General features: G+C 45.6%; 64 protein-coding genes, 7 pseudogenes and 1 riboswitch. Of the genes and pseudogenes, 60 read left to right on the forward strand and 11 right to left on the reverse strand.

What is annotated here, in order from left to right; genetic code table 11:
- From FHS16_RS28850 to FHS16_RS28945, 22 genes and pseudogenes are all read left to right on the forward strand, one after another.
- The coding region (locus FHS16_RS28850; RefSeq protein ID WP_183570785.1) for a carbohydrate ABC transporter permease at positions 1-429 on the forward strand (429 nt) is incomplete at its 5' end.
- Positions 430-505: 76 nt separating this feature from the next.
- Positions 506-2,206 (forward strand): type 2 periplasmic-binding domain-containing protein, encoded by a 1,701-nt coding sequence (locus tag FHS16_RS28855; RefSeq protein WP_183570787.1) that lies wholly within the window; start codon positions 506-508, stop codon positions 2,204-2,206.
- 332 nt (positions 2,207-2,538) lie between these two features.
- Positions 2,539-4,320, forward strand: coding sequence for a sensor histidine kinase (locus FHS16_RS28860; RefSeq protein ID WP_183570789.1), 1,782 nt, complete (start codon positions 2,539-2,541; stop codon positions 4,318-4,320).
- The gene (locus FHS16_RS28865) at positions 4,304-5,926 is read left to right on the forward strand and encodes a response regulator (protein WP_183570791.1); all 1,623 of its coding nucleotides are present in this window, start codon (positions 4,304-4,306) and stop codon (positions 5,924-5,926) included. The genes FHS16_RS28860 and FHS16_RS28865 overlap by 17 nt, the downstream gene beginning before the upstream one ends.
- Positions 5,927-6,071: 145 nt before the next feature.
- The gene (locus FHS16_RS28870) at positions 6,072-7,757 is read left to right on the forward strand and encodes a type 2 periplasmic-binding domain-containing protein (protein WP_183570793.1); all 1,686 of its coding nucleotides are present in this window, start codon (positions 6,072-6,074) and stop codon (positions 7,755-7,757) included.
- A gap of 83 nt (positions 7,758-7,840) precedes the next feature.
- A complete protein-coding gene (locus tag FHS16_RS28875; protein WP_376769716.1) occupies positions 7,841-8,758 on the forward strand; it encodes an ABC transporter permease in 918 nt (305 codons plus the stop codon).
- A gap of 27 nt (positions 8,759-8,785) precedes the next feature.
- Complete coding sequence (locus FHS16_RS28880) at positions 8,786-9,670, forward strand: carbohydrate ABC transporter permease (protein WP_183570795.1); 885 nt, start codon at positions 8,786-8,788, stop codon at positions 9,668-9,670.
- Positions 9,671-9,678: 8 nt separating this feature from the next.
- Positions 9,679-12,801: a glycosyl hydrolase gene (locus tag FHS16_RS28885; RefSeq protein WP_183570797.1), complete on the forward strand. Its 3,123-nt coding sequence runs from the start codon at positions 9,679-9,681 to the stop codon at positions 12,799-12,801.
- A gap of 5 nt (positions 12,802-12,806) precedes the next feature.
- Positions 12,807-15,446, forward strand: a complete 2,640-nt coding sequence (locus FHS16_RS28890) for a family 78 glycoside hydrolase catalytic domain (RefSeq protein WP_312891118.1) — start codon at positions 12,807-12,809, stop codon at positions 15,444-15,446.
- 1 nt (position 15,447) lies between these two features.
- On the forward strand, positions 15,448-15,576 hold the full coding sequence (locus FHS16_RS32340) for a hypothetical protein (protein ID WP_281379227.1): 129 nt from the start codon (positions 15,448-15,450) through the stop codon (positions 15,574-15,576).
- An 8-nt stretch (positions 15,577-15,584) separates the two neighbouring features.
- Positions 15,585-16,004, forward strand: coding sequence for a discoidin domain-containing protein (locus tag FHS16_RS32780; RefSeq protein WP_376769717.1), 420 nt, complete (start codon positions 15,585-15,587; stop codon positions 16,002-16,004).
- 411 nt (positions 16,005-16,415) lie between these two features.
- Entirely contained in the window at positions 16,416-25,295 is an 8,880-nt protein-coding gene (locus FHS16_RS28900) for an Ig-like domain-containing protein (RefSeq protein ID WP_183570801.1), read from the forward strand.
- 51 nt (positions 25,296-25,346) lie between these two features.
- Positions 25,347-25,433: riboswitch (cyclic di-GMP riboswitch) on the forward strand.
- Between the two features lie 680 nt (positions 25,434-26,113).
- Entirely contained in the window at positions 26,114-28,171 is a 2,058-nt protein-coding gene (locus FHS16_RS28905) for a glycosyl hydrolase 115 family protein (RefSeq protein ID WP_183570802.1), read from the forward strand.
- 118 nt (positions 28,172-28,289) lie between these two features.
- Positions 28,290-28,463, forward strand: a pseudogene (locus FHS16_RS32785) (RNA polymerase subunit sigma-70); the annotation flags it as partial.
- Positions 28,464-28,659: 196 nt separating this feature from the next.
- Positions 28,660-28,839 carry a hypothetical protein gene (locus FHS16_RS28910; RefSeq protein WP_183570804.1) on the forward strand — a complete coding sequence of 60 codons (180 nt, stop codon included), beginning with the start codon at positions 28,660-28,662 and terminating at the stop codon, positions 28,837-28,839.
- Positions 28,788-29,440: pseudogene (locus FHS16_RS28915) on the forward strand (beta-galactosidase). The gene FHS16_RS28910 and the pseudogene FHS16_RS28915 overlap by 52 nt, the downstream one beginning before the upstream one ends.
- A 229-nt stretch (positions 29,441-29,669) precedes the next feature.
- Positions 29,670-31,706 carry a glycosyl hydrolase gene (locus tag FHS16_RS28920; protein ID WP_183570808.1) on the forward strand — a complete coding sequence of 679 codons (2,037 nt, stop codon included), beginning with the start codon at positions 29,670-29,672 and terminating at the stop codon, positions 31,704-31,706.
- A 212-nt stretch (positions 31,707-31,918) separates the two neighbouring features.
- The gene (locus FHS16_RS28925) at positions 31,919-32,404 is read left to right on the forward strand and encodes a hypothetical protein (protein ID WP_183570810.1); all 486 of its coding nucleotides are present in this window, start codon (positions 31,919-31,921) and stop codon (positions 32,402-32,404) included.
- A gap of 163 nt (positions 32,405-32,567) precedes the next feature.
- The gene (locus tag FHS16_RS28930; protein ID WP_183570812.1) at positions 32,568-33,329 is read left to right on the forward strand and encodes a hydroxypyruvate isomerase family protein; all 762 of its coding nucleotides are present in this window, start codon (positions 32,568-32,570) and stop codon (positions 33,327-33,329) included.
- Between the two features lie 1,026 nt (positions 33,330-34,355).
- Positions 34,356-37,505, forward strand: a complete 3,150-nt coding sequence (locus FHS16_RS28935; protein ID WP_183570814.1) for a glycoside hydrolase family 32 protein — start codon at positions 34,356-34,358, stop codon at positions 37,503-37,505.
- A gap of 38 nt (positions 37,506-37,543) precedes the next feature.
- Positions 37,544-37,900 (forward strand): Ig-like domain-containing protein, encoded by a 357-nt coding sequence (locus tag FHS16_RS28940; protein WP_183570816.1) that lies wholly within the window; start codon positions 37,544-37,546, stop codon positions 37,898-37,900.
- Positions 37,901-38,120: 220 nt separating this feature from the next.
- Positions 38,121-38,423, forward strand: a complete 303-nt coding sequence (locus FHS16_RS28945; protein ID WP_183570817.1) for a type II toxin-antitoxin system HicB family antitoxin — start codon at positions 38,121-38,123, stop codon at positions 38,421-38,423.
- A 342-nt stretch (positions 38,424-38,765) separates the two neighbouring features.
- On the opposite strand, the pseudogene FHS16_RS28950 reads toward FHS16_RS28945, so the two are convergent.
- Both FHS16_RS28950 and FHS16_RS28955 read right to left on the reverse strand, forming a co-directional pair.
- Positions 38,766-40,117, reverse strand: a pseudogene (locus FHS16_RS28950) (IS1182 family transposase).
- Positions 40,118-40,562: 445 nt separating this feature from the next.
- Positions 40,563-41,873 carry an amidohydrolase family protein gene (locus FHS16_RS28955; protein WP_183570818.1) on the reverse strand — a complete coding sequence of 437 codons (1,311 nt, stop codon included), beginning with the start codon at positions 41,871-41,873 and terminating at the stop codon, positions 40,563-40,565.
- 155 nt (positions 41,874-42,028) lie between these two features.
- Here FHS16_RS28955 and FHS16_RS28960 point away from each other — a divergent pair, with 155 nt between their 5' ends.
- Positions 42,029-42,457 (forward strand): MarR family winged helix-turn-helix transcriptional regulator, encoded by a 429-nt coding sequence (locus FHS16_RS28960; protein WP_183570819.1) that lies wholly within the window; start codon positions 42,029-42,031, stop codon positions 42,455-42,457.
- A gap of 215 nt (positions 42,458-42,672) precedes the next feature.
- Here the strand turns inward: FHS16_RS28960 and FHS16_RS28965 are convergent, their stop codons facing one another.
- Together FHS16_RS28965 and FHS16_RS28970 are read right to left on the reverse strand one after the other, a co-directional pair.
- Positions 42,673-42,873 carry a hypothetical protein gene (locus FHS16_RS28965; RefSeq protein ID WP_183570895.1) on the reverse strand — a complete coding sequence of 67 codons (201 nt, stop codon included), beginning with the start codon at positions 42,871-42,873 and terminating at the stop codon, positions 42,673-42,675.
- Positions 42,874-43,311: 438 nt separating this feature from the next.
- Positions 43,312-44,331 (reverse strand): alpha/beta fold hydrolase, encoded by a 1,020-nt coding sequence (locus FHS16_RS28970; protein ID WP_183570820.1) that lies wholly within the window; start codon positions 44,329-44,331, stop codon positions 43,312-43,314.
- A gap of 143 nt (positions 44,332-44,474) precedes the next feature.
- On the opposite strand from FHS16_RS28970, the gene FHS16_RS28975 reads away from it, so the two are divergent.
- Positions 44,475-45,410, forward strand: a complete 936-nt coding sequence (locus FHS16_RS28975) for a LysR family transcriptional regulator (protein WP_246432022.1) — start codon at positions 44,475-44,477, stop codon at positions 45,408-45,410.
- Between the two features lie 395 nt (positions 45,411-45,805).
- Here FHS16_RS28975 and FHS16_RS28980 read toward each other — a convergent pair.
- Positions 45,806-47,012 (reverse strand): annotated as a pseudogene (locus FHS16_RS28980) (IS110 family RNA-guided transposase).
- Positions 47,013-47,680: 668 nt separating this feature from the next.
- Between FHS16_RS28980 and FHS16_RS28985 the strand changes: the two are divergent.
- From FHS16_RS28985 to FHS16_RS29040, 12 genes and pseudogenes are all read left to right on the forward strand, one after another.
- Positions 47,681-48,424, forward strand: a complete 744-nt coding sequence (locus tag FHS16_RS28985; protein WP_183570821.1) for a hypothetical protein — start codon at positions 47,681-47,683, stop codon at positions 48,422-48,424.
- 53 nt (positions 48,425-48,477) lie between these two features.
- Positions 48,478-49,173, forward strand: a complete 696-nt coding sequence (locus FHS16_RS28990) for a collagen-like protein (protein ID WP_183570822.1) — start codon at positions 48,478-48,480, stop codon at positions 49,171-49,173.
- 593 nt (positions 49,174-49,766) lie between these two features.
- Positions 49,767-49,859: pseudogene (locus tag FHS16_RS32345) on the forward strand (hypothetical protein); the annotation flags it as partial.
- Positions 49,860-49,910: 51 nt separating this feature from the next.
- Positions 49,911-50,179 (forward strand): annotated as a pseudogene (locus tag FHS16_RS32100) (IS3 family transposase); the annotation flags it as partial.
- Positions 50,180-50,530: 351 nt separating this feature from the next.
- Entirely contained in the window at positions 50,531-51,448 is a 918-nt protein-coding gene (locus FHS16_RS29005) for an ABC transporter permease (RefSeq protein ID WP_183570824.1), read from the forward strand.
- A gap of 23 nt (positions 51,449-51,471) precedes the next feature.
- Positions 51,472-52,365, forward strand: coding sequence for a carbohydrate ABC transporter permease (locus FHS16_RS29010; RefSeq protein ID WP_183570825.1), 894 nt, complete (start codon positions 51,472-51,474; stop codon positions 52,363-52,365).
- 56 nt (positions 52,366-52,421) lie between these two features.
- Positions 52,422-54,026: an ABC transporter substrate-binding protein gene (locus FHS16_RS29015; protein ID WP_183570826.1), complete on the forward strand. Its 1,605-nt coding sequence runs from the start codon at positions 52,422-52,424 to the stop codon at positions 54,024-54,026.
- Positions 54,027-54,044: 18 nt separating this feature from the next.
- Positions 54,045-55,034, forward strand: coding sequence for an S-layer homology domain-containing protein (locus FHS16_RS29020; protein WP_246432023.1), 990 nt, complete (start codon positions 54,045-54,047; stop codon positions 55,032-55,034).
- 459 nt (positions 55,035-55,493) lie between these two features.
- On the forward strand, positions 55,494-56,606 hold the full coding sequence (menC, locus tag FHS16_RS29025) for an o-succinylbenzoate synthase (RefSeq protein WP_183570827.1): 1,113 nt from the start codon (positions 55,494-55,496) through the stop codon (positions 56,604-56,606).
- Positions 56,607-56,631: 25 nt separating this feature from the next.
- Positions 56,632-57,585: a carbon-nitrogen hydrolase family protein gene (locus FHS16_RS29030; RefSeq protein WP_183570828.1), complete on the forward strand. Its 954-nt coding sequence runs from the start codon at positions 56,632-56,634 to the stop codon at positions 57,583-57,585.
- Between the two features lie 21 nt (positions 57,586-57,606).
- Positions 57,607-58,440 (forward strand): GNAT family N-acetyltransferase, encoded by an 834-nt coding sequence (locus FHS16_RS29035; RefSeq protein WP_183570830.1) that lies wholly within the window; start codon positions 57,607-57,609, stop codon positions 58,438-58,440.
- A 444-nt stretch (positions 58,441-58,884) separates the two neighbouring features.
- On the forward strand, positions 58,885-59,610 hold the full coding sequence (locus FHS16_RS29040; protein WP_246432025.1) for a M20/M25/M40 family metallo-hydrolase: 726 nt from the start codon (positions 58,885-58,887) through the stop codon (positions 59,608-59,610).
- A gap of 45 nt (positions 59,611-59,655) precedes the next feature.
- On the opposite strand, the gene FHS16_RS29045 is transcribed toward FHS16_RS29040, so the two are convergent.
- Positions 59,656-61,449: a cache domain-containing sensor histidine kinase gene (locus FHS16_RS29045; RefSeq protein WP_183570832.1), complete on the reverse strand. Its 1,794-nt coding sequence runs from the start codon at positions 61,447-61,449 to the stop codon at positions 59,656-59,658.
- A complete protein-coding gene (locus tag FHS16_RS29050) occupies positions 61,442-62,995 on the reverse strand; it encodes a response regulator (RefSeq protein ID WP_183570834.1) in 1,554 nt (517 codons plus the stop codon). The genes FHS16_RS29045 and FHS16_RS29050 overlap by 8 nt, the downstream gene beginning before the upstream one ends.
- A gap of 226 nt (positions 62,996-63,221) precedes the next feature.
- Here FHS16_RS29050 and FHS16_RS29055 point away from each other — a divergent pair, with 226 nt between their 5' ends.
- Both FHS16_RS29055 and FHS16_RS29060 read left to right on the forward strand, forming a co-directional pair.
- Complete coding sequence (locus tag FHS16_RS29055; protein WP_183570836.1) at positions 63,222-63,650, forward strand: SRPBCC family protein; 429 nt, start codon at positions 63,222-63,224, stop codon at positions 63,648-63,650.
- Positions 63,651-63,909: 259 nt separating this feature from the next.
- Complete coding sequence (locus FHS16_RS29060; RefSeq protein WP_183570838.1) at positions 63,910-64,239, forward strand: hypothetical protein; 330 nt, start codon at positions 63,910-63,912, stop codon at positions 64,237-64,239.
- A 341-nt stretch (positions 64,240-64,580) separates the two neighbouring features.
- On the opposite strand, the gene FHS16_RS29065 is transcribed toward FHS16_RS29060, so the two are convergent.
- Positions 64,581-65,159 carry a TetR/AcrR family transcriptional regulator gene (locus FHS16_RS29065; RefSeq protein WP_183570840.1) on the reverse strand — a complete coding sequence of 193 codons (579 nt, stop codon included), beginning with the start codon at positions 65,157-65,159 and terminating at the stop codon, positions 64,581-64,583.
- A 300-nt stretch (positions 65,160-65,459) separates the two neighbouring features.
- On the opposite strand from FHS16_RS29065, the gene FHS16_RS29070 reads away from it, so the two are divergent.
- The 4 genes from FHS16_RS29070 (at position 65,460) to FHS16_RS29085 (ending at position 68,181) form a co-directional block, all read left to right on the forward strand.
- Positions 65,460-65,945, forward strand: coding sequence for a quercetin 2,3-dioxygenase (locus FHS16_RS29070; protein WP_183570842.1), 486 nt, complete (start codon positions 65,460-65,462; stop codon positions 65,943-65,945).
- Positions 65,946-65,949: 4 nt separating this feature from the next.
- Positions 65,950-66,822, forward strand: a complete 873-nt coding sequence (locus FHS16_RS29075; protein WP_183570844.1) for an alpha/beta fold hydrolase — start codon at positions 65,950-65,952, stop codon at positions 66,820-66,822.
- A gap of 33 nt (positions 66,823-66,855) precedes the next feature.
- Entirely contained in the window at positions 66,856-67,089 is a 234-nt protein-coding gene (locus tag FHS16_RS29080) for a hypothetical protein (protein WP_183570846.1), read from the forward strand.
- A gap of 207 nt (positions 67,090-67,296) precedes the next feature.
- Positions 67,297-68,181 (forward strand): alpha/beta fold hydrolase, encoded by an 885-nt coding sequence (locus FHS16_RS29085; RefSeq protein ID WP_183570848.1) that lies wholly within the window; start codon positions 67,297-67,299, stop codon positions 68,179-68,181.
- A gap of 128 nt (positions 68,182-68,309) precedes the next feature.
- On the opposite strand, the gene FHS16_RS29090 is transcribed toward FHS16_RS29085, so the two are convergent.
- Positions 68,310-69,197 (reverse strand): LysR family transcriptional regulator, encoded by an 888-nt coding sequence (locus tag FHS16_RS29090; protein ID WP_183570850.1) that lies wholly within the window; start codon positions 69,195-69,197, stop codon positions 68,310-68,312.
- A gap of 211 nt (positions 69,198-69,408) precedes the next feature.
- Here FHS16_RS29090 and FHS16_RS29095 point away from each other — a divergent pair, with 211 nt between their 5' ends.
- From FHS16_RS29095 to FHS16_RS29135, 9 genes are all read left to right on the forward strand, one after another.
- Entirely contained in the window at positions 69,409-70,200 is a 792-nt protein-coding gene (locus tag FHS16_RS29095; RefSeq protein WP_183570852.1) for an SDR family oxidoreductase, read from the forward strand.
- A 31-nt stretch (positions 70,201-70,231) separates the two neighbouring features.
- Complete coding sequence (locus tag FHS16_RS29100; RefSeq protein ID WP_183570854.1) at positions 70,232-70,573, forward strand: nuclear transport factor 2 family protein; 342 nt, start codon at positions 70,232-70,234, stop codon at positions 70,571-70,573.
- A 282-nt stretch (positions 70,574-70,855) separates the two neighbouring features.
- Positions 70,856-72,220: an adenosylmethionine--8-amino-7-oxononanoate transaminase gene (bioA, locus tag FHS16_RS29105; RefSeq protein ID WP_183570856.1), complete on the forward strand. Its 1,365-nt coding sequence runs from the start codon at positions 70,856-70,858 to the stop codon at positions 72,218-72,220.
- Positions 72,221-72,225: 5 nt separating this feature from the next.
- A complete protein-coding gene (gene bioD, locus FHS16_RS29110; RefSeq protein ID WP_221226504.1) occupies positions 72,226-72,981 on the forward strand; it encodes a dethiobiotin synthase in 756 nt (251 codons plus the stop codon).
- The gene (bioB, locus tag FHS16_RS29115) at positions 72,978-73,976 is read left to right on the forward strand and encodes a biotin synthase BioB (RefSeq protein WP_183570858.1); all 999 of its coding nucleotides are present in this window, start codon (positions 72,978-72,980) and stop codon (positions 73,974-73,976) included. The genes bioD and bioB overlap by 4 nt, the downstream gene beginning before the upstream one ends.
- Before the next feature lie 13 nt (positions 73,977-73,989).
- The gene (gene bioF / locus FHS16_RS29120; protein ID WP_183570860.1) at positions 73,990-75,168 is read left to right on the forward strand and encodes an 8-amino-7-oxononanoate synthase; all 1,179 of its coding nucleotides are present in this window, start codon (positions 73,990-73,992) and stop codon (positions 75,166-75,168) included.
- Complete coding sequence (locus FHS16_RS29125; RefSeq protein ID WP_183570862.1) at positions 75,165-75,932, forward strand: alpha/beta fold hydrolase; 768 nt, start codon at positions 75,165-75,167, stop codon at positions 75,930-75,932. The genes bioF and FHS16_RS29125 overlap by 4 nt, the downstream gene beginning before the upstream one ends.
- Entirely contained in the window at positions 75,922-76,788 is an 867-nt protein-coding gene (bioC, locus tag FHS16_RS29130) for a malonyl-ACP O-methyltransferase BioC (RefSeq protein ID WP_183570864.1), read from the forward strand. The genes FHS16_RS29125 and bioC overlap by 11 nt, the downstream gene beginning before the upstream one ends.
- A gap of 774 nt (positions 76,789-77,562) precedes the next feature.
- On the forward strand, positions 77,563-79,374 hold the full coding sequence (locus tag FHS16_RS29135; RefSeq protein ID WP_183570866.1) for a discoidin domain-containing protein: 1,812 nt from the start codon (positions 77,563-77,565) through the stop codon (positions 79,372-79,374).
- 67 nt (positions 79,375-79,441) lie between these two features.
- Here FHS16_RS29135 and FHS16_RS29140 read toward each other — a convergent pair.
- A pseudogene (locus FHS16_RS29140) lies at positions 79,442-79,528 on the reverse strand (IS3 family transposase); the annotation flags it as partial.
- A gap of 159 nt (positions 79,529-79,687) precedes the next feature.
- On the opposite strand from FHS16_RS29140, the gene FHS16_RS29145 reads away from it, so the two are divergent.
- From FHS16_RS29145 to FHS16_RS29180, 8 genes are all read left to right on the forward strand, one after another.
- The gene (locus FHS16_RS29145) at positions 79,688-80,368 is read left to right on the forward strand and encodes a response regulator transcription factor (protein ID WP_183570893.1); all 681 of its coding nucleotides are present in this window, start codon (positions 79,688-79,690) and stop codon (positions 80,366-80,368) included.
- On the forward strand, positions 80,365-81,369 hold the full coding sequence (locus tag FHS16_RS29150; protein WP_183570868.1) for a sensor histidine kinase: 1,005 nt from the start codon (positions 80,365-80,367) through the stop codon (positions 81,367-81,369). The genes FHS16_RS29145 and FHS16_RS29150 overlap by 4 nt, the downstream gene beginning before the upstream one ends.
- A 165-nt stretch (positions 81,370-81,534) precedes the next feature.
- The gene (locus FHS16_RS29155; RefSeq protein WP_183570870.1) at positions 81,535-81,969 is read left to right on the forward strand and encodes a hypothetical protein; all 435 of its coding nucleotides are present in this window, start codon (positions 81,535-81,537) and stop codon (positions 81,967-81,969) included.
- Between the two features lie 21 nt (positions 81,970-81,990).
- Positions 81,991-82,758, forward strand: coding sequence for an ABC transporter ATP-binding protein (locus FHS16_RS29160; RefSeq protein WP_183570872.1), 768 nt, complete (start codon positions 81,991-81,993; stop codon positions 82,756-82,758).
- Positions 82,748-84,745, forward strand: coding sequence for an FtsX-like permease family protein (locus tag FHS16_RS29165; protein WP_183570873.1), 1,998 nt, complete (start codon positions 82,748-82,750; stop codon positions 84,743-84,745). The genes FHS16_RS29160 and FHS16_RS29165 overlap by 11 nt, the downstream gene beginning before the upstream one ends.
- A gap of 106 nt (positions 84,746-84,851) precedes the next feature.
- A complete protein-coding gene (locus FHS16_RS29170; RefSeq protein ID WP_183570875.1) occupies positions 84,852-86,180 on the forward strand; it encodes a spore germination protein in 1,329 nt (442 codons plus the stop codon).
- On the forward strand, positions 86,180-87,262 hold the full coding sequence (locus FHS16_RS29175; RefSeq protein ID WP_183570877.1) for a GerAB/ArcD/ProY family transporter: 1,083 nt from the start codon (positions 86,180-86,182) through the stop codon (positions 87,260-87,262). Before FHS16_RS29170 ends, FHS16_RS29175 begins: the two co-directional genes overlap by 1 nt.
- Positions 87,259-88,365 carry a Ger(x)C family spore germination protein gene (locus FHS16_RS29180; protein WP_183570879.1) on the forward strand — a complete coding sequence of 369 codons (1,107 nt, stop codon included), beginning with the start codon at positions 87,259-87,261 and terminating at the stop codon, positions 88,363-88,365. The genes FHS16_RS29175 and FHS16_RS29180 overlap by 4 nt, the downstream gene beginning before the upstream one ends.
- Before the next feature lie 170 nt (positions 88,366-88,535).
- On the opposite strand, the gene FHS16_RS29185 is transcribed toward FHS16_RS29180, so the two are convergent.
- On the reverse strand, positions 88,536-89,081 hold the full coding sequence (locus FHS16_RS29185) for a TetR/AcrR family transcriptional regulator (protein WP_183570881.1): 546 nt from the start codon (positions 89,079-89,081) through the stop codon (positions 88,536-88,538).
- A 339-nt stretch (positions 89,082-89,420) separates the two neighbouring features.
- Here FHS16_RS29185 and FHS16_RS29190 point away from each other — a divergent pair, with 339 nt between their 5' ends.
- A complete protein-coding gene (locus tag FHS16_RS29190) occupies positions 89,421-90,272 on the forward strand; it encodes an NAD-dependent epimerase/dehydratase family protein (protein WP_183570883.1) in 852 nt (283 codons plus the stop codon).
- The last annotated feature ends 225 nt before the right edge of the window (positions 90,273-90,497 follow it).

Raw genomic sequence — 90,497 nt, forward strand, 5'->3', positions numbered from 1 at the left:
CTGAAGTTCATTCAGGGCATTCCGGAGGCGCTTGTCGAGTCGGCGGAGCTGGACGGTGCAGGACCTTTCCGCGTATTGCTCCAAATCATCGTTCCACTGTCGAAGCCGATGCTTGCGGCAATCGGATTGTTCACCGCAGTCGGCCATTGGAATGATTGGTTCGCCGGAGCTTTCTATGTCACCAAACAGGATCTCATTCCGGTACAAACGTTTCTGCAGCAGTTATTGTCGGCACAGGATATGTCAGCCATCCTGGGCTCGAACTCGAATCAGGAAGCACTAGCCAGAGGGTCGCAAATGCAGAACGTGACGCTCATGTCGGTCAAAATGGCAACCGTCATGGTAAGCGCGATTCCGATTCTATGTGTGTATCCGTTCCTTCAGAAGTATTTCGTGAAGGGCGTATTGATCGGCTCCGTCAAAGGTTAAGAGCCGCTGTTACTTGAGGGTATTGGGCTTCATCACATACCATTATTTAGTCAAGCGAAAAGGGGAGAAAAGAAGCATGCAGAGCAAATGGGTAAAGAAGACCGGTTTAATGGCTATGTCGGCGGTCGTATTGCTTTCTGTGGTCGCAGGATGTTCAGGTTCCAACGCATCCAAAAATGATCCGAAAAGCACGAATGCGGCACATGGCGGTACGGAAACGACAAAAGGTTCACAGAAATTCAATCTATGGTTAGGCTGGTCGGCAACGGTTAATAATGATAGCCTTGTCCAAAAGAATTGGAAAGAAGCAGAGCCGGGCATTGAGGTTGTGCTTGAAGCTACGCAAGGTGACGCCGTTACGGCACTTAACTTGAAGCTGAATACGGGCGGCTTCGAAGATGCAGCGGTGTTCAACCGCAGTGAAATCGTGAAAGCAGCAATGATTCGCTCCAATAAAATTATGTCAGTCGAGCCATATTTCGATATGCCTGATCAATATCCCAACCTTGCAGCGATTCCTAAGGAATACTTGGATCAAATGAAGGATGCGGATGGGCATATTTGGTCCATTCCAACCTGGTTCGATCAAAATCCAGATAATCCATGGCCGGGCTGGGCATCGCAAACATGGCTTGTCCGTACGGACGTGCTTGAGAAAGCGGGAATGACCACAGCGGATTTGGCTACGATTGAAGGCGTTGAAGCGTACTTGAAAAAAGCCGCTGAGCAAAAAGACGCATCGGGCAAGCCGCTAATTCCACTTAGCTTCTTAATGGATCCTAACGATACGGCAACTTGGAATGATGAAAACGCTGTTTTAAGTACGTTTGGCGTAACGACGGGAGGCGGCATTATCCCGGCAGAGAAGAAGGGTGACGACCTTGTCCTCTTGTATGACGACCCACAGTATAAAGTGGCTTATCAATGGATGAATAAAATGTATCGTTCCAATCTGGTGGACCCAGAGGTCGTAACCGATAAAAAGGAACGCTACAAAGAGAAAAACAAAGCAGGACGCGTAGCCATGAACGTAGGCTCCTTCTTTAATGTGGATAATTCGATCTGGGAGACGCTGGACGGCCCGACTGAGCCAGGCTGGTTCTATCAAGTCGTTCCATTCCCTAAGGTAGAGGGCGTCGAGAAGCTTGGCGCGAACACGGTCATCAATCCGTATCCAGGATATGACGTCTACATTAGCAAAGATTCCAAAAATGTAGAGGCGGTTTTGAAGTTTCTTGATTACTCGCTTAAGCCTGGAGCGGAACAGCAGCAAGTCATTAACGAAGGCCCGGAAGGAAAGTACTGGGGTTGGATCGATCAGCCGCTAGGACGATGGAATTATATTGATGCAGAATATGATAAAGCGCGTAATTCTGGCGAGCCTGCACAGAAAGCGAAAGTAACGCCAGAGCTGTATATGATTTCTTCCTACAATAACGACTGGTATCCGTGGTGGAATTACGGCACAGGCGATAAAGTCGGAAACGAGAAAACGTCGGAATTCACGGCAGCGGTAGGACAGATGGGCGCCGTGCGCAGCACGCAAACCTATGACTTGGTTAAAGCGAAGACAGGCGGTCTGCTGGAGAAATACTTGCCTGAGCTCGAAAACATTCGCAAAGAGTATAGAGCGAAATTCATTATGTCCAAAAGCGACGAGCAGTTCGAAGCAACCTGGTTGGCTTTCCGCGATGCCCTTGAGAAACGTGGGCACTGGACTGAAGTGAAGCAAGAATGGCAGGAGCAATATGAAGTTTTGTTGAAAGAGCAAGGATAGCTATAAACGATGAGGGAGCAACCCTTGTAGTAGTGAACTGCACTTCGTCAAGCAGACAGAACAATAAATAAAAATCAATTAAGCGGCCTTAGTTCTGTATTCCATCGGACTAAAGGCCGTTTAGGTATGGTTGTGGCAGACATAAAAAATGAGGGATTTCAAACAGCCTGACTACTGAGTTCTCTCAGTAGTTTTTTTGCGCGAATCTTTAATAGTAAGGGGCTAGACGGATATCGGAAATGTGAAAGTGAAGTCGGAATTGTCTCATTGTTACACATATTAAGTGATGGGTATAATGAAATATTACATTGTAAGTTGGAAAGGAGACTGAGATGAAGCTTTCACGAAAAGTTTGGCAATCTTCGGTTTACAAGCGGCTAATCATTGCCTTTATTATTGCAACGATACCCATATATATCCTTGCCGGCATCTTATACAGCTGGGCATCAAATCTACTTCGCCAGGATATTATGGACTCAGCTGAAACTCAGTCCGAGAATTATTTAAGGGAGCTAAATGATACGATTAGCCGTTTTAACTCGCTTCAGTACGATATGCTCAATGATAACTATCTGAATAAGTTAGTTAATACATACGACATTCTTGAGCCATATCGTCGAATAGAACTTATTCACTTCTTGCGGTCCAAGCTTGTCTCCATGCGTAATAGCAGTGAATTAATCGTTGACACTCGTCTGTACCTTCCTGGAATTAAAGTGGAAATTTCGGCGGTCGATGGGTATGGGTATTTGAAAGATGAGGACGTACCAGTTGCGAAGCTTCATGATCCTTATAATGTTATCAGTTATAATAATAAACTGCTCATCGTGGCCTATCCATTGGAAAGCGAGTTTGACACCATCCCAAACATAATAATTGAAATGGAATTGCGTCCGAGCGAGATTCAGCGTGGTTTTCAAGCGGCGTTAAAAAAGGACTATTCAGGAGCACTGATTTTGGGATTGGGTACGAATGCTGAAAATATGTACATAATCAATGATGAGAAGTTGGAAGAGCCGATTAGGAAACATTACGGACGATCGTTGCCATCTAAACAAGCGACAGTTAGACAGCCTCCCGCCAAACTTGATCAAACCTATATTTTCACACATTCGAGTCTTATGGATAGCAGCTTATACGTAGACCATTACTTATATAAACCAACTATGTTTAAAACGATTTCGGAGTATTACAAATGGTTCTGGTTGTTTTTCTGCATGACCATCCTGATGGTCGCCTTATATCTGTATTATATCAACAAAATTATTAATAAACCTATGGTCAAGCTTGTAAGAGCATTTAAACGAATCGAGGAAGGCAATTTAGAGCTGAATATCCGGCATGATAAAGAAGACGAATTCGGCTATATATATGAACGTTTCAATGAGATGCTGATTAATTTGAAAATTTCGATAGATGAAGTTTACAACCAGCGAATTCATTTGCAGAATGCAGAGCTAAAACAATTACAGTCGCAGATCAATCCACATTTTCTTTATAATTGCCTATTCAGCATCATTCGTCTCATTAAGATGGAAAAAGATGATGAAGCCGTGAACTTTACCAATCAGTTGGCTAAATATTTTCAGTTCATTACTCGTAATTCGAGAGATACGGTACCGCTCGAAAATGAAGTCGCTCATGCACGTAACTACGTCATGCTTCAGTTAGCAAGATTCTCAGACCGTGTTTCCGTTGAATTTGAAGAATTACCGGCAAGTCTTAAGCCATATTCAGTGCCTCGACTAATTATTCAGCCATTAGTGGAGAATGCATTTGTTCATGGATTAGAGAATGTTCTGGAAGGCGGCATTCTCAGAGTGACGTTTGTGGATGTACCGGAACATGAAAGGTTAGTCATTGTCGTCGAAGATAACGGGGAGAATAGCGAAGAAGGATTAGAAAGGCTTTCTGCTCTAGTAATGGACGAGCAGAATAAACAGATTACGCAAGAAATTACAGGTATTCTGAATGTCCACAAAAGGCTCCGTTACAAATATGGCCCGGAGAGTGGGATAAAGGTTGGCAGAAGCGCACTAGGCGGCGTCAAAATAGAGTTAATCATAAATCCGAAAGCGGTGACTGCGGATGTATCGAATGCTAATCGTGGATGATGAGAAGTTGATTCTGGACGGCTTGTATGAATTATTTTTGGAGATGGAAGGACACAGACTTGAGCTATATAAGGCTTCGACTGCATTGGAAGCCTTAAAAACCATGTCCGAAAAACGTTTCGACATCCTGTTGACTGATATTAAAATGCCTAAGATGTCAGGGTTAGAGCTCGGTGATCGGGTTAAGCAAAGTTGGCCGGAGTGCAAATTAATATTTTTAACCGGCTTTGATGAATTTAATTACATCCACCATGCAATTAAGCAAGGTGCGGAAAACTATGTCTTGAAATCCGAGGGTGACGAGGCGATCCTTGAGGTCGTTCGCAAATCGATAGCCTTGCTTGACGAACAACAGAAGATGGGAATGCTAATTAAGCAAGCACGCGAAATACAAAGGGAACAAGTCGCACACCATCGAGCCATTTATCTATCTGACTTGTTGGATGGCATGTTGTCGCAGTCAGAATTTAATCAGCTAACGCTGGAAGGGCTAGGTATTAGACTCTCTATGGATAGCCCAATTGCTATGGCAATAGCCAGGATGGATTTAGCCAGCTCGAAGATGCGTCTTCCAGAAAAGGATCTCCTATTCACGGCACTGCATTCCGTTAATGTTCGTTTATTATCGCCTTATCTAAAGTTTACGGATGTTAGCTACAGTCGGGAGTATTACGTTATATTCATTCAAGATCGCGATAACTCATTTCAGACGCTAGAGGGGCTAATGACTTTCTTGCACGGCTCAATAGAAACGATTCAACAGACAGTGGAAAAATCCACAGGATATACGTTCTCGTTCGCTCTTACCGAAAAAGCAATCGAATGGAATGATGTGGCCAAACAGTTTATCGTGCTTAAGGCCTTTTTGTCACGCTATTTTGATGCCAAACAAATTATTGTAACGGATAAGAACGTGCAGTCGAAAGTGAAGCAATACGAAGACGATGTGCGTGGTTTCATAGAAGTATTCCATAAACGTGCAAATGCGCTAGATACTTATATTGAATCAGGACGCAAAGATGAGGTTCAGATGATTCTCACTGAACTTGCCTCATTTACAGAATGGGAAGCCATTGATGAGATGAGGTACCTGGAGTTGTATTATTCGGTAGCGCTTCGGATGTTATCATCAGCAAACAAAATAGGTTTAGACCGTGATTCTACGGCTGCTCCGCATCTTATCAAGCTTTTACAGCCTTCTTCATTTCATTCTCGCAAGGAAGGGCTTGATTTGCTTCAACATATCGTTAATTTATTTCATCATTATCACGCAGAACAGTCCTCGAAGATGCGGGTGGATGTATTAGGTACAATCATTCAATATATCGTTGACCATTTAGATGGGGACCTTTCGGTAACAAAACTTGCTGAACAAGTTTATTTGAATCCAGATTATCTATCAAGAATGTTCAAACAATCGAAAGGCCTAACAATAACCGAATACATCGCGGCGTTGAAGGTTCAAAAAGCTAAGGAAATGCTTTCCGATCCGCGTATGCTAGTTCAAGACATTGCTAAGACGCTAGGATTTACATCGGCGGGTTATTTTAGCCGTTTTTTTAAGAAGGAAACGGGACAAACCCCACAAGAGTTTCGAACAACCTAAACCTTGAGTTGGAATTGCATATTCACGACGACCATGCATGGAAGTCGGAATAATACAAGGATAATCGGAAATTTGAAATCGTTTTCCGTTGCGCAGAAAAGTATGATTATCTTGTAAGCAATCAGGACTGAATGGGGGAGCAAGCATGAACTACAGAAAACAGAAAGTGTTTACAATGGTATCCGCAGTTACGCTGAGTATCGCTCTACTGGCGGGATGCAGCACGAACAATGCAAACCAGACAACAAATAATGGGGGCAATAATAGCGTCAGTACGGAGACGAATACTCCTATTGATCCTATGGCTAAGTTTGATCCGCCCATCGAATTAACCGTTGGGGTGGCGATCGGGGATGCAATGGCTGACGATTTTACAGAAGAAAAATGGGAAAATAGCGTATGGATTAAAGCCTATCGGGATGAACTGGGCATTATAATCAAGCCTCTTTGGTACACGAAGGGTACTGACGCAGGTAAACAAAAAATGAGCGTTGCCATTGCGTCTGGTGATATTCCTGATCTTATCGGCGTTAGTACGGAACAACTTGCTACATTGTCCAGAACGAATCTGTATACCGATTTATCAGAAGTGTATGAAAACTACGCGACATCATTAACAAAGGGAATTATTACGGAGGAAGGCAATTCGGCCCTGGAGTCCGCTACCTTCGGAGGAAAGCTCATTGCGATTCCGGGAACGAATTCGGCAATCGACGGCGCCTCCTTCCTATGGGCTAGGCAAGACTGGCTGGATAAGCTTGGACTTCCAGCTCCAAAAACGACAGATGAACTTTATACTGCTATCAAAGCAGTTGTAGAACAGGATCCTGACGGCAATGGAAAAGACGATACCGTTGGTCTGATGCTGAACAAAGATTTTTTATCGCCGGGCTTGGCAGAAGCAATTGGTTTATTCAATGCATTTGATGCATATCCGAAAACTTGGGTCCGCGGAGAAGATGGCAAGCTTGTTTACGGCAGTGCATTACCTGAGGTGAAAGACGCTCTATCCTATCTAAATAAACTTTATACAGAAGGGTTAATCGAGAAAGATTTTGCAGCTAAGGATTCAAATAAAGCAGCCGAGTTGGCTGCTGCAGGACGAGTTGGTTTCAATATCGGCGCAATGTGGAACGGGATGTTTCCGCTTCAGCAAACAAAGGATAACTTCCCGGATTCCAATTGGTTGGCAAATCCGATTGTTTCCAAAGACGATCAGCCAGCCAATCCTCAAATCAAGCTGAATGTGGAGAACTACTATGTGATGCGCAGCGGTTACGAGCACCCAGAAGCCATTATGAAGCTGATTAATTTCTGGACAGAGCTGAATTACGGGGATACGCCGCAAGAAGAGTATGACAAATTTCTAGGTCCTGCTCCGGCTCCAGGACATCACTGGACGGTGGCGAAAGCATGGAAAGCGCAAAAAAATCTCCAAGCGCATCTTAAGCTTAAAGAAGCGTTCAAAGCAGGAGATACTTCCAAGCTTAATGCAGAGGAAAAGGGATATTATGACAATATTCAAAAATATAAAGACGGAGACAACGCCAATGCCCAATTCGAGAAGGTATTCGGCGAAACCGGTTCTTTCAAATCCATGAATGAGTATGTAACCAACAATTTATTCAAAATGGACGAGTTCTATGGGGCTTCGACTGACGTCATGAAAAATCGTCTCAAAACGATTGAACAAGCGGTTATAGAGTATTACACAAAAGTGATTATGGGATCGGATTCGGTTAATAACTTTGAGAAATTCGTTAGCCAATTGAACCAGTTGGGTCTTGAAGAGGTAACGAAGGAAGTTAATGACTGGGATGCAGCGAAGTAATTGAAGTATCGATAAGTAACAGTGGAGGAGGAGGACCTCGGTCATTCCTCCTTCTTCTATATAAACATAGGGATGGAGTGTGCATGTCGATGGAGTTGAAAGGAACCCACAAACGTCGGTTGTCTACAGGCGCTTATCATTTGATGCTGCTGCCGGCGGTCATCTTGGTTCTCATATATAGCTACGGTCCGATCGTTGGCATCGTAATCTCTTTTCAGGATTTTATCCCATCTAATGGCTGGTTTGGGTCGGAGTGGATTGGCCTTGATAATTTCAAATATGTATTTGGAATGCCCAATACGATGCAGGTTATAGGGAACACTTTATTAATCTCTTTTTTGAAAATGATAGTGGGTATCGTATTTCCGCTTGGCTTGGCGATTCTACTAAATGAAGTCAAAAATGTGCTATTCAAGCGTACCGTTCAAACCGTCGTTTATATGCCTTACTTTCTTTCATGGATTATCTTATCCGGTATTCTGATTGATATTTTGTCACCATCAGGAGGCATCGTAAACAATTTTCTTGCGTTTCTGGGAATTGAACCGATTTATTTTCTTGGCGAGGGCCCATGGTTTCGTTTTATATTAGTGGCTTCACACATTTGGAAAGAACTTGGCTTTGATACGATCGTGTATTTGGCTGCCATTCTAAGCATCGATAAATCGTTGTACGAAGCGGCCTCATTAGACGGTGCGGGTCATATGAAACAAATGTGGCATATTACGTTGCCCGGCATGAGACCGATTATCGTGTTGCTGAGCGTGTTGAGTCTTGGAAATATTTTGAATGCGGGATTTGATCAGGTATTCAATTTATATAGTCCTCAAGTCTATTCTAGTGCTGATATTCTGGACACTTACGTTTACCGGATTGGAATGGAACAGATGCAGTATGGCGTAGCAACGGCTGTTGGACTTTTCAAGTCGTTTGTATCTTTTGTCTTTATCTGCACCTCCTACCTGCTAGCCTACAGGCTCGCGAATTATCGGATTTTTTAATCATTGTCACATAAGGAGGTATTCAGAATGATTGAAAGACGTACGTTTTCTCGTAAATTGTTTATATACGCCAACTATATTTTCCTTGCCCTATTTTCATTAACCTGTTTGTTTCCCATTGCTCATATGGCCGCGATGTCGCTCAGCAGCAATGCCGCTGTAACCGCTGGTTGGGTTACGGTGTGGCCGATCGGATTTAACCTGGATTCTTACAAGTACATTTTCAGCAACAATGTATTCATGAACACGGTAGGCGTATCGTTTCAAAGGCTTTTTCTCGGCGTTTCAATAAGCTTGACACTTACGGTTCTAGCTGCTTACCCGCTTTCCAAATCCCAATTGAAGTTCAGATCAAGAACGGCATACTCGTGGTTTTTTGTTGTGACGATGATCTTTAACGGCGGCTTAATACCGACCTTTATGGTGGTCAAAGAAACGGGGCTTATGGACTCCATTTGGGCGCTTGTCCTACCCTCGGCGGTTAATGTATTCAATGTTGTACTGATGCTGAATTTCTTTCGTACACAGCCGCATGAGCTTGATGAATCGGCGCAGATGGACGGAGCCGGAGCTTGGAGAACGTTATGGAGTATTTATTTACCAATCTCTATGCCGTCATTGGCGACTATAGCTTTGTTTACAATCATCTTTCATTGGAATTCTTGGTTTGACGGCATGATATATATGAACTCGCCTAGCAATTATCCTCTACAAACCTATTTGCGAACCGTTATTGTTTCTAGAGATTTAACCAATATGAACGCAAACGATTTATCGCTTATCGCCAATATTTCGAATCGAACCGTCATGGCTGCTCAGCTGTTTGTCTCCATGCTGCCTGTATTGTGTATCTATCCATTTCTGCAAAAGTATTTTGTTAAAGGAATCGTACTAGGAAGCGTGAAAGGGTGAGGTGTCTAATGAATCGAGAGAAATTAAAGCAATCTTTTGAGCAGCCTGGAAATCAATATAGAGGAGTTCCTTTCTGGGCTTGGAATGATGAGTTAAAGCAAGAGGAATTGAATCGTCAGATTGATGGTTTCAAAGAACAAGGCATGGGCGGATTTATGATGCACGTGCGCGAAGGTTTAGAGACCCCTTACATGAGCGAACTATTTATGGACCGAATCAAGGATAGTGTCGCCAAAGCAAAGGAGTCGGAAATGACAGCCTGGTTATATGATGAGGACCGATATTCCTCCGGCATGGCCGGAGGAATGGTTGCGAAATTAGGCGGGGATGCGGTTCGCGCAAAGGCGCTGACTCTGACGATAAGCCGAAATTTTGACCATGAAGATCAATCGATCCTAGCTGCTTACCGTGCCAACATCAATGGAGATGATCTCACTCATTTTAGTCGAGTAACCGTTAAACAAGTCAGGGAAGAACTTACGCAAAGCAATGAAGTGTATCTCTTATTCCGTGTAAGGATTGCTAAAAAAAATGATTGGACACACGGTGACAGCTATACGGATCTCATGAATCCGGAAACGGTTAGATTATTTATCGAAACGAATTATGAACCATATAGAAAAGCAGTAGGAGAAGAATTTGGAAAAACAATTCCAGGGATATTTACGGATGAACCTACGGTTAAAGGTTTTTCCGAGCGTTTGGAAGAACCTGATCTAACTTGGATTGCATGGAGTGATGTATTAGCCGAGGAGTTCGAAAGGAGAAGAGGTTATTCGATATGGGAGCTCCTCCCGTTCCTGTTTTTCCGGGGAGCGGCTTCTTCGCAGATTCGTTACGATTATTGGCTAACCGTTACAGAAACATTTAGCGAGTCGTTTACTAAACAAATTGGGGATTGGTGCAGGGAGCACGGTCTTCAATTTACCGGACATTTTCATTCTGAAGGGAGTATCGTCGGTCAGGCATTGCACAGCGGATCGGTTATGTCCCATTATCGGTATCTAGATATACCCGGGATCGATACTTTATGCGAAAAAACGGACGAGCATCTGACTCTGAAGCAAGTATCTAGCGTTGCGAACCAGCTGGGCAAGAAGCAGGTCATTACCGAAACCTATGGCGTAACCGGCTGGGACTTAACTTTCGAGAACCGCAGGTGGATAGGAGATTGGCAATTTGCCTTAGGTATTAATTTGTTGACGCACCATTTATCTTGGTACTCGCTCAGAGGCTGTCGTAAACGCGATTATCCCCCTTCTTTTAACTATCACACGAATTGGTGGAATCATAATAAAAGCATGGAAGATTATTACGCCAGACTTAGCGCCGTACTGAGTGAAGGGAAGCTAACTCGAAACGTACTTGTTATTCATCCAGCTACATCTGTATGGTCAAGGTTAGGGCAAAGCGTGAATGCGGCATCGTGGAAAAATAGTGCTGGAAATGAATCTATACTTGCCGAATATGATCGTTCGTTTAATGCATTCGTAAACCGTTTGGTCGAATTGCACATTGATTTCGATTTAGGCGATGAGCTAATCATGAAGGACTTCGCCGCGGCTGTGAGAGGAGCTATGCATGTCGGTGAGGCGCAATATCATTTAGTTGTGTTGCCGTCTCTTCACAATCTCATGTCTTCCACACTTGAATTGCTGCTTGCCTATATGAGCAGCGGAGGGAAGGTTGTTTCGTTCGGGGAAATCCCTTATTTACTAGATGGAACAACATTCAATTGTCATCGGCTGGACGCGTTTTTGAATCATAAAAATCTTATTCGTTTGCAGAATGCAGGTGAACTTGAGTCGTATGTGATGAAAACGGTGTCCCGAGGAGTTGCCATTACGGATATGTCGGGCAACGAATCCGAACACTTCCTGCACATGCATCGGCAAGTCAATGATGGATCGGTCGTTTTTATTGTGAATAATGACCGTCATCATACTCATCAAGTAGAAATTCGAATCTCGGGCGGACAACGCTTGGAAGAATGGGATGCTTGGACGGGAAAGGTTACTAGACGGTTCACTGATTCAGAAGGCGATTCGGTCATATTCCGCGAGACATTTGGCCCTGCCCAGTCCAGGTTATACGTCTTGACGAGCGACTCCTTCGTTCAGACCAATAATGAAACAGATGCGGTCGATGGTCTTGCTGAGAAATCAACCACGGGTGATCAATTCGTTGCGGAGCTCGCACCTGTCGCATTCCAACGATCCGCACCTAACGCCTTTATTCTGGATCAATGTCAATTCCGTATGGACGACGGAGAGTGGTCGGAGGCGATGGAGGTATGGAGAGCTCAGCGCATCATCCGTGAACGCCTCGGCATGCGTCAAGTCTTCCATAATGGCAATCTGCAAAGGTATATGTGGATTCATGAGGAGCATCCTTCCGATCAATCGGCGGTTGAACTCCGGTTTACTTTCGTGGTAACGGACATCCCTGCGACAGATATCTTCTTGGTTTTCGAAGATGCAGATCGTTTCGTGTTCGAACTAAACGGCAGGCGCATACAAGCATCGCCAGAAGGCTACTACATGGATATTTGCATGAAAAAGATTAAATTATTGGATTTGCGAGAAGGCATTAATACTCTTGATGTTCAAATTGCTTATTGCCATGATATGGAGCTCGAAAATGGTTATATCATCGGCGATTTCGCGGTGGATCACAATCGTAGAATCACTCGCGAGCCTAGCATGCTGTCGTACGGCGACTGGCGCGAGCAAGGATATCCTTATTATTGCGGCAGTATGAACTATTGTTTTGAAATCGATAACGATGCTGTAATTGGAAATGGATACAAGCTGGAGCTCGGCAAGTATGAAGCTGTTCTGCTCGACGTGAAGGTGAACGGAGAAGCGTGCAAGACGATTCCTTGGAGATGCGAATCATCGGTGGATTTGGATCATTGCTTGAAGGATAGAAAATTGAGTCAAATTGTTATCGAAGTTATTGGAAGTCCTCGGAATTTGTTTGGTCCGCTTCACGATCTGGATGACGCTCCAAATTGGATGGATTGGTGGTCCTTCCATCCCAACGAAGATGGGTATACGCCCGAATACAAGGGAGTTCCCTACGGACTAATTGAACCGATAAAGCTTATTAAAAAGGTGGAGAAGCGTTGAAACCGGTGCGATTAAGGATCAATAATTATTACTCCCCCTTTGGTATAGATACAGGTGTTCCTTTATTCGGATGGCAACTGGATAGCGAGGAGCGGGATCAATGCCAATCCCATTACCGAATCATCTTCGCTGAACGGGAAGTATCTCTCGAACGTTGCGAAGATTTACTTTGGGACAGCGGGAAAGTGTATTCTTCCGAGCAATTCGGCATCGGCTACCAAGGGCAGCCTTTGAAAAGTGTAACGACTTATTATTGGAGCGTCGCCGTCTGGAATCAGCACGGAGAGATGAGCTGGAGCGATCCGATATCCTTGTTTACGGGGTATTTATATGAGGAAGCTTGGAAGGCAAAATGGGTTGGAGATGGAGGGGCCAAGCCCTTCTATGCCCGCATGAGATTTGCGGCCAAAGGAAAGGTTAAGCGTGCTTATGCGCTTGTGTCGGGCCTTGGTCATTTTAAACTCTATATGAACGGCGAGAAAGTCGGACCGGGCGAGATGGATCCGGGCTGGACGAACTATAATAAATCCGTACAATACGTATGTTTTGATGTAACGAACCATATACGTGATGGCAACAATGTAATCGGTTTATCGGTTGGCAACGGCTTTTATTTGGGGGATGCCGGAGACCGGCATTTCTATACCCTCGATAAAGGTTATGAGTCTTATGGTTCCGAGTTGCTTGCAATAGGCGAATGGCATATCGAATATGAGGACGGTTCCATGCAACATGTACGAACGGAATGCGAGAATTGGAGAGTTAGAGAAAGCGCGACTACACTCGCTAATGTTTATGGTTCCGAGAACTTCGACGCAAGGCTTTATCCAGCAGGATGGTATGATCTTTCCTATGACGATTCATCGTGGGAAATTCCCAAGATACTCACGCCACCTAAAGGAAAGCTAGTAAGTCAAAACCAGCCCCCGATTACAGTGAAGACCACCTACGATACGATCAAGATTGAGGAGCCAAAGGATCAAGTTTATGTTTTTGATCTAGGTCAAAATATGTCGGGCATGTTCGAGATTTATGTCAGCGGTCCTGCGGGGAGCAAGGTCACAATCAAGCCTGGTGAGCTTCGGAATGAAGACGCTACAGTAGCTACACCGTGGGATATTGTCACATATTCGGAATATACGCTTGCCGGAAGCGGAGAAGTGGAAGTATGGAAACCCGACTTCTCTTGTTATGGCGCGAGATGGGTGCAAATCGAGGGATGTACGCGTGATGAGTCGAACACATCCAAACCATTCATTCATGATGTGAAAGGGCATTTTGTGACGTCGGCTTCAATGGATGCGGGGCATTTCGAAACCGATGATCCTCGTATTAACAAGCTGGCTCAGATTATTATTAAGGCGATCGAGAGCAATCTGCAAAGCGTGCATTCGGATTGTCCTACTATCGAGAAACTGGGCTGGATTGAAACGGCAAGTCTGATGGGGCCTTCCATTATGTTTGTCAAAGATGTTGAAGCCCTGTGGCTAAAAATAACACGAGACATGATCGAAGCTCAGACGGAAGAGGGCTTAATTCCCGATATTGCGCCGGAATACTCCAAATTTAGTGAAGGATTTCGTGATTCTATCGCATGGGGAAGCGCTATTATTCTCGTACCCGAATTATTGTTGAAATGGTATGGCAATCGAACGGCAATGGTAGAAGCGTATCCTGCCATGAAGGCATACATGCGTTATCTGAAGAGCAAAGAAGTAGAAGGCGGACTCATTAACCACGGGCTTGGCGATTGGGGAATCATGCCTCAAAGCGGCGGGGATTATATCGAAAACGTCGAGACGGCGTTTTATTATGAGTGCTACAAACGATTGTCGCATTTTGCGACTATGCTCGGTCTGGATCACGATGCCGCGCATTATGCGTCAGAAGCGGAACGGGTAAAAGTGGTGTATAACGCCAAGCTATTGCGCTGGATACCGGATGAAGGCCGTTATGCTTACTGCAGACGGAATGGAGAGTTTGATCCGCTCAACCAAGTGATTCAGGCAATCCCGTTATCTTTTGAACTGGTGGACGAAAACTATCGTTCTGATGTAGAAGCGTCGCTGCTGAATGCCGCAGCAGGGAGGCAATTTAAATCGGGAGAGATCGGACTTCGTTATTTATTCCATGCTCTCGCAGGTATGAAACGCAATGATATCATCTTCGATATGATGATGCAGCCTGAGCATCCAAGTTATATCCGCTTCGTGGAGAAAGGCGAGACGGCCTTGCCGGAGTTTTGGACGGACAATGCAAGATCCCGTAATCATGATATGATGGGCCATATCTTGGAATGGTTATATAGAGAGCTTCTAGGCATTTCTTCAATTGCAGATGCTTACAAAGAAATAAACATTTCTCCTCTATATCTGGATTCCGTCCAAGATATCAAAGGCAGTTATCAATCAGCAAGAGGGCTGATTGACGTTCATTTCTCTTACGACGAAGCTGGATCCAGACTCAGCGTAAGCATCCCTCCAAATACAACGGCACTAGTCAAGATTCCGCTCCTCTCATCTGGTAATGATCTATATGAGAACGGGCAGAAAGTCGATTACAAGCAGGTAAGCGAGCAAGGAAAGCATTATGCCGTAACGTCTATCCATTCGGGGGCGTATAAGTTCCATACAGGAGATCTGTAAGGTGGTGAATCAGTTGCATTGGAAGAAAAAAATGTATAATGCAGCGATTGAAATAGCCAATGGCTTCTCAAGCGATGACAAAATACTCGGAGTGTCCATTGGAGGACGTATAAACAGAGGAGAGACCTGAAACAGTTCATCCAGTACCGCACGCGCGGTTGGTCCAGTAGTCTAGGCGTAACATCGAATCATACGGAATCCGTCACGATCGATTTGGGGTCAGCCAATATTGTTAGTAAAGTCGATCTGTATCCTCGAAACGATAGCGGACAATGGGGGAGCTTTTTCCCAATAAACTTTACAATCCAAGTATCTACAAGCGGCACAACCTGGTCAACGGTTGCAACCCAGACCAATTACCCAAAACCAACTTCTGGTGGAGTCCAAAGCTTTAACATATCCCCGGTAAACGCGCGTTATGTAAAAGTAGAGGGGACAAATCTTAGACTCGAAACCGGAACGGAATATATGATGCAATTTGCCGAATTGGAAATCTACAAACTAACAAAGGCGATTATTCCTTCTGGGATAATCGCTTTTGTTCGAATTGAAGACTAAAGCGACAAGCCTTGGAGAAAAAGCCGTTGTTTATGTTGGTGAAGTCATTGGGTAGCAACTCTTTGGTAAACGAAGCTTTTGCCTGGTTTTCCGGGTATTACTGACATTGCTTTTGGTCAGTTTTCATCGGAAATGACCAGACGGTACGAATCGTAATAACAGAACGGAAAAGTGAAAGAAATGTCGACATTTTGAAATTGTAAGCGCATTCTTAAAAGCGTTATCCTTAATAAGTACAAACAACAAACTTAGAGGGGGAGTGACGGTTGTTGAGTAGAGAGATTAGACGATTGGGAACAGGGAATCACTGCAAACACAATCGAAAACGAATCAACTCGCACGAAATATTCCGCAAAGAAGTTACGATCAGAATTGAGTTAATTTTAATTAGATGATAGGAGGAGGAAAAAAGTGAATTCTAAAAGATTATCAAAAAAACTAGTCTTGCGTTTTCTCGCATTTGTCCTGGCATTGTTGAGTATCTTTTACCAAATGCCATTGATCCCCGCGCAGGCGGCATCACAATCCGGATCTCCCATGGAAATGAATGGCGGTACAAACCTTGATTTCTCCAGTCTTGCCGGATGGACCACAACCGGTAATGTGACTCATTTGGCCAGCGGTGGTCAAGGAGGAAGCGGGGCCGCTTCCTTAGCCGCGGATTCATCCATTTCGCAAACTATCAAAGGCATACCTCAAGGCTCGTATACCGTTTCTATATGGGCCAAAGGCACGGGGAGTACCAACGGCAACGCCGCTACAAGGATGGTAGTCAGCAATACCGGCGGACCTGAAACCGTATCGAAGATATCAAGTTATACAAACAGCAACACATTTACTGATATAGGACTAAGGACTGTTCTCGTTTATAATGGCCAAATGACCATAACGGTTTCCACCCCGTCAGGCCATACTCTAGTTGTGGATAAAATTGAAATTACCCTTGATTCAAATGATGAGAATACGATTCAAAACTGGGATTTTGAGAGTAGCTTATCGGACTGGACTACAAGCGGTGATGTGTCAGTATCCAATGATGCGGACGCAGGAGCAGGTGCTGTAAAGCTCGGTACAGGAGCTGAAATCAGCCAGACAGTCGAAGTACAACCCAACAGCAGTTACATATTAACCATGAGAGCAAAGGTCGATGTGGCCGACGCATTCAGGCAGGATCTGGTTAAAGTTCATTTGGGTGAAGGTCTTAATGTAGTGAGACTTGTCACAGGAAATCGCGTTAATCTGGGTGTGAAAAATGGCGTCACGGTTCTTAGACAAGCCCCTTCCTCAACAGAAGGCTATTCCCTGATTTCCGTTTCTTTCAAAACAGGTCCGAACGATACCCGTGTGACGATTTACGCTAACACGATATACGATCAGGCGTATAAAGATTCCGTCACGCTGTATACAACCGACACGCATGAATCTGGTGGTTTTTTAGCTGACGATTGGACTGGCAACGGGGCGAACAATTCGCACGTGGACAACTTTAACCTTTTCCGTGTCAACAGCCATTATATCAGGGGCGCAGAAGCATCGTTTTTGCCTTTAATTGAGGATAATAATGGAAAATACTTCGCTAACGGTGTTCAGCAGGATATGCTCCGCATTATGTCGAATCACGGGGTAAACTCTATTGCCAATATGGTATTTGTAGAAGCCGGAGCTCTCGTGTATGAGGAATCGGGCGGCAAATATGTGCAGAGATGGGTTGGCTCGAATGACGAAGAGGGCAATCCGTATCCGTTAACAATGGTACCCGGTGCCTTTGACAAGATAAGAACGGCTAACATTGGCGAGCGCGCCACGGCACTCGGTATGAGTTTTATGCCCGGCCTCCATTACAACGATACCTGGATGTCCCAGGCGCAGGCGAATACTCCTGTTTCATGGATTGAAACCAGCTATGATGGCGTCATGACGACGGCTCCTCTTGAATTGCTGAAATCGGCAGTTTACAATTACGTCTACGACTTCATGAAGGAATTAAAGGACAGGAATGTCGATGTGATCGGCGTCAAACACGGAAACGAGCAGAACAGCGGCATACTCCGGCCTATAGGCAGTGGCGCCAGTTCCAATGGACATGTACAACTTGTAAACGCCTCCATTGAAGCGGCGCAGGCGGCATATCCAGGCTTGCCGGCATCTGTCCACTCAAACAATGGATATGGTGTAAGCAACTACACTTCTTGGTTCACAAGTATAATTAACAATGGTGTGAATGTAACAGCGCAAGCGGGTACTTCATATGGCGGTCACCCCACAAGTGACACGATGTCGATCAACCGAGCCATGAACGGCAACAACACTTTACGATACAATGACCAAATCGTCGCCGAGACCGCTCACGCATTTACAAGCTATGCGCTAAACGGCAGCGCTTCCACTATGGGGATTACCAATCATTACGACAGAAACTCCCCGAACGGTCATAACGGGCAATACAACTGGCTTTTAGATTTTATACAGAGCGCATCGGATGTTCCTAATCCCTATGGGCAGATGCGTGGGTTCTATTGCTGGCCGGCAGAGTGGATTCCCACTGTAGGCGCGAACTGGTTCGAATACGGTCCGCCAGCCGAAACAGCCCGCACCCTTTTCAACAACGGCGACACGAGCATCCGGGAAATGGGAAGCGTCAAACCAGGTAAAGCGGGCGACATGATGGACAGTATGTACGCGTTCATGGCGCGCGGATGGCCCAAAGATAAGGCGGATACGATGCAGACTCCTTTGCAGGGATATGGTACGTATACCGTAGCACAAACGGATCCGACCGGAATTACTCTGACAAAGAGCAGCACGACGATAAGGGTCGGTCAGTCTGAGAAACTGCTCCCGACGATTACGCCTATGAATGAGGTTCTAACGGATAGTGAAATTCTCTGGACTTCTAGTGCCTCAGGCGTTGTCACAGTGAACAGCAAAGGTTTCGTTACGGGTGTATCGCCTGGAAGCGCCACTATCACGGCAAAAGTAGGGAACGTTTCTACTACCATCAGCGTCACAGTCAATCCCAACACGTTGGCGGACACGAATGTAGAAGGTGATTTGACACTCAATTATTCAATTAATAGCGGTTCTGCTTCTGCGATAGCAGACGGCACGACTATAAACGTCAATGTATTTGATAAAATTAGACTTACTCCATCGCTGGCGTCATCCGTAACCGATAAGGTCGTCTGGTATAAATCCAGCGATCCTGAAGTAGCTTCGTTCTTCGGTGAGACATGGCAGACTCCTCCAGGGGAGATGTTCCATCTGACCACAGCGACTGGCACCAACAACGGAGGCACTCCATTTGTGCAGCTGAATGCCAAAAAGGGCGGTACGACGACGATTACGGCGCGCAACTCCGCCGGTGAAGAGATGCTTAGCTTTGAGGTAGTATCCAATCATATTGCTGTTACAAAGGTAAACGTAAGCCCCAAGGATAATGAACTAGGTATCGGACGGACGGTGCAGCTGTCGGCAGCCATTGAACCTGCGAACGCCTCGTTATATAAGATCCATTGGAGTTCCTCTGACGAAGCGGTAGCGACCGTAAGCGACAAAGGCGTTGTAAAAGGCGTGGGACTCGGGTCAGCTATCATTCGAGCGACATCTGACGACATCGGAACTGATTTGTATGATGAGAGCACAGTCGAAGTTGTACCCCAAAAGGTTGAGTATATAGATCTCGACAAGACAACAATGACTATGCAGATAAACTCCAGCAGGACCTTGAATACAATCATTCAGCCTGTTAACGCTTACAATAAATCAGTGAAATGGGTATCAGACAATACTGCTGTAGCAACGGTGGACGAAAATACCGGATTGGTGTCAGCTCTAGGGTTAGGAACGGCCAATATTACGGCAACGACCCAAGACGGCAGCGAGCTTACCGCTTCATCTCTCGTTAAGGTCCAAGCGCATGCTATACCCCTCACGGGTATAGGCGTTGGGGAGGAGCTCAGAAGCGGGTACTACTTCAAATCAAACTATTTCTCAACATATTCTGATAGCAGCTATAATCCCAAGGTGGATGAAAATAAACCCACCTATCTTTTGAGGGTGACCTCTGCACCTGATGATGCCACCAATACCGACGTAATATGGACATCAAGCAATCCGGATGTTGTCTCAGTGGCTTTGGATGGTATGCTCACAGCGCATAAGCCTGGCTTCGCAATGATAACCGCGACCTCAGTGGAAGGCGGCCACACCGTAAACGTGCCGATATACGTGCCGACGATCAGTGAGAATTTCAATAATAGAGCCGTTGATAACACATGGGGAGATAATGGACCGGCCATTACAAATGCAAGTAGTGTTATAACCGGCGCTACCGGGGCTATGGGTGGATCAGTAAAAGAAAGTGTATCAAACACCGATGACCATTATTTGAGCTACTCTGTAAATGCCGGCGGCGACAGAGGTTCGTTAAAGACATTTTCTCCCGCTGTCAAAAATGACAAGGTTGTAGTTGATTTTGATTACAATGCAGCTAATCCTACAGGTAGTACAAACGGAGCGTATTTTGCGCTTCTGGACAACAATAAAAATATTTTATTCGGCATGGAAGCAAGGAACGGGGTGCTTAATTACAGTGCGGGTGGAAAACCATTACGGTATAATGGGCTGACTACCTCTTCAGACCCCTTAACTCTCGCCAATGCCAAACCTGTCGGAACTAATTTCAATTCATTCAATGTTTGGAATAATCTTCATATCGAACTGAACATGAAGACGAATACAGTTGACTTTACCATTACAAGAAAAGATGATCCGTCGATCACGACGTCCCATACTGGAATATCATTAGGAACTGATCATACCGGTACGCTTAACAATCTACTACTTTACGCAACTCGCAGCAGTGGCAACGTAGTTTGGAATGCGTCGATCGATAACTTTAACGTATATGCGGCGGCGCCAGTGCCCGATCAGGTGCTTTTGAATACTAAAACGGTAAATCTTGTGCCTATCGAGGGTACAATATCCTCTGAATACCAGCTTGAGGCGAGTGTTGCACCAGCCGAAGTCAGCCAAGGTATCACATGGAGTTCAAGTAACCCAAGTCTAGTAACTGTGACGGACGGACTTGTTAAACCGACAAACATGGTAGACACCGTAGGCAATATTGTGTCTGGTGAAGCTGTCATATCGGCAAGGTCAACGGAAGACTCGACCATTTTCGCTACCGCTACAGTCAAAATAGTCAATCCCACAGATATATCCTATGAATGGTTTAAGTTAACGGACACGCAGGGTAAACCTTACGAAGACGGTACTTTTGACGTGGAAACCGGAAACGAATTATTATTAACGCCCAGAGTTGGTGTCGCTGGTACCGACAGGCCGATAGCCTCGGCAAACTGGACGACCTCGACTCCTGATTTAGTCAGCATAACACCCGAGTCGAACGGTGGAGCCAATATCCGCTTCCTAGAAATGGGTGAAGCCAAGATTACAGTAACGGCTAATTTCTATTATGAGACGGATCAGGTGTTTGATGTAACATTCAATGTTTCTGGCTCCAAACTACTCGACACCTCCGCGCTCATAACCGCTATACAAAATGCGGAGGAGGCCAAAACATATGAAGACAAGTATTATAAGCAGGACACCCTTTTGGCGTACAAGACTACGGTGGAACAAGCCCAGGAACATTTAGTCGAGGCAATAACCGAAGAATGGGATTATCTATACCAAAACATCATTCACATGGATGTACAGAAATTATACGCAGCAGTTAATGCTCTGCAGTTGCTTGATGTCATTGAAGTTGAAGCGATTAAGATTAACTCCATTGCCCTCCCGTTTGCGGTTGGCATGACTAGAAACGCCAGCGCGGTCGTAACACCCGCATTTGCTACTAACGACAGGGTGGTCTGGTCATCCGGAAACAAAGCCGTTGCCACGGTTGATGAGTATACCGGTGTAATTAAAGCCGTAGGACCAGGCTCAGCAACGATCTATGCCAAAGATATTAAGGGAATGATTACCGACAGCATAACCGTTACTGTGAATGCTCTCAATAATGGAGATATTTCCTCTTACTTTGATTCTTATGCAGGAAGCGTATCGGCTGGTGGGACTCATGGTGTTAATACGCCTACTAACCCATTGCTTAACGCAAGAAATGGAACAACTAATCTCGTTTGGACAACAGGCAATAGCAACGAGTCATGGTGGATGGTGGATCTTGGTGCGGAAGCTATTATCGAGCAGATCGATATAGCCTTCTGGGGGCAGCCGAGCCGATTCGTCCTACAGGCAGCGTCAGATAGCTCAGGTCCATGGACTACTTTACATGACACCCTAGGTGAATTAGCAGCAGATGGAGGTCCAACAAATCCGGCGTCATATACCGCGCCTGCCAATACGAAAGGGCAGTATATAAGGGTAAACAACTTAAAGGCAACTGGATCTCAATGGACCGCAATGACCTATTTCAGAGCTATTGGAACTTTTGAGATTGAGGGAACGGGCGAAACGATAGATAGGTCGGCGCTTGCTGCTTTAATTAATGAAGCTTCGGATCTGAGACAACATGACTATACCACGGCTACGTGGCAGACCATGCATTCTGCGCTGGAAAATGCAAAAACAGTATTGACAAACGCGGAAGCTACACAAACCGAAATTAACGACGCCGTCACTGTGTTAGAAAACGCAATTGATGCTTTGGCTGTCAGAATTATCAATACCGTAACTGTAAATGGCGGCTCCGGTGACGGCAGCTATGAGGCAGGTGTTACCGTGACTATCGCAGCGGATGCCCCTCCTCAAGGCAAGCAGTTTAAGGTATGGACGGTAGAAGGCGACGGCGTTATCTTGGCGGATGCACAGGCTTCAAGCACCACATTCACGATGCCAGAAAACGCCTTGGAAGTAACAGCGTCGTATGAGGACGCACCAGTAGTCCCTACGATCACAACACTCTATCTAATCGGCGGCACGGTTGGTACGGACTACAGTCAGACACTTGCGGCAACCGGAAATACGCCCATTACATGGAGCATAGACAACGGCAACCTGCCGGACGGCCTAAGCTTATCGGGCAACACGATTTCCGGCAAGCCGACAGTGCTTGGAACCTTTAACTTCACAGTGAAGGCGACAAACACAGCGGGCAACGTTACACAGGCATTAAGCATTGTCATTAGCTCTACAGCAACTCTAGAGAGCGCGACCATCGGCCCTGTAACGAGAGACTTTTATCTGGATAATCCAACTGATATCGTTACGTCGATTACCTGGAATGATGCAACTATTGTCACCGGGGTAGTCATTGGTACAGATGATCTGGAATCGCCTAATGACTTTACCGTAGTCGGAAATATACTGACTATTACAGAAGATTTTTTATTGGGATTGAATCTGTCAGACGGTGATACGGTGGCGCTTAGCATCTCCTTCGATGTAGGAAATGCAACGCTAACGATTGAAGCAGAACAAAGCCCCATCTCTGGAACGGATGCTTCCTTAAGTGGTCTGACGGTGGGCGGTAGTGCCGTGAGCGATTTTATCGAAGGTACTTACATCTATAGCGTGGAACTGCCTTATGGTACCCAGAGCGGTAGTCAACCAGCTATAGTCGCCGCCATAGCTTCCGATTCAAAGGCCGCCGTCAGCATTACGCAAGCCGCGACGCTGCCCGGCAGCGCCATTGTGGGGGTAACAGCCGAGGATGGTACGACAAAGCAAACCTATATTATAAACTTTACGCTGGGAGCAGCGCCGAACACAGCACCGATCCGCAAGGCAGCGGTACCGGCTACAGCGACGGAAAGCGCGACGGTGAATCATGCCTACACCATTAATTTGGCAGCCATATTTGAAGATGCAAACGCAGATACATTGACCTACAAGGTATCGGTGAACGGAGCCGCAGACATAGGAGCCAGTGCGAATTACTCCTATACCCCGACCTCCACAGGAACGACTGCGCTGGTATTCAAAGCCAATGACGGGACGGTAGATTCCATCGACACTTATACAATGACGCTGACCGCAAACGCAGCCTCAAATGGCGGTGGCGAAGGTACGCCAACTACTCCACCAAGCACTCCGCCTGTAGGAGGAACAACGAAAACAGAAATAACGATTATAGGAAATACGGCCACTGCCACGACAACCTTTACAGCTACCGTTGACGACAGCGATAAAGCAACCGCAGCCGTTACACAGGAACAGATAAGCTATGCCATCAGTCAGGCATTGGCAGAGGTCGAAAAGCATGAAAACGTTACAGCGATAGCTATAGAAATCAAGGTAGACGCCAAGGCGGATGCCACAATCGTAGACTTTATCATACCGAAAATTGCTATGGAGTTGGTTGCAGACGGTAAAACGGATTCTCTTAAAGTATCTACTCCTTTTGCCCATATCAACTTTGATGCAGCTGCCCTCTCCACCATATACAGTGAAGCGGCGGAAGACATAAAGATAACAGCATCAAAGGTAGAAGTCTCCACCCTTTCAGCCGAAGCACAACAGGCTGTGGGAGAGCGACCGGTGTTCTATTTCAGCGTCACTAGCGGAGATAAGACAATCTCTCAATTTGGAGGCACAGTATCCGTTGCAGTACCTTATACGCCTAAAGACGGTGAGCATACAAATTCAATCGTTATCTACTATATCAACGCAGAAGGGAAATTAGAAATTGTAAACAATAGCAGCTATGACCCTGAAACAGGCATGATGAACTTCATAAAAAGCCACTTCTCACTCTATGCAATAGGTTACAGCAAGGTGGACTTCCATGATGTAGCGGCAAACGCGTGGTACAGCCAAGCCATAGGCTTTATCGCAGCGAGAGGTATCACCGAGGGGACGGGAGACGGAAATTACAGCCCTGATGCCAAGCTGACCCGTGCAGAATTCCTTGTGATGATGATGAGAGCGTACGGCATCGCTCCTGATGTAAACGGGGCAGATAACTTTGCGGACGCAGGCAACACCTGGTACACAGGATACTTGTCAGCAGCCAAGGAGTTGGGCATATCCGACGGCGTGGGCAATAACATGTTCGCACCGGGTAAGGAAATTACCCGTCAGGAAATGTTTACCTTGCTCTACAATGCGCTGAAGCTCATAGGGAGTCTACCCGAGGGAAGCTCTGGCAAAACCTTATCCGATTTCGTCGATGCAGGTGATATCGCTGAATCCTGGGCAAAGGACGCAATGACGCTGCTGGTTGAAACAGGAACCATCAGTGGCAGTGGCGGTAGGCTGTCACCGACGAGCACCAGTACCAGAGCGGAGATGGCGCAGGTCATTTATAACCTGCTGTCAAAGTAACCTGGTGGAATATAAGCGATAAAGTACCAGAGTAGTGACATCAACAGTTTAATAACCAAAAGGTAACCTGCTTAAAAGCAGGGGCGCAAAGCTATAAGGTCTAAGATGCTTTAGAACGATGATAGTCTGGCTTGCGAAACTCACGAAAGCCTGCCCTTTTTCAAGAAGGGCAGGCTTTTGTGTGCTTGGCAGTACAACGACAAATCACATTTACTCGCCCAACATATGTTACGACTTTTGATAGCTGCGGCGGAAGGCGCCGGGTGTAAGCCGTTCAAGATTTTAGAAGATTGCTCCATAATCCATCGGTAGCGCGTATTCTCATGCAGCCCCATTTCGAATCCGCATGCACGGTTTGACGGGATTCCGAGGAAGGAATCCCTCTTCTTGCCCTACTGCTAATTATTTAGACTATAGGTATTTGAAGGATGTCGGAAATATGAAAGCAAAGTAGGAGTTGTCTCATTGTTACTCTATTGATGTGATGCTTATGATGTAAGTGAGTACATGCAGTTTGAACGATTCGTTTGAAAACTGCCAGTTAACCTTGAAATTGATGTAGTTATCAGGCTTTTGAGAAAGTCATATTTATCCGAGTATTTAGTCAATCGGTAGATAAAGCCGCCTCTCAGATCGTTTCTAATTAACTTTTTCATTCCGAGATGAGAATAATTGCATAAAAATTGGTCTGTTCAAAAGTTTATGAGACTTTCTCAATTGCCTGGCTTTTGCATTTATTGCTCAGTAAACTGGAAAATCGTTGAGATCTAGATGCAGTGTTACATCTATTAGGTACATGAAAGGGGAATTCGATAACAATGATTATTGATCGACACACGACTTATCGCTTGCCTAAGAAGTTAACCTCTCCAGTACGCCATGCTTGGGAAATGGTGGGGAGGGATCTTAAATCTGTATTTGGAGAGGTGCCAAAGCTTCAACTGGACGAAGAAGCTCCAGTTGAAGTGGAAGTCCGTTATGCTCTCTTAGGGGAGTTATGCCCCGAGCATCCAGAGGCATTTTCATTTCAGTTTATCGAAGCAGATGGGGTTATGACGTTCCACATTATGGCCCACGATGACCTCGGGCTAGTATTTGGTTTGTTAGAATTTAGTCGCAGATATTTGGGAGTGGATCCGTTCTGGTTCTGGATGGACAAATATCCGGTGCGGCGGGACGAAATACACATTTCCGAAGAGAATTACGATTCTCCAGAGTCGTTTGTTCGTTTCCGAGGATGGTTCGTCAACGATGAAGTGTGCTTGATTGGATGGAAGGAGGAGTATCCCCCAGCCAAAGAAGTGTGGTATCCCGTCTTCGAAGCCTTACTGAGGTGCGGCGGCAATATGTTGATCCCCGGTACCGATCTGCCTAAACATGGCATTCATGCTGAACTTGCGTCAGAGATGGGGATATGGGTAACGCACCATCATGCAGAGCCGCTTGGCGCTGAGATGTTTCTGCGTGCATATCCCGGCAAGAAGGCTAGCTATCAAGATAATCCGGAGTTGTTCGAAGCTTTATGGGAGGAAGCAATTGAAGCACAGAAGGACCGGAAGATTGTTTGGGTTCTTTCCTTCCGAGGGCAAGGAGACCAGCCTTTTTGGATACAAGACCCTTCATTCGATACACCAGAAAAGCGCGGAGAGATGATCAGCAGAGTCGTCCGTAGGCAGTATGACATGGTTAAGCAGAAGGTTGAAGAACCGTATTGCTGTGTAGCTTTATACGGCGAGATTGCAGAATTATACAAGGCAGGTCATATCGACATCCCTGAAGATATTATGCGAATATGGGCCGATAATGGGTACGGTAAGATGGTTTCCCGTCGTCATAACAACCATAATCTGAGAGTTCCTTCACTCCCTTCGAAAGAAGACGGAGGGAAGCACGGTGTTTACTATCATGTAACGTTCCACGATCTTCAGGCATCAAATCATTTGACCCTTTTTCCCTCTCCAGCTTCATTTATCCAGCAGGAACTGGAGGATGCTTTCCATTCGGGAGCATTCTCATACCTGCTGGTGAACAGCGGTAATATTAGACCGCACGTATATACCTTGGACTTTATCCGCGAGCTGTGGAGCAAGGGTCATGCGGATTCAAAGGAGCACCTCCTTCAATTTGTATACCGTATGTACTCCGCTTGCGAAGACGAGATTACCGCGTTACATCTTGATTACGCTGAGCAGACCATTTCGTACGGCCCAAATGAAGATGATCGTGCGGGTGAGGAACTCTATCATCATCCGGCCCGTGAGATCGTCGGTCATTGGCTTCAAGGGAGAGAAGGACAACCGTTGCAGAGGCTGAACTGGGCAACGGGGGCGGTCGGTTTTGCGGAGCAGGTTGATTGGTTTAGCCGCAAATGCGCGGATGCGGTACCTAGCTGGCAGTTACTCAAAAAGCGCATCGAGCAGCTTATAACTAAGCTTCCGAACGAGGAGCAGCAAAGAATGAATGATCATCTGCTGCTGCACGTCAAGCTGCATCTATCCGGCTGCGAGGGTTTTGCAGCTTTAGGTGATTCTTATAAAGCTTACATGAATAAGGAATTTCCCGCTGCATTCGTACATGCATCGCGAGCAATGTGGTGCTATCAACAGGGATTAGAAGCTATGCAAGAAGCTGAACACGGACATTGGCACAATTTCTACCGAGCGGACTGGCTCACGAATATACAGAGCACCGTGAACAATATGGATACTTTAAGAAGATGGCTGCGTGTCCACGGAGACAGTCCGGATTTCTTTGCTTGGTATAAAAATTATCTCATGCCGGAAACGGAGAAATATATTTATTTAGAAAATACGCATCGCAATCCCTTGTCAGACGACGAGTTGGCTAGAAGATTGAAAGAGAAGTTTGAACTGTGAGGTAGAGGAATATATGTCGTACTTGACAAAGGAGCGATAGGAATGAGTATGCAAGCTCTGCGAGAACGAGGTCTCACGAATAAGATATACGGAATCGGTATCTACAGGATCATGATGCGAGAAATCTAAGATCTATAAAAACTTGGATATACTCGATGACCGCGAGAAGGAAGTCGTGATCGGCCGATTTGGGCTGGAGCATGGCGGGGATCTCGCGGAGTTATTTGTCGCGAATTGAAAAGCGGCTTTGATGAAGCAATATCATGAGTTTTATAAGGTGAAGCGGCAGTAAAGTGAGTAGTTCTCAACTAAAGAAGTGGCAATGTCAAGTTCGATCCACTTTACCGGGAAAGCGCGATTGGGATGAGGTATGCGACCAACTCTCCTGTTAACTTAATATTATTATATTGTATTAATTATTTAAGATATTCACTCCAGTTAATATAGCATATAATCGCAATATATTGGTGAATATAGGAGATCACAGGATGACGATTAAGATCGGAATTGAATACTATCCAGAGCAATGGACTCCCGAGCTTTGTGAGAAGGATGCAGCGCTTATGCAAGAGACGGTGTTGCTGTTGTACGAATCACGGAGTATGCCTGGAGCCGAATGGAGACGACCGAGGGGGATTATCGGTTTGAATGGTTGGATGCGGCTATAGAAGCATTCGACGCACGCGGCATGCAGATCGTGTTATACCTACCAATAACCCGCCGAACTGGATGACAACCCGTTATCCCGATGTGCTGCCAATGGATGAGCAATGTCAAATCATCCGGCCGGTTGTGCGAGGACACCGCTGCAACAACCGCTATTCCTTGAGAATGCTGGGCTCCAAATTTGTGGAAGCGGTGTCACAGCGCAATGCGAAGCATCCCGCCGTCATTGGCTGGCAAATCGATAACGAGATGCACTACCAGGAATGCCATTGCGATACGTGCAATCGTGCGTTTGACGCTTGGCTGCAGAAGCGTTATTCCAGTCTGGAAGAGATAAACCGCGTGTGGGGCATGGTCGTCTGGAGCGGAGAGTACAGCAGCTGGGCCGAGGTAACGACGCCGCTCGGTACCAGCAAGCCGATAAATCCTTCTTATCTTCTGAAGTGCAAGCGGTTCTGCTCGGACAGCGTAGGCTATCTGCTGGGATGGCAGCTTGAAATTGTACGCAGAAATTGTCCAGGCCAATTCGTGACGCATAACATGTGGCAATTTAGGATGAAGTGGGCAACAACGTGCTATCCGAGTGATATACAGAACGCATGATGTTTCGCAAGCTCTATGATCACCCCGTCACCGTCGCGTGTGACGAACTTCCGATTTGGGAGCTTTATCCGTTGCTGAGAGGGGGTGGTATGGCAGAGAAATGATTTCAGGCAAATAGTACAGAGAAGATTGTTGTTTTATCTAATTGTTTTAGAGAGACACTTACTGTTTTGGCTTTTAAGCTTACTCATTCGATCTTAAAACCAATATTCCAGGGAGGAAATTTATTTTGAAAAATAAATCACGTCTCAAACTATTAAAATTCAGCTTAATCCATTTATTGTCTCTTTGCTTGTTAATTTCTTTTGTCATACCAGTTTTCGCTGTTAATAATCAGGTTGCCAATACTCAGGTTTCTGTAGTAGGGAACAAAATCGAGGTTGAGGATGGCGTAATGACAGGCACGGTTTCTGTTGACAATACAACCAACGGTTACTCTGGTAGAGGATATGCCGCTTTTAAGGGTGAGGGAGATTTAACGCTAACTTATCAAGCTCCCAATGCAGGACTGTATGAAATCACTGTTGGCTATAACTCTCCGTTTGGAAGTAAGAAAACAGAATTAATTGTGAATGGCCAAGGCACGGGTGAAATATCTTTAGCGCAATCGACAGGTTTTCAAGAAGTATCAGCAGGCAAAGTACAGTTACAATCCGGTGATAACACAGTAAAAATCAACTTGGGCTGGGGTTGGTACAATATTGACTATATTATCGTAACTTCTGCTGAAGTAGGCGGGTCTCATCAAGTTGAGAAAATTCTTTCTAATCCGAACGCTACACCAGAAACACAGGCATTGATGAACTACTTGGTGGACACGTACGGCAACGGAATTATCTCTGGTCAACAGGAAAGACATGATGCGGATTGGATTTATGATCAGACAGGAAAGTACCCAGCACTTCTTGGCTTAGATATGATGGATTATTCACCAAGCCGAGTGGAACATGGGACGTCCTCCCAAACGATTGAACAGGCGCTCGATTGGGGTCAACAAGGTGGGATCGTTCAAATTCATTGGCATTGGAACGCACCAAAGGATCTTCTTGACGAACCTGGGAATGAATGGTGGAGTGGATTCTATACGAGAGCGACAACTTTTGACGTTGCTTACGCACTTGAACATCCTGATTCGGAAGACTACCAGTTGCTTCTTAGAGATATTGATGTAATTTCCAATCAATTAAAGCGGCTGCAGGATGCACATATTCCTGTAATTTGGAGACCATTGCATGAGGCTGAAGGCGGTTGGTTTTGGTGGGGGACAAAAGGTCCTGAGGCATACAAGGAGTTATACCGCCTCATGTATGATCGCATGAAAAATGTACACGGGCTGAATAACTTAATCTGGGTATTTAACTCGGAAAGTGAAGAATGGTATCCTGGCGACGACGTCGTTGATATCGTTACTACAGACTATTATGCTCCTAATGGTGATTACAACCCACTAGTCAACAAATACGATCAACTTGTCTCGCTGGTGAACGGTACTAAGTTGGTTGCTCTAGCAGAGAACGGACCTATTCCTGATCCTGATCTTTTACCACTCCTTGGTGCGGACTGGCTGTACTTCATGACTTGGACAGGAAACTCGATTCGTGATGGATTGCAGAATGATCCTCAGCATTTACAAAAGGTCTATCATAGTGATTATGTCATTACAAGGGATGAACTTCCCACTGATTTGTATTCATATGGGCTGGCACCTGTTGCAGAAGTGAGCTACAGTAAAACTGGTTTAACAAATCAAGATGTGGTGGCAACCATCACAACGAATAAGCAGGTCACTATAACGAATAATGATGGCAAGAGCAGTTATACCTTTGCCAACAATGGAAGTTTTACCTTTGAATTTGTTGATCAAAAAGGGCTCGAAGGGACCGTAGTGGCTACCGTAAATAATATTGACAAAATTCCCCCAACCTTAAAGGTTTTTTCGGATAAGCGAAAACTTACAAAAAACAACCATAAACTCGAAGAGGTTGCTTTCTCTTGGGAAGCAGAAGACAGCGACTCTGGCATTGGAAGTGTGAAGCTAGTTTCAGTTACGAGCAACGAGCCGGATAATGGCTCTGGAGACGGTAATACGACAGGAGATATCCAAGGCGCGGAGATTGGGACAAGTGATAACAAGATTCTCTTGCGCGCCGAAAGATCGGGGAATGGCTCAGGTAGGGTATATACCGTTACCTATGAAGCCGTTGATCATGCGGGTAACAAAACCCAGGCTTCGGCTACTGTTTCTGTACCGCATAATGGACAATAACAATTAATAGAAAGTGAGGTCGCCGTCACCAATAGCGTTAATTTTCACTTCCAATCCGTTTACTTCTGTTCTCGCAATATTCGAGTCAATCCCTTGATCCGTCACTTGAGAAAGGCGTAGCGCCTGCTAATGACACCGAAACGCATATTGGCTTCCGGAATATCGACTTCGGACCTTTCGGATCCGACACGGTAACGATTCCGGGTTATGGCTTGTCCAGTAATGCATACAAGCTTCAAATTTGGGAAGGAATTCCTGGAGAAGACGGCAGCGTATTAGTTGCCGACACCTATTATCAAAAGCCTTACGAGTGGAGTACGTATCAAGAAGAAACCTATCGTCTCTCTAAGCACCTTCGTGGTATTACATCAATATGCATCGTTCTCTACCAAAAGCTTCAAATTAAAGGCTGCACTTTTAAGCGCCAGAACAGGGCTTTCGAGCAAAATTGGGCCGCACATAGCGACCATATCTATGGAGACTCATTTACTTTGGCTGGTCATTGCGTTGAGGGCATCGGGAATAACGTTACGCTTGAATTCTCACAAATGGAGTTTTCCGTTGAAGGTGCATCGAAGCTGGTCGTCTGGAGAAGTTCACCTATCGACAAGAATACTATTCTCATTCAGTTCAGCGACGAGAATGGTGAGAAAAGACAAATCGTAGAGTTCACGAAAACCGAAGGTTATGAAGAGTAAGCATTTGAGTTAGAAAAGGTTGATGGTATGAAGAAAGTGACGTTTATCTTCTTACCGGGTAGCATATTTGGCTTAAAAGGATTCCGCTTTGAGAGATAAGTTTAATGCACCATATTAATTGAAGTAGTACAGGACACAGGGCGTAATAACGAAAGGGGAACTTATGAAATTTTCAGTTTGCATCGATTCCGTATTTAGGAATATGAATTTGTCAGAGGCATTGTCACATGTAAAATCATCAGGGTTTGACGCATTCGAATTTTGGAATTGGAGACATAAAGACATAAATCTGATGGCAAGCGAAATGAAACGACTTGAGCTTTCGCTCTCGACGTTTTGTACAGATGGTGGCAATCTAGTAGATGAAGAGTCTCATAAGGAATACTTGCAAGGCCTCAAGGAAGCGATAATTGTTGCTAAAAGACTTGGCTGCGGGACACTGATAACACAAACTGGAAATGAATTAAGTGGTATCCCGCGTGAGCGCCAAATTGAAAATGTTTTGACAGGGTTACGGCTGGCGGCTCCAATTGCGGAAGAGGCAGGAGTTACACTCCTTCTGGAACCTCTCAACACGACAGTTGATCATCCCGGGTATCTCTTAACGCGCTCGAGCGAGGCATTTGAGCTTATCGAACAGGTTGGAAGTAATTATGTGAAAGTATTATTTGATATCTACCATCAACAGATCTCTGAAGGTAATCTAATTAGCTCAATGCTGAGTAATCTTCCAAGCATTGGTCATTTACATGCTGCAGGTTGTCCAGGGCGCAATGAATTACAATTTGGCGAAATCCATTATGCCAACGTCATTCAAGCATTGCGCAACGCGGGGTATTCAAACTATTTTGGTCTGGAGTTTATGCCTTCTGCTGAACCTACCTTAGGATTGGATTACGTTAGGAATTTGATGGATGCGTCCTAAAAAATAGCTTCAAAATAGTGGCCGTGGCGCTCTGTGAGCTGCCCGGCCATGTTTTGTTTGAACGCACAGAGATACTCGCCCTTGTCTGTTTTGCTCATTCTACTAGCCCTCCATTTATCTGTCCAACTTATTGTAGCCGATCCAATATTGGGGTCAGTCTATTACAACATTAGTCCAGCATTGTAAAAGAATAGGGTTGGTTAATACTGAGGTGAGGTAACGTACAAGACGATTATAAATATCTTAAAAGTATGAAACAGAGAATATTGAATTTAATCGCCTCTTTCATTTGATACGATGATATCGTAAGGGACAAAGGCAATCAAGAATGGGGGAGTTAATCGAGTAAGTCAATTCGCATACAGCACAATGCTTGTTGGCGGAAGGGTTTTGATCAATTTGTCATAAACAGCAGATAACCCTCGAGAATGGAAGCACCGTCATGATGCAGGAAATCGTCGAGAAGTATGCGCCTAATGTTGCGAAACATCCGTTTGAGTATTCCTTTTTGGAATTATGGGAGGCTAACGAGGAGGGACCCCCCAGCAGAACCAGCTCTTGAAGCTTTGGCGGTCGTTTTCGGTGCATTGGAATCGACCAGCGAAAATTGATTGAGGAATCGATAAACCGCATCCATACCTTGGAAGGACTCACGTTCGCTGCTCTCCAACAATCGGAACCAGGTTTTCTGGTTAAACAACAGGGTAAAGACAATGCGAAATAAATAGGTGCAAGTGAACCTGAATTTTTTCTTGAAACCGTCACCATTTAAGTGAATGAGCACATGGAGATACATAAATGCCGGTTTGACTTTTGTTCTATCGTAGAGAAACACCGCTTCGATATGGTAGTGATTGCTCGATACTCTCACTTTACCAATCGAAGCGGTATTTTCTATATTGTCAAGATGACAATTTAACAGAGCACAACTCCAGGCTACTGATATGGTTAAACTGATTTCTAGGAGTGAAAGTTGAGTTTATTTATTATCATTTACACAATCCAATGAATGGGAGTGGATGGCTGATGTTGAAGAATCGAATGTTTTATGGGGTAAAGCTCATACTCGCGATGATGCTTGCCATACCGATTTTATGGACAGGTAACGCTACAAGAACAGCAGCCGATGGTTCTGGAATGAGTACGAACCTAAGTGGATGGGTGACGTCGGGGGATGCAGGGACGTTAATGAACAATGCAGACGGGAAGTTACTCACATCCACTGGCAATTTCTTTGCGTTGTCCGCCATGGCCGCTGACAATTTCACGTATGAAGCGGATGTAACCATTCGCCAATACCAAGGGGTAGGCGCATTGGTGTTCCGTTCCAACAACACCGGCTGGGGCTCTTATATGCTGCAGATCGATCCAGTAGGCAGTCGGATTCGCTTGAAGGATGGGAACGGAGATCGGGAGCTGGGCGTGTACAGCGTTTCGCTTGCGGCCAACACAACCTATCATATGAAAGTGAGAGCTGTTGGATCAACGCTCCAGGTATACTGGGGAAACAATGCTACCCCCGTGATTAATGTAAATGATACCGCTTACAACGGAGGTTACTTAGGTGTTCAAGTTTGGAACAGCTCGATGCTGTTCCAGAACATCATAATGACGCCAGAATCAACAACTCCCAATACTCCATCTCCAACCGTGAACACGAACCTAAGTGGCTGGGTAACTTCGGGGGATACGGGGACGTCAACGAGCAGTGCAGACGGGATGCTGGTCACTTCTGGCGGCAATTTCTTTGCGCTATCGACAACGACTGCCAACAATTTCACGTATGAAGCAGATGTGACCATTCGCCAATTCCAAGGGAAAGGCGCATTGGTGTTCCGTTCCAACAACAGCGGCTGGGGTTCTTATATGCTTCAGATCGATCCGGGAGGCAGCAGAATTCGCTTGAAGGATGCGAATGGAGATCGGGAGCTGGGCGTGTACAGCGTTTCGCTTGCGGCCAACATAACCTATCATATGAAAGTGAAAGCTGTTGGATCAACACTTCAGGTATACTGGGGGAGCAATGCTACACCTGTGATCAATATAAATGATAACGCTTACAATGGAGGTTACTTAGGTGTTCAAGTTTGGAACAGCTCGATGTTGTTCCAGAACATCATAATGACACCGGATTCAACAACGCCAACGCCAACGCCAACGCCAACGCCAACTACTCCACCAGTGAACACGAACCTAAGCGGCTGGGTAACTAGTAATCTGAAAAGTTGTATGTCAAGAGGCGAGTGGACGCTGAATCCGAACGGTGTTAAGGGAGTCGGATCTGTTAACGCGGAAGCGACTTGTATCGCCGACAGTTTGGCAAGCGATTTCGTGTTTGTGGGAGACGTGACGGTGGATTCCTCAACGCCGCAAGCGGTCGCAGGGTTGATGTTCCGTTCCGACAGGGAAGGTAAGAACGGATATATTCTTCGGCTACGGCCGAGCGATCATACCGTCACATTACTCAAAAAACACGGGGACACCGAAACGGTAATACAATCGAAATCGAGCATTCCTTTGACCACTGGGAATAAACACCATATTGAAATTACGGCGGAAGGTTCGAACCTTACGGTTTATGTCGATGGGTATTCAGTGGAAAAGATCGTAGCACAAGATGCCGACTTTTTGAGCGGATACGCTGGAATGACGGTGACGAATGGGGCTGCCTATTTTCAAAATGTGTATCTTACGCCATACAGCGATTATTATACTGAAAAGTACCGGCCGCAATACCATTATTCGCCAGCGCGAGGAGCGGTCAGCGATCCGAACGGACTGGTGTATTTTGAAGGTGAATATCATCTGTTCCATCAGGATGGAGGCCAATGGGCTCATGCCATCAGCACCGACCTTTTACATTGGAAGCAGATGCCACTTGCGTTGACATGGAACAACTTGGGGCATATTTGGTCGGGGTCCGCGGTTGCGGATTTAACCAACGCTTCAGGGTTGTTTGGGGATTCGGGCGGCAAAGGTTTGATTGCCTATTATACTTCATATAATCCGAATAAGCCGGGCGGCAATCAGAAGATCGGGCTTGCGTACAGCAAAGACAAGGGACGCACGTGGGTATATTACGGGGACGATGCCATAGTGCCTAACCCGGGCGGCATAAACGGCAGTTGGGATTTCCGCGATCCGAAAGTCGTGCGTGACGACGTCAATAACCGATGGATTATGGTGGTATCTGGCGGGGATCACATTCGCTTTTTTACATCGACTGATCTGCTTCATTGGACGTGGACCGACAATTTCGGATATAGCCAGCATATACGCGGCGGGGTGTGGGAGTGCCCGGATTTGTTCCAACTTGCGGTGGACGGGAATGCAAACAATAAAAAATGGGTGCTGATGATCAGTACCGGCGGCAACCCAAATACGCAAGGTTCGTCGTCGGAATATTTCATTGGTCAGGTAACGGCGGAAGGAAAATTCGTAAATGACAACCTTCCGGGCAAAGTGTTGCTTACCGACTTCGGGAAAGAGAATTACGCTTCGATGTCGTTCTACAACATGCCAGATAACCGGCGCATTACGCTGGGATGGATGTCAAATTGGGATTACCCATTTAGCTTCCCGACCGACGGTTGGAAAGGGCAATTGACAATTCCCCGCGAGTTGTCGTTAAAGACCGTGAACGGGAATGTCATCCTTGCGCAGAATCCGATAAGCGAACTGAGTTCATTGCGTGGAACCGATTTTTCAGTTAACAATGTTTCGGTAACACCGCAATCCGGCAATATTCTCGGAACGGTCAATGGAAAGGCATACGAAATTGTCGTGGAACTCCAACTCCCCAATTCTGGAGCGGCTACCGAATTCGGATTCCGATTGCGGGAAGGCGGAGGACAGAAGACGGTCGTCGGCTATCGGAGTACCAATAACAAGATGTTTATCGATCGATCCGCTTCCGGCAGAACGGATTTTGCTACCAATTTTACGACGTTGCATGAGGCGGTCGTGCAACCCGTCAACGGTGTCGTCCGTATGCATATCCTTGTGGATGAGTCTTCTTTAGAGCTATTTGGCAACGACGGGGCAGTGGTCTTTTCGGACATCATCCTACCGGATTCCACTAGCAGCGGGATGAGCTTTTATGCATCCGGTGGAACGGTTGTCGTGAAATCATTACACGTATATTCGTTGAAAAATACATGGAGAAGTTCGATGTAGATGGCAATATCGTACAATGAATAGTGCTGGATCGCCGATTGCTGGAACTCGGAGTCGGCGATGAGTGGCGTGTTTATGCAGATGCGCAGCCCTATACAACACTTGACAAATCGTTGATCTGGGAAACGAGCAATCCGAACGTTGTAAATGTGCAGGATGCGGACGATAAAAGCGCGAGATTACAGGCCGTTTCTTCAGGGACTGCAACCATTACGGTCAAACTAGCGAACGGCGCTGTTCGCCAATCCGCGGATGTCATTGTCGTTTCATTATCGACTAATTTGAGCGGGTGGAATGTTCACCCTGCATCGGAATGGGTACCTACATTGGACGGGATCCGCGGGTTGTTCTACTCGGATTCCTTGTTGGATATAAAATTAATTAGCTATCACTGACTATTAGTTATTTTAACGGGTAAATATAGCTTCATAATCACCAGGACGAGACTGCTGGTATAATTCGGCAGCCTCGTTGTGCTAACTGGTAGATTAATGTGTTGTTCAGGGGGTTCACTTTGATTAACTGGAAGGATATTGAAACTCCCTAAACGAATTATTTAACAGAGTACATTTGTTGTTTTTCAGTTACAGAATTACTTTTAAAGGTTGTGGATGAGTGAGTAAAGATATTGCATATTACATGACAAGGAGCTACAACTTCATTTCCGAATATATACCTGAGAGCAACAATCGTACGGGTTATTATTTTGGTCTCATAGAAGAACTTCCTGGATGTCATGCTTTTGGCACAACAATGGTCAAAATGCTGAAAGAAATAGAAGTTGTCAAAAAAGAGTATTTCGAATCACGGCTTAAAAACAATCAATTTATACCTGAGCCTTGCGATATGAGTCAGCGCCGACCGTCCCATCTGAGTATTCAAATTAGGGGAGTGAATATCAACACAACAGTCAACTAACGGGTAACTATAGCTTCATAATCACCAGGATGAGGCTGCCGGCATAAAACGGCAGCCTCTTGAGCTAACAGGCAGCATTCCTATTATGAAGTAATAATAGGTTAGAGAGCTGTTGAATGTGGCTTGTTTGGCATCAGGAACTGTCTGTATGTACACGATTTAAACCTACAGGTTCAGGACAGGACTCTCCACTCCTATCTATACTTTTGCACTCATATTGAGTGCAAGCCACCTTTCAGGTGGCTTCAGGTTGTAGAGAAACCCACCGTTTTTTCAGAACGATGGGTTTCACTTTGTGTTTCTGCTCCTTTTTTGTAAAGCATGAAAGGGTGGTTTCACCCCTCATGCCCTCCGTTCCAAGTGAAGGGCAATCTTTTTCATGTTCTGTACCGCTGCGGTCATCAACGCCTGTTCCATTACGTTGTTTAACCCCTGCAAACGGCAATAGCGAAACCCATGGAGCTGTTTAGCATCCGCGAAGCTTCGCTCAATGGTTTCTTTTCGTTTACGGTACAATCTCTTACCTGACTTACTCAAGCGGTTTAATCGCACTTGCTCTTTACTGTCCTCCCAGATGTGCCTCGTGACAATCTTTCGCTTGTTAGCAGATCTTGTGCACTTCTCTAGTATGGGACAGTGAGCACATTGTTTAGGATCTGAGGCATAGTGGCGGTAACCGTTTCGATCCGTCGTGCGGTAAGCCAGCTCTTGTTGCTGTGGACATCTATATAAATTACGCTCTGCCTCATAAGTAAATTTCCATTTGGGAAGTAGACCTTGCGTCGGATGGAATCGCCTATGCGCAATCACACCATAGATCTTGCGTTCCTCGAGCCCTTTGCAAATCGGTGTTGTCATATAACCAGAATAGAGTGCTACTGCTTCTACTTCAAAACCAAACCGTTTACGTTGGCGGTCCAATCGAGAGAGGTAAGGCACAGAATCATGAACATTGTCGGGCGTTACAAAAACATCCGTAATGAGGTTGTGTTTCACATCAACGGTACGGTAGTCCAAGTAAAAGAAGCCTTCCGGCTTGCCTTCACGAAACATATATCCACTATCCGGGTCTGTTGTATTGACCTTTACCTCTTTTTCTTCGTTCACCTCCTCCCGTGGTTTTAGCACTTTTTTCCTTGCGATTTACGATCTGCTTTTACCGCCGCATTCAGTTCATCCACATAATCACGTGTGTTATGTTGCACTTGTTCACTTGTGAATTTGTGTTTATTCGCATTGGCTTTTACGTGAGTTGAATCGGAGATAAGCACACGCCCACCAATCATTCGATGCGACACAGCTTGGAGTACAATGTCATCGAATATGTCTTGAAACACGGATGTTTCTTTAAACCGATTACTGCGGTACCAGCTAATCGTCGTGTGATCAGGTACCCGATCAGCTAGTCCTAAACCAAGAAACTAACGATATGTAATATTCGTTTGAACTTCACGTTCCAGTTGGCGCTCAGAACGGATGCCATAGAAATAACCAAGGAAAATCATCTTAAAGAGTACCAGCGGATCAATAGCTGGACGACCATTATCTTGGCTGTAGAGATGACGGACCTTTTCATCAATAAAAGAGAAGTCGATATACTTATCGATTTTACGAAGCATGTGCTCAGCAGGTACGAGGTCCTCGATTGAAACCAGTTCATAATTTTGTTGTTTATTTCGATTAGAACGCAACATGAGCAACACCATCCGTTTGTTTGATCACTATAAAAATATTATATTAACGCGGTGTCGTGTTAAAATAATTGTATACAAAAGAAGGCTGTCGATACTTTCTCGACAGCCTGACCCGACCTCATGAAGTCGGGTTTTTGCATTTGTAATATTTGATAAGGCGAATCTTTTTGTTGAGCTAACTGGCAGGATAGTTCCAAAATGTTGTGAAATTTAAACAATGACTACATTGATAATCCAATGGGAATAAAACGGGTTTGATTGTATCTGGAGGAACGTTGATCTGGCTGTCGTTCCTGACAGGAGGATTTGGATTAATAGATTAAAGTCGAAGAGGGACTAGTCTGCAGTCCCTCTTTTTGACGATTTTACGATCAGCAACGGTATTATCATCTCCGGTTCGCTCATCGTTCGCATTGACGACATTGTACAGGGAGATTGAACCCGATTAACCTAGTTGCTGCGAACCATTGAACCACACGGATGAGATCGACAACGTATCCGAGATATTGGTTGTCGGATCACCGTTTACGAGAATAAGGTCAGCGCGCGCACCTTCGGTAATACGGCCGCGATCGTGAAGACCAAAGCAACGAGCCGGTTTGGAAGTAGCCGACTGAAGAGCTTCAATTGGAGTGAACCCGGCCTTCACCAGCAGCTGCATTTCGTGGTGGACACTTGCTCCGTGAGCAAGGCCGCCAAGGTTCGGAACAGGAACCGGCGCAACATCCGTCCCTACCAGAATATCAACTCCCGCACGGTGAAGATCCATCACATTCTTAAAGCTGTTCTCCATATTGCCTTGCGGGAACGTATTGAAGCTTGAGTTCAAAATACCGATCCAATCCGAACTTAATTTGGAATGAACACGCGGATCATTCGCCAACTCCGATGCCGGTTTCCCAACAATAGATGAGTTCAACACCAAGCACGGTGTAACAAAAGCGCCTGAATCCGCTATGGATTTCACCAACTCGGACGTGTACTCGGGTCTGTCGATAAACAAGTGGCCCAAACCGTCGACTCCAAAATCGATGGCTGCTTGCGATGAAAGAGCCGTCAAGACGTGGGCGATGACCAGTTTATCGAACTTGTGGGCTTCTGTCACTGCTGTTTTTAGAATTTCGTCGCTTAGTACAGGCAGGCCAGGTGCACCCATGACCGTCCCTTCTTCAATCATGATCTTAATGTAGTCGGCACCATTCACCACTTGAGTATGCACATGTTTAATCGCTTCTTCCACCGTTGTCACTTGCGGTATTTCATCGTGATCGTGAGCGTATGCGGCCAACATCGCTTCCCGGTCTTCCTCCGATAACTTCTCTAGCTCCCTTAATACGAATTCCGGTATTTCATCCCCATCCGGAAGCAATTCATCGGGGTGTCCGCCTGGAGCGGTGATTGCTGTGCCGGCAGAACGGACGTCTGCAACGTCATCCACATTTTTCAACTGGATCTCGCGTCCTCTTTTCGTAAAATCGCCGTTCATTTCGAGTTCTGTCGTAACGCCGAATTTTAAGGCATCTCGTAATCCGCCAATTGAGGTGTGGACATGTGCATCAATCAGACCGGGCATTAAAGTCGCATTTTCCCCATCGATAATCGTTGCATCGGCCGGAAGGTCTCCGCCCACTGCAATAATGGACTCCCCTTTGATGACAACATGTCTTGACGCAATAATTTGTTCTCCATCAAAAATACGTACATTTGTAATCGCCGTAACTTGTTCTAACGCTGCATTTTGAGTTATCTTCTCCATTTGAAATTCCTCCAATGTGTTTGTTTGTAACAATTCGAAGTATAACTATTAGAACTCTAACTGTCAATAAACTAAGTTTTTTGACATGCGTATAGAATCACTGTATAGTTTGGTTACTTACAATTAGCTTTCTAACAATTTCAGGAGGGACGATCATGCATTCACGAAAGGATACGCCTTATTTGGATTTGTTTCAGATTATCGGTCTTAAATTAAAGAAAAGAGCGGACGAGAGTATAAAGGAACTAGGGTTAAACGCTCAACAAGGAAAAGTAATCGACTATATTTACGAGAACCAAGATAATCATATTATTCAAAAGGACCTTGCAGATCGGTTTCATGTTCGTGGGGCTAGTATTACAAGCATGCTTCAAGGTCTAGAGCAAAAAGGGTTCATCGAGCGCAAAATCCCGGCCAATAATGAACGGCAAAAAAATATATATGTATTGCCAAAAGCGATTGAGTTGATTGAAGGATTTAATGACTCATTCCAAAAGGTGGAGGATGAAATCGTTCAAGCCCTTACTGACGAGGAGAAGCAAATCTTAAAGAAATTGTTGATCAAAATCAATGAGCGCATATAAAGAAGAGGATTCCCCATGAGGCTATGGAGACATTTACAAATTTAAATACGCTTGTCCCAGTTGGGGAGCATTTAAAACAGCAAGAAATGAACAATCCATATGGTGCATCAAATAATATTCCTTAATAACAAGATCAAAACTAAAAGATCAAGAGTGTACAAATAAGCTTTAAGCTCCCTTTGTACGATATGATTTTCTAACGAATGCTCGCTTATTCACAGGATTTCGCCCGGTTGGATATAGATGTAAGACAAAGAGGGGGACTCCGTAGTAGACATCGGCAACATGAAGGCGCACGGGAATAGAGGGGCACGTGCGACATGCGTTTGCTGGGCGATGTCGATCCCGACTACTAAATGCTGAGCAGTAATTTTTTCAATGAGTTGATTTTGTCTCACTTGCGATTTAAACTTCATAATAGAGCGTCCTCCTGGATGATGGAATTTTTAGGGCTATGACCCGTTGCGTACTTCCATCGTACCGAGGCGCTCATTTTTTTGCAAAGCTGATAATTAACGCTCTACAGGAATGCTAAAGCTTTGTTAGCGGCAGATCTCATTTAGGGATCTGCCGCTATTCCACTATCGGGGAGGATAAATGAATTTTGTGAATATACTTCAGGTATGCGAACGATAAATAAATAAGTTTAACTTTAAAGATTAAAGACGTGCTACAGTCTTCAGAGTTCACTGAATTCGTTAAAGGAAGTACGATAGCAGTAAAAAGAGGTCGAACCAGTAAGTTCTGGTGACCTCAAATCCGATCGGTTAGGTTATGAATTCATGATAGTTATAACCGGGCTAAAGAACAGGGAATCTTGTTAGGACTGAATGACATCCAATGCAAGTGACGATCTATTCTTTAGTGCTAAGTGACAACAAGTGTTTTAGATTGTCATCAATAAATTGATTATCGGCACTGTTGATTCCACGACCGGCAAAATGGCCCCAGATCGATTGGATTGGTTTCAAGACAGCATTAGGTATACGCTTAGCTTCGTATTCATTATCGTCCGCTGTGCAGAAGAGATCCGTGCTTCCCGGCATGATACAGGCAAGAGCTTTTATGCTCTGAAGTGCTTTATCAAAGTCTCCGTTATAGGAGGGGTTTACACTGATATCTGCATGTTGGCCTGTCCATAACATTGCCAGAACATTATGAGGATCCATATTCATAAAGCTAACTTCCCAGACACCAGCAACAAAATCCTCCAATGTGTCAAATCCCATCTCACGGTAAAGCTCTTCTCTATAAAACGCATGTGATAGTCCCCATCCCGCATACACCCGACCAACGGCACGCATGTCTGTAAAACTTAGTTGGTTTAATTTACTTGAGTCGAAGCCGACTGCAGATAGCAGTGAGGCTTTTACACCTTCCAGCACTACATATGTGTGAGGCCAAGGTTTGGCGATGCCTCCGAATGGAGCGATTCGTTCGACCATCTCCGGGTAACTTGCCCCCCATTGAAATGCCTGAATGCCGCCCATCGACCACCCGACGACGAGAGCAATCTTTTGAATACCGAACTTTTCGGACAGCAGTTGGTGCTGGAATCGAACGTTATCATAGATGGTTGCCTGTGGGAAGTTAGCCCGATCAAATGGAGGAGGCGTGTTACTGGGAGAGGAAGATAGCCCATTGCCCAGCAAATTGGGAACGATAATAAAATATTTCTCTGGATCGAGTGCCATCCCGCTGCCAATGAGCCATTCATTCTGAACATGCTGATCCCCAAAAGCCGTTGGATAGACAATAACATTATCCTTCTGTTCATTTAATTTCCCGTATGTTTTATAAGCAAGAAAAGCATTTGGTAACGTTACTCCTGATTGTAAGAGTACATCACCCAAATTAAAAATTTCATAGTCCATCGTATAGTCGCTCCCTTCAAAATGAAAAACCACATGTTCACTGTGATCTCTTGTGCTCAGTATAGAGCTGTGATACTCTCAATAAAAGTGAATAGAATTCAAAGTAGCATTCAATAAAATTGAAAGATGAAGGGGAGCATCGGATGGAATTGCGTCAACTGAATACGTTTTGTACGGTTGCAACAACATTGAATTTCACGCGGGCAGCAGAAGTGCTGAGCTACGTTCCTTCCAACGTCACGATGCAAATTAAAGCATTGGAAGATGAGCTAGGTGTTCGCCTCTTTGATCGATTGGGCAAGCAACTCGCGCTCACAACTGCGGGTAAACGCTTTTTAACACACGCCAAAGGCGTTCTTGAAAAAATGGACGAAGCTCGCAGTGCTGTCCATGATAATGAAAAACTAAGTGGTACCTTAACGATAAGTGCGAATGAGGTTATTTGCTCCTACCGGCTTCCACCTGTCTTCCAACGGTTTCGTTCGCAGCATCCGGGAGTTCGTCTAATCTTCCGGTCAGTTCCGAATCAAGAGCTCAAGCAAACGCTCTTTGAGGGAACCGCGGATATTGTTTATATGTTGGATGAACCCATTCGCTCGAGTGGACTTTCCGTGGAACCTTTGCTGGAAGAACATTTCCGATTGTTAGCTGCTCCAGATCACCCACTCGCCAATCGAACTGTGCTTCAGTTGGAAGATTTTCACGGAGAAGTTTTCCTGACGAATGAAAAGGGGTGTCCTTATCGGACTATGTTTGATCGATCATTTGAGAAAGAGGGCATTGATAGCATTACATATTTAGAGTTTCAAAGTGCTGAAGCCATTAAACAATGTGCAATTTCAGGAATCGGTATTGCCTTTCTTCCTGAGATCGTCGCGGAATCCGAAGTTAAACGCGGAGAACTTGTTGTCCTCCCATGGCAAATTCCGGACTTGCAGATATTTACACAGATGTTGTGGCATAAAGACAAGTGGCTTTCACCAATCATGTTATCTTTCATAGAAGCAACCAGCGCAGTTTTTGGTTCACAGAGTGAGAAACTAGGTTTTACGACCAAGGGCAAGAACTTAACTCCATAACTGAAAAGGTTAAGAACATGGACCTATGTCGATTAGAATATTAATCTGTTTCGTTAAGCTAACTGGGAACGTTTGTTAAACGCACCATGGAGCAGTTGCAATTGGCAAACTGCTCCATTTTTTCATTACGCTAACTGGCAGAATAGCAAGTCGACGATCGGGAAGTGTGATCGCGAAATTAGGACCAGGCCGTCGTAAAGCATACAAGGATAGCGGGATGATTCATTGTGTTAATCAACAACTGGTGATTCAAGAGTTTTATCTGATACCAGCTAATAGCCTGTCAATATTTAAATATTAATGAAGTGAAACAAGGGTGCTATACTGGTAAAAATGCATGACAAATAACCGTCCCATAGAATTTGGGAAGGTTTTCCTCAATATCTAAACGTTGCTTATTCAGTCAAGCGGAAAGGTTCTTTCTTGGTCAAAATCGCATATATCCAATGGATCAGTCTATTTACACAAGCGATTACGGCTACTTTAAATAGTTTGCCTTCTGTACGCTTTTTGTCGTAATAAGCTCTTATTCTCTTGTTACGTGAGCCTTTCAGTCCACACCTTACAGCTTGATATAAGGCTGTCCGAAGCCTTCTAGAACCACGTTTGGTGATTTTATTTCGGGTTTCTGTAAACTTGCCGGAAGAAAAGACGCTTGGATCAATCCCAGCAAACGCAACCAGCTTCTTCGCGTGATCGAACCGATCAATTTCTCCGACCTCAGCTAAAATTGTTGCAGCAATTTTGGTGCCAATGCCGGGTATCGATTGGATTAAATCATACTCTAGTAATTCTTCAGCCAGGGTCTCTATCGATTTATCAAGTTTCGTTAGATGTTCCTGGTACTGAAGAAGTAAATTAATAAACAGCTCTAATGAGATTAAATGACTCGGAAATACGGTCTCCCTGAAGGGATTTCGCTTTGCTGCAGCCATTAGTTTCTGTGCCCGTTCTAGCGACCACCGGTTCGAGACGACATGCCCAACAAGGCGTTGTATGTTGGCCGTAACGTTTTCCTCGGACATCGCTAGCACGGATTGAGACGTTGGATACGAAGCCAGGAAACGAAGCGACACCTTAGAATAAAGGTCGCCAAACACGCCATGATACTCAGGAAAGACTTGATCCAGTACTGCTTGAAACTGCAACTTTACCTGGACATATATTTCAGTCAGTGACTCATGTTGCCGTGTCAGGTAACGCAGATTCATTAGATACTGACCCCCGTTTTTTGTAAGGCTATAGTTCTTCTTTGTAGAACATTTCACCCAACTGGTATGCGTCAGCAACATCCGTTTTCACCTTACGTAAATTCATCTTTTTCGCTTGGTGTGAAATTAATGGATTGATAACGATATACAGATATTGATGCTCATCTAGAAACTGAATAACCGGACTATGATAATGGCCAGTTGCCTCTAACACAACGGCCGGACGCTGTCCGGTATAGGATTCTACGCCTTGAGCATAACGGAGAAAGGACGCAAGTCCCTCAAGATTGTGCTCAAACTTGAAGGTCTTTCCAAAGGGCATTCCTCGTTCTGAAAAAGCTTGTGCATGACTTTCCCCTTTAGATATATCCAAACCAATGACAGGATTCATTAAACCACTCCTTATCTTATTTTCACCGGCAACCCCTAGCCTTCTTGTCGTCCACATTATCGCATGTGATTCGGGATCATAGTCCCAACCAGCCTAATCATGGTTTAACAAATAGGGGGGATGAACTGTATAGCTCTCGGGATCTAGCTCCCACGGGCAGAAACGTTCGATCCCCGGCTACCGCTATCTTACGACCACACAAAAATGAGGTCTACCAGAAAGATCTGGTGACCTCATAATACGATTGGGCAGGATAATGCTAAATATATGTGAGATAAATCATTAAAAACGAGGGACGAGGAACGATAGTTCAATAAAAACAATGAAGCAGCCGACCACAATGATCGGCTGCTTCATTGCGCTAACGGACTGAATATGTAAATAGCACCATATGACAAACTACAACCGTTGGTCGTTTTCTGAACGCGCTGCTCCCAGTGAGCGGTGGAGTGATACGTTTCGGCACCCTGTTGAATGCTTTGACTTTGTTATAATTTGCGATTTCCGATCTTTATGGGTGAAATTCTCATGTTGCCAATCGCTAACGATGAGGTAGAAAGTTTTTTTCTCATTAAACTAGGAACTTCGTCTATGAATCTAGTTAACTGCCTATCACAACTTAGTTGCAATAACATATGATAAGGCATCTGTATCGGGAGGTGTAGTTATTGGTTCTCGAGACTTTTAGTCGCGAAGAAAAGTTGCAAATTATGAGTTTCAATCAATGCCGTAATGATTTGCAAATAAATGTAGTAGCCCCACGAGGGAGGCGCGGATTTGCAGGAGCAATGGGACAGCAAGGGCCGGCAGGACCACAAGGACCACCAGGATTAACGCTACCCGGACAGCTGACTTACTATGATTTTGTTCAAATCCCCAATCCGATGACAGCAGGTGGCCCGGCCATTGTCGTACTTTCACCGCCAATCGCGCCAGCGACAACAGGGCCTGAGGTACAAGTTAGCAATCAATTTTTGGAGCTTCGTGGTACAGAAGCGAACAGCAGAATTGCTTTGATGGCAACTGTTGTATGGAGTTTTTCTTTCATCACGCTCCCCGCACCAGAAGTGGCTATTGGAACGCAAAGGATACAGTTTAGTTTATTTCGCGATGCGCCATTGACGGGTCAGCGCATTTGCCAAGTCTTAAATGCAGGCAGCATCACTCAAATCAACAATGAAGGCGATGCGACAACGCTCGTCACGGGGACATTTACAGCCTCATTCACATGCACAGATTCAGGATTTACGGGCAGCACGATAAATTATTATCTAACGGCAGCTGCAGGTCCATCTACCGGGTTTAGTTTTGATCTGGATGAAGGTGGTCCAACGGCTATCAACGATTTTATGAATATCAATGTCAGTGAAATTCATTTTAGCGGAAAGGTTATCGGACCTAACGCTGTCTAATCAATCTGGAGGTGTAAATTGTGCATTGTGCTCCAAGGCATAAGAGAAGAAGGGTGCTAACCAAGAAATGCGGTACACGTAAAGTCAATGTCCGCCGAGGACCAAGAGGACTCACTGGCCCCGTTGGCCCAAGCGGCCCCGCTGGACCGGTAGGTCCTCAAGGTGTTCCTGGTCCAGCAGGGAGTGGGCTGCTGAGATCCTACGACTTTGTCGAAATTCCGAATCCAATGGTAGCAGGCGGCCCGGTCATCACAACAGTCGGTCTGCCGGTAGCGCCTGCTACAATTGGGCCTGAAGTACAAGTATCGGGCGAATTCTTAACAGTGAGCAGGGTTAATGGAGGTAGCCGGATCGCGCTTAACGCTACCATCGGATGGAGTTATATGTTTGAAAGTGGAGCAGCTCCACAATTAGCGGTTGCAAGCCAAGTGATGCGTTTCAGCATTTACCGCGATGCGGCAATTACAGGCACGTTAGTCGGTACTATCGTAGATGGCGGTACCGTAACGGAAATTAATTTGGTGGGTGCGGGTACAACCCAGATACAAGGATTGTTCACATCAACATTTAACGTTACCGATACGGGAGCGACAGGCCCAACAGCGAACTACTTCTTGACTGCGGCAGCTGGACCTGCATCAGGTTTTGGCGTCGGCTTTGATGCACCGCCTGAACCGATAACGAATTTTACTAATCCGGTCATCACTGAGCTACATCTTAGCGGTGAGGTTATTGACCCGAGCCCATAACTTAACCAACAATTGTGATAGATAGCAGACTCTTTTCCAACCTCCAGTCACCCCAATTGGTCCGGCTGGTTGAAGGGAATGAAAAGAGTTATTTTTAAGCAGATTTCCCGCTAAACTGATTGAACTAACGGGAAATTATAGCTTCATAATCACCTGGACGAGGCTGCCGGCATAAATCGGCAGCATTGTTGAGCTAACGGGCAGCATTCCTATTATGAAGTAATAATAGGTTAGATAGCTGCTGAAGGTGGCTTGTTTGGCATCAGAAACTGTCTGTATGTACACGATTCAAACCTACAGGTTCAGGACAGGACTCTCTACTCCTATCTATACTTTTGCACTCTGATTGAGTGCAAGCCACCTTTCCAGGTGGCTTTTTTTATTGCTCATGAATTGACCTGTCTGTTGAAAGCTTTGACGTAAGATTTAGTTGAACTTTAATACGAACGGGCAGATTACAATAAGAATCGACACATCTGAAAGTATAAATATTATTCACTTGTACTTAGAAGCGGCTTAAGGCTTTTGCCGTTCAATGTGCAATCATAATATGGTATTGGTATCTGAAAACTGTACTAAGAGAAGGTACTGATATGAGGTACTGGGGATTTGGTGTGTTTGAAAATGATTTTGTAGGAGATTGGGTAATAGATCTCATTGAAACTGACAGCATGAATTTAATCGAAGAAGCAATTCAACTAGCACTTGAAGATGCTTTTATTGAAGCTGACACTGCAAGTACGTCAGAGGCTTACCAGAAGTCCGTAAAAAAGCAAAGGCATTACCATGAGCATGTCCCGTAAGGGTACGCCCGCTAATAATGCCCCATTGAATCGTTTCACACCTCTTAAAGTGCGAAACATTCTATCTCGACCATTTAACCTGTACAACGACCGCCATCGTGATACAGATAGTCAAAGATAACATTCATTATTATAACCATATTCGTATTCAAGCGAAACTAAATAACCAGTCACCGATTCAGTATCGGAAACTGGCATGTTAGTTAGGTGTTTTATCTCTGTCTCAAAAACAGGGGTCAGTTCCACGGTTCTGAAGGCTTTTTAAGCTTAAAGCATTTATGAGTACAATTCACGAGACAAATTTGATGTAGCGAATGTAATGTTCAATTGCAAATACAACGAATACAAATGTACAAGATTTTTGTTTACTGAGATTCATTAAAAAACTTATGTCTGGAAACAAGAAAAAAGCCACATTAATTGCGGCTTTTTTTCTGTCTGCCTAAATCTTAATTCCGGACATGAAGTCGAAAGAATGACGGGGACCCTTATGAGAACGGTTCCATTATAATTAAGGATATAGAGCGGTGATAAAGAGAAGGAGGAGGAGTACGATGAAAACACCGTTTATACATGATTTGATCCGATACAAAACCTTGCTGCTCATGCTCTTGCCGGCGTTGCTGTTCGTGCTGCTGTTCCAATATACGCCGATGCTCGGCTTGGTGCTTGCCTTCAAGGAATACACGTACGCCAAAGGCATTATAGGGAGCGACTGGGTTGGGATCAACAATTTCAAGTTTTTCTTCATCTCCGGCAATGCATGGATGGTAACGCGAAACACGGTCCTTTACAACGCCGCCTTCATCGCCATCAATCTGGTGCTGCAGGTAGGAGTAGCGATTATGCTGTCGGAGATCCGCAGCCGATGGTTTAAGAAGGTCAGCCAGTCGTTGATGTTCTTGCCATTCTTCATATCCTGGGTCGTGGTCGGCACGATCGCTTACAATCTGCTGAACTACGAGCACGGCACGGTCAATTCGCTGTTCCGGGCGGCGGGAATAGATCCGGTCAACTTCTACGGTACGCCGGGCGTGTGGCCGTTCTTGCTGGTATTCTTCAATGCTTGGAAAGCGGTTGGCTACGGCGCCGTCTTCTACCTGGCGGCCATAACGAGCATTGATCAGGAGATGTTCGAAGCGGCGGAGACCGATGGGGCGAACGTATTCCAGCGCATTTGGTATATCACGCTTCCTTCCTTGAAGCCGACGATGATGATCTTGACGCTTCTAGCGGTCGGCCAAATTTTCCGCGGAGATTTCGGACTGTTCTTTAACTTGGTAGGGGGCAACGGACTTTTGTTCAACGCAACCGATGTCATCGATACGTTCGTCTACCGCTCTCTGGTGGAGAACAATGAAATCGGCATGTCGGCGGCAATCGACTTCTTCCAATCGGTCTTATGCTTAGTCACGATTCTTATCGTGAACGGGATCGTACGCAGAACGGACAAAGATTCGGCCTTATTCTAATCCGGAAAGGAGTTAACAGCCCGATGAAAGCGACAAACAAGATCCGGATGGATCAGTTGGTGCTAAACGCGGTGTCTTATAGTTGGGTAACGTTTGTCGCCGTGTTATGCGTTTTGCCGTTCCTGCTTATCCTCAGCGGTTCTTTAACCAAAGAAAGCGAGATCATTTTGGAAGGCTTCAAGCTGATTCCGAAGCAGTTCTCGCTGGAAGCCTACCAGTTTATTTTCAATTATCCGCAAGACATTCTTCGTGCTTACGGCGTAACCGTTTCCTTAACCGTGCTCGGCACGATTCTGTCGCTGTTCTTCATCTCGATGAGCAGCTATGTCATTCAGCGGACGGACTTCAAGTGGCGGAACGCCTTCTCGTTCTTCTTCTACTTCACGACGTTGTTCAGCGGAGGGCTCGTTCCCTTTTACATCCTGGTCGTCAACTACCTGAAGCTGAAGGATACGTATTGGGTATTGCTGCTGCTTCCGCTGATCAATGTGTTCTATATCCTTGTCATGAAGAGCTTCATGAGAAGCATCCCCGCCGCGATCACGGAGTCGGCCAAAATAGACGGAGCGGGCGATTTCACCATCTTCCTCCGGCTGATCCTGCCCCTCTGCAAGCCCGCTCTTGCGACGATCGGATTGTTCGTGGCGCTGAACTATTGGAACGATTGGTTTTATTCGTTGCTCTTCATTAGCGATCAGAAGCTCTACGCCCTTCAATATTACTTGTATAAGGTAATCGGCAATGTAGACGCGCTCAAAATCGTTGCGGAGAAAACCGGGAACCAGGTTCCGGATTTGCCTGGCGAAGGAATCAAAATGGCGCTGACCATGGTCGTCACGGGACCGATTATTTTCTTGTACCCGTTCGTTCAGCGTTATTTCGTTAAAGGACTTACGATAGGCGCCGTCAAAGGATAGTACCGGTAACCCCGGTTTATCATAGCATGACAAAATTTTCTGAAGGGGGAAAGAGGATGAATAGCAGGACGGGCTCTAAGAAGAGAAAGCTTTGGTTAAGCACAGTACTAATCCTCATGTTGAGCATACTGGTCAGTGCTTGCAGCGGCAATGGCGGCGGCAATAACACAACGGAAAGCGCATCTCCCACTGCTTCGGGGACGACGGAGCCAACTGTCAGCGCCAGCACATCGCCTGAAGCAATTGATACGTTCGAGCCAGTCACGCTCAAACTGGTCTTGGTCGGCACAAAATCGGCCGACACGGACGAAGTGTACGCGGAAGTCAACAAGATCATGAAGGAAAAGATCAACGCTACGCTCGAGGTTCGATTCCTGGATTGGAACGAATACAGCCAGAAGTATCCGCTTATGTTCGCGGCGAATGAAGAGTTTGACTTGGCTCTCACCGGCAATTGGTTAGACCATACGGGGACAGCTCGCAAGGGCGGATTCCTGGAATTGACGGAAGAAATGATTAAGAAGTATATGCCGCAGACTTGGGCGCAGCAGCCTCCGCTTGCTTTTGAGCAATCGAAAGTAGACGGGAAGCTCCACATGATATCGAGCAATGCCTTTGAGTCTGGCTTTCAAGTGGCAGTCATCCGCGGCGATTTAAGGGAGAAATATAATTTGCCGGAAGTGAAGTCGCTAACCGATTTTGTCAACTTCCTGACGACGGTCGCCAAGAACGAGAAGGGAATGACCGCCTTCGGCGGACCGAGCGTGAACATTAACCCGAACCCGATCCCGATCATATTCGGTGATCTGGAACGCGCCTTCGTGCATGGCAGCGCTCCGCTTATCTATGAATTGAATAGCCCGAACCCGAAGATTTCCAACTATCTGGACGACCCGGAATACGCTGGAAGACTAGAAATGCTTTACGAGATGGCTCAGAACGGCGTATGGGAGAAAGATTCCATCGTGTCCAAGACGGTTTGGCTGGATGCCTTCAAAGAAGGCAAAACCGCAGCCTTTAACAGCAACATTCTGAACGCGGCATCCGCGATGGAAGCCATCAATCTGGTCCATCCCGAGTGGAAGCCGGAAGTCGTGGATATCCACCCGAGTGCCAAGCGGACTCGATCTCCTTTTAACGGCGGCGGGATCGCAATTCACGCCACCTCCAAAAATCCTGAGCGGGCTTTGATGGCGCTGGATCTTCTTCGTTACGACAAAGAGATATGGGATTTGACGGTCTACGGCATCGAGGGTAAACACTGGGAGCCTGTAAGTGACACCAAGTTCAAAAGCCTGCCGGCCTCAACCGGATTTCCGCCGGACGGCGTTTCCCCTTGGGGCTGGAGAACGCAAGAAATGATCCGACAGCTTGAAGGACTGGCCGGCGATCTCCTTGCGTCTACCAATGAAAAATGGAAAGCGAACAATATCGTCGACAGCAAGCTAGCGACGTTTGTTCTTGACGATACCAATATCAAAAACGAGCTGGCTGCGCTGGCCAACGTTCAGAAGACATACCTGTTGCCGATTTTCCATGGTCTTGTGAAGCCGGCGGATGGTATTCCTCTGGCAAAGGAGAAGCTGAAAGAGGCGGGACTCGACAAGGTCCAGGCCGAAATGCAGAAGCAAATTGACGCTTTTATCCAAAGCAATCCGTAAGCAATTAGACGAATAATCATGACAATCCGACAAGCGGGGTGGCGCAGCATCTTATCCAAGATGCCGAACCATCCCTTTTTTTCACTCCAAGATGTTAAGGTGCAAATCGAAATCGCCGAGCCTTCCGAGGATATGGTAAAGGTTGTAGAAAACTCGGCAATTGATGGCGAGTTTGCCATTATGATTCCTCCGTTAAATTTCACGGTGAGCGGAATATACGGGGATAAAACGATTGAGATTGCTAAGTTTAATGCGTTCGTGGAAAGAATGATCGCGATTCCGGAGAATGTAGATCCTAATCGAATAACGACTGGAATCATAGTCTATTCAGACGGAACGATACGCCATGTTCCGACCAAGCTGATCATCATCGATGGTACGTATTATGCTAAGGTTAACAGCTTGACCAACAGCACCTACTCAATCGTATGGCATCCGCTGGCGTTCAAGGACGTTGCCGGTCACTGGGCCAAAGCCGCAGTAAACGATATGGGGTCTAGGATGGTTATCAGCGGTATCGGAAATGGCTTATTCAATCCTGATCAAGATATTAATCGTTCCGAGTTTGCGGCGATTGTGGTTCGAGGATTAGGATTAAAGCTAGAAAAAGGAGTTGTGCCATTCTCGGACGTGAAGGCATCGGATTGGTATAGTGAAGCCATACAAACAGCTTATTCTTATCATCTAATTAATGGTTTCGAGGATGGAACCTTCCGTCCAACGGATGAGATTACTCGGGAACAAGCTATGGTCATCATTGCTAATGCGATGAAGATCACCGGTCTTCAGGCGAAGCTTCAAGGGAATGAAACAGGAGATTGGATGAATGCTTTCAATGACGCCGCTAACGTATCCGAATGGGCAAAGAGCAGTGTTACGGCAAGCATTCAAGCCGGTGTTGTCTCCGGAAGAGGCAAAGCGGTAAAGCGGTCTTTTCGCCGAAAGCTTACATCACTAGAGCCGAGGTGGCCGCAATCATTCAGAGAATCCTTCAGAAGTCGGAATTGATCTAGATTGGAGAACGTCAACACATCGAGATGTCGGGGCTCTGCCAGGAAGCTGCGACATACCGTTATTTTTACTTGATTCCGCACAAGAAAGGACAAAATGGCAGAAGATTAATTTGAGGGCGGTTACATTGATCGGAACGTATAGAAAGGGATGAGAGTAATGATCGGTTCTTCGTTGGGGATGAATGCCCAGCAGAATATATGGAAGCTGTTCGACAATGCGCAGTTTTCCAGCTCCGAGATGAATTTACGGTGAGAAATAAGTCTTTACCCGAAAAAAGCCGTACCGGGATTTTTTTCTCGGCACGGCTTTTTTGACACTTGCGGAAAATTCACCATTCCTTGCGTTACCTTAATTCCGAACATGCAATCGAAAGAATGCCGGGGTCCAATTCAAGAGCGGTTCCGTTACAATTATCACTAATAAAAGGTGAATGTCGAAAGGAGCGGCTCGCGGATGAAAATCGATCGAATTACGTTAAGACAGGTTCAAGTGCCTTTGAAAGCTCCCTTCGAGACAAGCTTCGGGCGGATGGCCAGGAAGAATTGTGTGATCGTCGGCGTGTATAGCGACGGAATGGTCGGTTATGGAGAAAGCGTTGCTTTCTCGCATCCTTACTACAATGAGGAAACGACGGATACGATCTGGTATATGCTAGAGCATTATCTAGTTCCGGGCTTAGTCGGCAAGGAAGTAACGCGACCCGAAGAGATCTCGGATCTCTTCGCATCCATTCGCCGCAACCATATGGCAATTGCTTCGATCGAGACGGCCGTGTGGGATTTATACGCGAAACAAAATGATATTTCATTGTCCCAAGCGCTAGGAGGAGTTATACAAGAAATCGAGGTTGGCGTAAGCATTGGAATCGAGTCTTCGGTCGAACTGGTCGTTCAGAACGTAGAACGATTCGTTGAGCAGGGCTATAAGCGAATGAAGGTGAAAATCAAACCAGGCTTTGATATCCGCGTAGTGGAAGCGATTCGCAAACGATTCGGCGACGATTTACCTCTTATGGTTGATGCGAACTCCGCTTATACGCTTAAGGATGCACCGATTCTGAAAGAGCTGGACCACTATAATCTATTGATGATTGAGCAGCCGCTAGCGCACGATGATATTATCGAGCATGCTGCCTTGCAGAGAGAGCTGCGTACGCCCGTTTGTCTGGATGAGAGCATTCATACTTTGGCGGATGCCCGTCACGCCATTGACCTCGATAGCTGCCGGATCATGAACATTAAGATCGGTCGGGTCGGCGGATTGGCGAACGCGAAGAACATTCACGATCTTTGCTTGGAACGGGGCATACCGGTCTGGTGCGGCGGAATGCTTGAACTTGGTATCGGCCGTCTCCATAACGTTGCCCTCTCCTCCTTGTCCAATTTCTCGATACCAGGTGATGTTTCCGCCTCTAAGCGTTTCTGGGAACAAGACATCGTCGAGCCGGGCATCATGATGGTTCGTCCCGGCGTATTGTCGGTTCCGACAGGCGCGGGAATCGGTCATGACGTATGCGAGGAACGTTTGGAGCGAATGACAATCCGAATGTTTCAAGGTATCGCCTAGGAGAGAGCAAAGGGGGAGTGACCGAATGTCCAAGTATGTGAAAATAAGCTGCTTAGCGCCGCCGCTCAAAGAGGTGGATCCCGGTCAGGGATTCGAAGGCGTCGTGAACCAAATGATAGAGAAATGGGAAGAACATCTGCAGCATGTATTGCCGGAACGGCCCGATTTGCTCGTATTGCCCGAGTGCTGCGACGATCCTGCCTTCAAAGACATGAGCATGGAGTGGTTGTACGAGTATTATCGCTATCGAGGTAACCGGATCCGCGATTTCTTGGCGCAAGCCGCTCGTACCCATCGCTGTTATATCGCTTATTCGGCCAACGTCGAGATGCCGGACGGCAGCTTTCGCAACGCGACCCAGTTTCTGGATCGTGCCGGCGAGGTTTGCGGCACGTATAACAAAAATTATATTACGATTCGGCAGAAGTCCACGTCGGACACGTTATACGGGAACGAAGCGCAAGTCATTCAGACGGATTTCGGCCGGATTGCTTGCATCATCTGCTTTGATATTAATTTTAATGAGTTGTTGGAGCAATATGCGGAGCAAAAGCCTGATTTAATCGTATTTTCTTCCGCTTACCATGGGGGCTTGATGCAAGCCTATTGGGCTTACACGTGCAGGGCTCATTTTGCGAGCGCAATCTGGCGTCCCGACTATTCTTCTATTGTAACCCCCGTCGGTGAAGTCGTGGGAGAGAGTACGCTATTTTATCCCTACGTGACAAGAACCGTCAATTTGGATAGCGTCGTCGTTCATTATGACTACAACTGGGAGAAGCTCGAGCTCGTGAAGCGGAAATACGGCACTAAAGTGCTGATCAGTGATCCCACAAGGCTGAATGCGTTTCTAGTCTCATGCGAAACCGACGAGTTCTCGATTCAAGATATTGTGAAGGAATTCGACTTGGAGTTATTGGATGATTATTGGATGAGATGCAGAGCGGATCGTGGCAAGCCCGGTCATCTCGAGCAGTGACGCCAGGGAGGAGAGAGGTGGATGGACATGTTTACGGTTCGTGACGAGAATATATATTATCGCTTGGTAACCGAGGCCTGCGAGCTTCGGGAAATTGTCGAGCTGCAGAACTTGGTGTGGGGACCTGATCCCGTCACCTCCATGCAGCAGATGAGCGCGGCGATTCTGCACGGAGGATCGGTCATCGGTGCTATTTCCGGTGATAGGCTCGTCGGATTTTGCTACGGATTCATAGGGTATGACGGCAAGGAGCCTTATGTAGGGTCGCATATGATGGGTATTCATCCCGACTACCGCAACCTTGGGATCGGAATGCGGTTAAAGCTGGAGCAGCGATTATGGGCGTTGCAGTCAGGGTACGGCAAAATCGTATGGACCTTCGATCCGTTCGAATCGCGCAACGGTTACCTGAATATATGCAAGTTAGGCGGAACGGTGTCCGCCTATATCCCCGAATTCTATGGGATTGATGCTTCCGGTTTCCCGACGGACCGCTTCCTTGTGGAGTGGTCATTGAACTCCGATCACGTGATTCGCGCAATCAACGGGCAGTCGAAGCTGGTCGAACACGCATCCGTCTATCCGCGCATGCTGCCAGTCCAATATGCGGATGAGAAGGTGATCGAGATGGGAGAATCGGACAGTCCATTTCTGCTCGGCAAGTCAAATGGGCTCAGGCTCCCCATCCCGCGGGCCGCAGCCAAGCTAAAGCAACTGCAGCCTGAAATCTATAAGGTTTGGCAGCGGCAAGTTCGGGAACTGGCCACGGCTTCGTTCGCCAGCGGTTATCAAGTCGTGTCCTGCCAGCAATCAGACCCGGACATTCAAGATTACGTGCTGGAGATAAAAAGATGAAAGAAGCGATTATAGCATGGCTTAAAACGCGCAGGCATGAGCTGAAGACGACCTACGCAGAATTGCACGCGTTAGCGGAACCAAGCTGGCAGGAACATATGACAACTGAATATCTGCAGTGCGTATTAGAGGAGATTGCGATGGAATACGAGAGCTTTCCCGGCCACACCGGGCTTGTCGCGCATTGGAAGGGAGGAAGCAGCCCGTTAGCTCATGCTGCTTCGAAGAAAGGTCCGATTGTCGCGCTACGAACGGATATCGATGCGTTATGGCAGCAAGTGGACGGCGTAAGCACAGCGAATCATTCCTGCGGCCATGATGCGCATATGACGATGGCGTTGTACGCGCTTAAGGCATTGCGGGCAATTGGTTTCGAGCCCGAGGTAGAATTGAGAAGTCCTGTTCCAGCCGGCGGAAGAAGTAGGGGAAGGCGCGCTGAAGCTGCTGCAAGCGGGCTGCCTCGACGACGTCGACTATTTGCTTGGCATTCATTTGCGTCCGGCCAAGGAGATGCCGGAAGGCATGGCCTCCAGCGCGATTTACCATGGCGCATGTGCCATATTGGAGGGAGAGGTCTTTGGCCGTCAGGCTCATGCCGCCCGTCCGGCTGACGGGGTAAACGTGGTTGATATCTTGGCCGACGTCGTGCACGCCGTTCGTGATATCTCCGCAAGCTATTCGTCCATACCGGCTTCCTGCAAAGTTACGAAGCTTCACGTTCCGAACGAAAGCAGCAATATCATACCGGATTACGCGTCATTTTCCATAGATCTACGCGCGCAGACGAATCAAGCGATGGATGCCTTGCTTCCCGAATTGTTGTCTGCCGTTCAATCCGTCGGCCGGGCATCCGACGGCTCCGTGGAGCTGCGGATGAAGAACCGAATGGCTGCAGCGCGTCCCGATCCCTATCTGGAGGCATTGGTCGGAGACGTCATCGCAGAGCTGCTCGGCGATGACGGACGGGTTCAGCCTCCCGTGACGCCGGGCGGGGAGGATTTTCACTTTTATCCGTTGCATAAGCCGGAGCTGCGCGCCACCATGATCGGACTCGGCTGCGGTTTGCTCCCCGGCTTGCATCATCCGCAGATGCGGTTTGACCTCGATGCCTTGGAGATTGGCGCGACGATCCTGGCCTTATCGGTCGTTCGGTTAAACTCCGCCAAATGATAAGCGGTCCTTATGGCCCGCTTATTTTTTTTATTCTATCGCCGATTAATCTCCGATATCCGAGTCCACGATAAACTTCATATGCACCTCAACGATCATGCCGTCTCCGGGCGAGCTGTAGAACTGCAGCCCGTATTCCTCTCCATAAAGAAGCTTGATTCGCTCCTGAACGTTGCGAATTCCGTAACCGCTGCCGTTCGGAGTGACGATCTTCCTGCCGGATCGCAGCGCCTTCAGCTGCTCCTCGTCCATACCGGCCCCGTCGTCAACGACGGACAGAATGAGCCGGTCCCCATGGCGTTCGCTGGTTACCGTTATGATTCCCTCCCGATTCTCGCTCTTCAATATGCCGTGCATAATGGCATTCTCGACAATGGGCTGCAACGTAAGCTTCGGAATGATGGCTTGCTGTATCTCTTCATCTACCTGCACATTAAACTCGATTTTTTGCTGGAAACGAATGTTTTGAATCCGGACATAATAATCGACCAGCTTCAGCTCCTTTTCAATCGTGATGATATCCTGTCCATTGCTAAGCGCAAGCTTGTAGTAGCCGGCAAGCGAATGAACAAGGGAAGGGATTTGGTCATTCATCCCGAATTGGGCCATCCAGTTGATCTGATCCAGGGTATTGTACAGAAAGTGGGGATTAATCTGGGATTGTAAGGCTTTCAATTCCGATTTGATCGCACGTACTTCGTAATCTTTTAACAGAGCCAGCCGTTGCGACATGAAATTATAGCTCTGGATAAGCTCTCCGATCTCGTCATCCCCCGATGGCTTTGCTATAGGCTCGAGCGATCCAGCTTCCACGGCTTTCATCTTTCGGCTCAGATATGTAATCCGCCTTGTCATATGAAGGGAGATCACATGGGCAAGACCGATCGCCAGCAATCCGACGGCAAGCAAACTGACAAGGAGCTCGTTCTGAAGGCGCGAGCTTCTGGACACGATCTCATGATGGGGAATAACCGTAACCATCGTCAGGTCGGTCTGCGAAATCGGCCGTTGGAGGAACTCCAGCCTCTTGCCATTAACGATTTGCGTCTCGCTGCCATTGGCATTCCGAAATAAGGACGGCGTGCTTCCCTCGGTTGGTAGATACTCTTGCATCAGCTTGTCGTCTGAAGCAATCAGAACGAGACCGTCGCTGCCCTGCAAATACGTAAGACTATTTTTGACGGTATTCGCGCGGGATACGATTTCTTTGAGATTCCGTTCATCCATATCAATACGGAGCAGGCCAATCGTTTCATTGTAGTGGTCGGGATGGCGGATGAGTCTTGCAACCGATATGACCGGAGCGGCATTGACGGTTTCGGCCTTATAATCGCGAGAGGAGAACCACATCACCTTCACCTTTGCGGCATCAAGCTTCCGAAACCATGCCGTGTGCAAAACATCTTTGAGCCGAAACGTGTTTTGACCTTCATCGGCGAACAGGAAACCATGAGGCATATAGAGCCTAACTGTGCGAATGTTGATACTGTCTTGATGGGAATCCAAAAATTGAATCAGCCGATTCCCGTCTTCCAATTGCTCATACAGCGTGTAGTCGTCCGAATTTCGGGTTAAGACGCGGGTAATCTGCACTTCATCCAACGCGATCAGGTCCGAAATATCGGTAACATGCTTCAGTTTATAAGCGAGAAAGGAATGCGTCTGGTCAAAGCTTTGATTGAGCGAGAAGCTGACCATTTCCTGAATGATGCCGGCCACTTTGCCGGATGCATAGAACTGAAGATACAGAATAGGGAAGAGGATAAGCAACAGATAAGACAGCAGCAGCTTTTGCTTCAATCTCAGTTTAAGCAGAAGTCGATTGACGGTTTTAAACATCGGCAATCCGCTTTCGGTATTCCGATGGCTGCAATCCGGTTACTTTTTTGAAAATTTTGCTGAAATATTCCCCGTCCCCGTATCCCACCTGAAGCGCGATATCGAACAGCTTGAGATCTTTGCTCGCGAGCAGCTCTTTAGCCCGGTCAATTCTGTATTCCGAAAGGAAATTTTTGATCGTCGTACCGGTTCCCTCCTTAAATACGAAGCACATATGGGGAATGGTTACGCCTACATATTCGCTAATTTCGGTCAATGTCAGTTGGCGGTTCCGATAATTTCGTTCGATGTACTGAATCACATGCCGGATGATGGAGTTGCCCTTGCGCGCCTCGAGATAATTGAATAGAACGTCGAGTTCATTATTCAGCAGCCGGTGCAAGTCGCAAAGAGACTGACAAGCGTACAAAAGCGCCGCGAATGTTCCCACCGCCGCTTCCTGCTTGAAAGCGGGGATGCCGCTTTCTTTGCCGACTTGTTGAACCGTTTGATAGAGCTGCAAATACAAGCCTTTCGTATATGCGACCTGCGTGTCCGGATAGTTCCGAATGTCGCGAGCTAAATCCGCCAGCCAAAGCTTTGCCGAATCGGGACCCTCTTTTTGAAGCGATAGGGCAAATGCTTCGGAACGCCTTTCATCCAATTGGAATGCATCGGCGTTAGAATGGCCGGCTATTTTCCAGACAACCGTGTTCGGAGGCTCGTAAAAGCTTCTTTGAAGCTGGATTACCGCGGATAAATAGGAGTCGTATATCTCATCCATGACACGGACTTGCCGACCAACCGCCATGTGGAAGCCCGGGACTTTCGGCATCCGATGAGAAACGTCGTGAATCCATCGCTCAAGTCTGTCTTCGAAGAGGAAGGATTCCTCCGAACGACAAGTTAAATGGATGACAATGTGAAAATCGTCTTTCATCGTGCAGAAGCAATGTAATGCTTCGGTCAGCGCAGCCGATTCTAGCTGTTGAAGCACGCTCTCGGATTGTTCGAGGGGGTGATGCCACTTGAGAATGGAGGAAGCGCAGGAATAGGAATGATCCGGCTCCGCTCCGATCAAAGGCAACAAGCGCTCAAGTTTGTCTGCATGGAATACGGGAGAACAAAGCAGCGCCGCTATTTCTCGTTTGATTAGAGGGATGCTTGCTTCTTCACCCAAGTCGATTTGCCGTTCCTTTAGGATGACGTCGGAAGCATTGCGAATCGCTTCATTTAATTCGTTCGGTTGGATGGGCTTTTCTACGTAATGAACCGCTTGCAAAGAAATGGCGGCTTTCAAATACTCTTTGTCCGAGAAGCCGCTCATAAAGATGATGCGAACCTTTGGACAAAACGAACGAATGGAGCGCGCCGCTTCAATGCCGTCCATGCGTGGCATTCGAATATCGGTAAGCAGGATGTCCGGTCGGAACTGCTCGGCGATCCGAACGGCATCAAAGCCATCTTCCGCTTGCCTCACTTCATCGATGCCATGTTGCTGCCAATCTGTTTTCATTAGGATTCCCTGGCGAATCAATTGCTCGTCTTCCACTAGCAATAGCTTCATAAAGTTCTCCCTTCCGGAATGCGTTATTCATAACTTCATTATAATAGGTTTGATTCGGACGCAACACGAAATCTTAATTCCCGACAGGAAATCGAAGGATTGACGGGATGCGTTATGTCAAAAATGAGCAATAGAAAAGAAATCACATCAACCGTACCATGGTATAATCAAAGATATTCGTATACAAATAATTACATAATTCTTATAAAGAAGGGAAATGAGCAATATGGCAAATATCGAGCACTTACAGACCGTTAATGTTCCAGCTAGAACGGTATATGAAGCATTAACCACAGCAAAAGGACTTTCAGAAATATGGACAAATGAATTAACAGTCAATGATCAGATCGGTTGTATAAATGAGTTCCGATTTGGCGGCAAAGGCTTAACAAAGATGCGAGTTGATGAGCTTGTTACCGATAAAAAGATTTTGTGGCAGTGTGTGGATTCAGATCCAGAATGGATCGGTACGACAATTTCTTTTGATTTGGAGGAAAAAAACGGGAAGACTTCAATCATTTTTCGTCAGATGAATTGGGAGGAAGTGACCGCATTTTATCGCGTATGTAATTATAACTGGGCTATTTTTTTGTATAGTCTTAAACAGTATTGCGAAGAAGGCGAGGGTCTTCCGTATCATAAGCGGAAGTTTTAGAACCGTTGAAAACACGGATGGTTGGACTAAAGTACATGATCCTGAGAACTGATTTCGGAAATATTTGATAAGTGCTTGCCAATGCTCACATTGAGATGCCTCTTGAGGAAGTAGAACGATTGCTTGAAAGTCTGGTTCATGAGATGCGGGTTGCCGAAGTGAGCATAATGGATTTTCAAGTACGCAGCAAAAAGACATCTCCAGCCCGCAGGAAGGAACTATTTGATATAAACATTCGCCGCAATGACAGAATAAACTGATGGAACTTGGTGGATCGCAGTGTTCCTCGAACGACAGCAGCCTGCCGAAGATCGATCTGTACATTTATGAAATCGATCTGAATTCTGTACCGGTGGACGCTTATTACTTTGATATCGACAAGCTGGATGAGCACGACAACCCGCAGGAGCAGATCTTCTCTACGTCGCTCCCGGCCTATAATATCCCGGGGAGCGTGAGTCCATATTCCATCTATCCGAAGCTGACGAATTTGGACAAAAGCTGTCTGAGGACAAGACAATATATATACTGGAAACCGCCTAAACAGCGGTTTTTTTGTTGCAAGTATAGCAGTTCTTTCCAAGCCTGAAGAGAATTGGCCAATGCATTTATCGAAGTAATTTATATCGTTCCAATTATTTTGAATAGATTTAACAATAAATTATTGTTTTTAGACAAAGGAAAGGAGGACAGCATTCAGAACCATCACCTAACATAGGCGGTGGTTCTTTGTTATAAATGATTATTAGGTTGATTACATTTTACAGGTATTGGTATTGGTATTGGTATTGGTATTGGTATTGGTATTGGTATTGGTATTGGTATTGGTATTGGTGTCTGCCTTGGTGTTTCCAAATGTTTGCGTAACAAAAGCTCCGAGACCGCTGCGACTCGGTGTGGCTTTTGCCAACTATCATCTTCGAGCATTCTTTAAGCGTCAAGCATGGCTATGGAAGCATCTGCTATTTGATGCATCCTCTTTTTATCCGCGGATGTTCGAGCCAATACTCTTAATCCAATCATTGTTGTCTGCACACTAGCTGCAAGTATTTTTGCATCCTTATCAAGCGGAATCTCGCCCGATTGCTGACCTTTTTGAATGAGATCTACGAGAATTTTCTCCTCGTTACTAAAACTTGCGTTGGTCATTTCACAAATTTCCGGATCCCTCAAAGCTAGTTCGGTCGCAGAATTCACAATTAAGCAGCCTAACGGTCGATCGTCGTTCACTTCAATAAGATAATCAAATTTGAAGCGAATGACTTGTTTTGCCGTACGACCTCGTCGTACTTCTGAATTAATTATTGCTCTTACCTGTTTCTGATACTCTTCTATCGTCTTTACAAATAGACTATGCTTATCGCCAAAAGTATCATACAGGCTTCTACGATGTATACCCATATGCGTAACCAGGTCCTGTAGCGAGGTTTTTTCATAACCCTTTTCCCAAAATAAATGCATGGCCTTTAGAAGTACTTCTCTTTCGTCGAACTCTTTACTTCTTGTCAACGTGTTCACCTCTTCAGAACGATTCTATCATATGAGAACAAACGGTAAAAGTTAAATCGCAAACAAATTTCATGCAATTTATTTCTTATTAACTCTTTCGAGACAATGATACAAGGTTTAAATATGTAAAAAATAATAACACTTTTTATAATCAAAGAGATTAAATGGGAAAAATTATGAAATATTAAGTTTGTTTTAGTTGCGTTGACAATACGATAAGGAGAGTTTTATTATGAGAATGATCGATCTCATTACTGCGCAGGTAAAAAATCGACAACAAAGAGGAGACCGAGAATAACCATGATTAATCAAAGCAATGCAGGTGTTATGCGCCGGAAGTCTGATCATGATAATACGTTCTTATTCCTGACCGACATTAATTCCATCTTGGTAAGTGGGGAAGATACTAACGGGGAATTTTGCGTGGTGCATTGTTCGGTTAATGAAAATGATGGCCCGCCGCTTCATGTCCACGAAAACGAAGATGAATCTTTTTACGTGTTGGATGGCGAGTTAGAAATGATAGTTGGAGCTGACACGTTTTTGGTGCAAAGCGGAGAATATGTCTTCGCCCCTAGAGGCATTCCACATACCTTTAAGGTGAAGTCCAATAAGGCTCGTTTCTTAATTACTGCCTACCCTGCAGGATTTGATTCCTTTGTTAAGGAATTGGGCACTCCTTACGCGGAAGGAATGGAAGCTCTAATAGAGCCCCCTACTCCTGAGTTTCTCCAGAGGCTTATTCAAGTATCCAAAAAATATAATATTACGTATCCGGGACTTTAAATCAATGACAACACCGATACAGTATAAGATTTCAATCGACGGAGTAGTACAAAGTTTTTACATCGCTGGCAAAGGGCCAGTTTGTCTAGTCCATGCAGGCGGTCCCGGTTTCTATTGGCAATATATGCGCATGCCCCTGCTTGAACAAACCATGACCGTTGTATATATCGAGCCTATAGGAACAGGCGATTCAGGGTTGTTGCCAGACGGGGATTATAATATGCCGCGGTACGCCTATTATGCGCATAAGATAGCGGAGCACATCGGAGCCCAGAAACCTTACTTCTTGGGTCATTCGCATGGAGGCTTTGTGGGACTTCAATATGCTTTAGATTACCCGAATGAGATCGGAGGACTCATTCTCCATAGCAGTGCTCCGTGCATGGTGCCAGAACTTGGAATGGAGCAGTCGCGGCAAATCAAGCTCTATGCTGAGCGCTGGCCGGATCGTCCCGAAGCTCAAGATGCATTTCAGGCGTGGATGGACTTTGGATCAGGAGCAGCGCAAGATAGTGAGTCGTTCCTAAAACTGCTGGGGCGGATGTTACCCGCATTCTTCGGAAATTATTGGAGCCTCCCAGATGAGTTCGAGGAGTGGAGGGACAATTTGAATTTTTATCTTATTCCTCGAAATCCATATCGTTGGGATGCGAGGGAGGTTTTATATATGATTCATACGCCGACTCTCATCCTTGTGGGAGAACATGATTTCAACTGCGGCCCGCGATGGGCTGTAGAAATGGACGAGAAAATGCCTAACTCGCGGCTCTATACCTTCGAAGCAGGTGGCCATATGAGCCATGTCGAGAGTCCGCGGGAATTTGCGAAAGTCGTGAGCGATTTCGTCTCTCAAGCCGCTCACGGCAGTAAATCATAAAGTCCATGAGGACTGAAGTTTTTTGAGGAATTGATGATGAAAAGAATGAACAAGCAAGCAGCATCGCTGCTGCTGGCAGCCGTGGTCGCCGCAGCTGTGCCAGCTGTAGTGTCAGCAAGTGGAGCGAATCTTACTGAATTGGTTAGCGGAGTGGCGGCGACTACACGCGCGCAAGCCGCTGAGATGATTCTTAACGCGATCGAATACGTCACCTTGCTGCACATCAACCTTCAGCGCCTTCATCCAAAGACACTCCAAGGGGTGTAAGCAGTCAACCGATGAGCCCAGTTGATGGACAAACTGCTCAAGCAGAGTTCGCACTTCCGGCGCGCTATAACTTTGCCTACCTAGATGGCTACCAAGAAGTGGATGACATCTTTAAGGGCAATCCACTTCAGCCGATAAGCTCGAAAACTAGATAATCTTAAGCGGTAAAGTCAATTTTCAGATAAGCAAGAAAGAAGGGATTTAGTAATGAATCAATCTAATGATGATTTCAAACACCCACTGGCAGCTGGAGAACATGAAATCTTCATCGACGGTGTACGTCAAGTTTATCACGTAGCTGGAAACGGCCAAGTTTGTTTGGTTCATTCGGGCGGACCTGGATTTCATTGGAAGTATCTGAAGATGCCAGAGCTGGAGAAAACAATGACAATGGTGTATTTAGAACCTGTAGGAACAGGTAAATCAGATATGCTACCAGATGGTGACTATAGTATGCCTCGGTATGCACATTTCGCACATAAAGTAGCCGAGCATATCGGAGCTCAAAAGTATTACTTCCTGGGTCATGCTCATGGAGGTGGCGTTGGCCTTCAATATGCTTTGGATTACCCAAACGAACTTGGCGGTCTGATCCTCCAATCCAGTGCTCCTTCTATGGGACTTGATCTATATATGGAGCAATTCACACAAATCGAGAACTATGCACAACGTTGGCCAGATCATGCGGAAGCTCAAGATGCGAAGCAAGCTATGATGGATTCGAAAAACGTAAGAGACAAAGAATCGGCTCTGGCTGTTCTCCACCGCTTATTGCCTGCATACTTCGGCAACTACTGGAATATTAAAGAGAAAGTGGACAAATGGAGGGTTGCTCTTGATTTCTTCGGAGATCCTAACCGCCAGCCATATGAGTGGGATGTACGAGATATCCTAAACACTATCACCACGCCAACGCTCATTCTAGTCGGTGAATATGACGTCAACTGCGGGCCAAGGTTTTCCTATGAGCTGGCAGAAAAGATACCTGATTCTCATCTCGTAGTGTTCGAGCGGGGCGGTCATATGGAGCACGTTGAGCATACCGAGCAGTTTACGCAAGCCGTTAACGAATTCATTGCTCAAAGAAATTAATAGGACTAATAGGTAACTAGCGCATCGCGTGACTGCATTCAGTCGCAAGCCAGCCGAGTTCATTCGGTTGGCTTTTTTGTGTGCGCAAAGCACTGGCGTCATCTACAATTGAATTTTGAAAGTACAAACTAAGAAGAAAATGCGCTTGTCTTTTCTTTAATAAAAGTAACAAACTTCGCTGTTGCAGGTGATAAGAATCGTTCGTTTTTGATATGCAAACCGACTTCCCAGTGCCATCCTTCATCTTCAATCGGGATCCATCTAAGTCCTTCCAAGTTCAAACCTGCCGTCTTCGGTAACACCGATAATCCAAGTCCCGCTGCAACAAACCCCGCCACCGTCGGAAGATCTTCTGCATCATACGTGGAGGTGAGAGTGAAATTCATTTGATGGACTCTTGTCAGCAGTGAATCCCTTAAGCTGCAGTTATGCTTTAGCCCTATAAATGTTTCTCCAGTAATTTCCCCTAAGCTAATCGATGATTTATTCGCTAAACGATGTTCTGAAGAGACAACAAGATAGAGCGGTAGTGACAAAATCGGCACCCATTCATAAGTATCATTTACTGGCTTCTCGGAAGTAATCATAATATCCGAATATCCATCCTCGATCTGTTTTAGAATCGCTCCCTTGTCTCCTTGTGTTAATTCGAAGGTGATGCTAAGGTTCATTTTCTGATAATCTCGAATGAGGCGAGGAATGAGATCAACCCCTAAAATACTTAAATAAGCAAGATGGATTACGCCTGAATCCGGATGGGTGTATTCTTCGATCTCCTGTTTCCCACGCGCCACTTCTTGCAATATTCTCTCAACATGCTTCGAGAACATTACCCCATAACGATTGATCTTCAGATTCCTGCCCTTACGTTCGAACAACGGAACTCCGAGTTCAGCTTCTAACTTTGAAATGGAATGACTTAAAGCAGGCTGAGTAATCGATAATACTTCAGCAGCTTTGGTCAGGTGCTCCATTCTGGCAACTTCTAGGAAATATTCTAATTGAGTCAGTTCCATCTCTTTTTCTCCTACATTTCTACTGTTCATCATTTACGGTGATATCATGCATTTGATTTATATTTCAAGCAAAAACTGCTGCATGTAGCTTGATCTATGAAATATATTAATGATATTCATTATTATTATACATTTGTTTTATCTTTTTACTCATCATACACTTTAACATGAACAGATTAGAATGAAAACTTACTGAGGAGGATTTCAAAATATGAGCTACGCATCTTATGAAAATGAATTTCAAGGAAAACGAGCACTCGTAACGGGTGGAACCCAGGGGATGGGACTCGCGATTGTGAAGAGACTGGCTGGTGCCGGTGCGACCGTACTTACATCAGCACGGAATATTCCGCCAAACTACAATATTCCTAACGTTCATTTAGTACAAGCTGACGTTACAAAGCCCGAAGGTACAGCCACACTTGTTGAAGCTGTGAAAGAAAAGCTTGGAGGGATTGACATCTTAATCAATACAGTTGGAGGCTCGAGCGCCCCTTCTGGCGGCGCGCTTGCATTAACAGAGGATCATTGGCTAGAGGAATTGAATATGAACCTTCTTGGATCCGTCCGTTTGGATCGCAATTTACTCCCATTCATGGTTGAGTATCGTAAAGGAGTTATTATCCACGTAAGTTCCATTCAAAGATCATTGCCATTGTATGAGTCTACTTTGGCATATGCTGCAGCAAAAGCAGCGCTTACCACTTACAGCAAGGGCTTATCCAACGAATTCGCTCCAAAAGGAATTCGTGTCAACACGATTGCACCGGGCTTTATTCAGACAGAAGCGGCTAACCGCTTAATTGATCGTCTCGCCACTACTGCCGGGAGTCACGAAGCAGCTCTTGAGCAACTGATGGATTCCCTTGGAGGAATTCCGTATGGTCGTCCTGGATTGCCGGAAGAAGTTGCTGAGCTCGCTGCATTTTTGGCATCCGATCGCTCAGCATCTATTAACGGCAGTGAATATGTAATTGATGGTGGTACAATCCCTACGGTTTAAATTTCTCACATTGCCTAAGGAGGTAATTCTTATGATTCAACTACCACAATCCGTGAACATTTATTTCTATTCCGTGAACGACGGTGAGCCTTACAAATTCTTAACAGCATTCGATGAGCATGCTTATGTACGCGATAATAGAAGAGAGTTCAACGGTAAGGATGCCATTGCCAATTGGAGTAAAACCGAAATCTTCGATGTAAAAGTTCAATATGAAATTACTAATGCCTGGGAGCAAGATGACCACTATTTCGTCACCGCATCAGTTGACGGCGAATTCGATAAAACAAATCTCCCTGATCCTTTCCTAATGAAGCATAAATTCAAGCTGATCAATGGACAGATCAAGGAACTGTACGTTACTTTTGCTTAAAAAAAGTCATAGCTCATCCTGTTTGGATTCCCTTCAATTCCCATTTGACCCTTTTGCGATTCATGCAGAAGGGTTTTTGATCTTTTATATTTCAGCATTTTGTTATCTTTTACATGAAATTGTATATTTCGTTGGGGTTTTCGCTTGGTTCTGTATGGTGTTAATCGTCTATCTTTTACTTTGAATTCTCTTTACAGGGGAGTCCAGGTCTGCTAGAATAACCAAATCTGATTGTTAACCTTAATTAAATTATTTTGGTTAACAATTAAAAGCGATCAATGGATGGTGATATTTGTGATAACGGATTACGAACGGCTTGCTGCCATGAATAAGGATTATTTATGGCATCCTTTTACTCAAATGAAAGACTACTATCACTCTGAACCACTCATTATTGAACGCGGTGAAGGCATTATGCTATATGACGTCCAAGGACGTGCTTATTATGATGGTTTCTCATCAGTTTGGCTCAACGTACATGGACACAACGTGCCAGAGCTGAATCAGGCGATAACGGATCAATTAGGGCGTGTCGCACATTCCACCCTTCTCGGAATGGCCAATGTACCCGCAATCGAGCTGGCAGAGAAGTTGGTGGGGATCACTCCGAAAGGATTAAACAAAGTGTTTTACTCCGATTCAGGAGCAACCGGTGTTGAGATCGCGATCAAAATGGCGTTTCAATATTGGCATAACCAAGGAGTACATGGGAAAACGAAGTTTATCACGATGAAGCAAGCCTACCACGGAGATACAATTGGAGCAGTAAGTGTTGGTGCAATTCCCCTGTATCATGATGTGTTTCGTCCCATGTTATTTCCATCGCACGTCATACCATATCCCTATGCTTATCGTCATGAGGGCGGTGAAACTGGAGCATTGGAAGCTACGTTAACGGCATTGCGCAGTTTGCTTGAGACGCGTGCAGATGAGATTGCAGCTCTGATTGTGGAGCCGATTGTACAAGGGGCCGGCGGCATAATTATCATGCCTCCAGGCTGTTTACGCGAGATGGCAGCGCTATGCCGCAAGCATGGTGTATTGCTCATCGCTGACGAGGTGGCAACCGGTTTCGGTCGGACGGGCGCTATGTTTGCTTGTGATCTCGAAGATGTTTCACCTGATCTGATGGTGATCGGAAAAGGACTGACGGGCGGCTATTTGCCTGTGGCGGCGACGCTTGCGACTGACGAGGTGTACGGAGCGTTTTATGCCGATTACCAAGATCAGAAAACATTTTTCCACGGTCATTCCTTTACAGGGAACCCGCTTGGTTGTGCTGTTGCTTTGGCCAGTTTGAAGTTGTTTGAAGAGTGGAACTTGGTCGAGGGAGTACGAACAAAGGCGTCATTTGTCGAGTCAAAGCTCGCAGCTCTAAAGGATCGCCCGTATGTTGGTGAAATTCGGCAAAAGGGACTAATGATCGGTATAGAACTTGTACGCGATAAGGTTTCACGAGAACCGTACGATTGGGCAGAACGAATTGGCGTTCGGGCAAGCTTGCGGGCCAGAGAACTCGGAATGCTAACGAGACCGCTCGGCAATGTGATCGTCTTTATCCCGCCGCTTGTCAGCAATGAAGCTGAACTGGATGCCATGACAGATATTTTGGCAGAATCCATACTTCACGTTACCGAAGGCGGTTGAGCTACTTGGGCAAAGTTAACGATGAAACGATACGCGGATTATTTGTGACAGGGACGGATACCGGCGTAGGTAAGACAGTTATTACGGCAGCCATAACTTCTATGCTCCGTGCTGAAGGGATGAATGCGGGTATCTGGAAGCCGATTCAATCTGGTGCTCTTCTTGGTACAGGACATACCGATGCTGAGCGGCTGCTGAAAAGCACGGGAATCCACGAACAGCCTGAGGCAGTCGCTCCATTCTCATTTGAAGCCCCGCTTACGCCGATGCTTGCCGCCAAGCAGGCGGGTGCGACTCTTACACTGAAAGAACTTATCGCTGCTGGACTACCACTTGCCAAACGTTATGAGGCGCTGGTCATTGAAGGCGCGGGCGGCGTAGCTGTTCCGCTAACCGACGACGCCATCATGGCGGATTTAATCTCGGAGCTTGGGATACCCGCTCTAATCGTAGCCCGTTCTAACCTCGGAACCATTAACCACACACTTCTGACTGCTTCATTCCTTCAGAATCGAGGCGTCACCATTATTGGTGTCATTTTAAACGATGGACAATTAACAGAGCTAAAAGACGATCCTAGTGTTGCAACGAATGCACAACTCATTGAACAATACAGCAACCTTAAGGTCCTCGGTCGATTTCCGCATTTGTACGCCGAAGCGACTTCAGAGACGTTGATACATAACTTGCGAAGCACAATACAATTTTTGCCTATCAGAGAGGCAATTGCAGTTCAACTAATGGGAGGATGTTTGAGATGAATACAGTTGCACCAGAGGTGGAGTGGCTATCGCTTGCCCAAAAAGCTTTGCATGGAGATTGTTTAACCTTACAGGAAGGGCTTGCTGTGCTAGAAGCGGACAATGATGAGTTGCTTTTACTCATGCAGGCTGCGTTTAAGGTGAGGAAACATTTTTACGGTAAAAAAGTAAAGCTGAATATGATCATCAATGCCAAAAGCGGCCTTTGCCCTGAGGACTGCGGCTACTGCTCACAATCAATCGTTTCCACAGCCCCGGTAAAGAAATACACACTGCTTGATAAAGAAACGTTACTTTCAGGCGCACGTGAAGCGATGGCGCGCAAAGCTGGAACCTATTGCATCGTAGCGGCTGGGAAGGGACCAACAGACAAGGAACTGGATCAAGTAGTGGACGCGGTTAGAGAAATTCGTCAAACAATGCCTCTAAAAATTTGCGCATGTCTGGGCATTCTCAAGGACGAACAAGCGAAACGTCTTGCAGAAGCTGGTGTACATCGCTACAACCACAACTTGAACACGAGCAGAGCTAACTACCCATCCATTACAACGACCCATACCTACGATCAACGTGTTGAAACCGTGGAGAAGGTAAAAACATACGGCATGTCCCCTTGCTCTGGCGTCATTATCGGCATGGGCGAGACAAATCAAGAAATTGTTGAAATGGCTTATGCGCTCCGTGAACTAGATGCGGATTCGATTCCGATCAATTTTCTGAATGCGATACCGGGAACGCCTTTGGAACATGCAGGACGCACACATTCGATAAAGGCGTTGAAGGTACTAGCTCTAATTCGTTTCATTTGTCCGTCTAAAGAAATTCGCGTGGCTGGCGGTCGTGAGGTCAACCTCCGTACACTGCAGCCTTTGTCACTGTTCGCCGCAAATTCACTTTTTGTAGGTGATTATTTAACGACAGTGGGCCAAGACATATCGGCAGATCATCAAATTATTGAGGATTTGGGCTTTGAGATTGAATTAAATGCCCTATAAGGCGGAGTCGACCATGAACTGGATGGACACAGAACTTGAATTAATGGCGGATGCTTCGTTAAATCGTTCCTTGCGTGCAAGTCGTTCAGTATCGGGATATCCTGGTTATACAGTGCGAGGAGAACAAGTGTTACTCAATATGTCCTCTAATGACTATCTTGGACTCTCCCAGCATCCTGCGATACTTGAAGTGATGCGCGAGGCTCTGCTTACAGAAGGAGCTGGCTCAGGCGCTTCACGCCTAACGACAGGCAACGGGTTGGCTTATGTTCGTCTTGAAGAGGCACTGGCCGATTGGCAGAACTGCGAAGCAGCGTTAGTTTTTGCAAATGGCTATATGGCTAATTCTGGTGTAATCAGTACGCTTGTTGGCCGAGGAGATGTTGTTTTCAGCGATCAGTTGAACCATGCAAGCATGGTGGACGGCATTGTATTTAGCCGAGCGGAGCATGCCCGGTATCGGCATAACGATTTGGAACATTTGCGTAAGTTATTAAATAATAATCGTGACAAACGGCGTAAGCTGATTGTTACAGATGCTATTTTCTCTATGGATGGCGACCGGGCGCACTTGCAAGAACTTATTTCGCTCAAACACGAATACGGAGCGATGCTAATGGTTGATGAGGCACATAGCGGGGGGCTATACGGGGGGAGAGGCGAGGGATTATGCCATGAACTGGGGCTGCAAAATGATGTGGATATTCACATGGGAACATTCAGCAAATCGTTCGGTGTCTACGGAGCTTATATCTGTGGCAGCCGTACGCTAATTCGATGGCTTGTGAACAAGGCTAGACCACTTATCTATTCAACTGCGCTGCCTCCTTCTATCATAGCTGGCATTGCAAAGGCGTTAGTTTTGGTAAAAGAGGAAAACTGGCGCCGAGAAAGGATTCACTTGGCAACTAGGTTATTTCGGTCCTTGCTTTGTAACTCCGGGTTTAAAATCGGTGCCGGCGACTCCCCAATTGTACCTTTAATCGTTGGCGATAACGAAACGGCTTTGCGCTTCAGCAGTGCTCTTGAAGAAGAGGGGATCGCAGCGGTTGCCATCCGTCCACCTACTGTGCCTGAAGGCACAGCGCGCATTCGCTTTTCATTGTCAGCCGTTCATACTGATAAGGAGTTGACCCATGCAGCCGTACGCACCCACAACATCGGCCTTCAACTAGGGGTGTTGTGTCCATGATCAAAACACATCGCCAAACAAGCAGCACCATTTTGTGGTTGTGCGGATGGAGTTTGCCAGATGCGGTTTTCGATCGGATGCGTGAGTTATTGCCCGATTTCCATCATGCTTCCGTAGATTACAGTGATGCTGATTTCCCAGATAAAATGCTGTTCTTGACTGAAAAAGCAGTAAAAGATTTTCTGTGTTTGAATGGTGAAGCATGTAAGACAAGGGCTTCCCAAGGTCCGCTGCTGATCGCAGGCTGGTCACTAGGTGGTTTACTTGCGCTGAGACTAGCAGCCAAAGGGCTAGCTGATGGGCTTGTGTTGATTGGAGCAACTGCTCGATTTACTCGGTCAAGAGAAGAGTCTGACCTTGGTTGGGCAGATATTTACGTAAAGAAGATGATATCAGGGCTTACACAGGATCGACAGGATGTTGAAACAAAATTCCGACAGCTCATGTTTACGCAGGCAGAATGGGAAGCAGATCTAGGCGGAAAACTTCCCCCAATCGGTAGCTGGACTACCCCTGCACTAATAGCAGGACTTCAGATTTTGCGAAGCGAGGATTGCTTGTCTCAACTAAAGAGCATCACTTGCCCGGTATTTCTTGTGCACGGAACGGAAGATAAGATTTGCCCTTACGGCACTGCATCAGAAATGAAGGCCCAGTTACCTAAAGCGAAATTACTCACGATACCTTCCAGCGGGCATGCCCCCTTTCTGGGTAGGGAAGCTCATATCACACATGAATTGAGGAGATGGTGGCATGAGCATTAGAATAAATGATATTCGACGTCAATTTAACCGTCGTGCAAATTCGTATGATGCTCACGCTCATGTTCAGCGTATGATGTCAGATCGACTTGCACTATCTCTCATAGAGTGGGGGAGGGAAAGTGGCATAGCCGAGCCCGACATTCTGGAGATCGGCTGCGGAACAGGGTCATTAACCGAAATTCTAGTAAATGAATGTCCCAGTGCGAGTATTACTGCACTTGATATTGCGCCTTCGATGATCAAATTGGCTCAACAACGTGTCCTCTCAGCCGAAGCGAACTTTAAAAATACCAGAGCAAAGGGGCTAGATCGTTTAAGCTTTCATCTTGCTGATGTTGAAATGTGGGCGCTTGACGCTCACACTGCTTCGTTTGATCTCATCGTCTCCAACGCCTGCTTTCAATGGTTGTGCAATCCTAGGCAAACACTTGGTCAACTTGGGCGGACTCTTCGACCTGGGGGCATGCTGCTATTCACGACATTCGGGCCTGATACTTTCTATGAAATGCATATGGCTTTTAATGAAGTTTATCGAGCAAGTGGAGTAGAGCCGCAGCGTCACGGACTGACGTTTGGATCGACGGACCATTGGAATACCTTGATGAAGGAAGTAGGATTCACAAATATCCATTATGAACGCTCGATTCGGACGGAAAAGTATGCTTCAGCAAGAAATTTTCTTCACTCGGTAAAAGAGATGGGAGCCAGCACTTCAGAGGCTGTTACAATGCGTGGTCTCAGTTCGCGACGCCTGTTCGCCAATATGTATAAGGAATACGAGGGAAGGTTCAGCATACAGGGAGGCGTTGCTGCCAGTTATGATCTTCTATTGATCAAAGCATTGGCAGATGGGTAGATAAACTCTTTAACTGATAACAATAGCTCAATAAAGGCAGCACCCGCTGGAACAATGTATGCCATGTTCCAGCGGGTGCTGCCTTTTTTTATGTTGTTCTTTGGTACATACATTTTCCTCAAGCCGGTCCATTTGAAATCACTGTACCCGTTTTGCAACCGGGCGCTAAAGCTTTGCTAAACCCTTTTAAATAAATAACATGTCCACTATGATCCAAGGATTTAATAGGAGGTGGTGGAAGAATATCATCAACATATATTTCATTCCATGAAGGTTACTGCGGTTAAGTCGCAGCTTCTGTTGGTTCCGGGAAAGTTATGAAATGACTCTAGTTGTCCTCGTCAAATTATGCTAAGATGGGAATGGCTTACGATGTATTTTTCTGCATAAAATAGAATGTTGTGGTTGTTTTTCGCATCGCGAATTCGCTCAAGCTTCTTTGTTTTGACTGTCCCACTTCATATTACAATCCGTTATCTGCCTCAACATACGGTTCTAGATCTTAGATCACTAAGCATGATTCCGCGTTTTGTGTATAAAATGATGAATGATGCAACAGTCCGTATTCTTCTGAAACGCTCCAGCCTCTTCATGCCATGCCAGTTGATGCGCCTATACGATGTTGTACGAACGGAAATGTAAGGATATTTTGTGGGAGAGCATGCTGTATCGCAAGTATTAATCGTTAGGCAGGAGAAAGGGGAACGAATGATGGAAGGTTCAGGACTTCGTAAGGGAAGTAAAAGGATTACAACCAGGATAAGAGGTTATTTCATGGTAGTAGCTATCATCTTATCGTTATTGACAGCCGGGGTTCCAGCATATGCGGGTCTCGATGATGGGACCACACCCGTCCAGCTGGTGGTGACTTATGACACGAACGGCGGCACAGTAGTTCAACCTCAATTTGTGAATGCTGGGGGTAAAGTGATTTTTCAAAGTATGCCGACAAAGGAGTGCTTCAACTTCGAAGGCTGGTATTACGACGGTGCGCTGACGCAACGATACAATGCTTCAGATGCCATTACTAAAAGTCTAACGTTGTATGCAAAGTGGGTGGCCTCGAGTACAAATGCACAATGCGGCAATGCTACATTAACCTCGACGATCGGTACAGTAAGTACTGGTGGGACGGTGAATGAGACAATCACTGTCGCGAGTGGCATCAAGTTGGCTGCGCTCAAGGCAGCGATCACGCCGTCAGCGAATGCAACGTTCGAAATCTACAATGCAGACGGGATAACGAAAGCGACGACGCTAGAGACAGGCATGAAGATCATCGTCAGCCCGCAAGCTGGGAAGAGTAAGGTGACATATACGATAACGGTGAGTTCCCCGAATTTAGCATTAAATAAACCCGCATCGGCTGACAGCGCGTGTATCCCTTCACAGAATCCGGCCAAAGCAGTCGACGGCAGCGTGATCAATGACAGCAAATGGTGCTCCATGTCCAGCAACCGTTGGCTGCAGATTGACCTCGGCTCCTTGAAACAAGTGAGCCAGTTTGTCATCAAGCACGCATCGGAAGGCGGACAGCCAGCTTCTTATAACACGAAAGGTTACAATATCCAAGTTAGCAGCAATGGTACTACATGGAATACGGTAGTTACTGTAACTAATAATACGAGTGGCGTTACGGTAGACAATATACCGGATACGCAGGCCCGATATATCAAGCTGAATGTCACGGCACCTACGCAAACATCTGATTCAGTGGCGAGAATATATGATATCGCGGTATTCGAGCAGCAAAATTTGGCATTGAATAAACCCTCGACGGTTGACAGCGTGTGCAAAGCCTCTCAGACCGCGGCCAAAGCTGTGGACGGCAGCGAAATCAATGATAGCAAATGGTGCTCCCTATCCAGCAACCGTTGGCTGCAGCTCGATCTTGGCTCCGTGAAGCAAGTGAACCAATTTATTGTCAAGCATGCAGCAGAAGGCGGAGAGACGGCCGCATATAACACGAAGGCTTATAATATCCAAGTCAGTAATAACGGCAACGATTGGAGCACGGTAGTCAAAGTGACCAATAATACGAAAAGCGTGACGGTAGACGATATCGCTCCAGTATCAGCAAGATATATCAAGTTGAACGTTACGACACCTACGCAAACCACAAACCTTGCTGCAAGAATCTATGAGTTTCAGGTATTTGGACCCTCAAATCTGGCTTTAAACAAACCTGCGAAGGTTGACAGCACGTGCAACCCCTCGCAAACTGCTGCCAAGGCCGTGGACGGCATCCTAAGCAATGATGGCAAATGGTGCTCTCTGTCCAGTAGCCGTTGGCTGCAGATCGATCTGGGCTCCGTGAAGCAAGTAAACCAATTTGTCATCAAGCACGCATCGGAAGGCGGAGAGACCGCCTCCTACAACACAAAGGCTTATAACATTCAGGTTAGCACTGATGGTGTGAATTGGAATCAGGCAGTAAACGTAACCAACAATACGGGCGGCATTACAGTAGACAAAATTAATGCAGTATCGGCCAGATATATCAAATTAAACGTTACGACGCCGACGCAAACCAAAAACACAGCAGCAAGAATTTATGAGTTTGAGGTATACGGGCCTTCAAGTTAGACGTTAATTAAACCCGCTGCAATTGATGGAATTGACCCCTGTTTTGCGATTGGAATAAAATAACTAGCTAAGATACCAGTTGCCGATATTGATTCGGTGACTGGTTTTTTAGTTTCGTTTGAATACGAGTATGGTTATAATAATGAATGTAATCAAGGGTATGGATACTAACTAAAATATTGTTCACTTATTGATGCATATGAGAAATTGGTTTAGGCCCGTTGCAACTAGAACCTTCGAATGAAGAGTTATCTCTAATTGTTGCAGGTTGTATGATAAGGAGAAATAATAATCCTGAAATTGGAAGTGAATGATATTGAAGCTTGCTATTATAGAAGACAATGAAGTTATTCGGGAAGAACTGAAGGCTTTTTTATTAAAATACGGTTATGAGGTTGTAGCGCCGACCGATTTTGCAAATGTTCCAGAATATATAGAAAAGGAAAAACCGGATTTAATTTTATTGGATATTAATCTTCCCATGTACGACGGCTACCATATATGCAGGGAAGTGAGAAAAAAATCAGAAACTCCGATCATTGTTGTCACGAGCCGCGACGGCGAAGCGGACGAGCTGATGAGCATGCATCTGGGAGCTGACGATTTCATTTCGAAGCCCTATAATACGCAAATTTTGCTTGCCCGTATCGCATCCGTACTGAAACGAACGCTTGGCCATGGCTCCATAAACCAAACTCACGATGCGATGACCTACCGCGACTTAAAGCTTATTTTATCGAATGGGACGATTTCCTATCAAGACCAAACGCTCGAATTGACGAAAAACGAAATGAAGATTCTATCTTATTTAATCAAGCATAAAGGCAAAATCGTATCCCGCGAGGATATGATCGATTTTCTTTGGAGTTCGAATCTGTTCATTGACGACAACAACTTGTCGGTGAACGTCACAAGACTTAGAAAGAAACTCGATGAGGTCGGAATGCGTGACAACATCGAGACGAGGCGCGGCTTAGGGTACATCCTTCCATGAAGATCGGGGACTATTTCAAGGGAAGGCTTCTCTTTTTGGCCGTGAATCTCATTTTATTGTCATTGCTGTGCAGCATCCTTTTGTTCTTCCCTATTGGCAAATCCTTGCTTATACCAGTAGCCGCTCTTTGGTTCGGGCCTTTGCTTACGTACATGTTACTGGAGCTTACGAAAGAGAAGAAATACTACGACGAAATAACAGGCGCGCTGGAAAGTTTGGATCGGAAATATTTATTGCCGGAAGTGGTGAAGGAGCCATCCTTCGTCGCAGGCAAGCTCATGCATCAGGTGCTTAGAGAAACGAGTAAAGACATGCACGAGCAGGTAAACCTCTATCGAGACATGCAAAGCGAATATCGGGAATATATCGAAATATGGGTGCATGAAGCGAAGACGCCGATTGCTTCGGCTAAGCTCATTATTGACAATAATGAAAGTTCCGTGACAAAAGCAATCGATTATGAATTGAAGAAGATCGAAGATTATGTCGAGCAGGTACTATATTATTCCCGCAGCCAAAACGTGAGCAGAGATTTTATCGTACGGCGAGTGTCCTTGGAGAATGTGGTCACCAACGCGATCAGAAGAAATGCCAAGGATTTCATTCATAAGCGCATCTCGATTGATATCGACAGCGTAGATGAAATGGTATTCAGCGACGCTAAATGGCTGGAGTTTATTCTCAATCAAATCATCGGCAATTCGATCAAATATTGCAGAAGCGGCGAAGGAAAAGTTGTCATTCGTGCGGAGAGAGTGCGAGACCATATCAGACTGATGATCGAAGACAACGGCATCGGCATGATAGAGCGGGATATCGATAAAGTATTCGAAAAGGGTTTTACCGGCGAGAACGGAAGGCTCTTTGGTAAATCGACTGGAATCGGACTTTACCTATGCAAGAGTTTATGCGAAAAGCTCGGACTCGGAATATCCCTAACCTCGCAGATTGGTGAAGGTACGAAAGTAAACATTCTGTTTCCCGTACAATCGGAATCTTAACATTAAAGAGTCGCTGCAGCTTTGGCTGCAGCGGCTCTTTGTTGTTTCTTTCAGGGAATATCGATAGATGACAAAAATGCAAGGTTAATGAAACGAAAGCCGATACGATGGATCGAGGAAAAGTTTTAAGATAAAGGCAACCCAAAGAAACAAGGAGGATTCAAAATGAAAAAAGCATGGATTTGGATGGTAGCTATATGCTTGATCGCTAGCGCGGGAATGTATTATTACTTTCAGACGAACGGCCCTAAAATCGTGAAAGGTTCTGCAGACTTGAGCGAATCGGTTGACGCAAACGGAAGGCCCGTCGATCCGTCTAAGTCGAAATCGTTCTCTTCGAAAGCAAAGGAAATATATGTTTCTGTGAAATTCAAACGATTTATCTCGAAAGGCGCGAAAGTGAGATGGTATAAAGGCGAAACGTTGGTGGAAAATAGAATCAAAGTCGACGACAATATTAAGCTGAGCAAATCAGGGTACGCCTATTCGAAGTTGACGGCTCCGTCTGAAGGCTTCGCGCCAGGTGATTATTCCGTTATCTTATATGCTGCAGGCAGCGACATTTCTGAAACGACCATTTATTTTAAGATTGAGCAATGAAACAATGGAGGCGATATGGTCATGGAACCAATATTGAACGTCGATAGGATTGAAAAATATTACGGAAAAAAAGCCAATATTACGAAAGCGATCGATAATATCAGTTTTAAAGTGAATAAAGGTGAATTCATAGGCGTCATGGGCGCATCGGGTAGTGGAAAGACGACTCTGCTCAATTGCATTTCGACTATCGATACGGTGACGACGGGACATATTTTCATCAACGGACAAGATATAACCGATCTAAAATCAGCTCGCTTGGAGAAATTTAGGGTCAACGAACTAGGCTTCATCTTTCAGGACTTCAATCTTCTGGATACGCTGACGGCTTACGAGAATATCGCTTTGGCTCTGACGATCAAAGGCGAGGCAGCGAAGCGGATCGACTCGCTCATCCGGGAGGTGGCCGGCAAGCTAGGAATCGCCGAGGTACTTGGACAATACCCTTATCAGCTGTCTGGCGGCCAGAAGCAGCGCGTTGCTTCCGCAAGGGCGATCGTAACTAATCCGTCGCTGATTTTGGCTGACGAGCCGACTGGCGCTCTGGATTCCAAGTCGGCAAAGCTTTTATTGGAATCATTCGAGAAGCTCAATCGGGAGCTTCAGGCAACCATTTTGATGGTTACGCATGACGCTTTTACTGCAAGCTACTCCAATCGAATTCTGTTCATGAAGGATGGAAAAGTGTTTAACGAACTCGTCAGGGGGAATGATTCCAGGAAGCAGTTTTTCGGCAGAATCATCGAAGTTGTAAGCTTATTGGGAGGCGACGTTAGCGATGTACTTTAGAATAGCGTGGAGCAGCGTCAGAAGAAGCTTTAAGGACTATGCCATTTATTTCTTGACGCTATCATTTGCCGTCTGCCTCTTTTACAGCTTCAACTCTCTCGAAGCACAACAATCTGTATTGCAGATGAACCAAAGCTCGGCCGACTACTTGAAGAAGATCGCAGGCGTCATTTCCATTATTTCCGTAGGCGTATCGTTTGTTTTAGGCGGTTTAATCGTTTATGCCAACGGCTTTCTGATCAAAAGGCGCAAGAAAGAGCTCGGCATTTTTATGACGCTAGGGATGGGCAGGAACAAAATATCATTCATCCTCGTGCTCGAGACATTCCTGATCGGCTGCTTGGCGCTTGGAATTGGACTAACACTCGGAATTGCGGTTTCGCAGAGCTTCTCTACACTGATTGCCGGCCTATTCAATGCTAAGATGAATGTCTACGAATTCGTCATTTCCTATAGCGCAATAGCAAAAACATGTTTGTATTTTGGCCTTATTTTCGCTTCGGTCATCGTATTCAACCACGTGATTGTCTCCAAAGTCAAATTGATCGATTTGCTGAATGCGGCGAAGAAGAACGAGGAGTTGAAAGTCAAAAACGCATGGGCATCCATCATCGTTTTTCTTATTTCCGTGATACTATTGGGGATTGCCTATAAAATAGCCATTATTACCGGATTAGATCCATATAATTCGATTTTCATATTAAGTTTGCTCCTAGGTATAGTGGGGACAATGATGCTATTTTTAGGGTTGGCGGGATTTTTCCTGCTTCTTTTGCAACGCAATCGAAATTTTTATTTCAAAAATTTAAATATGTTTGTCTTGCGTCAAGTCCACAACAAAATCAATACGAATTTCGTTTCCATGACGGTTATATCGTTGATGTTATTCGTAACGCTTCTGTCTTTGTTCGTCGTTATCAACTACAAGGCTAACGTGGACAAAACGGCAGAAGGTATGGCGCCTTTCAGCGGGTCGATGGTCACCAGGTGGATCGAGCAGGGCAAGGAAATTCCTGATATCGAGGAAGCCTTGAACAATGCGGATTTCCGTTTTGAGCATAAAGAGAAACACGAATTTTTTAATGTCTATACCCTCGGCATATCGATTAAGGAAATGATGGGACAGTACCTCGATGAGAACGACAAGTCCGACAAGCTTCTCTTGAACGGGGAGATCGGTGTCGTCCGCCTGTCCGATTACAATCGAATCAGAGCTTTGGTTAAGGAGGATGCCATCGATTTAGACGACCAAGCGGCAATGATCATATCCAATTACGGTAACTTCAGCAGCAACTTCGTAAAATTCATGGAAAATCTTGAGAACGTGACGGTGAATGGAGAGTCGTTGCGGATTAGCCATACGAAGCCAGTTAAAGAAAACATTGTTAATGCGCCTTATTGGCCCTACTTCTTTTATATAGTGGTTCCGGATCGCGTCGCACTCGAATTAAAGGTATCTTTCAGCGCGCTCGATATCGAGCTTCATGGAGGCGACATCGAAAGCTTTGAGGAGAGATACACGGACTTGTATAAGCAATTCTCCGATAATGATGTGGAGATCGACGTGTATACGAAAGAGAAAGCGGTATTAGTCGCCTATGGCATCTCCGCATTCCTTACTTTTCTGGGCCTTTATATCGGACTTGTGTTTCTCATGTCCAGCGCGGTGGTATTGGCTCTGCAGCAATTGGTGGAGGCGAGTGACAGCGTGCACAGGTATCGCGTTCTTAAAAAGATCGGTGCGACGGACAAAATGATCAACCAAACGATATTCAAGCAAACCTTCATTTATTTTTTTGTTCCATTTGCGGTTGCTGTTATGCATACAATCGTAGGAGTAAGAATCATGAATGATTTTTTCGCAACACATAACAGAAGCGTCCTCGGCTCGTCAGCAGGGTTGCTGGCCGTCGTCATTATTCTGATTTATGGCGGGTACTTCTATACGACGTATTCCAGTTATAAAAGCATTGTCCGGAATAGTTAACAATCTGGAAGGTTAATGTAATACATTTATTTGGTCATCCGTCGTTATTTCGCTAATTACTGAATAAATCCACCAATAAAGAACAAATTATCCTATAGGTGATCTAATGAGGATAAACGATATTTTCCCAAAAGATATTCAAAATAAAATGGAAAGCTTCCAAGCCAATGAGGATTTCCGGCAAGAGCAGCGCATAATCAAAGGAAAACGGTATCTATTTTGCTACTTTGTCACGTTGGTCGACATTGCGAATACGAACGAAGCGATCCATCTATTCTCAGAGGGAGAAGAGGACTGGAAAGAGCTTTTGAAAGGACAGTTAAATTTATCCATAGACCTATCTGTCTCCGATATCGTTGATGCGATTGTTGGAGGCAGAATCGTTTGCTTTATGGAAGACGGATCAGTAGCCTTCGATCCGGTTGGCCAGAAGATTTCTAGAACGATTTCGACGCCGCAAAATGAGAACGCGATCCAATCGCCTACGCAAGGTTTCATTGAGGACTATCAGACAAATCTCGGGGTGCTTCGATTCCAGATGAAATCGCCGGATCTGATCATTAAATCGTATCAATTAGGATTGAGCAGTAAGAAAAAGATCGCTTTGTGCCATATAGAGGGAGCAATTGACGAGCAACTGCTATCGGATATCGTAGACTGCCTGAGTTCAAGTCAAAGCAAGAACGCGAACAATATACAGCAGCTTCTAAAAATACTGGGACAGGACAAGTTCAGCATTGTTCCTACAACGATTACGACCGAGCTGCCTTCAGAAGCGGAAACCCATCTTAATCAAGGCAAAGCCGTTTTGTTTCTGGAAGGGTTTCCGTATGCGATTGTCGTACCCGCGCTCGTAACGGACATTTGGTCGATAAAGGCAGACTATAACATTCCATATGTTTTTATGGCATTTGTCCGCATCCTCCGTGTGTTCGGGCTTACGATCGGCGTCGTATCCCCAGGTTTGTACGTAGCCTTCGTGTCCGTTAATCCAGAGGTATTACGTATTCAATTGGCCTTGTCGATCGCGGCGAGCAGAGAAGGCGTACCTTATCCAGCTTTGTTGGAGGTCCTATTCCTGCTTATTATTCTCGAGCTGATTGTGGAGGCGATTGTCCGCTTGCCCAAAAGCATCGGTCCGACAATCACCATGGTCGGCGGTGTTATTTTAGGTCAAGCAATCGTGCAGGCTAAACTCGTCAGCAATATGCTGACGATCGTGCTGGCCGCCACGACGATAGCGAACTTTTCGCTTAACGGTATCCAAAATATGACGTTCATCCGAATTAGCAAATACGGAATCTTGCTTTTGTCCGCTATTTTCGGCTTCTTGGGACTTGTCATCGGCATGGTTATCCTTTGTATTTACATGGCTCGTATAGAGATCTTCGGAATTCCTTATTTCAATCTTCATCCCAAGAAAGGAGGTTCCTAATGATCGGGAAAATTGCGCATTACTTCACTTTTATCATGATTCACATCAGCCTTCTATTCCTGGTGTATCCCGAGAATATATTCGAGAGCACCAGCAAGGGACATTGGTTGCCTATTCTTATAGGGTGTATCTTAGAGTTTCTATTACTATGGCTTTATTTGCGTGTTCTCGTCGCATTTCCGAAGCTCGACGTCATCGAAATTATTAATGTCACGGCTTCCGTTTGGGTTTCCAGGGTGCTTCTTTTGCCGATCGTCTTCCACTTTTTCACATGCATCATTCTGCTAATCCGCAGCCATGTCGAAATCGTAACGATCGTATTGTGCCCGAATATGCCTATCTGGGTACTCATGCTCTTAATCGGCATCAGTCTGTTTGCCGCGTTATCGGATATTTCGGCTATCCTGAGAGCGTCCTGCGTTGTCGCTTTCATATTCATACCAGTCATTATATTTTGTTTTATTAGCTCGCTACAAAACATCGAGCTTCCAAATATGATGCCTATCAGCCCCTCTAATTCCTTCTCTTTTCTGCAATCACCCAAATTTCATTCGAGTTTCTTTGCTTTCGGCGGCTATTTGGTATTGGGATTTATTCGACCGTATATCCCGCTTGAGGTACCGCAGAAATGGAGGTACCTTCAAATATTTGCAATCGTGATCGTTCCATTGTTTTTTATATCCATTTATCTTCCACTGCTGGTATTCGGACAGGAACCGGTCTCGAAATACTTGTTTCCGATGATTGAAGCGATGGAAACCATTGATCTGTATTGGTTGGTGTTTGAAAGAGTGACGATCTTTTATGTTGCCGTCACGCTCAGCTTCGTCATTATGTACATTTCATTATTAATTTGGGTCTCTTCTTTGATATTGCAAAAATTATATTTGCCTATCTCGCGCAATAAATTGGCGATATGCGTTGCGCTTGTTTGCTATGTCGGCGGCAATTTGATTCGTAGTTGGGATGAAATTGAGTGGCTTTTGTTCAATGATACTGTGATTCGCTTTTATTCCATTATTGCGTTTCCATGCCTGCTCAGTCTCCTCACGTTTATACATAGAAGGAGGACTACTGCATGAAAAGCCGCCTGCTCCTAGTTCTACTTCCGCTACTGCTGCTCTCCGCCTGTTGGGACAGCAAGGACATTAACAAACGTGCGCTGCCCATTGCGCTCGGGATCAGCAAGAATGAGAATCACAATTACAAAGTAGGGCTACGTATTCCCGAACCACATAATTCGAGCACGAATATCCGCTACGTGCAAGCCGAGGCTCCAACAATCGGGCAAGCGATCGAACGAATACGAATGAAGATGGCGGACGATATCGATTTGCTGCACCTGAAGCTCATTTTAATTAGTGAACCGCTTGCTAAGGAAGGGCTTAGGGACATCGTCGAGTACGCGATGCAGTCAAATTCGATTCAGCCTAAAGCGATGGTAGCCATCGTGCGAAGCGATATGAGCAAATTTTTGAGCTCGATGGATGAAGACGGAGAAGAGGCTGGCCAAGGATTATCTGATTTCTTCAGCAAACAGGCGGGATGGACGCCACATATTGCAACGGCGAAGATTTGGGAGGTTTACCGGGCGCTTTACTTCTACACCGAGGATATCGCTATTCCGATTCTAAACAAAGATGAGGAAACGATGTTCCAGTTCGTAGGTTCCGCCATTCTGCATGAGAAAAAAATGGTGGACAGCATTACGCCTGATGAAACGTTGCTCTATAACATATTTCAAGGTAAATATGACGACGCGCACATGGAAGTGATGAATCACGCGAGCGTGCTTGTAGTAGATGCAAATGTAAAAATGAAAGCGACTGGAATTGAGCAAACTCCAAAGGTGAGCAGCAAGCTAAAGGTAGTCGTTACGATTGAAGAAATGAAGGAAGGTACGATGCAAAGTGTTATCGAGGAGGAACTGAGTAAGCTGCTGAAAAAAAGATTCGATCTTCTGACTAAAAAACTGAAGACGAACCATTCCGATATCCTCGGATTTGGACAGCGGTTTCGCAATCAAATGTCAGATGCACAGCTAAAGGCATGGCGGGATGACATCTATCCTAAACTTGAGACCGAACTTCGCGTAGAGGTCGTCATTCGGAACGAGGGCAGTATCAAATCGGAGATAGGAGACGTAAAAGCCTATAAATTAGAACCTTTAAAGGGAAGGAAATAACAGAACGGTATGATGGTTCACTATTCGAACCTACAGGTTCAGGACAGAACACTTCGCTCTATACATTTTCACTAGTAGTATGAGCTGTAAGAAAGTAAAAAGTATTGGATTTGCTAAGCCTAAACAATAACGAACATATTGAACAGTTCTTGAAAATAAAATGTTTTTACTCAGCGAAGGTGCATGTAACAATCGGGCGTATGTTTATAACCACTTTCTATCCAGTGAAAAACAAGACCTAATACTGCGTGAAGGTTATAAATCGTAAATAATTCATGGTCAATTCCATCATCTGGAAATATGATATCTTCCAAGGCAATATGTTTTAGGGAAACAAACATCTTTTTTTGTAGTTCTGGAAGCCAATCGCTATTCAACAAGAGGGAATAGACTGCAGCATTTCGGGAAACATGCTCAACGATCATTACTGAAGCAGCAGGTATTTCGTTAACACGGAATATTTCAACTTTTTCGTATGGAGCGCGAAAAGATTGGATTAAATCTTGAATTAAATTATTGACAATATCATCAAGCAATGCCTCCTTGCTTTCATAATTGGAATAGAAGGTTCCCCGATTATAATTGGCAAGTTCGACAATTTCAGTTATGGATATGGTGTTGAAAGACTTCTTTGTCATGATTTCCAGCAATGCTTCTCTTAAAGCAATTCTGCTGCGAATAATACGGCGATCAATTTTATTGGATTTATCTGGCATGTTTTTCATTCCCTATTTTTGTTAGACGGATTGTAATATGAAGTGCGACAGCTAGATGAACAAAAAAAGCCCATGAATGGATTCGTGTAAAAGCTTTATATTAAAGTCTGATAATGTTAAAGCTACAAACCCTTGGTTTTTCGTTAAGGAGTTCAAGTGTTTTTAAAATAAAGTTTGATAAAGCTGAACTTAATGAAAAAGGGCTACCACCAGGCAGCCCTTTTAGTATTCACCTATCGTTTCCCGTAAGCATATTAATTTAGCGCTTGTCGCATCTAATGTCACAAATGTTATAGCAGAATTGTCTTAAATAAAAATAGATAAAGGAGGCAGTAACGAATGAAGATTTTAGTTGCTGGAGCAAGTGGCGTCATCGGGAGGGTACTCATTCCAATGCTAGTACAAAAGGGACATGAGGTGATTGGGTTAATACGCAACCCGGAGCATGCAGAAAATTTAAAGAATGATGGGGCTTCATTCGTCCAAGCCGATGTATATGATCGCAAGAATCTGTTCAAAGTGCTTGCCGAAACGTCGCCAGAGGTGGTAATTCATCAACTGACTTCGCTGCAGGCCTTGGATCCATTCGCCAATGCAAGAATTCGCGTGGAAGGTACGAGAAACTTAGTGGATGCTTCGCTCGCCGCTGGCGTTCGCCGGATGATCGCGCAAAGCATTACAATGACCTATGCGCCTGGAGAAGGGCCGGCAACGGAGGATTGTCCACTAGACTTTGATGCTCCTGAACCGCAACTCACAAGCGTGAATGGTGTTCATGCACTAGAAACCGCCGCTGCGGAAATGCTGGAGCATGTCATTCTTAGATATGGCGTGCTGTACGGTGAAAGGACCTGGTACGATTCGAATGGGTTGTTCGCAGAGCAAGTTCGGCTTGGGAACTTGCCTGCTACTGACGGCGTCACTTCTTTTGTGCATACAGAAGACGCCGCAGTTGCAGCTGTTTTGGCACTGGAATGGCCCACAGGAACATATAACATTGTGGATAGCGATCCAGCAGCGGGTACTGAATGGGTGCCTGTCTATGCGAAAGCCCTTAACGCTCCTGAACCCAAGACAATGCCAGGAAGCGTGAGAGGAGAACGTGGAGCGCTTAATGCAAAGGCACTTCGGAATGGCTGGAGTCCGCGGTTCGCTTCATGGCGTGAAGGTTTTCCTAAGGTGCTTCATTAAGCGGCAGCTGAAGAATAAACAATTGAATCTGTTCAAAAAAGCGGAGATTTTTATCTCCGCTTTTTCATTTAATGATCCTCCTGATCGAATACGATTCTCATTATAGAATTCCGTATTTATTCAAGTATCTTGCCCGTTAGCATTCCTGTAGAGCGTTAATTATCAGCTTTGCAAAAAAATGAGCGCCTCGGTACGATGGAACTACGCAACGGGTCATAGCCCTAA

Source organism: Paenibacillus endophyticus (genome assembly GCF_014192395.1).
GTDB classification, from domain to species: domain Bacteria; phylum Bacillota; class Bacilli; order Paenibacillales; family Paenibacillaceae; genus Pristimantibacillus; species Pristimantibacillus endophyticus.

Coding starts and splice junctions, on each gene's coding strand:
- FHS16_RS28855 (WP_183570787.1), top strand. CDS start 506: ATGCAGAGCAAATGGGTAAAGAAGACCGGTTTAATGGCTATGTCGGCG.
- FHS16_RS28860 (WP_183570789.1), top strand. CDS start 2,539: ATGAAGCTTTCACGAAAAGTTTGGCAATCTTCGGTTTACAAGCGGCTA.
- FHS16_RS28865 (WP_183570791.1), top strand. CDS start 4,304: ATGCTAATCGTGGATGATGAGAAGTTGATTCTGGACGGCTTGTATGAA.
- FHS16_RS28870 (WP_183570793.1), top strand. CDS start 6,072: ATGAACTACAGAAAACAGAAAGTGTTTACAATGGTATCCGCAGTTACG.
- FHS16_RS28875 (WP_376769716.1), top strand. CDS start 7,841: ATGTCGATGGAGTTGAAAGGAACCCACAAACGTCGGTTGTCTACAGGC.
- FHS16_RS28880 (WP_183570795.1), top strand. CDS start 8,786: ATGATTGAAAGACGTACGTTTTCTCGTAAATTGTTTATATACGCCAAC.
- FHS16_RS28885 (WP_183570797.1), top strand. CDS start 9,679: ATGAATCGAGAGAAATTAAAGCAATCTTTTGAGCAGCCTGGAAATCAA.
- FHS16_RS28905 (WP_183570802.1), top strand. CDS start 26,114: ATGATTATTGATCGACACACGACTTATCGCTTGCCTAAGAAGTTAACC.
- FHS16_RS28910 (WP_183570804.1), top strand. CDS start 28,660: ATGACGATTAAGATCGGAATTGAATACTATCCAGAGCAATGGACTCCC.
- FHS16_RS28930 (WP_183570812.1), top strand. CDS start 32,568: ATGAAATTTTCAGTTTGCATCGATTCCGTATTTAGGAATATGAATTTG.
- FHS16_RS28935 (WP_183570814.1), top strand. CDS start 34,356: ATGTTGAAGAATCGAATGTTTTATGGGGTAAAGCTCATACTCGCGATG.
- FHS16_RS28955 (WP_183570818.1), bottom strand. CDS start 41,873: ATGGAGAAGATAACTCAAAATGCAGCGTTAGAACAAGTTACGGCGATT.
- FHS16_RS28960 (WP_183570819.1), top strand. CDS start 42,029: ATGCATTCACGAAAGGATACGCCTTATTTGGATTTGTTTCAGATTATC.
- FHS16_RS28965 (WP_183570895.1), bottom strand. CDS start 42,873: ATGAAGTTTAAATCGCAAGTGAGACAAAATCAACTCATTGAAAAAATT.
- FHS16_RS28970 (WP_183570820.1), bottom strand. CDS start 44,331: ATGGACTATGAAATTTTTAATTTGGGTGATGTACTCTTACAATCAGGA.
- FHS16_RS28975 (WP_246432022.1), top strand. CDS start 44,475: ATGGAATTGCGTCAACTGAATACGTTTTGTACGGTTGCAACAACATTG.
- FHS16_RS29005 (WP_183570824.1), top strand. CDS start 50,531: ATGAAAACACCGTTTATACATGATTTGATCCGATACAAAACCTTGCTG.
- FHS16_RS29010 (WP_183570825.1), top strand. CDS start 51,472: ATGAAAGCGACAAACAAGATCCGGATGGATCAGTTGGTGCTAAACGCG.
- FHS16_RS29015 (WP_183570826.1), top strand. CDS start 52,422: ATGAATAGCAGGACGGGCTCTAAGAAGAGAAAGCTTTGGTTAAGCACA.
- FHS16_RS29020 (WP_246432023.1), top strand. CDS start 54,045: ATGACAATCCGACAAGCGGGGTGGCGCAGCATCTTATCCAAGATGCCG.
- menC (WP_183570827.1), top strand. CDS start 55,494: ATGAAAATCGATCGAATTACGTTAAGACAGGTTCAAGTGCCTTTGAAA.
- FHS16_RS29030 (WP_183570828.1), top strand. CDS start 56,632: ATGTCCAAGTATGTGAAAATAAGCTGCTTAGCGCCGCCGCTCAAAGAG.
- FHS16_RS29035 (WP_183570830.1), top strand. CDS start 57,607: ATGGACATGTTTACGGTTCGTGACGAGAATATATATTATCGCTTGGTA.
- FHS16_RS29045 (WP_183570832.1), bottom strand. CDS start 61,449: ATGTTTAAAACCGTCAATCGACTTCTGCTTAAACTGAGATTGAAGCAA.
- FHS16_RS29050 (WP_183570834.1), bottom strand. CDS start 62,995: ATGAAGCTATTGCTAGTGGAAGACGAGCAATTGATTCGCCAGGGAATC.
- FHS16_RS29055 (WP_183570836.1), top strand. CDS start 63,222: ATGGCAAATATCGAGCACTTACAGACCGTTAATGTTCCAGCTAGAACG.
- FHS16_RS29060 (WP_183570838.1), top strand. CDS start 63,910: ATGGAACTTGGTGGATCGCAGTGTTCCTCGAACGACAGCAGCCTGCCG.
- FHS16_RS29070 (WP_183570842.1), top strand. CDS start 65,460: ATGATTAATCAAAGCAATGCAGGTGTTATGCGCCGGAAGTCTGATCAT.
- FHS16_RS29075 (WP_183570844.1), top strand. CDS start 65,950: ATGACAACACCGATACAGTATAAGATTTCAATCGACGGAGTAGTACAA.
- FHS16_RS29080 (WP_183570846.1), top strand. CDS start 66,856: ATGATGAAAAGAATGAACAAGCAAGCAGCATCGCTGCTGCTGGCAGCC.
- FHS16_RS29085 (WP_183570848.1), top strand. CDS start 67,297: ATGAATCAATCTAATGATGATTTCAAACACCCACTGGCAGCTGGAGAA.
- FHS16_RS29090 (WP_183570850.1), bottom strand. CDS start 69,197: ATGGAACTGACTCAATTAGAATATTTCCTAGAAGTTGCCAGAATGGAG.
- FHS16_RS29095 (WP_183570852.1), top strand. CDS start 69,409: ATGAGCTACGCATCTTATGAAAATGAATTTCAAGGAAAACGAGCACTC.
- FHS16_RS29100 (WP_183570854.1), top strand. CDS start 70,232: ATGATTCAACTACCACAATCCGTGAACATTTATTTCTATTCCGTGAAC.
- bioA (WP_183570856.1), top strand. CDS start 70,856: ATGGTGATATTTGTGATAACGGATTACGAACGGCTTGCTGCCATGAAT.
- bioB (WP_183570858.1), top strand. CDS start 72,978: ATGAATACAGTTGCACCAGAGGTGGAGTGGCTATCGCTTGCCCAAAAA.
- bioF (WP_183570860.1), top strand. CDS start 73,990: ATGAACTGGATGGACACAGAACTTGAATTAATGGCGGATGCTTCGTTA.
- FHS16_RS29125 (WP_183570862.1), top strand. CDS start 75,165: ATGATCAAAACACATCGCCAAACAAGCAGCACCATTTTGTGGTTGTGC.
- bioC (WP_183570864.1), top strand. CDS start 75,922: ATGAGCATTAGAATAAATGATATTCGACGTCAATTTAACCGTCGTGCA.
- FHS16_RS29135 (WP_183570866.1), top strand. CDS start 77,563: ATGGTAGTAGCTATCATCTTATCGTTATTGACAGCCGGGGTTCCAGCA.
- FHS16_RS29150 (WP_183570868.1), top strand. CDS start 80,365: ATGAAGATCGGGGACTATTTCAAGGGAAGGCTTCTCTTTTTGGCCGTG.
- FHS16_RS29155 (WP_183570870.1), top strand. CDS start 81,535: ATGAAAAAAGCATGGATTTGGATGGTAGCTATATGCTTGATCGCTAGC.
- FHS16_RS29160 (WP_183570872.1), top strand. CDS start 81,991: ATGGAACCAATATTGAACGTCGATAGGATTGAAAAATATTACGGAAAA.
- FHS16_RS29165 (WP_183570873.1), top strand. CDS start 82,748: ATGTACTTTAGAATAGCGTGGAGCAGCGTCAGAAGAAGCTTTAAGGAC.
- FHS16_RS29170 (WP_183570875.1), top strand. CDS start 84,852: ATGAGGATAAACGATATTTTCCCAAAAGATATTCAAAATAAAATGGAA.
- FHS16_RS29175 (WP_183570877.1), top strand. CDS start 86,180: ATGATCGGGAAAATTGCGCATTACTTCACTTTTATCATGATTCACATC.
- FHS16_RS29180 (WP_183570879.1), top strand. CDS start 87,259: ATGAAAAGCCGCCTGCTCCTAGTTCTACTTCCGCTACTGCTGCTCTCC.
- FHS16_RS29185 (WP_183570881.1), bottom strand. CDS start 89,081: ATGCCAGATAAATCCAATAAAATTGATCGCCGTATTATTCGCAGCAGA.
- FHS16_RS29190 (WP_183570883.1), top strand. CDS start 89,421: ATGAAGATTTTAGTTGCTGGAGCAAGTGGCGTCATCGGGAGGGTACTC.